The following is a 115,343-nucleotide window of genomic DNA, read 5'->3' as shown; positions in this document are numbered from 1 at the left end:
CGGGCCTGCTTATGGAAATATTGCAATTTAGCTTTCCGGGCTGATCAGCCGTAAGGCGAATAACATTTATATCATTATTAAAACTGCAGAAATATGCTCTTTTATATTTTACGCCGTTGAGGGTAAATTCGGTTGTAGCCACTGCCTTATCCAACGATAAAGTTCTTTTGTAAAACGCTGGTTTTACGTCTTTTTCACCAGGATACGTATAATCAAGCTGCAAATTACCCAGGGTTTGGTATTTTCCCCAGATTGCACCGCCCGAGCCTGGTCCTTTACAAACAAAATCGCGGTTTACGAGTGCCTGGGCCTCATCGTTTTTGCCTTCCAGTATCAGTTGTCTGATTTTAGGAAGACTTTTGTAAGCTTCGTAGTTGTTGGCATCCTGCTTGCCCCCACTCCATAAAGTAATATCGTTCAGTACAATCTGCTCTCTCGTTATTCCCCCGTCAGGGGTCATGCCCAGCTTGCCATTACCAAGTGGTAGTGTTTCTTCCCAAATTTTGGCAGGTTTATCATACCAAAGGTTTAGGGGCTTTTGCTGGGCTGTGGCATTTTTACCAATGAGAAGCGAAAAGCACGCAATAACAGTAAGTTGTTTTAAATACATTAGTTTCATTTGTGTGTTGTTGATCATACAAACAATCGTCATTTCGAGCGGAGTGTAGCGAAGCCAAGAAATCTATTAAAGATCTCTCCGTTCCACTGCGTTCCAGTCGAGATGACGACCGCTTAAGAGGTTTACTGCTTGTTCCAGAACCTGATTTCACTCATATTGCTATAGTTACCATCGCCTGTGGTTACATGTTTAATCCGGATGCGAATATAACGAATCGGTTTGCCTCCATTATCCAATTCAGATGTAAAAGGATTTTTACCATCGTCTGATCTGGTAATGTCTTTTAAAAGTACCCAGCCTTTACTGGTTGCTTCGGCCGGCCATCCGCTGTTACTGGCCGATAAGCTAGTAGTTGCATTGGTTAAATCGGCAGTTCCCCAAACTTCGAAACGATCGGGATTATTACAGCAATCGCGGCCGGTTTCCTCTATCCGCGATAAATTGGTGTAAACCTTGCCCAAATCGAAAGTAATTACATGTGGCATACCACTGTTGCCTGCGCTGTGGAAAATATTGGGATAACCTTGTGGCCCAACACTTCCATCCCACAACTTACTAATACTGGTTCCCGATTCGTAAGTTGGGGCATCACCCGGTAAACGCACTTCGCTAAATAACGACCTGTCGCATAGTACATAAGTAAAGATTTTAGGGAAGGTCGAAAAATCTGATACCGTAAATATATCCAGCGAACCTTTACCGGGGATAAAAGCTGATTTGTAAAGAATATCTGTCCCGGCTTTATAATCAGTAAGGGTAATAGCAGTATCTTTTGATAAAAGCGTTTTATCTACGCTGGCTCCGGCATTATTGGTGTAACGCACAATGGTATTCACATTAATGGTGTCGGGTGTATTAAAATTGAGCTGAACCGAACCATTGCTGTTTACCACATAAGGGTTGGTAGCGTTGTAAGGCCTGTTTAACAATCCCGATTGGTAAAGCGGACCAAAAACCCGCACATTTCTGGCCTCAATTGGGATAGACCTGTGCCCTTGCGCGTCGTAAGAGTAAACCGTAAAAGTATAGGTATATTCTTTCAGGTTCGAAAGGATTACTTTAACGGTATCGAGCGGATTATGCGTGGTCGAATTCACCACCGCCGAATCGCCGTTGTTGTTCCAGTATACCACGTATTTGGTTACACTTGGGTCGGGACTTGGGTTCCACCAGAGTGCAGTGCGCAAGTTGCCCGGTTTGGTAATGATGTTTGCCACACGACCGGGATAAACCATCTCGCCATCTTTTAAAAATTCTTTAAAAGCAAGATCATCTTTGGTACAGCTGATGATCAGGGTTACCAGCAGCAGCAACAAACCACTTATTTTATATATACTTTTCATATCTGAAAATTTATCTTCTTTTGTTAATCAATAACTATCTCGGATCGCCGTAAAAGGCCATTTCCATGGCATGTGCAAACGTACCGCTCGACCATGTTGTGCTTACCGATAAACGGATATAACGCACTTTAGGGTTAGTTAAGGGGAAATTGAAACTTACACCTGCTTTTACAAAATCGTTATCTGCAGTGGTATGCGCTACCGGAGTGGCACCAGACGGCGGATTAGGATAATTGTAATTGCCCATGTTAATCCAGTCGCCGATAACCGTTCCTTCGGGTGCCGATAAAGGCAATTGCGCATCGCGTGGGGCAGCTACATCAGAACCCCATACCGAAAACACCTTTGGATTTCCGTGACCAAATGCAAATTTATCGCCACCATCGGGTCTTTCCCATAAAATAAAGCGGCTTAATTTAGCGCTTATGCCTAAACCAAAAGTCGCAATTGCAGGCATTGCACCACCTGGCGCGGTGTGCCAGCCATTAGAGTTCCCATCGGTTTTTCCATCCCACAGATAAGGTAAATCCCAGCCATATGCAATAACTCCATCAGATGGTAGTCTGTACTGAAAGAATTTCCCCCTATCCAAAAGGGTTTCGAAAAATGGGGTAATGGTTTTGTAGGTGGTATCAGAAATGTTCCCAAAGTTATCGGTAACGTAGTAACCAATTTTTTTGGCCACAGGTGCATAGCCCCTAACCGAATAACTGATTACATCTGTTTTGCCATAATGCTGATCGATCACATCAGAACTGTTGTTATCGTTTACCGAAAGCAAAATAACACCGAGATTACTTTTTGCAGGGTTGGTTCCGGTAACTTTAATTCCACCGAAATCTGGCTCAGCATTGATACTGGGTTTGGCCAATAAATAAGGTGGGGTATCGGGATTAACCTTAACCACAACCGGATCTGATTTAACCTCTGCCCTGCTTACCGCATACAGGGTAACATCGTAACCTTGTTTTTTAGCAAAACCATCAACCATAATCGAATCAGAATAATAGCTCGATTTAGTTTCGCGAGTGGTTACCCCGTTTATTTTATACTGCGCCAACACATACAAAAGATTTTTAGAATTGGGCAAAGAATAGGTAATGTAAGCTCCGCCATTAAAATTATCGACTTTAACGTTGGTTACCACTCCCGGCTTGGTCATATCTGAAGAAGCAGGATCGTTATAGCTTTCCATTTTTTTGCAGGCTGCAAGGCTTGCCAAAACAGCAGCAATAAGCGCCAGGTAAATACTATGTTTAATATTTTTCATGTTGTTTAATTTAAACTACCAATAAGGATTTTGAACAAGGTTTGGATTCACTACCAGATCGGAACTCCTGATAGGCCACAGGTAATCTTTCAGGCCAAAAACAGGAATGAACTGGGTAGTTGGCCGGTAATAGTTTACGGCATCAGCATTGTTAATGCTCCAACCCTGTATCGGGCTGCTTAGCACGGCCTGCAATTCTTTCCACCTTCTTAAATCCCATCCGCTCTGGCCTTCAAAACACAACTCAATTCTTCTTTCCTGATGGATAATTTGCCTTAAACCATCTTTGGTATTAAACTTATTCGGACTTTTTGAAAAGTTTGTCCACGAAATTTGTACCCCCTGTAAACCAGCCCTTTGACGCACTTTATCGATGTAAGTAAACACATCTGCAGTTGGTCCGTTAACTTCGTTTAAAGCTTCGGCATATAAAAGGTATAAACCCGCTAAACGGATTAATGGCATACGGAATGGCGACGACTGAAAACCATCATCATAAACTGAGGCATAGCTCACCAGTTTTTTAGGCCAGTAACCGGTGATGTTCAACCTGATATTATCGCTTGGGGCGGCAAAACCACTTCCCCTGGCCGAAACATAGTATAAAGGTGCACTGGGGCTATCCTGAAAGTTACGGCCATTGCCAAACCAGATACCGCCATCGAAAGCCATATCGGCATAAAAACGGGTTTCGCGGGCAAAGTGACCTTTAATGGTTTCGTAGCCTTGCTGAATATAATAACGACTGGCATTATCGCCGGCTTTAATCGTGTTCCTGCCAGCATAGTCCCAGGTCTTATCCTCCGCAATCGGTACGCCATTTACGGTATAAAAAAGTTCCTGTGTTGCAATCGGAGCAGAAAAAGTAGAGGGATTAGAGAAAATATTTACCGCCGATTTCGCTGTAAGCCTCGGTGTAGAAAAACCCTGATAGTTAAACTCGGGGTTGGAAGCCCATATAATTTCAGAATTGAGTTCCCATCTTTCGGCAACAGCATTCTGCACATCCAGTTCTCTTTTCAACGAATCGGATAATTTACCAACGGTTGAGGGTGCACTAAAAGTATATAATTTAATGCCTTGTGCTTCGGCAGCTGTGATGGCTATTTTAGCCGCATCGGCAGCTTTTTTCCATTTTTGCGCATCGTAGGCAGCCGGGAAAAGGCTTATCCCGTCTTTATCTTTAAAACCTGCATAATCCGGATTGCCGTTAAACAACGGACTTGCAGCCGTGGCCAGCACATCGGCTTTAACCGAAAGGGCAATTACACTGGTAATGCGGCCCAGCTCTGTAGCCTGACTGCTAATCACTGCAGGTAAATCTGCCGCAGCTTCGTCTAAAAGTGATACAATGTAATCAACAGTTTCATCAACAGGTACTCTTTTTACCCGCACTTCGTCGGTTGAGCTGTTGATGGCCAGGTTGGTTTTAATTAAAGGGATTGGCCCGTACATTTTAAATAAAACGTAATGGTAATAAGCTTTTAAGAATTTGGTTTCTGCAATCCAGCGTTTCTTTTCAGCAGCCCCAAGGTCAATTGGTTTGTCGATGTTTTCGAGCATGATATTACAGATCCTGATCGAACGCCAAAGACTGTAACTGCCTTCCTGCCCATCCCAGGTATTTAAACCGGGTCTCGCAGCAGTTTGTGTTCCGCGCAACAGGTTAAAACCTGTAGGATTAAAACCCTGAAAATTATCGAGCGTATTCGAATAAATTAACTCTGATGAAGTGGTAAAGCCAGGATTGGTAGCCATATCATTCATGCGCTGCAAATAGGCATAGCAAGAATACAGGTAGTTCTCGGCCTCGTTCCGGTTCCTGAATGCATAATCTAATGTACCAATGTCATCGGGGGTAACATCGAGGTATTTTTTACAGGATGCAAAAGTGCAAAGCATTAAAAGGATGCAACTGTATTTGAAATATGTTTTTATCGTTTTCATTATAAGGTTACGTTAAGACCAACATTGAACACCTTTTGTATTGGATAGGCAAAACCGTTTCCGCCCTGCTCGGCATCCCATAATTTGAATGGGCTCCAGGTAAGCAAGTTTAAGCCGTTGAAATAAATGCGGCAGGAGTTTAACTTAATTTTGCTAGAAATGCGTTGTGGAAGCGTATAACCCAGCTCTACCGATTTAAGGCGTAACAAACGTCCGTTTCTCATCCACCAGGTACTGGTTTGTGCATTATTTTCCAAATCGACAGCATTTACAGCCAGTCGTGGGTAAAGCGCATACAGGTTCTGGTTTTCCGGCGACCAGTGGTTATCGGCAAAATCTTTCAGCAATTGTGTATTGCCCAGTATATATTGCTGATTACTTGGCACAAATGGACTAACCTTAGTCGGATCGATAAAGAAAGTCATGCGGTCTTGTCCGGTAAAAAATGCCGAAAGATCGAAACCTTTGTATGATGAGCTGAAACCAAAACCATATACGATCTCAGGCGATTGTGGAAAACCGATATAAGCTTTATCGGCCTCATCAATTCTACCATCGTTGTTTAAATCGCGGTATTTAATATCTCCTGCTCTTGGTGGTTTGCCATTGGGCGAGAAAATCTGCGTTGGCGAATTCTGTACTTCTTTATCATCCACAAATAAACGTTCGGCAATGTAACCAAAGTTGCGGTTAATGGCTTGTCCGGTGGTATAACGGTAAGCTTCTGCCCACTGCGGCTCTTCGTAATTGATGTATTTGTTTTTGGCAAAAGTAAAGTTAGAACGTACGGCAAATGAAAAATCGTTCACCCTGAATTTATAATCGAGCGATAAATCCATACCTCTCGAGCGCGCCTCACCTACGTTTGCACCAATGCCCGATTCCAGTCCTAATGTTGTAGGCAGGTTGGTACGCGGCATATAAATATTGTAGCGGTAGTTGTTGTAAAACTCGGCAATAAGGCTCAGATCTTTAAAAAATGTTGTTTCCAGCGCTACGTTGGTCTGTCTTGAAGTTTCCCAGGTTACATCCTTATTTTCGTAATTATTAATGAACACACCATTACGGTTAGATGCGCCATTAAATCCAAACTGGGCATAATTTCCGCCACCATTTAGGTTAACATCCGAAATATAGAAAAAGCGCTGCGCACCAATGGCATCATTACCTACAATACCGTAACTAGCCCTTAATTTTAAGCGGCTAATCACGTTGGCCAATCCACCTGTCCAGAATTTTTCGTTGGAAAGTACCCAGCCGGCACCAATGGTTGGGAAAAAACCGAAACGGTGGTTCTCAGAAAACCTTTCCGATCCGTTATAACCAAAGTTAGATTCGATAAAATAACGGCTCTTATACGAATAGGTTAAACGACCGGCCAAACCTAAATTGCGGTAAGGAAGCGAATTTTGCAAAGAGCTTGCATTGCTGTAAACCGATTGCTGGGCTGTACCAATTAAAGTACCGCTAACATTATGGTTACCAAAGGCTTTATCGTAATTTAATGAGGCCTGGGCATATAAAAAGGTATTGATATTGGTACCTCCCGGATAGTAAGACAAATATTCTTGCGCAATATTTGGTGCTCCACCTGTTACCGAAGAGTTAAGCCAGCTTAACACATAAGTATTGCTCTGTTTATCGTAAGAGCCAATGTTATAATAAAATGGCGAATAGGCACGCTGCGAATCAAAATATGAATAGCGGTTAGTGCTGAAAATCGTTTTAAACGAAAGTCCTTCGGTAAAGAAATCTAATTTCTGGTTGAGCTCAAACTGGGCCGACATGCGCGATTCGGACGAGTTTTTATGTCCGCGAAGCATAGCTGCATAAGGGTTATTATCTAAAATGCTGTTCTGCCCTGAGCCTCCCCTGTTACCAAATAAAATGTGCTGTGCATTTTGGTTGGCAGCATCGGCGGGGTAAAATGCCGGAAAAGAAACCGGACTGGTATGAACGGCAATGTTGTACAAATCGGTAGAAAAACCACCATCAGTTGCCAGCGGACCGTTATACTCGCTAAAATTACCCGATAAGCGCACCACCATTTCAGTAGTCTTACTTAAATCGATATTGATGTTGGAGCGAAGCTGATAGTTACGGAACTTGATATTGTTATCGTTGTTATTGCGCGAATCTTCTTTAAGTACCCCATTATCTAAATTGTACGAACCCGCGATATAGTAACGGGCAACACCACCGCCACCGCTAATACCCAAATTTGCCCGCTGTGTGCTGGTGCGCTTTTTAAAGAGCATATCCAGCCAGTCAACCGCCGGGTAAACGTATTCGTTATAGCCCGGGCTTTTATTTACCGTCGCCTGCGTATTGATGATCTGGTTTGGCGTAAACATGGGATCCATCCCCCTGCCAATCGATGCTTCGTTAAAAAGCCTCATGTAGGTAATCGGATCGGCCAGTTCTAAATTCTGCACCGATTGAGAAGCCGATTGCTCCAGCCTGAAATTGATTTTAGCCTTCCCTTCTTTACCCGATTTGGTAGCAACCAAAATTACGCCGTTTGCCCCCCTGGCGCCATATAAGGCAGTGGCACTCGCATCTTTCAATATCGAAAAGCTTTCAATATCATCAACCTGAAGGCGTGCCAGATCAGAACTGGTTAGCTCTACGTTGTCAATCAGAATTAACGGATCTCTTTTATACCCGAAAGTAGTTACCCCGCGGATAAAAAACTGCGAATTGTCTTGCCCTGGCTGCCCGCTGCGCTGGTAACCAATTACACCGGCTATCTGTCCGGAAAGGGCATTGGTTAAATTGCTCGATGGAATTTTAAGGTTACCTACCTTTACGGTGGTAACCGAGCCTACCAATGCTTCTTTACGTTGTTTCTGACCAAGGGCGGTAATAACCACCTCTTCCGAGAGCATATTCTCTTCGGCCAGTTTTACGTTAATTACATTGGCGGCGCCAACAATTACACGGTGCTCGCGATAGCCCACATAAGAAAAACGCAGTTGCTCGCCCGGAGTTACATCGAGTACATACTTACCATTGTTGTCGGTTTGCGTACCCACATTTACTTTATTAACTACCGCTACAGTAACACCCGGAAGGCCTACCCCGAGCGTATCGGTAACTTTACCTGTAATGGTTTTCTTTCCTGCCTGCGAAAAACCCTTTACAGGCATAAAAACCAGAAAAAACACAAAGATTGAACCCGTCAATAACAGTGCGTTTTTTAATTTGCTAGGTACCCGAGAGTACCCGCACAAAAATAATTGCTTCATTTGCCAATTAGCTTTTAATGAGTAAATCAAATAAGATTATAATAGGTAAAAGATGAATGCGACGCACTCCTAACTGCCTGTTGCCATGGGCCACATTCGAGTTTCAGCGATAGCAGAATGATCTGCTTTAGAATAAGTTGTAAATTTCCTCATATATTTTGGTTGGTTTGGTTAGCGGAAACCAGGAGCTAGAAAAAGAATCAGACGACTATTGAATTGCTGTTTATCATGGATAAGCGGTTAAGCCCCTCCATGCTGGAATATAAACAAATTTCTATCCTATCCTATACTATCCTATTTTTTTCCGAATACAATGATAAACAAAAAAATCTATATTCCAAATGTGTAGGTGAAATTTCAATTTATAAGTTCATTGGCCATTAGTTCATTAGTCCCAGCCATAGCGCTTGCGCAAATCCCGTCTGATAATTGTTTATTGAACATTGGTTATTAGTTCATTTGTCCCACACATAGCCAATCCGTCATTTCGAGCGAAGCATAGCCACAGCCGAGAACCATATAGTGCTCAGCGAAGCTAAATCTATTTATGATAATTAAACATTAGTTATTACGAGTTGCAAACCAACTATGCTAGCATGTAAGCAGAGAAAATAAAAAACACAAAAGCCATTAAGACAATTAAAACCATATGATAATGCTTTCCCCCGTTTCTCCATATAAAGCTGATACAAATTCAAGAGAAACAAAGTGCTCGAACTGTTTAAGCCGGCATTAAAGGTGTGAAGCACCAATTTTTAAAATAAGAAATGGTTGCTGCCAGAACCGTAAACAAGATGAAACTGATAATCACTGTCGTTCCCAGGCCTGTGCTGCTAAAGTGAGTTTCTTCTGATCAGTTTATTTTCCATTATATGCTTAACCGGATTTAAGCTAAGTACAAACTCGGCCGCTAATCGTCCCATTTCTGCAAAATCAATTGAAAAGGTGGTAATGCCATCAAAAATAATCTCTTTCACGTTGTCGTCGTTGTGCGAAAGGATGCCTAAATCTTTCCCTACTTTTAAACCCTTTACTTTGGTATCTTTCAGCATTTCCCAAAGTTCAAGGTTGTGGATGGTAAAGTACACCTTATCCGGTGCAATGCTTCCGGATTCGTAATGGTTTTTGATTACACCATTAATATTAAATTCTTTTATAAAACGCTTAAATGAGATCAGCACTTCATTGGGTTCGGCTGATGAAGGTTTAAAAAAGAAAACAAATTCAGAAAATGCTTTAATGCGGGGTGCCAGTTGTATGAAAGCATTGTACGATGCATTTTCAAACTCCTGTACTATGTAAGAGTACTCCCCTTTTAATGCTACGTAGCGATCTACGATCAGCAGTTTTTCTTTCGGCAACTGTTCCAGTACTTCTTTGGCTTCATTACTTTCTATCGGGGCAATTACATACAAACCATACTGACCTTTATTGCTGTTAATAATGGATTCGAAAACACCGAAGTTATTGTGGTGGAAATAGACATCTACCTGAATGTTTTCACCCAGGTGGTCGCGGAAATTCTGATAAAAGGTTTCCTGAAAAGTATCGAAAGCGTAAATTAACAAACATACCTTTAGGTGCTGCTCCGTATCGTCGGTAGCTACAAAATAGCCCCGCCTGTTTTTCGACTCTACAATCCCCCTACTAATCAGCTCTTTATAGGCTTTACCAATGGTTTCTTTGGCATAACCGGTTTCGCGCATCATTTCATTAACCGAAGGCAGAATATCGCCTTTGGATATGTATTTATGGTTTAAGCCATTAATAATACTCTGTACCAACTGTTCATGTTTCGAAAAAGCATTAATGATGCTTAAATCCTTGATTTCGTTGAACAGTTTTTCCTTATTCATGCAGCGTTATGCGGTTAGTAATCGTTTTAGTGAAGATAATTTTGCTCGAAATATAAAAATTTAATGGTGATTATGGATAAATTTTAATTTATCGTAACGTAGCAGCTATGCCAGAGATAGATGTAAAGCGCTGAAAAATCGGGTAATTATTTTCAAATCCGTTATGTTGATCTGATAACAATCAGACTTATTTCAGCAGCTCTATTTTAATTACCTGACAGATGTTGAAACAAGTATAGTATATTTGAAATGCATGAAAAAGAAAACATTTAAGATTCCGCACAAAGTAATATGGCTGAGTTCTTTTTTTCTGGGTGTACTCACTTCCATTCCCAAAATTGCCGAACACCGTTTTAATTTATACGAAGCCCTTGCCGATGCAGCCGTAACCTTTCTTTTTGCCGTATTAATCTGGTATTATAATGTATTTACCCTTCCTGCTTACACCTCACGCGATGTAGCCAGCGGTTTTTCGATGATTCGGCTCATTAAAGGTCTTTTCTTCGGTATACTTTTAATGTTTTTACTTTCATGCCTGCAACAATATTTGCTCAGTTCCATTCATTTTGGCCCCGTAATGCTCATGTTTGAGGTAAGGGGAATACTGGTAAATATTACATTCTACATGTTCCTGAACCTCCTGTACCAGAACTACCAAAACCAGCAGGTAGGTATCGAACTCGAAAGAACAAAATCTGATAATCTGGGAGCGCAATACGAACTCTTAAAACAACAGGTTAATCCGCACTTCCTTTTCAACAGCCTCAATACGCTGAAGTATATGGTAGAAAGTAACGATAAACATAGCGTAGAATTTATCCTTAAACTTTCAGATTTTTACCGTTTTACGCTGGAAAGCCGCAAGCACGACCTGATTAAACTAGCCGAAGAACTGGATATTTTAGAAGCTTATCTCTTTTTGTTAAAGGCCCGTTTTGAAGAAGGCATTGATCTTTCTATTGATATTGATAAAAGTTATCAGCAATCGCTCATTCCACCTTTTACGCTCCAGCTTCTGATTGAAAACTGCATTAAACACAACGTCCTCTCGATCCACAAGCCCCTGCAAATCAGGCTATATATGGATGGTAATTTTATTGTAGTAGAGAATAAAATCCAGCCTAAGCGTACCCCTGAGGCCTCAACCGGAATTGGTCTCGAAAACATTAACCAGCGCTACAGCCATTTACTGAACAAAGAGATCATCATTACCAAAACAGACACCCATTTTAGTATAAAACTTCCCCTTATACATGAAGATTATCATCATTGAAGACGAGCTGAAGGCTGCCAAGTCTTTATCAAGCCTTATTAATAAAATACGTCCGAAAGCACAAGTTGTAGCTAACCTGCAAAGTATTGACGATGCTGTGCATTATTTCTCAGAAAACGAGCAACCCGATCTGATTTTTATGGATATCCAGCTGTCGGACGGCCTTTCCTTTGAAATTTTTCAATCGGTAAAAATCAGTTGTCCGGTAATTTTTTGTACTGCTTATGGCGAGTACGCGATGGATGCCATTAAAGCCAATGGTATTGATTATCTGCTAAAACCTTTTTCGCAGGAAGACCTGCAAAAGGCCTTTGAAAAGGTAGATCAGTTTCAGAATTTTTTTCAGCAAAATAAGCTCCCGGATATGGATGAGCTGATTAAACGAATTGGGCCAAATGAAGGGAAAAAGAGTTTTCTGGTGTTCAAACACAATAAATATACAACGGTTCCTACCGAGCAGATTGCTTTTATCTACATCCGCAACGACTCGCCAACCATTATGACCTTGAAAGAGGAAGAATATACCCTGAACCAATCGCTGGATACCATACAAGGGCAGCTTTCTGCTTTGCAGTTTTTTAGGCTTAACCGCCAGTACATTGTTAATTTTAGCGCGATCAAGGAAGTAGAGCACTATTTCGACCGTAAGCTATTTGTTAAACTGGTTATCCCCTCGCCCGAAAAACTGCTGATTGGAAAAGAAAAAACAACTGCATTTTTAAACTGGCTGGAGAACAGGTAAGCTAACCGGAAAATTGTTGTTCGAGAATGTGCCTGATTTCCTCACGCACTTCCTTATGTCCGGCTGTTTCATTATCAATTACTGGCAGCTGGAGCAACCCTGGCTTGGTGCAAATATCCGACATTACAATCGATAAGGCGGCCATACAGCATAAGGTAACGTCAGGGGTTAAAGTTAAACTGATCATCATCTGATAAAAAAGCGGAGACAGATTTAAACATCTGCTTCCGCGGTTAAATTGATTATACTAAATTAATTTCGACAGGGATATTGCCTTTGGTAGCTTTTGAATACGGACAGGTTTGGTGTGCAGTATCGGTTAGCAACCTGGCTTCCTCAGTAGATAAGCCGGGTAGGCTTACATTTAACCTGGCTTGCAAACTGTAAGCGCCATCAGTTACACAAAGATCAACCTCAGCATCAACCGCAAGACCGGCAGGTAAAGCTATTTTGTACTTTGCAGCGGCCAGGCCGATTGCGCCAATAAAACATGCCGACCAACCCGCAGCAAACAGCTGCTCAGGGTTTGTGCCTTTACCGTTTGAACCTGGCGAAGAAAGTGCAATTTCTAATTTTCCATCAGTACTTTTTGAGTTGCCATCTCTACCGCCTGTAGTGTGTGTTTTTCCTGTATATAATACTTTTGTGCTTAAATCCATTGTAGGATTTCCGTTTTGATTATTTTCCATTGTATTATGATTTTTAAATTTTTTATTCAAAATTATTGCTTAAACAGCGGGCTAACGACCATAATCTGGTGAGTCAGGCAGATTACCCGCTAAGCCGGACATTTTCCGGGTTGAGTTTTTTATCAGTTTTTATTCTTCTCCATCAGGGAGGAAGCCACTTTTCTTTTTCCTTGTAATTTCCATCACCATTTCGCATTGCTGAACATTTCGTTCGAACGGCGGACTAAGCAGAAATAACATGGAGAGCATTGAAACTAGTGTAACCATAAATTTGCTGTAGCCTTTTTTGATTGTATTTTCCATGGCTGTAAAGGTTTAATGATGTAAGCTGGCATTGTTTTTTTGTTCAAATTGGGTCGCTTTGGTAGCGGCGATGAGCTTACCGGTGTTTTGGTTTTGCAGCAAACCAATAATTTCCCAGTCTTTTTCGTTGTAGCCCTTGGGCAATGAAACCGAAACGGCTCCGATTCCCTCAGCACTGATCTTTTCGCTTTGCAACTTCCGTACAATCTGCACATGCGACAGGGTTCTGCCTTCGTTTTCACCTCTGGCTACTTGGGTACTGGCAGCTTTTTGTACAACAACAATTAACAGTTTACTGCCCTTTGTTTCGCCCGAAGCCTGATAATGTACTTTAAAGTCCTGATCAGTTTGGTGCCATTGAAGCTTAACCTCTGCGCTTGCTTTGGTACCCAGCTGGGTCGAAATGGCATTGCGAATGCTGGCTTCTTCCGAACCGATAAATTCGTTTGCACCGTTAACAATTACCTGTGGGGTATAAATTTGTGGCAAGCCTAACCACTGCCCATACTGCGCCTGCCTTTTCGAATATTCCGGATTCCCGAAAGTGTCTTTCCAACCTAAGCGATCAAAATAATCGACATGATAAGCGAGCACAAACAAATCTTTTCCGGCTGATTCTTTTTCCAGCCTGGCTAAAAGTTCATCGGCAGGCGGGCAGCTCGAGCAACCTTCCGAAGTAAACAATTCGACTACAGCAAAACCTTTTCCGGACGTTTTAACGGGAGTATCTTTTCCCGGGGTTTTATACATTGACGCAAAGGCCGTAATGGAAAGGGTAATGACAATGAAGAAATTAGCCAACCATAAAATTTTCGTTATTTTCATGTTTCTGTGTTTTTTGTTGCTCAAAACTATCTCAAAAAACCCTCCTGCCAAGGTGCAAAATGGCCAGACTAGGCATATTAAGGCATGAAATGGTAAGTAGGTATACTCAACCGGACAGTAGAATTTGGAAATTATCAAACTCATCCCCCTCCCCCTAACCGTCATGCTGAACTCGTTTCAGCATCTCCCCTGTTACACCGTAATCTTTAATCGCGCTCTGAAATACAAAATCTCATCCCCCTGCCCCCTTCAAAGGGGGACGAGATCATCCTTATTCAATAAATTCTGACTTTTTTCGTTTTAATGTTTTGTGATGCAAACTCCAAAGACTGTAACAACAAGAAGCTAAAGCCGTCTAAAACTTTTAACTACCTCAAAATGTTTAACTAAAAAACAAAAAAAACGACATGGGAATTTTAAAAACAGCAATTATTGGTGCCGCGGTTTACGCAGGCGTAAAATATATCACGAAGAAGGACCCAATTACGGGCCAATCGATAGTAGACGAATTAATGGATAAAGCACCGCAATGGGCTGATAAGGCAAAAAATTATACACAGGATTTGAAATCAAAGCTGAGTAATGCTGCCGAAGATTTTGCCAGATGAATACCCATTAACAATAAACAGGCAGATCAATCGAGATACCTGTTTCTGTAAAATTTAGCAACAAAAAAAGCGCTCCGATTTAAAATCGGAGCGCTTTTTCTTTGTAAACCATTGGTCAAACACCAGTGAGGTTTTAAGTTTTAAAAAGCATCAAACCAGAGTTTTGTTGTTAATAAATCGGCTCCCTGACTGCTAACAGCATTTTTATAATTCTGTCCGTTTAGCGATTGCTCAGTACCCGGATAAATAAAACGCACAGGGATTTTACCATTTAACACCGTATTTACCGAAGCCGTTAACTGCGGATAATCCAGTCTACGCTGCTCTGCCCAGGCTTCCAGTCCTTGCCCAAATAATGCAATCCATTTCTGCTCACCGATTGATTTCTTAAAGTTTGCGGCATCATAAACTACAGCGGTCTGACTGATGTAACTATCAACTGCGGTTCCGCTGATATTATACTGTGCAAACGATGCCCGGATAGCCTGCTTATATAAATCCTCAGCATTTTCTGTTGTGAAACCACGTGCAGCCGCCTCAGCGCGATCGAAAAGCAATTCGGCATAGCTAAAAATTACAGCTGGCGCTTTGGCATCCAGAAAATAAGTACCTGGTTTAGATGAATTAGCTAAACCAATAGCACTGGCTTCGGAGTTGGTAGAACCATTTGGAATGCCTACATAGGTTTGGGGCGTAGTATTTTCGGTTCTACTCGCATATACCGATAATCTTGGATCGCTAAGCGAAAAAAGTTTATCTACAATGGTTTTACTGATCCGGTAATCGTTACGAGTTTCGAATGATGCTGCAACCGGATTCTGTTGTGGCGAAACATCATATTTTAGTATTGCATTTTCTGCATTACTGCTGATGTAAGCACCACCTTCGGCCTGTATTTCGTCTATTACCTGTTTGGCCTTAGTTGCATCTTTATCCGCAATACGCAAAGCGATACGGAGGCGCAGTGCATTGGCAAACTTTTTCCACGAAGCAATATTATTGCCGTAAATTACATCACCGGCAATGGTTTTTCCCGAAGCAGGATCGAGTGCTGCTTGAGCAGATTTCAAATCGTTTAAAATACCGTAATATACATCCTTCTGTTTATCGTAAACAGGTGTAACAAATTGTTTTATTTTTCCGGCCTGCGAATATGGAATATCGCCATAAGCATCGGTAAGCAATAAAAATACCCACGACCTCAATACCAATGCTACACCTTTATAATTGGTGTTGCCTTGCGCATCGCCCAGTTCGATAATTTTATTAAAGCCTGCAATACTTTGCGCATAACCGGTAGACCATAGCGAGGTAAAACTGCTGTTCGAAAAGATAAAACGATCTTCTTCTGTGTATTGCACTTTAGCCCAGTGCTGCGCAAAAAGCAGGCTCGAATTCATGTTATTGGTTACGCCCCAATAGGTATCTACAGTGGTTTTGGTCGTTCCCGTAAGTAAATAATCGGGTTGCGCAACTTCAGGAGCATTGGGGTTAATGTTCACCTCATCGAGCTCTTTTTTGCAAGATGAAAAGGCAAGGGCCAAAATGGCGAATATATAGAGTTTCTTATTTTTCATGATGGGAATATTTAAAATTTAACATTCAGGTTAATACCATAACTGCGGGTACTTGGGTTAGAAAGACTTTCTAAGCCCTGACCATTGCCGGTATTAAAAGCTACTTCAGGATCAATATCAACCGTATTGCGGTGAATAATCCACAGGTTACGGCCAACAAGCGATACCGAAACACCCTGTAAACTTAGCGAGCGCAACCATTTCGTTGGCAGGTTATAACTTAGTTTCACTTCGCGGAGTTTAACATAAGAAGCACTGAAAATATTGGCTTCATCGATATTCCTGAACGATTTGTAATACTGCTGGGCAGGTAATATTTTTTCGTTGCGTTTGCCATCAGCAGTTACCCCGTCAAAAATAACCCCGTCATCGTAAACAGTTTCACCAGCCGGAGCTGCTCCGTTTAACCATACAGTTCCTTTGGTTTTATCGTTACCCGGATAATAGTAAGCAATACCGCCATACTCTGCAGCCCTGCCTGGTAAAGTTGAGGCTAACACGCCTGTATAAGTACCTGTAGCATATGTACCGTTGTAAATAGAGCCGCCAATGCTGGCATCAACCAACACGCCTAAACTAATGCCCTTATAGCTAAAGGTGTTGTACACACCACCAATCCAATCCGGAGTATATTTACCCAATACCTGCTTGGTTGGGTTGGTAGCCGGAGCGCCGGTTGCATTTACAATAATATTGCCGTTGCCATCTCTTAAAAACGCGGTACCAAATAACGATCCATAAGGTTGACCCACAGTAGCAATTACCTGTGCTGAGTTAGAAGCTACAACATAATTGGTTAATAATTTTTCGGCATCCAGCTCAATTACCCTGCTCCTGTTTGCGGCAAAGTTTAGATCGATATCCCAGGTAAAAGCCTTTTTAATTGGCGTAATGCCCAACTGCGCCTCTATACCTTTATTGTTGATTTTTCCGGCGTTCAACAATTTTGAACTAAAACCGGTACTCTGGCTCACATCTGCCGCTAAAATCTGGTTATAACTATTGGTATTGTAAGCACTTAAATCGAAACGCAATCTTTTGTTAAAGAATACCGCCTCAACACCCAATTCGGTTGATGTGGTGGTTTCAGGTTTCAGGTTAGGATTAAGATCAATAGATCCTGTATTCAGCTGTGGATTTCCATAAAACGGAGCGCTAAAAACATAGGTATTAATCAAACGGTAAGGATCTGCATCTTTACCTACTTTAGACCAGCCACCACGTATTTTTAAATAGTTAAGGGCATCGCTTTTAATATCCAAAGCTTCGGTAGCTACAAAACTTCCATTAAACGAGGGGTAAAAATACGACCTGTTTTGAGCAGGCAAGGTAGACGACCAATCGTTACGGGCAGTAATGTTGGCAAAAAGGTAATTTCTGAAACCAAGTTGCCCTGAAGCATACACACTATACGATTTTAAACGTGACAGGTTATTTGATGATACCAATGGATCGCGTGAGTTTTTAAGCGTATAAAGTCCAGCAATGGCCAGTTTAGGTGCACTTTGGTCGTTTTGTTCGATATACTGCCTGCGGATATTCCCCCCACCCAGCAATTCGAGGCTAAAATCATCGTTTAGCTGTTTGTTAAAGTTTAAGGTTGCATCGGTATTGTTTTCGTTTACCGTAAAAGCACTTTCGGTGTACGATCCAAATGGTGTTCCGTTGGTACCATAAGCAATCCGTACTTTACGCCTGTCGTTATAATAATCCGTTCCTGATCTGAAATTTAAATCAAGCCCGTCTATGATTTTATAATTCAACGCTAAACTCCCGATTATGCGGTTCCTGTTTTGCGATACCGTATTCTCGTAAGCTACCCAATATGGATTGCTGTAATAGCTGTTATTCCAGTTAAACGTTTTTCCATTCTCATCCAAATAATTTTTCAACTGGTTAATATCAACCTGACGACCAAACCAGGTAAACTGCAACATGGTACTCGTAGAGCGCGAACCACCTGTACCCGGTAAGTTATCCGAATTAAGTTTACTGTAATTGGCATTAGCCGTTAAAGTTAATTTCGGGGTTATTTTAAGGCTGGTATTCAGCACAAACGAATTTTTCCCCTGTCCCGAATTAGGCACAATACCTACCTGCTTTAAATTGTTGTAAGAGATCCTGTAATCGTATTTTTCTCCGGCATCTGCAATCGATACACCGTTATTTAAGGAATAACCGGTTTGGAAAAAATCGCGAACATTATCCGGATGCGCTTCAAAAGGAACAGCTACACCTTTAGAGAAAAACTGCGGAATTAGTCTGCCATCCAGTTTCGGTCCCCAGCTCTCATCAACCCCGTCATTTAAACCTTTACCAGCACCATCCACATAGCTAAATTTACCTTCAGAGCCTTGTCCAAAAGCATTTTGATATACCGGAAGGGTAAGCAGGCTTTCTAAAACCGCGTTCGAGTTAACGGCAATTCCCAATCCTTTTTTCGATTTACCGGTTTTGGTTTTGATGAGGATTACGCCTGCTGCAGCCCGCGATCCGTACAATGCGGCTGCATTTGGGCCTTTAAGCACACTCATTGATTCAATATCTTCAGGATTGATATCCGAAATGGTATTGGCATAATCCCGGGCACCGGCCGAGTTTAACTGCGAGTTATTAACCGGAATTCCATCTACCACAAACAGTGGCTGGTTGTTACCGGCAATGGAAGTTTCACCCCTGATTACCACGCGCGACGACCCCATACTTCCCTGGCTATTGGTTACCCTTACACCGGCAATTTTACCAGCCATGGCATTAACCAGGTTCGATTCTTTAGCTTCGGCCAAATCCTGCCCCTTTAATTCCTGAACGGCATAACCCAGCGATTTCTTTTGGCGCGATATACCTAAAGCAGTAACTACAACCTCATCAAGCGACTGATCGCTCGATTGCAATACCACAGCGATAGGACTACCTTTAACAACAGGTATTTCCTGGGTTTTAAAGCCAATGTATGAGAATATAAGGGTAGCTTTTTCGGGTGCGTTAATGCTAAAAACCCCTTTACCATCGGTAGTGGTAGCTTGTTTGGTTTCTTTGATCAAAACAGAAACACCCGGCAGGGTTTCGCCCTCGGCCGATTTTACCGTACCTGCAACAGGTACATTTTGCGCAAGTAACTGCTGCGCCGTAAAGAGCAGCAAAATAAACGCTATTGATTTAATTTTTTTGAACATCTTGTGTTGTAATAATTAGTTAATGGAGACAATAATTTGGGCAATACCTTTCCACCACGGCTATAAACCGTATTTTTTGTTTAAAAAATGAAAGGATTGGTTAGCTTAAAAGCCCGTTAAAATGAATGCATCTTAACAGGGCATACGCATTCGGAAATACCTCGTTTGGTTTAAATAAATAGATTTTAGTACGTCTGTTTTTTTCATCTGGAAATGATCATTAGTAAATAAGTTACTTTCAAAAAAGCCCGGGTACAAAAAAAGCACCTCAACCAAAAGTCAGAAGTGCTCCATATTAATAAGGATAACGCAAACTGCTGACTTAACTACCCCAGATTCATCCGGGATGGAATTAGCACCATTTCTAAAACTTAGATGGTTGCTAAGGTTTCACAGGGCCATTCCCTCCGCCTTTCTTGATAAGCATTTTTAAATAACTGGGGCAAAGGTATAATTAAATCCAGTAATTCTATAGTTTTTATATATTTTTATCTGAAAATTTTTTCTTGCCAAATACGAGCCGTATATTTGTCGACCAATTTAGTCGATTAAAACACATCCCAATGAATCTGAAATCAATTTTCACAGCCGTTTTGGCCATATCAACTACCATATCCTTTGCACAAGATCAAACCGTATTGGCCAATCATACAGGGGTAAAAGCCCATAAAGAAAAGTCTAATGCCTTTGTAGCACTCGGCAGCTGGCGCGGAGTTGCCAAAGTAAAAGAAGGATTGGAAATCCCTTTCAACTTTGATATCAACGAAAAAAATGGTCAGCAGAAATTATATTTCCGCAATGCCGAAGAAAGTTTTGAAGGCGGTTTAGTTAAACAAACTGCCGATTCGCTTTTTGTCAAACTCGATCAGTTTGATAACGAACTGGCATTTGCCATAACTGGCGATCAGCTTACCGGCACATTAAGAAAACAAGGCCAGACCGGTAAACCTTTGGCCATTGTAGCCGAGCGTAAAAACTACCGTTTCGAAACAGACGGTAAACCTGTAACAGCCAATTACTCCGGAAGCTACGATGTGGTTTTCAAATCGCCAAATGGCAAGGACGAAAAAACAGTAGGTTTATTTAAGCAAACAGGCAACAAACTTACCGGTACTTTTTTACGTGTAACCGGCGATTCGCGCTACCTGGAAGGCGTGGTAGAAGGTAACGAATTTCAGTTATCAAGCTTTATTGGCTCCTCTCCTGCTTACTACAAAGGCACTTTCCAGTCCGATGGCACTTTAAGCGGTGAAATTTTAGGTGCAAGAGGAAGTCAGCCTTTTACAGGTGTTAAGAATGACAACGCTGCCCTGCCCGATGCCTACAAACTCACCTACCTGAAACCGGGTTATAAAACCCTCGATTTTAGTTTCGCAGATGTTAATGGAAAAAAGATTTCGTTAAAAGATGAAAAATACAAAAACAAGGTAGTTGTTTTAACCATCACTGGCAGCTGGTGCCCCAATTGTGTAGATGAAGCTACCTTTATTGCCCCTTGGTATAAAGAAAACAAGAAACGTGGTGTAGAGGTTATTGCCTTACATTACGAACGCTCTACTGAACCAGAATATGCTAAAAAAGTAATGAGCCGTTTCCGAGAGCGCTTTGGTATCGAATACGATCAGGTTATTGCCGGTACAGCCGATAAACAAGTGGTAGCCGAATCCTTACCTGCATTAGATTCGTTTGTATCTTTCCCTACTACCATTATTATCGATAAACAGGGAAATGTTGCCCAAATACACACCGGCTTTAATGGTCCGGCTACAGGCAAATTTTACGACGAATTTAAAAAAGAGTTTAATACCGAGATTGATGCTTTATTGAAAAAGTAAATGCAATCTAAAGCTTTGTTCCCTGGTTAATTAAAAGTACTAAGCCGTAGCCACCATCTTTTTGTAATCGCGTGGGGTTACACCTTTGGCTTCTTTAAAAAACCGGTTAAAATTAGACAGACTATTAAAACCACATTCGTAAGCCAGGTTACCGATTTGCCTTTCGCCATCAGTAATCAGCTTGCAGGCATGGCCAATACGTACTTCATTTACAAACTCAACAAAAGTTTTTTGGGTGCGGCTTTTAAAATAACGGCAAAAAGCCTGTTTATTCATGTTAATCAACGCGGCAACATCGTCCAGTTGCATATCGGTAGCAAAGTTTTCGAACACATACTTAAATACCTTATCCATCCTGTCGTTATCTTTTAGCTGGTAGGTATTGGTATAACCCTGACTGGCCAGTAAATCGTACTCTTTGGTATGGCTCAATACCTCGAGTATTTTAAACAGCGAAATCATTTTCGGAAAATCTTCTTCCTCTTTTACCAGCTGTACCAGGAGTTTTTTTAACTGCGATTTGGTTTCCCCATAAAACTTCATTCCCCGACCGGCTATCTGCAATACCGCTTTCATTTTCTGCATATTACCCAGCTGTACCAGCAATTCGATCAGCTTATCCGGATTAAAAAATACCGAAATAGAACGCGCGTGTTTCTGGTTTACCTTATCGTCAAAATAGGCTTCGCGGTTGTACCAAACATGCGGAATATTGGAGCCAAGAAAAATCAGCTCACCTTTTTCAAAATTTTCTATACTATCGCCAATAATGCGTTTGCCTTCACTTTCAACCATGTAGGTAATCTGACATTCGACATGAAAATGAAAAGCTGTAGAAAAGTAAGGCTGATCTATTACCTTCGTTTTAAAGATCTCATTATCCAAACCTTCCAGTATTTTAGCAAAAACCGGTTTCATAAGGGCATTTTTATATAGTTTATATTTGGTTAGGTCAATACCACGCCAAACACTGCTTAAGTGAGCAGATCCTATTTGGAGATAACAACCTTGAGTCAAATATACGCTACATTATCAAAATAAAGCAAACAAAGTATAATACTTGCTAAAATAACATCAAAAATAGCAAACAGAGCTTTAGAATTTAGTCTTTCTTCGGCCTAACTTTGAGTAATTACCCATACTAACCAAATCAATAAAATGAATCCGTAACCCGACAAGGTTAAAAATTAAGGATATAAAATGAACCAAAATTTACACCAAAAAGTGATCCTGTTAACAGGCGGCTCCGATGGTATTGGCTGGGAATGTGCCAAAGCCTACAGTAATGCAGGTGCAATTGTTTGTATAGCAGATAAAAACCCCATTGCTGAGCAAAAATTAAGTGAACTGGCTCAGCCTAATACTTTTATCCAATGCGATGTAAGCCAGGAAACAGAAGTACAGGCTGCTATAGAACTGGTAATTAACAAATACAACCGTTTAGATGCGATCCACAACAATGCAGCTATTGCCAGTCCTTCAAAACCTTTACACCAAACCAGCGATAGTGAATGGGATTTGTTGATGAACATTAACCTGAAAAGTATTTTATTTACCACCCGCCATGGCTTATCCCATTTAAAAACCACCAAGGGAAGCATCCTGAGTACCAGTTCGCTGGTGGGCAGCATTGGTCAGGAAAACCATGCCGCTTACGTGGCCACCAAAGGCGCTGTAAACGCCTTAACCAAAGCCATGGCTTTAGATTATGCTCCCTTTCAGGTGCGGGTGAATGCCATTTCACCTGCAGCCATTAATACGCCTACACTACAAGCCTGGAGCAACGAGCAACCCAATAAAACAGATTTAGAACAATACCTTAACAAACTGCAGCCTTTAGGCAATATGCCCAATGGGGATGTAATTGCCGATGCCTGCGTATTCCTGCTGAGTGATGCAGCACGCTTTATAACCGGTACCATTTTGCCGGTAAGCGGTGGTGCAGAATTAGGTTACAGAACCATTATTTAAAATATGATCCATAAAATTAATATACTCGACAAAAGATTTGAACTGGCTACAGGTGCTGGTAGTGATGCTATACATAAAGATCCGCAATACTCTTATGCGATAGCTCAACTGGGCGATGAAAGCGGCCTTACCGGTAATGGCCTGGCCTTTACTTTAGGCGAGGGTAACGACCTGGTTTGTAAAGCAGCTGCTTTTTACGCCGATAAAATAAAAGGTAATGATATTGAGGAACTGATGGCAGGTTTTGGCCAAACATTTAAAACCCTCTCAAACGAGCAGCAATTTAGATGGCTAGGACCCCATAAAGGTGTGGTACATTTGGGTTTGGCCGCTGTTACCAACGCGTGTTACGATTTGTGGGCCAAAAAACGTGGTGTGCCGCTTTGGAAATTATTGATTGATTTAACACCCGAACAAATTGTAAACACACTCGATTTATCCTACCTGGAAGATGTACTCAGCAAAGAAGAAGCCATTGAGCTTTTGCAGTCCCAGGTCGATTCGAAGAAAGACCGTGAGGGCATTTTAGCAACGGGTTATACCGGTTACGATACCTCAGTTGGCTGGTTTAATTACGACGATGAAAAAGTACGCGAAAACTGTAAGAAAGCTATCGACAGTGGTTTTACCGCCATGAAATTAAAGGTGGGTTCTGCCGATCCGCAAAGAGACATACGCCGGGCCAATATTGTGCGCGAAGTAGCGGGCGAAACCTCGAAAGTAATGCTCGATGCCAATCAGCAATGGACTTTACCCCAGGCCATTTCTATTTGCAACGAGCTCAAAAACATGAATCCTTACTGGGTTGAAGAACCTACCCATCCCGATGATGTTTTGGCGCACCAAACACTGGCAAAAGCCATCAACCCCATAAAACTGGCATTGGGCGAACATGTACCTAACCGCATCATCTTTAAAAACTACCTGCAAACTGGCTGCACAGGTTTCGCCCAGGTAGATGCTGTACGCGTAGGTGGCGTTAGCGAGTTTATTACCATTAGCTTAATGGCTAAAAAATTCGGTGTTCCGGTAGTGCCGCATGTTGGCGATATGGGTCAACTGCACCAGCACCTGGTACTGTTTAACCACATTGCCATGGGGCACGAAGCTTTATTTTTAGAACATATTCCACACCTTAAAGCACACTTTGTTAATCCGATTAAAATTGAAAACGGCGTGTATGTTACCCCTCAGGAAGCCGGATCGAGTTGCGATTTAAAATAAACAGCCCATGATTAGTACTATAGATATTGTTATTACCATTGCCTATATCCTGTTTATTGTAACCATAGGTTTATGGAGCGGACGCCGGAAAAAGGAAAAGACAGAAAGTTCATCTAACGATTACTTTTTGGCTGGCAAAACCCTAAAATGGCCCATGATTGGCCTGGCCTTATTTGCCACCAATATTTCTTGTTTGCATTTGGTTAGTCTGGCCCAAAGCGGTTTCGACAGTGGTTTGCTGAATGGTAATTTCGAATGGATGGCTGCCTTTACACTCATACTGCTGGCTTTGTTCTTTATTCCCTTCTACATCCGGTCAGGCGTAACTACCCTACCCGATTTTTTAGAAAGGCGTTATAATAAAGCTTGTCGCGATTGGCTGGCCTTTGTTTCCATTATTTCGGCCATTATTATTCACATTGCCTTTTCTTTTTTAGCAGGTGGTATTGTACTCGAAACACTTTTCGGCATCAATATGTACACCAGCATTGTAGTTATTGCCGCACTAACCGGGCTGTACACCATTATTGGTGGTTTGCGTGCAGTGGTGGTTACCGAATCCATCCAAAGCGTGGTACTAATCGCGGGGGCACTTATTATTACTTATTTCGCCTGGAACAAGGTTGGCAGCTGGGACCACTTAACCACTGTTTTGCAAAGCAATCAGGCTGCTGATAAATTAAGCATGATAAGGCCTGTAGGCGATAAAAGTGGCCTGTCATGGGTGGCCGTATTTTTAGGTTATCCCATTCTGGGCATCTGGTACTGGTGTGCCGATCAAACCATTGTACAACGGGCTTTAGGTGCAAAAGATGAAAACCACGCCAAAGCCGGAGCACTTTTTTGCGGCTTCATTAAAATTTTACCCGTTTTTATTTTCGTATTGCCCGGTTTGTTTGCCTACGTATTATACAAAAGCAATGCAATAGATTTAAGCAGCTTACAGCAAACTGGCGCCAACGGTGCACAAACCTTAAACACCAAAGGCATTTATACCTTAATGATTACCCAGTTACTGCCTAAAGGTTTGGTAGGTATTTTGGTAGCGGCCTTATTATCGGGTTTAATGAGCCAGATTGCCGGAGCATTAAATTCGATTGCCACGCTAAGCAGTTTCGATCTGTATAAAAGATACCAACCCAATGCCAGTGATGCCAAACTGGTAACTGTAGGGCGCTTATCCGCTGCTATTGCTCTACTTGTTTCGTTTGTTCTGCTGCGATTTCTTAACCAATATACCAGTTTATTCGAAGGCATTAATGATGTAATTGCGCACATTGCCCCTCCCATTACCTGTGTATTTTTATTGGGTGTTTTCTGGAAAAAAGCATCAGCAAAGTCAGCCCAGTACACTTTATGGTTGGGTTCGTTACTCGGAGTTGCTGTTTTTGCGGTCAACAAGTTAAATCCGGAGACCATTATCGGCCAAATCCCCTTTATGATGATGGCTTTTTACCTGTTTTGCGCCTGCGTAGTTATGCAGGTATCATTCTCATACATCTACCCTGTTCAACATACAGCTGAAAGCAGTAAGCTCTACTGGAAATCGTTTTGGGAACCTTTACAGGTAAAAGGCTGGAGCGGTATTGGCAATTATAAAACCTTATCCACTTTATTGCTGGGCATTATGGCGCTATTATACTGGGTTTTCAGATAGTTTAAAACCTAAATTGATTGATAACACAAAACCAAATAAACCACATGAAACAAACTAAATTTATTTACCTTCTGCTATTTGGCCTGCTGAGCAATCTGGCCTATGCACAAACCAAAACAAACCCGGCCGTAATGAAAGATTTTATGGATAAACGTTTCGGCATGTTTATCCATTGGGGGCCGGTAAGTTTACGCGGCACCGAAATTGGCTGGTCGAGAGATAAACAGGTCGAGAAAACCGATTATGATAACCTGTACAAGGAGTTCGATCCTACGCTGTTTAATGCCGATGATATTGTAAAAACGGCTAAAGATGCAGGCATGAAATACCTCACCATTACTGCCCGTCACCACGATGGTTTTTGTTTATGGCCATCTAAATTTACCGAGTACGACATTGCCCACACGCCCTATAAAAAAGATATTGTGGGCGCTTTAAACGAAGCCTGTAAAAAACAGGGTATCAAATTTTGCATTTACTATTCGGTACTCGATTGGTACCATCCCGATTACCCGATTCATTCATCTGCCAGCCAAACTATCGACCCTAAAGCCGATATGACCAAATATGTCAGCTACATGAAAAACCAGCTGAAGGAACTTATTACCAATTACGATCCATACATGCTTTGGTTTGATGGCCAATGGGAAAAACCCTGGACAGATGAAATGGGTAAGGATTTATACAGCTACTTAAAAAAATTAAAACCTGATGTGATTATCAATAACCGCTTAGGGAAAGAATTTGCAGCTATGGAAAACAAAAAAATCGATCATTCGAAAATGGTGGGCGATTATGATACCCCTGAGCAAACCGTTGGTCATTTGAATATGGATACACCATGGGAAAGCTGTTTTACCATTTGTAACCAATGGGCATGGAAACCGAATGATAAAATGAAATCGTTGAAAGATTGCTTAACCATCCTTTCCAAAACGGCTGGCGGTAACGGAAACTTATTGCTAAACGTAGGTCCTATGCCCGATGGCCGCATTGAAGCCCGGCAAATTACCCGCCTCAAAGAAATTGGCCAGTGGCTAAAAACCAATAGCGAGGCGGTTTACGGTACTTTCGGCGGTCCCTACCAACCTACCGATGCCTATGCAACTACCAGAAAAGGAAACAAACTTTTTGTGCATGTACTTAAAACCGATGCTGATGCCATCAGCTTAAAAAATATTCCAGCACGGAAAGCAGTAAAGGCCAATATTTTAGGCGGAGAAAAAGTTTCGGTTGAACAAGGCGCAACTGATTTTAAAATCAGCCTGCCTAAAAACCAGGCGGGCGCTTTACAATATGTTATTGCAATCGAAATGGATGGCGATATTGAAAAAACAGCAGTGATTAACTAATATAAAACGGCTATGAAAAATTTCAAACAAGGTTTTTTGATCATTTCAATAGGTTTAATGCTCTTAACCGCCTGCAATCAGTCGAAAACAACCGAAACAATTGCAACGTCAGAAACACCTAAAAACATCAGGCGTTTTGGTTCGGTAACAGGTTTAAAACCCGAAAAAATAGTCTACTATAAAAAACTACATGCTGCTATTTGGCCAGGCGTTAAACAAAAAATCGCCGACTGCAACATTCGCAACTATTCCATTTACCTAAAGGAAATTGACCAAAAGTATTACCTCTTTAGTTATTTCGAATATGTTGGAAAAGATTTTGAAGCCGATATGAAAAAGATGGCTGCAGATACCACTACCCAGCGCTGGTGGAAAGAAACTGCACCTACTCAAATTCCGCTACCCGATGCAGCTGCCAAAAATGAAACATGGAGCAGCATGGAAGAAGTTTTTCACCAGAATTAAACCCAACAATAAACTATAACAATGCAAACCGGGCCTGGAGTAATCCAGCTCCGGTTTTTTACATAAATTAAGGTCTAAGTTGTACGACTTAACAAGGCAGCATAAGCCAAAATAACAATACATACAAACGAAGCAATAGTCCTGATCCGTTGAAACATGTTCCAGGCAGGCTCGAATTTATTTCTCAATGCACTTAATTCGTGTGCATCCATTTTATCTAAACTGGCACCATCCAAAAGATTATTTAAAGGTACATTGCCTACCATGGTTACCATAAAAACCCCACCAGCATACAATAGTGTAGCTGCCAGAAGCAAATAAAAAACCAAAGTCATACTCCTATTGTAAAAAAGCCAGGTACAAACGGGTAACAATATCAAAGTTCCCATAAAGCTGATAAAAAAAAGTGGATTTAAAATTGCACGGTTAATGGATTGCATAGCCTTTAAAAACGAAAGATCAGATAAACGGGTAAGACCCGGTAAAACAGAACAGGAATAAGCATAAAAAAGACCGCCAATAAGCGCAGTAGATACTGTACTGAGTAAAAGTACCAGGTTTTTCAGAGTCATAAGAATGTTTTTTAATGGTAGATAGCGTGTAGCCATTCGAATTTAAACAATTATGGCTAAAATATATGTTCAATTCGGAGCGTAATTTTAAAGCAAGAAACCCGGCGTGGGAAAAAACCCGCTAATACCATATCTAATTAAGAGCGTTAATTTAGATATGGAAGAGCGTTAATCAGATAAAAGACAGGTATAGGTAGATGTATTAAAATGAACGGGAAGATTGTTTTGTATAAGTAAATTGCTTTATTTATTACATTACATACCGAAGGTCGCATTCGTAAACGACTTTACAAACCAGGTTACACAGATCGGTCTGTTTTCGTTATGAATAGGTGCTATTACAGGTTGAGGGCTGAAGTAATTACCACAATATCCGTAGCACGGCACCCACTATTCCCCTTTTCCAGATTAAATTTAACCTTTGTTCCTACTATTAATAAAGGCCTAAATAGCCCTTTTAACTGCTGATTATCTGCATAAATCATTTCCGTGCAGCCATCGGCAGCGATAAACCCGAACCCACGTACCGGATTATACCACTTAACTACTCCTGTATAAATCATAAGGCATGTTTTTACAATAATTTAGTCAACTTTAACACAATCTAAAAGAAAACTGTATGAATAGTTAGATTTTCGTGATGAAAAGGTGTAATTTCGTTATGTATACAAATGATAGATTAGGAGATGATTAAGTGTATAGCTATAGATGACCAGCAGAGCTCAATTGCGGGACTGGAAAAGTACATCGAAGAGACACCAAATATGCGATTAATAGGAAGTTACACCGATCCGCTAACAGCTTTAAGGGAATTGAAGAAGTTAGATCAGGTTGATGTGATTTTTATGGATATCCAAATGCCCCAGATTTCGGGTCTCGAACTTTCTAAAGCTGTACGTGCGAAAACCAGAAAACTGATTTTCACAACTTCGCATACCGAATATGCCTTTGAGGCTTTCGAAGCCGATGCAGATGCTTATTTACTAAAGCCTTATGGTTATGCCAAATTTGCCCTTACTTTGAGCCGCCTTTTCGGTGAAGAAATGGAAAATGGCAGTGAGGAAGCTTATTTTCTGGTCAAAAATAAATCGGAAGAGCACAAAGCCGTTATGGTTCGCTATGCAGACATTATCTGTTTTGAAAGTTTTCACAATTACATTAAGATACACACTAACGATAAGGTAATTATTGCCTACCTCAGCTTAAAAGATGTAAAAGAGCAGCTGAGTATTAAGAAAGGTTTTATACAGTTACACAGAGGTTATATCATTGCTATCGATCATATTTTGCACATTGATGGCACACGGGTAACCCTGAGTAACCACACCAGTTTTACCGTTGGTGATATTTATTATAACGATTTTAAAGCGTTTTTTACAGATAGATTAATCATCAGCAGCCGTAAAAAATAACGGCTGCTGATGATTAAAAGTTACGGCAAAACTATACCAGAGGTAGACCCCGTGGTTGTTTGAGTCGGATCGGTAAGTGGCTGTTGTAAACTACCATTACTGAAAGTGTTTTTTTTGAATTTAAATAGTGTTCTTCGGATTAATTTTGGTGTTTTCATATTGTTTTTTTTTTCGAAAACTAGCGTCGAAAACACCCTGTAACACTAAGGATTATATAGATGGTAAGATTATCATGGCAGATAGGTTAAATTGGAAAAATAGCCGCATATGGAACTTTTTAATACATTACAAACCACATATGATGATGTGGGCTGTTTTTATTTTTTGGGAGTCTATTGTAGTCGGCATCTATTCTGGTTACATCGGAACTTTTGGCAACTATGCCATACACTATCTGCTTAATATTTCGATCTTCTATTTACATGTTTGGTTATTAGAAAAGGCTACGGTTTTTCCACGTAACGCCCCTTTAAAAATAACGGCACTGGTATTGGCCGAAATTTCCATGTATATCATTGTAGTTTACTGGGTAGACAGCTTACTTTTTGCTTATACGAACATCATAACAGGCGAATTGGCCGATTTTAAAACGAGAGTTTTTAGGCTTTTGCACAGAGGTTCAATGTTTATGCTCTTTTCTACCGGTTATTTCTTTTTAAAGCGCTACTTAAGTGAAAAATCGGAAAAGGAACGTATTGAAAAACAACGTTTTCAAATGCTGATTGAAAGGGAAAAAGCAGATAAGGAGCTTGCTATGTCGAAAAATGCTTTCCTTAAAGCTCAGATCAATCCGCATTTACTTTTTAATACTTTTGAATTTATCCATCAAAAAATAAGACAGCATGATCCGGCCGATGCGCAGATTATGATCCATCTATCGGATATGATGCGTTTCGCGGCAACCACTGAGCATAATCGGGATTATATTAAGCTCCATGAAGAAATTACTCAGTGCCAGAATTTGATCAAATTACATGAATTTACCCAACAACAGGTTTACATTGAATTCGCTTATTCTCCTGATGTTTTGGAAGTCAGGCTAATCCCACTGGTATTATTAACCATGCTTGAAAATATGTTTAAACACGGACAGCTTTCAGATCCATACAACAAAGCAACGGTCGATATTTATAGGATAGATGAAGTATTAAAAATAGAGAGTCGAAATCTTCCTGGTTTGATAAAAAGCAATATTGGCTTTGGCTCAGGACTGGATAACATCAAAACAAGATTAGATTATGCCTATGGCAACAGTGCTCAAATGGAAAGCCTCATTGATGAGGATGGTTTTTACTGTTTGTCTATTTCCATTGAAGAAGATGTATTGACCACCGCATTTGACGAAAAGATGAAAGATATAGTTGCTGCTTCTTAGCACCACAAATTTTAAGCATATTAAACCTATATACACCATAATGATAAACAGTTTAAACTTGAAAAACAGCAATTTTAAGCATTGGTTAATTAACTATAAGGTTCATCTCATAGTCTGGTTAATATTTATTACATGGGAAACCATAGTTGTGCTTTCTATTGGTCAATCCATGGGTAAGTTTGTCAATTTTGTAGTTCATTACCCCATCAATATATTTTTATTTTATATAAATGTTTGGGTATTAGAAAAAGCTACAGCTTTTTCTAATCAATCGTTCTGGAAAGTCATATTGTTTGTTACCCTCGAAATCTTCATCTATGTAACATTTGTTTTAGGCCTGGATAACATGTTAAATGCTTATACCAGTATTATGCCTGGCCCCCTGCTCGAATTTAAAATAAGGTTATTTAAGTTAATCAATAGAGGTTCTTACTTTATGATTTTTTCGACAAGCTATTTTTTCTTAAAACGGTATATTACCGAAAAAGCAGAGAAACAACGTATAGAAAAACAGCGTTTCCAAATGCTAATTGATAAAGAACGAATGGATAAGGAGCTGGTAATGGCTAAAAATGCGTTCCTGAAAGCTCAGATTAACCCGCACCTGCTCTTTAATACTTTTGAATTTATTCACCAGAAAATAAGGCAGCATTCGCCCGAAGATGCACAGGTAATGGTTTACCTTTCGGATATGATGCGCTTTGCGGCAGCAACCGAACACAACGAAGGTTACGTTAAACTGAGTGATGAAATAACCCAATGCCAGAACCTGATTAAACTCCATCAGCTTACGCAGGGACAGGTTTTTATTGAAGTGGCTTTCTCCCCTGATGTTTTAGAATTAAGGTTAATCCCGCTCGTACTCTTAACCCTGCTCGAAAATATGTTTAAGCACGGGCACCTGTTCGATCAGGATAACAAAGCAACCATTGATGCCTATATGGTTGATGGAATATTAAGAATTGAAAGCAGAAACCTGCCCGGATTGGTTAAAAGTAATATTGGTTTCGGGTCTGGCTTAGACAATATCCGTACACGCTTAGATTACACCTATGGTAATGATGCCGAAATGAATGCTTTTATGGATGAAGATGGTTTTTATTGCCTTTCTATCGCTATCCGGGAGAAAGCGCTTGCCGCAGCTTTCGATACCCAGCAGCAGGATCTGGCCATCAATTATCCCGTATAGTAAGTAAAAAAGTACCGGAACTAATATGCTCCGGTACAAATCGAGACGGGTATTGATTTAAAATTATACTATTGGCAGGTTGGTAAAGTAGTAGACCAATCGGTACTCTCCATGTTGGTTAAAGTAGCTGTATGCCCCTTCCCGGTAGCATCGGCAGCAGTAGTGCCACTGGCTTCATTAAATTTCCAGTAAGCTTCCAAACCTGTGCTATTCGTAGCCACCGTACATTTATTGTTTTGGATCTGTGTTTGCGTTAATGCCGTTTTCCAAACCCTTAGCTCATCAAACAGGCCATTAAATCCACGGTTGGCATCGTAACTTCTCGAAATTTGAAAGGTTCCGCTGGCCGAGATGGTGCCCGTAGCCGATAAACTGGCATCGAGCACGCCATTGATGTAGATTTTCATTGTTGTGCCATCGTAAGTAGCGGCCACATGGTACCAGGTATTGGCACTTAACGTTGTTGCCGAATTGAGTTTTTTAGGTGTGGTTCCACCAGTATTTAATACAAACTGAAGTTTATTGTTGGCTAAAGAAGCATCGCCCAGGCGCAGCAAAGCTACATTGGCATCGCTTACCTCTATCCCCATAATGGTAGAAATATATGGCGAAGCACTTTTAAAACCATTAGGTCTTATCCAGCCCTCTAAAGTTAATCCTGTACCAGCCAGGTTAAAACTGTTCGAATTTAAGTACTCGTTGGTACCATCAAACAACAAAGAAGTATTGCCGTTTGCAGGCGGTGTTGTACCATTGCCATCAATACAATTGGGCTTAACTGCCGTTGCCGAGCTATACAACGAATTAGAAATAGACGAAAGTTTAGTTTGCGAATTATTGGCTACATTGTACACCATAGCACTGGCCAGGCCGTTATTTTTAACGTAATTGGCTACTGCCGTTTGGTCGCTATTTCCCAAATCGGTTCCTAAACCCAGTTTAGCTTTGGGTACACCTGCATTAATATAAGGCTGTAACCTGCTGGCATAATTGGTAGAAAAATAGGTTTGCTCAAAAACATAATCAAGTATATCGCCTAGTTTTTGTCCGTTATAAGTGCTATTAAAATAATTGGCCTGGTTAAATGCGGCCATGGTAATGAGTTTTGTACTGCCTAACCTGGCCCTCAAAGCCGCAGCGGCAAGCACCAACGAGCCATCATTTGCAGTACAGGTAGAATATTCATCGTCAATATCGATGCCATCCAAACCATATTGTTGCACAGCATTGGCACATTGAAGGGCAAAAGCATCGGCCTGTGCATAAGTAGTAAAACAGCCCCAGCCCGCATCTTGATGGTTGCCCAGCACATCAAGCAATACATTTATGCCCAGCGATTGCAGGTAGGCTACTTTACCCGAATTAAGCACATCCTGCACCTGTGGATTAAAACTCAACGTAGGTACCCCATTAACGGAATTGATATTCGCTGCAAAAATTACCGAGATTCCGAATAGCTGTTTGGCAGGCGTACCATAAGTGTAACAACCCGGATTTACAAAGTTGTTGCTGTTAACCTCTACATAGGCGGTAACAAAAGGCCCCGAATTCAAGGCAGATGCATTTGTGAGCGCCTTTAAATCTTTTTTAGCACTAAAAGTACTGGTTTCTTCATTTTGGGTGTTTCCTTTTTTACAGGCGTAAAAAATGGTGAAAACGGCTAGAAGTGCCACTCCCATGGTCATTAATTTTCTCATAATTTTGATGTTTTTGGTTAGAAATTGTTTTTATTGGTTATAAAAAGAAAAGGCAGATAGGGTTTTAAATCCTACCTGCCTGCTCCTTAAAAATTAGCTTTATTTACATCCCACCATAATCTGGTTCCTCCGTTATCTGGTCCGCCAAGTAAAGTAACTGCTTTGCGTACCTCATCTTTGTTGCCATTGCCATACTCTGCTGTTGGATAAGGCAACCTGCGGATTTGGGTTTGTGTATTTATTGTTCCGCCACTGTAGTTGTTGGCTACAGTAAATAATTTAGGATAGCCTGTTCTGCGGAAATCGGCCCATGCCTCTGCCCCATCAGGAAAAATAGCGATCCATTTTTGTGTAATAATCCGTTCTAATTTAACTTCGTTCGATGCTGCTCCATCCCATTTAACAGTAATAGTGCTTACTATTGCTGCATTATTGGCTGGGTTTTTCGGATCTACATAAGCGGTTGGTTTGCTTACTGCATCGGCCAGGTAGCTGCCTGCAGCAACATTCCATTGTTGCATAGAAGTAGTTATACCCGTTTCATAATTGGCTTGCGCATCACCAGCGCCTGTCCAGCCACGTAAAGCTGCTTCGGCTTTTAAAAACCATACTTCGGCAGCTGTCATTAAAATTTGCGGTGCTTTTTGGCCAATTGGTGCTTTTGCATTATCAGGCGTAGTGGCATTCAAACTCGAGTAGGTTTTATAACCGGCTTTACCTAAACCATTAAAAGAGGTATTAGCTCCTGAGCGGATACCGATATACTGACCAGCAAACAAAGGATCGGTTGCAGGAGTACAATATATAGGTAAGCGCGGATCTGAATAACCTACCAGGTACGATTGTAAGGCTGCGCCCATGGCATTATCGCCTTCGTAGTTTACCGTTACATTCCAAAGGTCGTTATTTCTGTTACCCGATTGTGCTACCGCAGCATTGTCGCTGGCAACAGTCATTAAGCCACCCGTTGCAGCCATTGCTTTTTCTGCCTGTAATTTTGCCGTAGCCGGATCAACTTTAACAATACGCATAGCTAAACGCAATCTTAATGAGTTGGCCAATTTAAGCCATTTTACAGCATCACCACCATAAACCAGGTCGCCAGAATCAAAATAAGCTTTTTTACCCGGATTGGCAATTATAAATGCCTGCAGGTTATTTGCTGCTGTATCAATCTGTTTAAAAAACTCGGTGTAAATTGTTTTCTGATCGTCGTAAGCTTGCGAAATCAGCGATTTACCAGCTTGCGTATATGGAATTGGCCCAAATTTATCAGTTACCCGATCCATGGCAATTACCTGTACCAAAAGTGAAATCCCCCACGATTCGGGCGCCGTTGTTTTTAAAGGTGATATGGCAATTTTAGAAATTGGCGCCATCACATTGGTATACTGATCGTTAAAACCAGCTTCGTTCCAGCCATTGTTAAGCGCATAGTTCATGTTATTAATACCGCCACCAAATGGTGTTGGCGCCATCATATAACCACTATAAGCATCTGAACTTAAGTTCTGTGCAATCTGGTAATTGGAAAATATATTCTGTTGAATCGGGCCTATTGCCGATTTTAACAAAGCTAAACTCTGCTCAGTTGTAGGTAAATTATCGTTGGTATTAAAACTTTCGAAGTTCTTTTTACAACCCGAGTTCAGGGCTGCTGTAGCCAATAAAACTAAAGATAAACCTTTAATTTTATGGTATGCTGGATGATATATCGATTTCATTTTTGTACTGATTAAAATAAAACATTAAGGTTAAAACCAAAGCTTCTGGTTACAGGCTGGTTAAATACATCTATACCCGATAAACCATTACCGGTTGACATGGTAACCTCTGGATCGTAAGGAGCTTTTTTGTAGAAATAGAATAAGTTTCTACCGATTAGCGATAAGCGCATGCTTTTAAAGGTTCCTTTTAAAGGTAGGTTATAGCCCAACGAAGCTTCGCGTAAACGCACAACCGTTGCACTGTAAACATATTCGCCGGTTACACCGTTTCTATCACCTAAGAAAGAATAATAGCTTTGCGGGTTAATCGTAGCAGAAACTGCTTTTCCGCTGGCATCAACGCCGTCAATTTTAACGCCGCCCTGTGCCCTGGCATCGCCGGTTACTTTTGATGCACCAGCCTGGTCCATAAGCGCTTCAGTTAATGAAAGCACCTTACCACCAAACTTACCATCTACTAAAAAGCTTAAGCTGAAATTTTTATAGTTAAAGCTGTTATTCCAGCCCAACTGAAATCTTGGATTTGCATTGGCAATTAAGCTGTAATCGGTACTCTTGATTGGAAAATACGGATTAGCTGCAGTTCCATCGCCACTAAATACAATACGGCCATTGGCATCTTTTTGCAAGGTATATCCGTAAATATCACCATACGATCCGCCTGCGGCAATACGCGAAATATAAGCGTTGTTACCTCCACCAGTTAAATCAATTGAATTTAAGCCTTGTGATTCTGCTACATCGATAATTTTGTTTCTGTTTAACGATCCGTTAATGGCTGTATTCCAGTTCAGGCCATCTCCTTTTAATACATCGGCACCTAAAGTAAACTGAAAGCCCTGGTTCTGAACATCGCCCGCATTTAAATAACCCGTTGCCACAAGGCCCGATGGTGCAGGTTTAACCGGAATGTACTGGTTTTTGGTGTTGGTTTTGTAATAAGTAAAACTAAAGTTTAAACGGTTAGCCAGAAAACGCATATCCGTACCAATCTCGAAAGATTTTGTTCTTTCAGGCTTTAACTCTGCAAATGCACGGTTGGTATTAATGGTTAATGCACCTCCGTTACCCAAAGTGTTTTGAATAAAGGTTAAATAAGCTGGCACGGTGTTACCCACTTCGGCATAAGTACCTCTTATTTTAGCAAAAGTAATGGCTTCAGGTAGTTTAACCATCTGCGATACGATGAATGATAAACCTACCGATGGGTAGAAATAAGAAACATTAGGCGTAAATGAAAGGTTCGAAGACCAGTCGTTTCTGCCTGTTAAAGTTAAGAAAGCCCAATCCTTATACGAAATATTGGCATTCGCAAACACGGCCTGCAATTGGCTGTGGAAAGCGTCGCTGGCTTTTGTGGTGCTTAATACATCAGAGGTGTAGTTACCTGCAGTTGCTACAATCGTATTATTTGGAGTAAATAAATCAACAGCAGCAAGATCGCCGGCTAATGATAAACCCGAAGTTTTCTGATCGTTAATGCTACCACCAATTAATCCGTTAATTTTAAAGTCCGATCCTTTCATAGGTACAGTAACATTTAAAATCGCGTCGGCATATTTCTGAATAAAAGTTTGGGTGTTTTGCGATAAATAACCTCTTCCGTTAGAGTTGAAGTTTCCGTTGATACCCGAATAACGTCTGTTCTCAAAATCATCAGTACTGCGGTCAATATTACCCCTTACCTGCAGGTTTAACCACGATGTAAATTCATATTTAACGTTACCACTCAATAAAAAGCGGTTTCTGACGGCTGTATTCGGATTTAAATTGGTTAACCACCAGGGGTTCTGATTAATATCTGCACTTCCGCCCAACCAGTTCTGGCGCGCTGTACCCACATTGTTTGCCAACAGGTAATTGTTTTTATATGGGGTAATATCTACTCCACGAGGGAAAAGATACAAACCAACTAAAGGATTGTTGTACAAACCAATTGAAGGACTGTTGTTAATCCTTTGGTTAATGTAGTTCACGGTTCCATCAACCGTTAATTTATTGTTTAAAAACTTAGCTGTTTCACGTAGGTTAATGTTATGCCTGTTTAACTTGTTACCTTCCTGTATGCCACTTGCATAGGTATTGGCATAAGAAAAATAAGTTTGGGCAATTTCCGATCCGCCCGAGAAATTGATGGAGTTAGTGGCATTTGTTCCAGTTTGGAAAAACTGATCCAGGTTATCGGTACTGTTGCTGATAGCTCCACCCCAGCTGTCCCTTGTATTGGTAGATGCAGGGCCGTAACTATTTTGAAATTCAGGTTTGTAGGCAATTTTATCGAAAGTTAAACTCGAAGAAAAACCAATTTGTGTTTTGCCTGCCTTACCTTGTTTTGTAGTAATTAAAATTACACCATTTTGAGCCTGACTACCATAAAGTGCTGCCGCTGAGGCACCCTCTAATACAGTTAAGCTCTCAATATCGTCGGGATTTAGGTTTGATATACCATCTCCTCCATCCTGACCGCCACCAAACACGCTATTTTGCTGCGCATTGGCATTACCGTTATTGCTAATCGGAACCCCGTCAATTACATACAAAGGCTGGTTATTTCCACTTACCGAGCGGCTACCCCTTAAAATTACCTTGGCCGAGCCACCCACACCCGAAGTACTCGGACTGATCGTCATACCGGCAACTTTACCATTTAAGCTGTTTACCAGGTTAGGGCTTTTTACTTTGTTCAGTTCTTCGCCACCAACCTGCTGTGTGGTATAGGTTAGCGATTTTTCCGAACGTTTTATACCTAAGGCCGTTACCACAACGGTTTCCAGTTCTTTCGAATCGTTGGCCAGGGTTACATCGATAGTTGTTTGCGTACCTACAGTAACTTCTTTGCTTTGGTAACCAATAAAAGAAAATACCAGCACATCGCCGGCTTTGGCAGCAATGTTATATTGCCCGTTGGCATTGGTTTGCGTATTTACCTGTGTACCTTTAATGTTTACCGTTACGCCAGGCACGGTTAAGCCCGATGCATCTTTTACGGTACCCTTAATCTGTTCCTGGTAATGCGCACTAAGCGAAGTTAGCGGCAATGCATTATTAACTGTTTCAGCGGCATATAAACCTGCCGATGCATACAGTAATAAGCATGTGAGTTGTAGTGATCTTTTCATACTCATTGTGATAAGATTTATTTATTATTTGGTTAATTGTTATGCTTTATAATATTTAGGCGTTCATTTTAAATTTTTAGCTGGTTACCGCCAGGTTTTCCCAGCAACTGGCTGCGCCGGCAATAGCAGCCCGCTCGTTCAGTTCTGAAATGCGCAGGGGTACCTCGATGCTATTGGCTTTAAACGCTTTCAATACGTTAGGTAAAAACCGTGGCCAGGCATTGCTGATATTACCACCAAGCACAATAACGTCGGCCTCGGTATCTTGTAAAAACAGCATTAAAAAGGCGGCAAGGTGCTGCGAAAATTCATCGAAAATGGTCCTGATGGTTTCGCTTTCATCGTACAGTTCGGTCAAACTTTTTACATCAATAATATTTACACCGGTAAGCTGGTAATACCGTTTTAAGAACCAGCGGGTAGACAGGTAATCTTCGGCAATGCCATCCTGAAACGATGAGCACCAGAGGTTGGCATCGCGGGTATTGCCATAAGCGGCCACAGCCGAACCCAGGCCAGTACCTAAGGTAATCCCAATCACGTTGGCATAATCTTTAACAGCGCCTGCAAACATTTCGCCGGCTAAAAAGCAGGCTGCATCATTTTTCATTAAAATATTGCCCGCCTCAATGCCTAAAGCGCCGGCCAGCATTTCTTTTACGTTTAAGCCGTAAAAAGCTTCGTATTTATCGTTACCGGCAATGTGCGATATCCCGTTTTCATAATCAAAAGGCCCTGGCATGGCAATCCCAATCTTATCTATCTCCAGTCCTGCTTTGCCGTAAGCTAAATCAATAGCCGCTTTCCAGTTGTTAATAATTGTTGCTGGTTTTCCATGCGCATCAATGCGGCAACGGGTATAAGAATCTTCAAGTATAAGCCTGCTTTCCATATCCATTACCGCCGCAGTAATGTGCGAGCCGCCGATATCTACACCCAGAACATATTTATTTGTTGTCATTTATTTTGTTTAATGAGGTAAGCAATTAAAAGTTTTAGCAACTTTGGTAAATCCTTTTACCAGTAAAGGGCCAATGTACCTTGCACGATCATTTTGCGCTTTATACATGATTAAGAGGGGTTTATATTGGTTAAAACAGTTTTACAATTAACATTAACCGCCAAAAACTTTAGCGGCATTATTAACAATGATCTGTTTTTACGAAAAACTGCCTACAGGCAAATGCATTTTTTGATAATTATTTTTATTATTACTTTATATTTAACCAAATAGCGTCGCAGAAATTGAAAGTAGCCAAGCCAGATTTTCTTGTTTTATGGACCAGGATTTGTCTCGAGGATGATATTAAATCTTTCGAAGCGCTCTACCGCCATCTGTATAACAGTCTGCATAAACTCGCGCTTTATTACGTGCGCGATCAGGAAGCTGCCGAAGACATTATAGCCGAAATTTTTGTGAAATGCTGGGAGAACAGAAAGGCAAGTACCCATGTACAGCAGCCCGAAAACTATTTCTTTGTAGCCGTTAGAAACCAATCGTTAAAATACCTCAAAAAAAACTCGGGGAACACTTTTATCGATCTGGCCGAAAATGAGGCACACCATCCCGTCGAAACCTATACACCTGAAAGTTTATTGGAGCGAAAAGAACTGCACCAAAAACTCGATAGCGCCATAGAAACACTGCCGGCACAGGCTAAACTGGTATTCAGGTTAATTAAAGAAAACGGTTTGAAGTATAAAGAAGTGGCCGATATTCTGGAGATTAGTCCGCGAACGGTACAAACCCAGCTGTTTAGGGCCATAGCCAAACTCAGGCTGGTTTTAAAAAGCGAAAAGCCAACTGGTTTCAATGCCGAAATAGGCGAAAAGCTCATTAGCGTAGTTATCTTATTGGGAATGATCACTTTTTTAAATATGTTGTAGGCAATTTTTAAATCTTTAAGTACTATATTAATACACAGAGGGTAAAACACAAATGACAGATCAAAGATTTACAGAATTGCTTGGCAAACAACTCGCTGGTGAAATTTCACCTGAAGAATCGACCGAATTTAAAACGCTGCTTGCATCAAACGAAAGTTATCAGCAGGAGTATCAATCTTTAAGTACTTATTTTTCGAAAAAAGAAGCGCCAGGCCACAATGTCGACGAAGTTTTCAATCGCATCACTACAAAGATCAGCACGAAAGAAGAACCGGCAGTACAGCCCTTAAAAGCTTCAATGAATTACAGCATTTGGTTAAAAGTTGCAGCTGTAATCGTATTAATCGCTTGTGGTTTCTTAGCTTATAAAACCTTTTTAACTACAACCCAACCTGCTGCTGAGCTGGTTTGGAAGTTGGCCAACACACCTGCCAAATCGGTTAAAAAGCTTACCCTGGCCGATGGTACCACAGTAACCTTAAATGCCGTATCCGAACTAAAATACCCTGCAAACTTTACAGGTAATACCCGCGAGGTATACTTAACAGGTGAAGCCTTTTTCGATGTACACAAAGATGCAACACACCCTTTTATTATCCATACCGATAAAATACAGGTAAAAGTTTTAGGAACTGCCTTTGATGTTAAAGCCTATAAAAACGATGCTTTTACAGAAACTACCTTAATTAGAGGTCGTGTAGAAGTGCGGGTAAATGATAACAGCAACCAAAAATTCGTACTGCAACCCAACGATAAATTTGTACTGCACAACCAGAAAAAAGAGGCCAGTATGGAGCAGTTACATTATTTTGCAGGACAAGATCCCGCTACAATTATCGAAACCTCGTGGACCAATAACAGGCTTACATTTAAAAACAGTGATTTCGCTTCCATTACCAATCAGTTTGAAAGATGGTATGGCATAAAAATTATGTTCGAAAACGAAAAGCTGAAGAATTTGAAATTTACCGGCCAGTTTACCCAGGAGAGTATTACCGAAGTGCTCGATGCGCTAAAGATGATTGAGCATTTTAATTATAAAATAAAAGATCAAACTGTTTACATTTACCACTGATGTTGTTAAACCGGGGGCTGATCTGTTGTTATGAGGCTGATTTCGAAATTACTTTTTTTATTATGCCTGTTCTGTTGCCTCAATAGTTATGCTCAAACCCGGGTTAGCCTCAATGTAAAAGCAGTAAGTTTCGAAAGTGTAATCGATTCCATTCAGCATCAAACCAGCTACCGCTTTGTTTTCAGCGAATCGAAAATCCCGCAACACCTCATTACCCTAAAAGTGCAGGATGCCGAGGTAACCAATGTTTTAACCCGGCTATTAAAAAATACAGGCTATACCTATGCCCTGTTGCCCAATCAACTTATTGTAATTAAGCAACTCGAACATCGTGGCGGCTTTATCGATACAGCCACCAATCTCAAAGAGGTGGTAATAACTGCTCTGGGTATTAAAAAAGACAACCGTAAAATTGGCTATGCCGTAACAGTAGTGCCCGGCGAAACCTTAACCCAGGCACGCGAATCTAATTTTATCCTATCGTTACAGGGCCGTGTTGCCGGTTTAAGCATTAATGGTACTAACGGCGGGCCTTCCTCTTCAGCCCGGATTTTACTGAGAGGGGTTGCCAGTATGAGCGCCGCTTCGCCCCTGTTTGTAATTAATGGCCTGCCTATCGATAACAGCATTCGCGGCAGTGCCAATGAGTATGGTGGTGCCGATTATGGCGACGGTATCAGCAACATCAATCCCGATGATATTGAAACGGTTACCATCCTGAAAGGTTCGGCAGCCTCCGCTTTATATGGAGCCAGGGCGGCAAATGGTGTAATCCTTATTAGCTTAAAGAGCGGAAAAGAAAATGCCTCCTCATCGTTCGAATATAATTCCAACCTTTCTTTCGATAGCCCTGTAAACAACACCGATTTTCAATATGTGTATGGTCAGGGAGCACAAAACAAACGCCCGGCCGATTTTTATGGGGCAACTTCTACAGGCATTTCGAGCTGGGGAGAAAAAATGGATGGCAAACTTTCGCCACAGGTTGATGGCTCATCGAAACCTTACCTGCCTGCTAAAAACAACATCAAAAATTTTTACCGCATTGCACCTGCCTTTACCAATACCATTTCGCTGGTAGGTGGCACAAAACGTAGCATTTACCGCCTTTCGGCCTCTAACCTCGATCACAGTTCTATTTTAAAGAACGGCCACCTAAACCGTAAAACATTTAATGTTTACGGTTCTTTCGACCTGTCGAAAAAGCTTACCATTGGTTTTAACAGCAATTACATTTACGAAAACAATAAGAATAAAAGCTACCTGAGCGATGGGCCATTAAACGCCAATTATGGCATCGCAGCATTGGCTACCAGTTTAGACGAATCGTTGCTGGCACCTGGATACGATGATACCAATGGAAACGAAAGCCGCTGGAATGCCGATGAATATAAAACCAACCCCTATTTTTTGCTCAACCGCCAGGCCGATTACGCCAAACGCAACCGCTCCATTTCGTCGGGCTCTGTAAAATACCAATTTAATAACTGGCTGGCCATACAGGGCAGAATGGGCTACGATGTTAGCAATGATCAATTACTTAGTATTTTACCAACAGGAACAGCTTTTTCGGTAAACAGGCAGGGCGGTATTAACAAACTCGACACACTCCATACTTCTGAATTTAATACAGATTTTTTGCTCACCGCAAACCGAAACATCAGCAAAAACATCAACATGGATGTTTCGCTTGGTGCAAATTACCGTGAAAGAAACGGTGCTACAGATAAAACAGTGGGCTCACAGTTTATCATCCCTTACCTATACACTCCTGAAAACCTGGTTACCAAAAGCAGCATCCATGCCATTTCAAAAATAGTAACAGAATCGGCATACTTTACTGCCGATCTGGCCTATAAACAACTGCTAAATTTCTCATTAACGGGCAGGTACGATGTATATTCTACCCTACCTTCAAACAACAGGGGTATATTTGTTCCCGGTATTTCGGGCAGTTTTATTTTTTCAGATTTGCTTTCCATCAAAAACCTAAGTTTTGGTAAACTCCGCTTAGATTATGCCCGTACCAGCGGCGAACCAACCACCCCTTACACCACGCAGATTTACTACGCTTCGAACGATAACATTAACGGCGTACCTCTGGGCGATTTCGCTAAAGATTTACCCAATTACAACCTAAAACCCTTTACCCTCGATGAATATGAAGCCGGCCTAAACCTGAAGTTTTTTGAAAGCAGGCTAACTTTCGATTTAACTTATTACCACCGGGTAACCAATAACGAAATCATCAACGCCAAACAATCCGTAACCACCGGTTTTACCTCTGCCTATGTTAATCTGGGTAAAACGCGCAATACCGGAATAGAAACTGCGATTACTTATACCCCTATTCTTCAAAAAAATAAGAAATGGGATATCGATTTCAACTTCACTTACGTTAAAAACACATTGTTATCGATAGATGGCAATAGCAATTACACACTAACGGGGGCTTATCGCCCGCTAAATGCCAATACCGCTTTGGTTGTGGGCAAACCGATTACGCAAATAATGGCTTACGATTATAAAAGAGATGCTTCAGGAAATATTATTGTAGGTAGTGACGGTATCCCCAAACGAGGCGATTTTGTGCCCATGGGTACCACCATCCCGCCCTTTTACGGCGGACTTAACAACCGCTTTACCTTTAAGCAGTTCCAATTCTCTTTCCTGATTGACTTTAGGTTTGGCAATAGAATTTTATCGGCAACCGAAAACTATTCTTATGTAAACGGCTTAAATAAAGCTACACTGGTTGGTCGCGAAACAGGTATAGTTGTAGATGGCGTTTATGAAAACGGCACCAAAAACACCACTAACGTGCCGGCATATAGTTACTATCCTGAACTGGCCAGTAACATTTCGGCCTTATCAGTATTAAACGGCAGTTTTATTAAATTCAGGCAGGCTACACTGGGTTATGTTTTTAATCCGAAAGCTTTGCTTAAAACCCCGTTTAAAAGCATTTCTATTGATTTAGTTGGCCGTAACCTGTTTACGTTGCTTAAATACACCAAAAACATCGACCCCGAATCTGAGTTTTCGCCCATACTGGCTTATGCTGGTATTGAAGGCGCTTCGTTACCTGCTACACGAACATTTGGTATCAATTTTAACTTCAAATTTAAATAACAGATGAAAAACAACCTCATTTACATTGCACTGATGGTTTGTTTCATCATTTCGGGATGCTCCAAAGCACAGCTCGATGAAATTAACACCGATACCACCAAAATTCCGGAAAAAGATTACGATCCCAACGAACTGCTTTCTACAGCGCAATTAAAATATGGCAATATTGGTTATTATCAGCTGGTTTACCAAAGTACCATGATGCAGTTGCTGGCTTCAACCTATTATTACTATAACAACGGCGATAAATACATTAACGTAGCCAACTTTACCGATTACCAGGGGCGTATTTTTGAAGAAGGTTACCTGCAGCTCTCGGTAATCCGCGAAATGCAGCGTTTGGCCAACCTTAAAAACCAGGAAACCAACAGCAACCTAATCAACATTGGCGATATTATGGCTATCCTGATTTTGCAGCGCATAACCGATACTTATGGCGATGTACCTTACTTTGATGCTGCCAAAGCCATGCAGGGCATTAAATATCCGCGGTACGATAAGCAGGAAGATATTTATGATGCCATGCTCACCGATCTGGAGAAAGCCATTCAAAACCTCGATCCGCAAAAACCCAAACCCACCGCCGATCTGTTTTACCAGGGCGATATCCAGAAGTGGAAAAAACTGGGCTATTCTATTTTGCTGCGCATGGCCATGCGCCTAACAAAAGTTAATCCCGAAAAGGCCAAAATATGGGCCGAAAAATGCGCTGGCAATACTTTTACCAGTATCAATGATAATGCCATCATCGTTACCGATGCCTCATCTTTTAACAGCCAGAACGGAACTTCGCTGGCCTTAAGAACCTTTTCTGATTACCGCGAAGTACGCTGGAGCAAAACATTGATTGATCAGCTCCGTAAAACCAACGACCCACGTTTAGGGGTGATTGGCGAAGTGCCACAACCCGGACTGGCCAATAACGCCGATCAAAAATTATCGGGCAATAGTGATCCGGCGGTACAATTAGGCCTTCCCAATGGTCTCGATTTGCAGGAAGGACCAACAGATGTGCGCAACTCCATTGGCTACCCCGGCGGTACAGGAAACGGTGCCGATTTTGCCCCTCTCGGAAAATATTCGCGACCGAAAACAGCCATGTACCTTAAATTGGGTGGTCCGATTTTTATCATGACTTACGCCGAAACAGAACTTTTACTGGCCGAAGCTAAAGTAAGGGGCTGGAATATAACGGGTACAGCCGCAGCTCATTATGCCAACGGGCTTACTGCAGCGCTACAATCGCTGGCACAACTAGATCCGGTAGGAAGAATAGCACAGGGCACTATTGATAGTTATGTTTCGCTTAATCCTTTGGATGAAAGTAATGAACAAAACAGCCTGAATGCCATTAATACCCAATACTGGCTGGCCACCGGTACTAATTTTAACTTTATCGAATCGTGGTTAAACTGGAAACGCAGTGGTTATCCGCTACTTACACCTGTAAATTATCCCGGTAATACCACCAATGCAACCATTCCGCGGCGGATGATTTACCTGTCGACCGAGATTTTGAACAATACCAGTAATTATAAAGAAGCGGTTGGCCGTTTAAACGGCGGCGATATTTTAACAGCCAGAGTATGGTGGGATAAATAATTTAACATTTCGGATATTAAACCATAAGGTTAATCTGTAGTCAGACTTACTGTATTAAGAGATTACCTATGGACTACATGTTAAATTGGGAGAAGCAGAAACAGGAAAATATAGAGGATAGCGATAAAGACAAACAGGAAAGCAGTGAGTTTAAATCGATGATTATCTTTATTCTGGTAATTTCTGCTTTATTAATTGCAGTGCTTTTGTTGCGGTAAATAACGGTTGGTTTTATAGTATGACTAACAATATCTGGGGACTACCAGTGTCCGGCACCCAATTCAGTCCGTCACCCTGAACTTGTTTCAGGGTCTCTTTGTAACAAGCACAAACAAAAAGAGATGCCTTGCTGCAGATGACAGCGCTGCCTTAAGTATTACGCATCCAAACTTCGGACCTCCGACTTCGGACTCCAGACTAAAGACTTTTTCCGTAACTTTCGCCCATGCCCGCTGCACCGCACTTTCCAATCCTCGATATCAACGAATTTTCTCCTGATCAGCAGCCGGGTAGTGATTTATTGTATCATTATATTGAAGGCGAAAGGCATATTGAAAAGCCCCATAAACACGATTTTTTTCTGTTTATGCTTTTTGAGCAAGGCAGCGGGAGCCACAGTATCGATTTTGTGGATTACCCCGTTGAAGAGTACCAACTGCACCTGCTTTTTCCGGAGCAGATACACCAATGGAAACTGGGTATCAATACTGTTGCACACCAGATTATGATTAACCGGCAAACTTTTGAAACGCTGGCCAATTCATTGCGGTTTTCATTAATGCTGTACCAAAACTACCCGGTTATTAAGCTCAGTAAGGCAACATTTGAGCAGATTTTATACGAGATTAAACAGGTAAAAACCGAACTGGAAGCTGCAAATAGTTTAGCCGAGATGATTACGACCAGGCTCCGGCTCATTGCTTTAATGATTAGTCGCGAGGCAGAAACCATTTTCAACAAGCAAACCGTTTACCAGAGCAAGCCGGTTTTATTTAAATACCTGGCACTCATAGATAAACATTATAAAAGCGAAAAGCTGGTTTCGTATTATGCCAGTCAGCTGAATATTTCTGCCAATTACCTCAATATCCTTTGCCAAAAGCATTTCCATGTTTCGGCTACTGCACTGATTCACGAAAGGTTAATTCTCGAAATCAAACGGATATTACTCACCACCGAAAACCCTATTAAAGCCATTGCTTTCGATCTTGGCTTTTATGATATGGCCTATTTCTCTAAATTCTTTAAAAAGCACACGCACATTAGTCCGAGACAGTTTAGGAATCATTTAAACAATTAAGCAGTTTTCAGTTACCACTACCTCGGCTGCAATACCAGGGACACCCCCAATAGAAGAATCGTCATTGCGAGGAGGAACGACGAAGCAATCTTACAACGATTGCTATTTGAAATTGAAGAGTAATGCTTTTAACCAACCCGTAGTAGTAAGATTACCTGCCTGCAGCAGACAGGCTTCGTACCTCGCAATGAGCGGAAGCAGCGTACAAAGTTTTCCCGCAGATTACACAGAAAAGAAACGCAGATTTTTATTAATAAATAATTAAAACAGATCGATATTAAGCGCTTACGGTTTGGCCTGAAGCAATCTGTCCGGTACAGTTAACCGATTTCAACAATTAACCAGTTAACCTCCAAAGTAATAAATGATACAATTTTTAAGATAAATATTACGCTTAAAAAAATCAGCGGTGTGCTATGTTTGTAGTTCAGATTTTAACCGTATATGACACCACAATCCATCACGCGAAAAAACTTTATTAAAAGCTCTTCTATTTTATTGGCAAGTAGCTGTTTGCTTTCTGCCGGAGAGGCCGATGCTGCAGAAAATACACTCAGCAAACCTTTGGGCAAAAGCTACACCCTAAAAAATGTAAGGCTCGAAACTGGTTTCGACTACGATGGTGAAGATGTGATACATACCAAAACAGAATTGTTTATGGTTGAGATTGAGGATGGCAAAATTAAAAACATTGCGCCCAACCAAGCCAATGCAAAAGCTATCGATGCCAAAGGCTGGCTAATGCTGCCTGCTTTTAAGGATATGCACATCCACCTCGATAAAACTTATTATGGTTTACCATGGCAGGCACACCTGAAGAAAAACAGGAGCGTAAAAGATATGATTGCCTTTGAGCAACAGATTATACCCGAACTGCTAAAAACCTCTGTTACGCGCACCGAAAAACTAATCGAACTGCTGCAATCGTACGGAACAGGTTATGCCCGTTCGCATGTTAACATTGAGCCTACTTCAAAACTCGATTCCTTAAAACACCTGCAAACCGCTTTAGCAAATAAAAAAGATTCGTTTCAGGCCGAACTGGTAGCTTTTCCGCAGCATGGGCTTTATTATACCCAATCAACCGAGTTGATGAAAGAAGCAGCTAAAATGGATATCGATTTTATTGGTGGTCTCGATCCAACCAGCATTGATGGCGGCATAGAAAAACACATGGATTTTGTCATCCAACTCGCACTCGATCATGGTAAAGGAATCGATATCCACCTGCACGAATCGGGCGAACCGGGCATTAAGACCATCGAATACCTGATTGCCAAAGTAATGGAAAACCCGGTATTGAAAGGCAAAACCTTTGTAAGCCATGCTTTTGCTTTACGTTATTTAGATAAAGTCAAAACCGAAGAAATTGCCGAAAAACTAGGTGCAGCTAAAATGGGAATTGCCTCTACCATCCCAATGTCGGGCACGCCTATGCCAATACCCACTTTATATAAATACGGTGTAGATGTTGTGGCCGGTAACGATTGTATTGTAGATCATTGGAGCACTTTTGGCACCGGTAGTATTTTACAAAAAGCAAACCTTGCAGCGCAGATTTATGGTTACCGTACCGAATTCGATCTTTCGCGTATTTTAAAACTGGCTACAGGAAACATTGTGTCGCTAAGTGATAAAGGAGACAGACAATGGCCGAAAGCAGGCGATAAAGCTAACGTAGTATTGGTAGATGCCAGTTGCTCAGCCGAAGCCGTATCAAGGGTTTCGCCGGTTAAATCGCTTATTCAGGGCGGGAAAGTGGTGTTTTAAAAGTTGGCGGTTATCAGTTAACAGTTGGCAATTTATAGTTGGCAGTTAACAGTTATTAGTAAGCAATGAACAATTGACCAATGAACCAACAAGTTAAAGCAACAATTGCTCGCGCGAGATCTTAATCAGCTCGAGTGCGTTTTTTACGCCGAATTTCTGCATCAGGTTTCTGCGGTGGGTTTCGATGGTTAAGGGGCTAACAAAAAGCAGATCGGCCATGGCAACCGTGGTTTTACCTTCCTCAATTAGTTTTAAAACCTGTTTTTCGCGTTTTGTGATTTTTGGCCTTGCCCCCAGTTCGTTTACAGATGGCTTAAGCATAATGGCTTTTACTTCTTTGCTAAAAGCCATTTCGCCTTTTAAACAATCTTTTATACCATTAATAATCTCATCAATCGGTGCATTTTTAAGCAGGTAGCCCGAAGCTCCATGCTGCAACATCTGCATCATTAGCGTTCTTTCGGCATGGTTGCTCAGGGCCAGCACATCACATTGTGGCAAAAGCGACTTTATTTTTAAACACAGGTCTACCCCATTCACATCTGGCAGCGAAATATCCAGAATAGCAATATCGGCTTCATTTTGAGTTAAAAAAGCCAATCCCGCAAGGCCCAAAGCAAAGGTGCCGATTACTTCAAAATCTTCTTCCCTTGCCAACAGGCTTTCCAATCCGGCCGAAACTAAAGGGTGGTCATCAATGATAATAATTTTGGTTTTTTTTGCGGTATCAAACATCAAGCTCTATATTAATGGTAGTGCCCTCGTTAATGGTCGATGCAATATCCAGGCGGCCATTAAAATACTCTACCCGCTTTCTGATATTGGCCAATCCGAGGCCATTTTTGAGATTACTCCTTTCCACATCAAAACCTTTGCCATTATCTTCAACGGTGATGTAAAAACGATGTTGGTTTTCGCTGCATTGCAATAAAATTTCGGTAGCACCAGCATGTTTCAAAATATTGGTCAGTATTTCCTGTACAATCCGGTAAATACTAATCTGTTGCGATAGGCCAATATCCTTACCGATATTAATCGGCTGAAAATCGACCTCCAGCTTGCGGTCTATAACACCCTCGCAAAGCTCTTTCAAAGCCGCTTCCAAACCATAATTTAACAAGGTTTGCGGCATCATGTTACGGGCAATATTCCTTAGCTCATTAACCGATCCATCTAACTGACCAATAATACGTTGTAGTTCAAAATCCTGTGTTTCCATATTTTTATTATACTTTGCCCAGCTTAATAAATTAATTTTTACTCCGGCCAGCATTCCGCCTAAGCCATCGTGCAGGTCTCTTGCCACCCGGTTTCGTTCATTCTCTTCAGCATCGAGCATCGCCCGGGTTACTTCTATCTCTTGTTTTTGCGCCTGCTCAGTAGCCTGTTGCCGCAGGTTTATTTCACGCTGTATAGCCAGTTTTTTATAGCTCCGGTAGTAAAAGAAAATAAATCCGGCCAGTACCAGCAGCAATATGATGGCTGCCATAAGCAACCAGTTGGTTAAGCGCTGATTTTTTAACGTTAACAGGTTCTGTTTCTTTTCGGCATTTAAACCGGCTATTTTTTTCTCGTTCTCGGCTGCATGGTATTTTATTTCGAGAGTATTGATATCCGTTTTAAGTTTACCTTCATTAATACTGTCGCTTAGTGCATTACTTTTTTTAAGCCAGTGGTAAGCCTCCTTCATATTACCTGTTGCCTGATAAAAATCGGCCAGCTTATTGGCAGTTTTCAGGCGGTTATCGGCCAGTGCATGGATTTCCTTTTGGCTGGCTAAATGCAGTAACAAGCGCTCAGCCTCCGCATATTTATGCCGGGCAAATAAAATATCGTAACGATTAAAGGCCAATGCCTGCAACGAATAATTATTTTCTGTTTTTTTAGCCAGTTCAGTTCCTTTTGCAATACTTTCCAGCGCAGCATCATATTGTTTAACTTCGATTAAATGCCAGCCCAAAACCTCGTAATATTTGAGCCAGAATATTTCCATATTCGAATGCGAAACCACTTTTTCTGATTTAGTGAGCACACCTTTGGCCAGATCGAGGTATTTTTTGGTTTGCCTGATATTATCAAGATGGTAATAACTTTCGGCAGTGGTGAGGTAAGCATTTACCAATAGATAAAACTGCCCAGGTGGCGTATGCTGAAAGTACTTAATTCCGTTTTCCGCATATATTACCGCCTTATCGTATTGCTCCAGATTCATAAAAATGGTCGAAATAGAAATGTATTCCGTACCCAACATCACTTCGTCGCCTCCCTTTTGAGCCAGGGGCAGCACCCGTTTAATTAATATTTCGAGTGTTGCTTTCAAATCATCCTCGTGCTGGTGCAACAAGGCATAATTATGCCAAAGCATGGCGCGTTGTTTGTAAGCACGTTTGGTAGTGAAACCTGCCAGTTCCTTTTCGGCTTTTAAATAGTTGACTTCGCTTTTTGCAGGATCCTTTGCAGCATAATAATCGGCCAGCAAGTAGTAATAGCGCCCCCTCAGGTAAGCATAAGGCTGTCCATATTTAATCCCTTTATTTAAATAGCCGATCGTTTTAACCGAATCGCGATCTACCCAGTAATCAGAAAGCGTAAAATAAAGTTCGGCCCGCACACTATCCGATTTGGTTTTAACAGCCAGCTGGTTCAAACTATCCAGGTATTTTTTATCCTGTGCCGATAATTGAGCAGATAGATGGAGGCTGGAAAGCAGAAACACGATCAGCCAGCTTATTTTTCTCATACGCATAAAAGTGCGGCCTTTAAACCGCAAACTAAAATTTCGTTAAAAAATACAGGAATACCAGTAGAAAAAAATACTGTTTTATACCGATTGATGCGTCTTTAGCTATTCTCTTACTTTGTATCGATAAGTGTGAACACTACCATTTGATTAACAATTAAAAACAAAAACCATGAAAATTCAGAGAAAAATAACACAGTTTGCTTTGGCCATGATTGCCGTAACCTTGCTGTTTTCGTGTAAAAAGAAAAGCGACGATCCGGCTGCGAATGGCGGGAAAAAAGCAAAAATCACCATTACCCTATCCGGCGATTTTAAAAAGGCCGAAGGCGATTATTTTGATGTAGACGTTGCAGGTGGCCGTACCGATGCTTCATCAATTGATTGGCTGGTAAATGGTGTAACCAAAAAAGGTACCGTAATTACAGTAGGTACTGACGATTTTAATGGCGGAAAAACCATTGTACTGGAATCGGCAAGCAACTTTTTTGCAGGCAGCGTTCAGTTTGGCGGTTTCGAATTTGGTGCCACACCTTTTACTGTTGATTATAAAATTGAAGTAGATGGCAAAGTGATAGACCAGGGTACAGAAAGGATTGTAAAAGATAGAAGTCCTATATATACCAAGTCTTACCAGCTTTAATATTTAGCGCTTTCATAAAACCGGTTCATCAAAATGGACCGGTTTTTTTATGTCCCATTAAGCTGCTTTGTCATTCAAAATCCAAACTTTTAGGGGCTGTAAACAAAATCGAATGGCAATTGCTCCGCAAGCCGCCTGTTCCCCATATCGCCACTTGCCTGCAATATATTCGGAATGCCATAGCCTGCTGAATCTATAATAATATCTTCTTTACTGTTTAAACAGATCAATGTTTTTAAGAATGCAACCGAGTGACCATGACCATGCCCATTAGCCACATGTGACCTGGTAAGGTTGGCAATCTGATCATAATCGCGCTTATACACAACCATCAGTGTATCGCTTAACTTAAAGATCATTTTGTTTTTTACGCTATCAAAAGACAAGTACTGCTTGTAATCTACTTTGGTAGTATCCCATTTTAAAACATCATTTTGCAACAGTACTTTTCTATAATATTCAGCTGTATCCCGATTATCCGATAACTTTATATCCTCCTCTTTTACACCTTTTGCTATTTCATCAGCCTTATACCGCTGTACCCTTATAAAAACATTTTCTTTCACTGTATTCTTAATCGAAGTATAACGGTAAACTTCAAAATTTTCCTCATTTAACGTCTGCGAATATAAGCTCCTGTAGAAATGCATCTTCGAGCCTAAATATGCCATTTTTATAATTATCGGTTTGTATTTATTAAAACCGGTGTTTAAGTTTTCGTAATAAGTACCAACACTGTAACTAAGCGCATCATTAAGAAAGTCGTACTTAAACTCATTCATATCCAAATGTAAGGTATAACCAAGCGCCTTATTTTCTATCAAAATTGGCTTATCCGAGCTTGCTTCCAGGTAATGTTCCTCTTCGTTGTAATAGAATTTAATATCCTGTGGATTTAATATTTTACAAGCGTTAAAATTATGCGAATATTTTCCCAGTAAAATACGCGAAAACAAGGTTCCCCATTTCTTCCAGTCTTTTTTACCCGCCCGTACCGTAACATCCATTAAAGTACTGGTTTTCGCTTTTAAATAAATTGTATAGTTGGTATGATTAACCGAAGTGTTAACCATTGTACTTTCGTAACCTACCGCCGAAATTACCAACTCGTTATAGAGCCTTTTAGCTTGTATTTCAAATTGCCCCTTATCATTGGTAGCAGTACCAATCTGGGTGTTGCCAAAGTACACGCTGGCGTGAGATATAGGCTGTTTAGTTGCTGCATCTAAAACCCAGCCCTGTACAATACTCTGGGCATAGGCTCCCCCTGCTATACAGGTAAAGCATAAAAATAAGATCGTTTGTTTAAGAAGCGTTTTATACATGATTGCCGAATCTCTGATGATTTTCGCCAATGCAGCATTGAGGCCGCTGCCTTTTAAAAATTTGGTCATGAGAGCTAGTTTAAATGAGCATAATTTAATTTACTACAACAATAACATTTTTATGCTAAATAATAAGAAACTGTTTAAATTTCTGCGAAATATCAAACGGGCGGTGGAGACACCGCCCAAAGCACTCGCTGGTTGTCCCTATCCACCTGACAGACCTATGAGTTTTTCATTCTTTTTTAAACAGCTTCTAATTAGACATTTTTTTCTCTTCGCTAGAGGTGGGTGTCCCCACCCACCTCATAGACCAGTGAATTTTTTATTCTTTTTTGAACAGCTTCCTAATAGCCATTTTTATTGTATCTGTTAGCCTACCATACTTTCCCTGCATAGAAACTCAAGTTCACTCCCCATGCGAATAAACGTTGCAAAAAAATAAATTCACTTAAACAACTAAGTTAATAGTAATAAGTATAAAATCTTTGCGTTACAGCATTAATTAACCAATTATAAATCTTTTAAAAATTTAAAAAAATGAAAACACCAGACAGTGGGTTTGCCAAAAATGTTGCAAACTTCGAAAACATCATTTCGCGCGTTCAGGCCTTGGGCGCCAGTTACAACCCCTCGCGCGAGGCCATACAGCTGGCCAACCTAACCGACAAGTTAAACCTTGCGCGATTGGCATTAAGCAATCTGCACGAACAAATGGCCCAGCAAAAAAATGCCATTCATGCCCGCAGTGCAGCTTTTGAGCCTTTAAAAAAACTGAACACCAGGTTATTAAGCGCAGCCAAAGCCATTAATATTATGCCACAGCAAATTGAAAACCTGAGTAGTTTAAACCGAAAAGTGCAAGGTGTAAAACTAAGCAAACCAAAAACTGTTGTAGAGACCGAAAAGCCTGCCACCGATGAAGAAAAAAGGTAGCCGACGAAAAAACGCCTGTTACTGTTTCAAGTGCCCAGCTCGGTTACGACAGTCAGCTTAGTAATTTCGATAAAGTAATTAAGCAGCTTGCCGTTATACCAGATTACAAGCCCAATGAAGATGAATTAAAGACAGAACAATTACAAGCCTCCTACACCGATATCTTAACCAAAAACCATCTGGTAATAGAAGCCAATACTGCCATAAGCAATAGCCGTCTGGCAGCAGGGGTTAAAAACTATGTAAAATCGCTTTTGGGTACAACGCACCCGCAATATAAAGCGATTAATAAAATCCCAATCAGAACCAATATGGATTAAAATCATGAAAAAAATCATCCCATTTTCCCTAAATTACTAACAGCTGCCGTAAGCCAAAACAAGCAGCTGTTTTTTTTATACCGATCAATCCTTACACCACCTAATCAGCCTCGTGTTCCGCGCCGTGCCCTTAGCGCAATCTTTACCGGTATTTGCCCTGCCTAACCAATGCTTACTTACCTAAAGTTGTAAAACAAACCAATTACTGCGGCTAATCATATTACTCCCGTTACCCTACAATATACTTCCGTTACCAATCAAATTCCCTCCGTTATTGTCCAATTCAGCTCCGTTGCCGATCAAATTGCTTCCGTTATCATTCAATCTAACTCCGTTATCAATCAAAATGCTTCCGTTACGCATCAAATAGCTACCGTTACTGATTATTATTCACCAGCACTAACTCAATTTCGATCATCTTTTAATTTTAGTCATTAAGCTTTCCAAAACTTAATCCCCTGTTAACACTAGTAGCTTTAAGTTTGCATATCAATCTGGAAAAACAATGGCTCAGTCTCTCTACGCTTCCTGCATTAAAAAGCTATTTTTCATACTGTTATGCAGCAGTTTATTGTTATCGTGCAAAAAAGGCAGCTCAAAAGCCGATTACCCGGCAGGCAGTAACGAAAATATCAACACCTGGATACTCGATAGCCTGAAAAGGTATTACTATTGGAATGATCAATTACCAGGCAATCCATCAATAGATCAATCGCCGCTTAATTTTTTCAGTTCAGTGCGCAATGCTGCCGATCGTTTCTCTTACATTACCTTACCCAATGATGCCGCAACAGCGCCTGCAAGCAACAGGAATTTTGGTTTCGACTACACCATCATCAGTGACCAGAACAGTGATAAAGTTGTTGGCTTAATTAAAGTAGTACTAAAAGATTCACCCGCTTCACGGGCCGGTTTAAAACGTGGCGATTATATCAGTAAAATCAATGCAAAAACCATAACGGCAGCTAATGCCCAGGCTTTGCAGCAGGAAATTTTAAGCAACGACCGCTTTACACTTACGCTTGCCGAACAAAGCAATGGTAACTGGGCAGATACCCGCTCACTGGAACTGGCCAAAGGTATAATACTCGATCAACGCGAAATAAGTAAAGTAATAGAAAGCGATGGAAAAAAAATTGGTTACCTGTATTTTATCGATTTCACGCCAGGTTTGGCCAGTTCGCTCAGTACTGTGTTCAGCAATTTCAAGAGTCAGGGAGTATCCGATCTTATTTTAGACCTGCGCTACAACTCCGGCGGACAGGTTGCCGAAGCAGCTGCCATATGTGCTATGATTGCACAAAATGTTTCCTTCGACAAGCCTTTTATCATTTACAAAGGCAATAAAAATGGGGGCACAAAAACCGAATCGATTGGCAGTGCCGCCACTTTCGACCGCACCGCAAACTTTAATACCCTTTTGCAATACAACCTGGGGCTAAGCAGGGTTTATATCCTTACCACTGCTGCTACCGCTTCAGCGTCAGAGGTGATGATTAACAACCTGAAGCCTTTTATACAGGTGCTACAAATCGGCGAAAAAACAAGGGGAAAAGATGAAGCCTCGTTTAAAATTTTCGATTCCCGCACACCTAAACAGGTTAACTGGGAAATGCACCCCATTGTTTACAAACTCTTTAATGCCAGTGGTAATGGTGGCTATAGCGCTGGCATCAATCCTGATATAAGCATTAACGAACTCGCTGTGCTGCCGCTCCTTCCCTTTGGAGATACAGCCGACCCGATGGTTAAGGCTGCCGTTGCGCGTGCCACCGGTAAAAGCCTAACCGCTGTAGTTTCGCCCAAAATTAGCTTAAACAAGAGCTTTGAGGCAGGTGTGGTACTAATGGATTCGAGGGCAAATGCTGCCCACAATAGTATGGTAATCACCCACCGTCAGCTTCGATAAGAAAGGTGTTATTCACTTAACATTAACTTCAAACACGAGGCCTAAATTGCCCTTTATAACCGCTACTCATGGAAAAGTTAGATGATTTTAAGAAAAAAAAGCTTCTAAATGCAGTAAGGACCGGAGATTCGGCTGCCTTTAACGAAATATATCACCAATACCGTCAAAAAATACATGGTTATGCCTATCATTTTACCCGTAACCGCGAAGAAGCTGAAGAACTAACACAGGATACTTTTGTGAGGCTATGGGAGAACAGAGATAAAATAGATGCCGAAAGAAATTTTGAAGCCTTTTTATTTACCCTGATCAAAAATAATTTCCTGGGTGCATTGCGGAAAAAGGCGCGCGAAAAAAGTTACCAGAACGAAAGCATCAAACAAGAACAATCGTTTAATGCCATAGAAGAACAGCTCGATGTTAAAGAATCGAAGCGTATTGCACAAGAAGCCATAGAGCACCTTTCACCTCAGGTAAAAAAAATCTACCTCCTGAGCCGGAACGACCACCATACACACGAAGAAATTTCGCAATTAATGGGTATCTCTAAAAATACCGTTAGCAACCACCTCAAAAAATCGCTGGGCATTATGCGCAGGTATTTTAAAACCTATTCTCCCGAAACGATATTATTACTTGCGCTGATTGTGTTTTGTTAATTGGTTCATTAGTTCATTTGCCATTGGTTCATTAGGCTAACCCATAGTTTAACCCGGTCCAAACTCATTACACACAACTTAAACACGATTGTCACCCTGAACATAGTCGAAGGCCCGTTTGATAATTGTTTATTGCATATTGGTTATTATTTAAGTCCTCTTTCGAAAAAAATAAAAAAAAATCTTCTCCCCCTATAGCCGTATCACTCCGCTCAAACATATATACTATAGCTCAGCACATTGGGCATTTAGTATACAGCATAAAAAGTGGAACAGAACGACAACATAAAGCTTTTATTTAAACGCTACCTCGAAGGAAAAACCGATCAGCAGCAGGAAGACATCCTTATGCGCTATCTGGCCGATCCGGCAAACCAGGACAGTGAATTTCATGCCCAAATGGAAACAGCATGGAACCAGCAAAAAAGCAGCACAGATTATTCGCCAGAAGCCACACACGGACTAAGTCAAATCTGGAATAAAATAGAAAAACCAGTTGCCAAAACCCGAAAATTATACCCGGGCTTAAAATATGCCGCTGCCATCCTGATTATCGTATCGGCAGCCTTTGGTTGGTACAGATACAAACAACTGCAAAGCCCGGCCGCCCAAACCATCGCCTTATTAAGTAAAACCACACAAAAAGGTGAAAAAGTAAAACTTGTTCTTCCTGATAGTTCCGTTGTTTACCTGGGTGCAGGCAGTAAGCTTACCTGGCCTGCACACTTTGTAAAAGGTACGTTGCGCAATATCAAACTGGAAGGAGAAGCATTTTTTGAAGTAAAGCGCGATACCACCAGCCCCTTTATTGTACATAGCGGGCAAATGCAAACCCAGGTGCTCGGCACATCGTTTAACATTTATGCCTACCCTAAAGATGGTACGTTTAGCGTAGCGGTGCGTACCGGAAAAGTTAAGGTTTCGGCGCTAAACCAGGGGAAATTAAAAGAACTCTCGCGTCTTACCCCTGGCATGATAATCAGTTATAACCTGAAAGAGCAGCACCATACCATTAGTACAGCACCAGTTGAAACGGTAAATGCATGGATTAAAAACACATTTGCCTACAAAAATGTAACACTGGCCACAATGCTTAAAAGTTTAGAAAGATATTACAATGTACACTTCGACTTAAAAGACTCCAAACTGGCTTTTTGCACTTTTAACGCTACTTTTTCGAACAAAAGCATTAACGACATTATGCAGCAGATCAGCATCATGAGCGGCAAACATTTACACTATAAAATAAACACCAATAACAAAACAATTACCGTATGGGGGGAGGGCTGCCAATGATAGGTTAGCTACAATTATAGCGCAATAAGAAGCGCAACACTACCAGAAATACCTATGAAAAACAATTACTGCTAAACATGAACAAGAGCCAGACTGCGCTAACAGTCCGGCCCTTAAAACAAAAGTTTTTAACACGTGAACATTAAAAAATCTCTTGAACCCATGAAATTAGGGTTTTATGCCTACATAAAAGAATATATTCTCAATTTTGATTGCAGATTTGCAGCCACTACCCTGTTAATGTGCCTGTTGCTGTTTAAACAAGGAACAACCTATGGTTCAATACAAACACCTGCCAAACCAGGTTTAAACCTGAGCATTAGTAACCTGAATATTCCTGCAGCACTGGCCCTATTAGAAAAAAAAGCAGGCTGTTCTATCAATTACAACCGATCGATTTTTACCGAAAAGGAAAAGATTAACCTCGAGGTAAAAAACATGCAGGTAAATGAAGTATTGAAAAAAATACTTGCGGGTACCCGGGTAACTTTCAAATTTGCCGATGCCAACACCATTTTGCTTTATAAAATGGCCGATCCGGTAAAACCCGGAAGGATATCGGGAAAAGTTTTTGATGAAAAAGGCGAAACACTGCCAGGTGCATCGATTAAAATTATCGAAACAGGAAAAGCTACACAAACCGCCAGCGATGGCAGCTTTACCCTGATTACCGAACCAGGAAAGTATACGGTCGAAATCAGTTACATTTCTTATGCTACACAGCGCGTTAGCGAGGTAGAAGTAAAAGCTGATAAAAGTACACCGCTAAACATTGCCCTGAAACCCGATGCCAAAGGCTTGCAGGATGTGATTGTAACCGCCAGCTACAAAAAAGCTTCAGTTGAAGGTTTGCTGGCCCGGCAAAAAAATGCATCAGAGATTAGCAACGGGATCAGCGCCGAGCAGATTGCCCGAACGCCTGATAAAAACATTGGCGAAAGTTTAAAACGAATTAGCGGGGTTAGTACGGTCGACAATAAATTTGTCATTGTTAGGGGAATTGGCGAGCGCTATAACGCCGCACAGCTTGATGGGGTATTGCTACCCAGTACAGAAGCACAAACACGTAATTTTTCTTTCGATCTGATTCCTTCAAATCTGGTTGATAACGTAGTGGTAAGCAAAACAATTACTGCAGACATGAATACCAGTTTTGGAGGGGGTTTGGTGCAAATTAATACAAAAGATATACCTACCGAGAATTTTATGAGTTTTACCGCTGGCACTTCTTATAACGACCAGAGTACCGGAAAAGATTTTTTAAGCCATAAACGAGGTAAATATGACTACTTCGGTTTCGACGACGGCAGAAGAAACTTTCCTGAAGATTTAGTACACACTGATAGAGGAACAGTTCCAAATATTGGATTATCGACTGCAGAATACCAGAAAAAACTCGACGATCAGAGCAAGAAATTCACTAACGACAATTTTAGCATCTATAAATACAAAACGGCCCCATCACAAAACTACCAATTTACCATTGGTCGCTTAATTAGTCTTGATACCGTCAGGAAAAACAGACTTGGTTTTACCGGCTCGTTAACCTATAGAAATACCCAGAATATTAATCAGTTTGATAATGTACGCAGGAGTGATTGGTACTACGACTACAACAATTATGGCAGTAAATATAGTTTTAACACTACAATTGGTGCCTTATTTAACATTGGCTTACAATTGGGGCAAAACCGCTTTAGCTTACGCAACACCTTTACACACCTGTATAACAACGAGTTGGTAAGAATAACTGGATATGATGATGCAAATGGCACTTCAGACATCACAGCAGGCATGCCACCAAACCGTATACAGGAAGTAGACGATCCTACCTTTACAGGTCTTCTACAAAATAAATTAAGCGGGCAACACCAGTTAAACAAAATAAAGCTAGAGTGGAACGCAGCCCGCACCACTATAGACAGGAAAGAAAAAGATATCGGTATTGCCACCAGCACACCACATAAAATAGGTAATGAATATCTGTATTTTTACTATACTTCTCCCTTAATTCAAGGCAATATCCTACCCACTTCGCGTCATTTTTACAGCAACAGCGAACACCATTACTCCTGGAGTGTAGATGCCAGTGCACCATTTACTGTTGCAGGTATAAGGAATACAGTAAAAACCGGCTATTTTGGCGTTAACAAAAAAGGTAAGTTCGATTGGCAGATTGCCGCCCTGGTAAACAGCCCGGCATTGGCCGATAGCTTAAGGTATATCCCGATAAGCGAAATGGCTAATCCTGCAAACTTTGGCATAAACGGGTACAATTACGCCATCAACGCTTATTACCTCAATGGTTATGAAGGAACCAGCAATACCCATGCAGCCTATATCCTGTTCGACAATCGCTTTACCGAAAAAATCCGTTTGGTTTGGGGCCTCAGAACAGAGTATTATAAATATACCGAAATACGCAATGATATCAATATCAATGGTAAAAGTGAATTTAAGCTTCCGATTGAAAAAACCTGGCAATGGTTACCATCTGCTAACCTAACTTACAGTCCCACAGAAGACATTAATCTAAGGGCTGCTGCCTCAAGTACCGTTATCCGCCCCGAACTAATGGATAATAGTCAGTTTTTTAGATTCGACCCTAATCTTGGTGCCTTGTTTGGTAACCAGGGTTTAAGTAGTACCCGTATCAACAATTATGATATTAAAGCAGAATGGTTCCCAGGCCTGGGCGAGATCATTTCGGCAGGTGCATACTACAAACGTTTCGATAAACCAACCGAACTTACTTTTATACTGGTTAACGGCAATATCAATTACTACATCAAAAATGCCGATGAAGCCAGCGTATACGGCGTAGAATTCGAATTAAGAAAAAGTCTCGCTTTTGTAGCTGAAAACCAACTGTTAAAAAACATTACGGTATATGGTAACCTTACCTTGCAAAAATCGAGCGTAGTGGGCACATACAATCTTCGTAACCCGGATCCGAAACTTCCTGATATTTTAGCCCCAATAAAACAAAAAAGACCCATGTACGGCCAGTCGCCCTATTTGATCAACCTTGGCTTGCAGTACACAGGAGAAGATTTCGGGTTCAACATTGTGTATAATAAATCCGGTTACAAAACCTATATCGTGAGTTCGCTTTTTAATCAGATAGAATATGAACAACCACGTGCACAGATCGATTTACAACTTAGTTATAAATTTCTAAAGAAAAAATTTGAGGTCAAGGTAAATGTAGGAAATCTGCTAAACAAAGCATCAACATTTTATGTAAACACGGCAAGCTACGAAGTGAATCCGGATCGTAATGTGGCCGATTTAAGTGATACAGGTTTACGCTTGAAACCAGGTTTTAGCGACAAATACGACGAAGGTGATCAACTCAGACTCAGACAAAAATTCGGTCGTACTTATAGCTCTTCTATTACATATAATTTTTAAAGCAACATCATAAAAAATGATAAGTATCGTTACACCATTTAGCAAGAAAGGAGGAATATCGTTTCCTGTCTAGCCATAAAAAAACGAAAGGTTGTATCAGAACCCTTCGTTTAAACCGATCATTTCTCTTAGAACGGCAGATCAGGACAAAGCCCAAATATTTTAAAAACCTAAGTTAAAAACCAAGGGATTTTAACGGCAATGCTTAGTTAAATCGATAAGAAACACTAAGATAAAAAAAATCACCCCATTTAGGCATAAAATGTATTTTATTTCAAAAAAACATAAAAATTAAAATAGAACTGCCTTAATGATTTAAAAAAATCAACCTAGAAAACATGGATATGAAATAATATCCTATGAAAAACAAAAAACGAAAATGAAAAATTTCAAAAGTTTAATCGGTCTTTTATCAATTGTTGCTGTTTCATTTACAGCTTGTAAAAAAAACGAAGGTGGTAATGATTCATTTGCTAACCGCAGCACTTCGGCAGCAGATTATTCACAATCATCGTTGCCAGTAGTGGCTGTTAGCGGAGACATTACCAGCTCTGTTACCTGGACAGCAGGAAACGTTTACGAATTAAGCGGTGTAGTAACGGTTAGAAACGGTGCAACCTTAACTATCCAGGCAGGTACTTACATCAAAGCATCTGTTAATACTGCTGGTGTACAAAACGGTGTTTTGGTTATCGCAAAAGATGGTACAATCAATGCTGTGGGTACAGCTGAAAATCCGATTGTATTTACAAGCCGTCGTTTATTAGATGGTGATGCAAGCACATTAGGCATCCCTGGCGATTTTGGTGGTGTAATTATTTTAGGTAATGCAAAAATCAATGTTGGCGATAAGCTGATTGAAGGTTTAGCTAACGAAGATAAATACCATTACGGTGGTAACAATGACGAAGATAGCCGCGGTACTTTCCAATATGTTCGTATTGAATACGCTGGTTTCCAATTGGCACCAAACGTAGAAGTTAACGGTTTAACTTTAGGTGGTGTAGGTCGCGGTACTACTATCGATCACGTACAGGTTTCTTACGGTTTAGATGATGGATTCGAATTTTTTGGTGGTACAGTTAGCCCAAATAACCTAATTGCTTTAGCTTCTGATGATGATCAGTTTGATTTTGACAACGGTTTTACCGGATCATTAACTGATGCAGTTGCCATTGCGGATAAAAATTCTACACACAGCACAAGCGGCGGTAGCAGCGATTCGAACGGTATCGAATCGGATAATAATGCACCTGCTGAAGACGGTACTTTTAGCTTATTACCTAAAACGCATCCAATTTTACAGAATGTAAGCGTTTTCGGAACCGAAAACACCAGCGGCATAGCAGGTTTAGGTTACCGCAATGGTATCCGTGAACGTAGAGGTTCGGAAATTTCTTTGATTGATGTAATTGTTTCTGGTTACCCAAGAGGTATCGTTTTCGATACTGATGCAAACGCAAGTATTTCCGATATCACAAATACATCTGTTCACGGTTTCACCAGCTCAATTACAGCAGCAGTTGGTGCTTATGTTGATGGTGGTGGTAACACTTTGGTAGTTAACGGAACTAACGCAAGTTATTTTGGTGTAAGCCAGCCATGGTACAACACACCAGGTACTCCGGCCACAGTTACTTTACCAGGCTGGGCTGCCGGTTGGTCGAAACTTGTTTATTAATTTTCTCTCTTAATCAAAGAGGCTGTACCCGCAAGGGTATAGTCTCTTGATTATAAAAACAGGATAAACCTGTTTTTAAATGCTAATTACCCTCAACATGAAACTAAAAATTTTTACCCTTTTCTTTTTTTCTGCAGTTATTGCCTTAAGTTTTTCTTGCCGCAAAGCAGAACTTCTTCAGCCAGAACCACCAAAAATTATCCAGTTAAGCATTACCGGAAGCACTACTGTTGATCTGGAATACCTGTATAAAGACAGTGTTGTAGGCGATACAAAGGCAGGCACCGGTGGCATTAACCTTAAAACTTTACTTTCAGTAAAAGATCAAAATGCGGTCTTAATGGTTAGAAAAAAGGGCGCAACTGAAATATTACTCAGCAAAGCTATAACTGCAGTTCCGTTCGATCAGAACATTAGTATTTTTTACGATGGCACTAAAATATATAATAATTCCGTTACGTTAGAAATTAAAGGCTTCGCGCTATCTGGCGAGCTCGAATTTTTAGTGGATGGAAATGTGTTTGCTTCTGGTACCGGTAAGATAAACAACGTATCGCCTATCCTGATTGATAAAGGTACTACGCGCGAAATCACTGTACGCAAAAAGGGTGAAACAGCTGTTCTTTTGACCAAGACAATCGAATCGGCTATTCCACGCCAGAACATCAATTTCTTCTTTGATGGAATCAAAATAGCAGATAATGTAAAGCTCGATCCGCCAGTAAATACAGCCAATATGATGGTTAAGGCTAAATTTGAAACTACATTTCCTGTACAATTTAAAAATGTTGATGTAGATCTTGTTTTTTACACCAGACTTAAACCACTGTCAACTGCAGCATATGCTACTGCCGGGACAAAAGTAATGCCCGAACTTAGAGTTAGTTTGCTTAAAGATGGATCTTTTAGCCAGATAGAACTTCCACCACTACCCAATGCCGATTATATTTACAGTTTTGATATTGTTGAAAAAGGTACCAATACTGTCCCCTACACTACAACCAGTGCCCCTTTTGTATTGGCTACCTTCCCGTTTAAACCAAACGATGGCCGTTATGGTGAAATTATTTTTGATGCGGGTAAGTCGAAATTATTTGTGATAAATGATTCTAAAAATGTTTTGGCGAGTACAAGAAGCACTTATTTTTCAGGTAAAATAACCGACTTATCACAATATTTTCAATAAAGAAATCAAAGGTGTTATCACCATTTATTATATCAAAATCAAGCAAAAAGGCAGGAAATTCCTGCCTTTTTATTACCAAAAAGCCTGATTATGTTCTTTTATCTGCTATAGTATTCAAACACACCAGAGCTCCTCTCACTAGCAAAAAAATTTAAACCTATGAAAAACGTTAAAAATTTAATCAGTCTATTATCCATTGTAGCGGTTTCTTTTACTGCCTGCAAAAAAAATGAACCTAATTCTGCAGCATTTAATAAGCGTAGCACTTCGGCTGCTGATTATTTTCCGCAATCAACTTACCCTGTGGTAGCAATAAGTGGCGATATTATCAGTAATACGACCTGGACAGCAGGAAATGTTTACGAATTAAACGGCGTAGTAACCGTAAGAAACGGAGCCACCTTAACTATCGAGCCAGGTACTTATATTAAAGCATCGGTTAATACAATAGGCGTACAAAATGGGATATTGGTTATAGCAAAAGATGGTAAGATTAATGCTGTTGGTACCGCTACTGATCCTATTGTATTTACCAGCAGTTATTTGCTGGATACTAACCCCACTACGGCAGGTACACCCGGCGATTTTGGTGGTGTTGCCATTTTAGGTAATGCACCGATAAACACTGGCACAAAAGCCCTTGATGGTTTGCCAAACCTACCCCAGTTTTATTATGGTGGTACGAATGCTACAGATAATAGTGGTACCTTCCAATACGTGCGTATTGAATATGCGGGTTTTACTTTAGCTCCAAATCAGGAAATTAACGGCTTAACCCTTGGGGCTGTTGGCAGTGGTACTACCATCGATCATGTACAGGTTTCTTATGGCTTTAACGATGCATTCGATTTTTTTGGTGGTACAGTTAATGCGAATAATTTAGTGGCTCTGGCTTCTTTTGATGATCAGTTCGATTTTAACAACGGTTATAATGGAACAATACAGTACGCCATTGCGGTTGCAGACAAAAATACACTGCACAGCATTAGTGGAGGCAACAGTGATTCGAATGGTATCGAATCGGATAACAATACACCTGCAGAGGATCCTACTTTTAGCCTATTACCTAAAACACATCCAACCTTAATTAACTTAAGCATTTTTGGAACAGAAAACACCAGCGCTATTCTGGGTTTAGGTTACCGTTTTGGTATACGTGAGCGTAGGGGCTCGGAAATAGATTTATACAATACAATAGTAAGCGGCTACCCCAGAGGCATTGTTTTTGATGCAGATGCTTCCGCAAGTCCTTCAACCATTACCAACACTGCTGTTCATGGTTTTGTTAGCTCGATAACGGTATCGGTGGGTGCTTATACCGGCGGGTTTAACACGCTGGTCGTTAATGCGAGCAACGCCAGTACATTTGGTGTTATCCAACCCTGGTATAATACACCTGGTTCTGCTTTAACACTTGATTTTACGGGAGGAAGTAATGGTGCAATTCCTACGGGTACCGCGAACTGGACAAGCGGCTGGACCAAATTTGTATTCTAACCTTTCAGCTTTCTTAATGATTACTTTCATATAGGTTTATTGTAAAAGCAGAAAGGCAGGAGGATTCCTGCCTTTTGCTTTATTTTCAGTTTCAAACCCCTGACTCGCGACTTCAGACGCTAATCAATAATTCACATAACTTTCTTCAAAACTGCCATCTGCAAAAAGATCAATTAGGCCATAACCCGGTGCCGTTTCCCTCCTGTTCCCATTCCACCAGGCGCCTGATACTGCACCATTACATAGATAAGTTACCTCATTATACACTACCTTATCGCGCATGTGCAGGTGACCACTCAAGCAAAGCTTTACATTGGGGTGCTGGTAAAACAGATTAATGATCTTAGCCGTATCGGTATGCATATCGCCGCCCAACATCGTCCACTTGTTTACAATATCATCTTCTATCATCAACAACGCTGTTAGTATAGGTATGTGCGACATAACAAGCACTGGTATTTCCTTAGGTGTAGCCTTTAGTTCATCGGCCAACCAGTTAAACTGCTCTTCGCCCAATTTGCCAATGTACCAGGTATTATCGATATCTAAATGCGTGCTGTCTAACACGATAAATTTCCAGCCTGCTTTTAAAAAACTATAATAAGGTTTAGCCAGATGTAGCTTATCCATCGAATACTTTTTGCCATAAAATGCATCCGCTTTGCTGGCTTCATTCCACCAGATGTCGTGATTGCCCAAACAGTATTGCGTTTGAATAGCCGATTCGTTTTTAACGGTATCCATAAACAATTTCCATTGATCGTTTATCGTATCGATACGTTCTTTGTTCATATCGAATACCATATCGCCACCGTTTAAAACCAGGTTTACCTTTGGTTCCTGTTGCTGCACATGGTGCAGGCATTTAGTAAACTTTTTAGGAGCCCCCAAATCGTTCTTTAAATGAATATCAGTAAGGTGCGCCACACGCAGTACGGGTGCTTTAGTTGCAGTGCCGGCAGCGATACTTATTGAAGGGAGTAAAAATAATCCGCCTATGTTTCTTAATGCTGTTCTTCTTTGCATGGTTCAAATTTAGTTTTTGAATGTGTATTGAATGTTAAATCAAGCCTATCGTCATTGCGAACTGATGCCAGGGATTGAGCGGAGGCGTGAAGCAATCTTTCAGGATAGAACAGAAAACAAAAAATAGCATGAAAGATTGCTTCGCCACTGAAAAAGTCGACTCGCAATGACGGCCAGAAATAAATTCAGGATAACGATTCTAAATGAGTTATTCATTCCGTGCGCTCCGTGATTCCGTGGCAAAACATAAATTATTATATTCTTACTTTACCAGCCACGGAAACACAGAAAACACGGAGAAAAATACAGTGTTAATCGTATGGTCTGGAAATGTTTTCCAGACCATACGAGCTGAGGATTTTCAATCCTCCAGGCCTACTTCAACTGATAAGCCTTTATAATTTTGTTAAAAATCGTATTGTTCGGATACACCCCCATAAAAGCGGTAGCACCAGGTCCGTAAGCAAATACAGGCACCATAATATTGGTATGGTCGTCGGTACTGAAATTGCCCCTTACCATTCCGTTTTTAAAAGAAGCATCTAAAAGCGATAAGCCACCAGTTTCGTGATCGGCAGTTACAATTACCAGCGTTTCCCCATCCCGATCAGCAAATTTGATGGCCTCTCCCACCAAACGGTCGAAATCCTGTTGTTCGGTTACCGCGAAAGGAAGATCGTTGGCATGGCCGCCATGATCTATCTGAGCACCCTCAGCCATGATAAAAAAACCTTTAGCATTAGCCGAAAGCAGCTGGATGGTTTTTAACAAAGATATTTTAAGCATCTCGCCTCTCCCATCCAACACCCTGCGTGTTACCGAATCAGCCAAAAGCACTACCTGCTTCCCCGCCTTGGCTGCTGCAAATTCATCCAATGTTTTACGGTAGGTATATCCCTTTTGAGCCAGTTTATCCATTAGTTTGGCATCACTGTTTTCGGTAAAGCTTTTGCGGTTCGAACCCACCAATATATCTACATGACTGTTTTCCAAATCCGCAGCAATCTCTTTACTCATCGTTCTTTCTATCTGGTGTGCATAAAAAGCCGCTGGTGTAGCATCGGTAATATCGCCGCTACTGATAATGCCACTTTTGATACCAAATTTGGCCAGCGTATCGGGTATTGAAGTTAGTTTATTACCTTGTACATCCACACTGATGTAGCGGTTATTGGTTTTATAACCAGTAGCCATAGCAGTTGCACCAGCCGCCGAATCGGTAAAATCAGAATTGGAAGCCTCAGTACGTGAAAACCCGATATGCTTTAAATTAATCATATTCGATTGGCCGAAGTTGGCACTCAATCCGGCCTGTATCTGCGCTAATCCCATACCATCGCCAATTAAAAAGATTACATTCTTTACCTTCTTTTGTATGCCATCGCTTTTATAGGTAGGCAGATAAGGATTGTAAGCTGTAGGGCTGGTATATTCGAGCTTGCTTCTGTTCTGGTAAAAAGCTTTTAAAGCCTCGGGGTGGTCGGTACCTACCCAATCTACCCCCATTTTCTCTAGTTCTTTCCAACTGTTCGGACTGTCTTTGGTGTTCCAGAAACGAAATGGTTTACCCATTTGGTGCACTTTAGCCACTACATCAGTCAGTTTTTTCAAATCGGGTGGTGTAGGCGTGCCTTTTCCATTCCATACCGCATAATTTGCCAAATCATCACTAATCATTGCAATACGGGTTAACTGGCTTGTAGTATAACTTTTATACGGACGACCATCAAAAGAGATGATTTCAGCATAATCCTGAAACCGATCGGCAGCAGGCACATCGCCACTGATGACAACATTTATGGCATCGGGGTTTTGTTTCCGGTCGAAGATAGGTCCATACGCCTTGAGCTCAGCAATCAGTTCAGGCAGGGCGTGTTCGTGATCCTCCTTAATATCAATTACCAGTTGCAGTTTCTTTTTAGCATCGGGATAAGCATGATTACCGTTTTCTTTAAACAATGCCACCAGCGGATCGATGTAAAGTTTCTTCAAGGTACGACCGGGCTTAATCTCCGAATGTTCGTGCGCCACAAACAGTTCGCCATTCTGATAAAATATATCGGCTTCAATTGAACCCATACCTGCATAATAAGCAGATAATAACGGTATTTGCTGTTTGTAATCGTTGTGGCTATGCGCCTGATTGGCGGTTAGTTTCTGTTGGGCAAACAGGGGCTGAAAACCCAACCCTGTAAGCCACAATAACCAAATTAATTTACTTCTTTTTACCATCCTGCATTTTGTTTGATCGTTCCGGCGCTGTTATCGATCTCTCTCTGTGGAACCGCCCAAACATCATGTACCTGTGGGTTGAAATTTCTGGCTGGCCAGATAACGCTGCCATCCAAATTGTGCAAAGGTTTGGCATAAGCCGCCTGTGCATCTCCCCATCTTACCAAATCGCGGTGACGGTCGGCCCATTCACCAGCCAACTCATTACGTCTTTCGCGTTTTAAATCATCAATCGTCATACCCGATTTTGTAGTAAGCCCTGCCCTCACCCTGATTTTATTCAGTTCGGTATCGCCCGCACCTGCACCACTTAAATTAATTGCTGCTTCGGCCTTGATTAAAAGTACCTCTGCATAACGCATTAAAGGTACATTTAAATCAGTAGTTCCGTTATCGCCATTCGGGTTAACGTGCGTAGGAATCGGATTGGCATAAGTAAATGGCTCCATGTATTTTTTAAACTGGTAATCAGAAGTTGCCCCCGCATCTTTGGTAAAACTACGCTCGCTACCAAAAAACATAAACTTATCGCCTGGTTTTAAAATGGTAGCCTCACGACGTTGATCTCCAACTTCGTACGAATCGTAAAGTTCTTTTGTAGGCAGGTAATAACCCCAGCCATTGTAAATACCCCAGGCTTTGTTGGTAAGCATTACCCCCGGTAATTTACTGCCCCAACCAGTACCACCGCCGCTAGGCGTACACACTACCGACCAGATGTACTCTTTTGACCAATTGTTTGAAGCTTTAAAAACATCAGCAAAGCTGGTCGTAATTAAATCGTGCTGACCAGAAGTGATTACCATATCGGCATATTTTGCAGCATTGGCATAGTCTTTTTTGTACAAATACACTTTCGATAAATATGCCCAGGCAGCCGTTTTATGTGCTTTTCCATAATCTGTAGCTTTCATATCTTTAAAATATGGCAGGTTATCGGCCGCTTTTAACAAGAGCCCAATAATGTAATCGTAATTTTCATTTACGTTTTTAGCGCGAGGTACGGCCATGGCAGGATTGGCATCAGGAGTAACAATGGGCACACCGGCTTTATCGTTACCATAATTAGCTGCCAGCTGGAAATACACCAAACCAGCGTTAAAGTAAGCATCGCCAATGATCTGCTTTTTAAGCGTTTCATCCATTGTAATGCCGGGTACATTGGTAATGATATCGTTAGCCCTTTTAATAATGGCATAACGCATGCTCCATTGCGATTCGGTATAGCCACCGCCAATATAACTCCGGTTAAAGTTTTTAATGTTATCGGCTTCCGGCTTGTTACGACCAGTTACCATATCATCGCTGGCATTGATAAACCAGAACATTCCACGACCATAATAATCTTCTTCGTTGTATTTTTCGAACATGCCGGCTTCCGCTTTAATGGCATCTTCTTTGGTTTTCCAAAAGTTTTGTGCCGATGGCGAACCTTCCGGTACGATATCGAGCTGTTTGGTGCACGAGGCGAAAATGGTTACGGCAAGTACAGCCAGGTATTTTATATTCGTTTTCATTTTTTGTGTGAGATTAAAGATTAACACTTAAACCAAGGATAAAGCTTCTGGCCTGTGGGTAACGACCAACATCCAAACCATTGTTATCCATCCCGATTTCGGGGTCGAAACCTGAATAATTGGTAATGGTAAACAGGTTGTTGGCGGTTGCATATACCCTGATGGCACCTGTTCTAAGTTTACTGGTCAATTGTTTTGGCAGGCTATAACCCAGGGTTACGTTGCGGATGCGTAGGTACGAACCATCTTCGATGTAAAAATCAGATGCGTTAAAGTTACCGTTGCTGTCGCTGGTTGAGATAATCGGCACTTTACCTCCAGGGTTTTCTGGCGACCAGGCATCTAAAATACCTACCAGTTTGTTGTACGATGGTCCACTTGCGCTGTAGGTAGTTCTTTTTACCGCATTGAAAAGCTTGTTGCCTTGTACGCCTTGTGCAAAAATGTTAAAATCGAAGTTTTTATAGCTGGCGTTAAAGCTCAATCCGTAAGAAAAATCGGGATAGGCACTACCTGCAAAATAACGGTCTTTACTATCAATTGAACCATTGCCGTCTAAATCGGCAAATTTAAAATCGCCGGCTTTCGCATTCGGCTGGATTTTTTGTCCGCTCGCATTTTTATAGTTATCGGCTTCGGCCTGCGACTGGAAAATCCCTTCAGTTTTTAACACATAATAGCTATACAAAGGTTGACCAACATTGATCGAAAGTGGTGCAAGCTCGTTACGGAAATTGGTACCTACTGCAATGTTCTGCAATCCATCACCAAGGTTGATTACCTTGTTGTTTATTTTAGTGAGTGTTGCATTAACCGAATAGGTAAAAGCTGCATTTTTATCGCTGTTATAAGTTAAGCCTAATTCTATCCCCTTATCTCTAACTTTACCTGCATTGATGGTTTGCGTACCTAAACCCGCTGTACCTGGAAGTGTACGGGTTAAAATCATCTTATCAATATCTTTAATAAAATAATCCGCTACTAAACTCAATCTGTTCAATACGGTAACATCAAGTCCGAAGTTAGTTTGTTTACTCTCTGCCCATGTCAAACCGGTATTGGCTAATATGGTCGATACATAACCCGTTTGTAGCGTTGGGGTTTGTCCGAAATAACTTTGAGTTGCCGCCAGCAAAGGATTAACAGCCGTTTGAGGAAGACTACCCAGGTTACCCAGTATACCGTAACTGCCCCTTACTTTCAATTCGTTTAACCAACTGGCATCTTTAAGAAAATCTTCTTTGGTGATTAACCATCCTGCCGATGCAGAAACATAATTACGGGTTCTGTTATCTTTTGCCAGTAACGATACACCATCACGACGACCAATTAACGACAACAGGTACTTTTCACCATAATTATAGTTTGCCCTTAAAAACAACGATGATACCGCGTTGGCATTATAATAACTTGATGAAGGCTGGATTACGGTTGCATTGGCCAGGTAACGGTACTGCGGCGATTCATCATCAAAACCAGCACCTGACGTACTCAATCCGCTGTTTTTTGTCTTTTGGAAAGTATAGCCACCAGTAACATCTAAACTGTGCTTACCGAAAATTTCTTTATAGCTCAATACCTGCTCAGTAAGAAAGTCGCTTGATTGATCGCTGCTTTGTTGCAGGCTATTGCTCAATACTGGCTTACCTACTTCGGGTCTTTTCGGAGTGAAACTCTTATAGGTGGCATCTCTTTTGGTAATGCTCAGATTTGACCGGAAAGTTAAACCTTTGGCCAATTTTAAGGTTACATAAGGATTTACCACCAATACGTTAACGGGATTGTTAACATCAATACGCTGTAATTCGGCAACAGGGTTAATAATATCGCCATAATCGCCTGCATACTGACCGCCAGGTAAACCTGCAAAACTACCATTGGCAGTGTAAGGTGTACCATTTGTGGGGTAATAAATGGCTGATAAAAGTGCACCGGTATAATCGCTGCTGGTGTTGGCGCCATTGCCATTGGTACTGCTATATGATAGGTTCTCGCCCACTTTTAACCAAGGTGCCAACTCGTGCTCAGAATTGATTCTAAAATTGTAACGCTGGGTTTTGGTGTTCAATACAATTCCTTCCGCATTACGGTAATTGAAGCTCAGGTAAAAATTCGATTTTTCATTTCCACCGTTTATGGCTGCATTATAATCCTGCAATAATCCATCTCTAAATACCTCATCCATCCAGTTGGTACGGGTAACCTGTCCGTCAGGGTATTTGCTGGCATCAAAAGCTGGTAAAATGGTTGTTCCACCATTCTTAGCTGCAGTTGCGGCTACTTGTGCGCGTTGCTCGGCATTTAACGGTTCTAACTTTCTCCAGGCACTTTGCTGCCCTAATTTGGCATCAAAACTAACCTGCATTTTACCGCTCTTTCCTTTTTTAGTAGTTATCAGTACTACACCACCCGATGCACGCGCGCCATAAATTGCGGCTGCCGCATCCTTTAATACTGAAATCGACTCAATATCATTCGGGTTAAGCTGTGGAGTACCTAAAAAGATCGATCCATCAATTACATACAATACACTTTCTCCGTTAAGTCCACCCGATCCACGGATATTGATCCGCGGCGTAGAAGTTGGGTCGCCACCTTCATTGGTCACAATTACGCCGGGCGATTTACCTGCAAGCACATCGCCTACGCTGTTTACCGAACGTGATGATAACTTATCTAACGAAACAATGCTAATGGCGCCGGTTAAAGTCTCTTTCTTTTGCGTACCGTAACCTACCACTACTACCTCTCCCAGGTTCGATCTTTCTTCAATTAGCGTAACATTAATTATCGGGTTTTCGCCCACGGTTACTTCTTTGGTTCTGTAGCCAATCATGGAGAAAGACAAAACCGTTTGCGCACTGGCCTCAATCCTGAAAGCACCATTGGCATCGGTAATGGTACCGCTTTGCGTGCCCACTACTTTTACCGAAACCCCCGGAAGCGTAACGCCGCTCGAATCTTTTACCACACCGGTTACAATGCGATCGGGTTTGTTGAAAGTAGCATTGTTCAGAATTACATAATCGCCTTTTTCTACAACGCTAAGTCCTAATTTATCTAAAAGTGAGCGAACAGGCTCCATTTTAAAGTCGCCGCTTACAAAAGTGTTTCTTTCCTGAAGCAAATCGGGATTGTAAACGAAACTTAAACCCGATGCGGCCTCTATTTCTTTTACAATTTCGTTAAGCCTGCGGCCTTTACTAATTTTAATGGTTACACTACTTTTTTCTAAGCGTTGGGCCATGCCAGCTGATGCCAGTAGTGAACTGCAGAATATGCAGATAATTGAAAATGTTAAGCATGAATATTTCATGATCCGATAAAGGTGTGATGTCCTCTTGGCTGAGGTTGTTTTCATTTGTTTGATTGATTGTATTGTTTATAATGTGCTTTAAATTATTTCTGGCCTGAACGCAATCGCAAACCAGTCTGTTGTTGGCTTTATGTATTCATTATGGATATATTTTAAATGTTTTATGGTTTTTAGCGGCGCTGAACCTCAGATGGTGCAGGCTGCATAGGATATCGAGAATTTCTTCAGGGCTTTGTTTGCTGGTAAAACTGGCGCGGCATTTAAGGCCGGTAATTGTTTTATTGGTTAAAACCACTTTAACGCCATATATGTAACCAATTTTTCGGGCTACCTGTGCCAGCGTTTCGCCATCGAAGCTGATTTTTACGTATTCTTCGTGTTTGCTTTGGTGGATGGCCGCATGTCCGTTCGCCTTATTGTATTCGAGTTGTTGCCCCTTTACCAGCGTTCCCAGTAATTGCTGTTGTTTACTGATAGCCACTTTACCAGTTGCCACAGTAATTTTCACCTTTGGATTATTCGCGTAAGCACTTACCCTGAACGAAGTACCCAACACCTTAACATCGAGCCCCGATTTAACCTGTACCGTAAATGGCCGGTTTTCTTCGTGGGCAACCGAGAAAAATGCTTCGCCTTCTACCAGTGCAATTTTACGGCTGTTGACAGCAAACTGTTTTGGATAAACCACGCGCGCCGAAGGCCCTAGAGTAATTTCAGATCCATCGCTCAATAAGATCGTTTTCTGCTCACCCGCTTTTGTGGTAATTACAACCTGTGGATTGTTGGGAGTAACGCTGTTTAGTTTCCAAATGGCGAAGCCAATAGATACCACTATGGCCAGCAATGCCGCTGTACGCCACCAGATCGATTGACTAAATATTTTACGGGTTTTAACTTTCCCGTTCATTGCTGCCCTGAGGTTAAGGAACATTTCTTCGCCAATAGCAGCTTTACGGCTGGCAGGTAAATCGAGTTCTTCCTTTTGCAAAAGGTTGTACCATTCTTCTACCTGTCTGGCCTCAGCTGGTTCAGCGTTTTCGTCTAAATATTTTTGCAGCAATTGTTTTGCCTGTTCTTCTGCCATTTGATTAGATGTCAATCCAAATGCAAAAGGGTACTAACCAAAGATGTTACGAGTAAGTTAAGTTTTGGTTAACTGTTTTAAAGATTAACTGATTAATTGTTTTAATCGGTTAATTGCTTTAAAGGTTAATTGTTCAAACTGGTTAATCGGTTAATTGAAGGTCTGGCAGTAAAAGATTGTTTTGGGACCGGGCAGTTAACCAGTTTATATAATTTAAACAGTTAACCTAATTAAGAGATCAGAAAGGCCAGAAACAGAATATACGAAAGGTTTTTTCTTAAGATTTTCATTGCAGCTGTAATCTGGTTTTTAACGGTTTGTACCGAAACATCCAGTTCGCTGGCAATTTCTTTAATTGTTTTATCTTCTTTTCGGCTCATGGCTATTACCAGTCGCATGCGATCTGGCAGCTGTGCCAATGCCTGCTCCACTTCCCTGTTGGCATCTTGCATCATCAGTTCAGAATCGGCAGCAGCGGTATGTTTCCCCTCCATTAAAAAGGCAAATTCGGTCTGATGTCCATCGCGCATGGCCACTGAGCGAAAATGGTTAATTACCCTGTATTTTACGGCGCCATGCAAGTATGCGCCCAGTTCGCCCTGAATTTCGATGGTTTTACGGTTTTGCCAAAGGGTGATAAAAATCTCCTGAACAATATCCTGAGCTATGGCTTCATCGCCAATTCTTTTAAATGTCGCATCGAAAACCGATTCCCAATGGGCATGGTAAATCTGCTCCATGGCCCGGTGATCATCTTCTTTCAGCGATAAAAACAGTGTATTACTCAAGGGTGCAGGATTTACCCAGCAAAACTAGCGCACCTATATTCACTTAATATTAACAAATCTTAAACACTGAGGTTTTAGCTATTTAAAAGATCGTCACCCTGAATTTATTTCAGGGCCTTACAATAGATGTTGAAATAAATCTTAGCTCACGCTCGTTTCCAAACGAGCGTTGGATAACAAAGCGTTTTTAACGCAAAATGTGCTATCCTGCACTTCCGTGGCAAAACCATAAACAAATAGCCACGGAGACTCAGAAAGCACGGAAAAACAGACTTTGTGTACTTAATGCCTCTACTTCACTTACCGTCTTGCTGAATTTATTTCAGCATCTCTTTGATGTATTTCAGCATCTCTTTGACGATTCTCTTTTCCGTGCATCCGTGGCAAAACCATAGACAAATAGCCAAAAACACTAAGGGCTATAAACAACAAAGTCAGGCTTTAGAGGCCTGACTTTGTTAAAATTTAAGATTTGGCCTTGGCCATATCAATCATCATGCTCAGCTCATCAACAGCGGCTTCGTTACTCCCATCAAAACCGGTTAATTTAAACCTTACATTTCCGGCTGCATCAATTACAAATTTAGCTGGGATACCGTTTACCTTGTAACTGCTTACCACTTTATTTACCTTGGTTTCCGCATCTTTAACATCCATCAATACTTCGAACGAGTATTTCATACCTTTAATGTAATCACCAGCATCTTTAACCGGATCAGCTACTTTTTCCCAGGTATGGATAAAAAGGAATTTTACGTTTTCATCATCTTTGTATTTATTTACCGCCATTTGCATTGCCGGGAAAGAAGCTTTACACGGACCGCACCAGGTAGCCCAGAAATCGAGGATTACAATTTTACCTTTATAATCGGCTAAAGAAACTTGTTTACCATTTAAATCGGTCAGCGTGAAACCTGCAGCAGGTTCTTTTACCATATCTTTGGTTAATTGTTTGCTCAGGTTTTCTAAATAAGCCTTCCTGATGGCTGCAGCATACGCATCGAAACCACTTTCATTACCCTTTACTTTTACATAAAGCTTTTTAAAATCGGCAGCCATTTCTGGTGTGGCTTTACCTGCTTTAACTACTTCTTCCAGCTTATCGTATGCTTCCTGGTTTTTGTTCAATCCCATTAAAATTTGCGCATAGCGGTAGTTTAAGCTTGGGCTTAAGCTCGTCGATTTTTTATAGGCCATTTCCGAATATTTCAAAGCCTCAACATACTTTTTCCTTTCGAATAAAATATTGGCATAAGTACTGGTTAAGCCCGGATAACCCGAAGCCGAAAATTTAGCCCAGTTCTCATTTCCTTTTTTTCCATCTATGTAAGAAAATGCATTATCCATTCCTTTTTTGGCATAAATTTCGGCATTGGCCAAATCGCCATTTTTATAAAAAGCATTGGTGAGCCCTGAGTAGGCATTACCTTTCCAAAAATCAACTTCGAGCATGTTAGCATATTCGTTTGCTTTGGCTACATTTTTTTCAGCGGCAAACTTACTGGCTACATTAGCTCTAACATAATCGTAAGCCAGGCGGTCGTCTACCTGAGTATTTTCATACATTGCTGGCGGAAACTTTTTAATCCAGGCTTTGTAAGCCGTTTCAGCTTCTGCAGCAGTTTTGAGCAGATAAAAATCTTTCGAGGCCGCACTTCTGGCCTGCGTACCCAATGGGAAACGTGTAGCGATATCGCCATAAATCGCTTCTGATTTCTTGGTATCACCTATACGGTAGTAATAGTTTGCAGCTGTTAGCACTTCCTTTTCAGTTTTAGCACCCGATAAATCAGCTAATCTGGCTCTTAATACTTTTTTATCGGCCGAATCTTTAGATACGACAAGTTTGTTCAGATATTGAACCAGTGTATCGGCAGGTTTGCTGTTTTGCGCCTGTGCTGCATTGATAGCAACTACCGATAACAGTACCGAGCAGGCGGTTTTTAATAATTTCATATGGCTTTATATTTTATCTTTTATGAAAACATCAGGCTACCTGAAATTGAAATTCCAGGTAGCCTAAATTTAAATTAGTTAGTTATAACCCGGGTTTTGGGTCAATTTGTTGTTGAGTAAAATCTGATCTGCTGAAATTGGCAATAACTGCGCGGTTGTTTTCCAGGTCGGTTTTAATGCACCTAAAACAGCATCAGCAGTTCCGGTACGCTTTAAGTCGAACCAACGGTTTCCGTATTCGCCAAAAAGTTCCAGTTTCCGTTCTTTGGCAATGGCAGTTAAAAGGGTGCTTTGCGTTGCAGCAGTAGTATTGCCCAAACCTGCACGGGTGCGAATTACATTGATATCATCCTGCGCACCGCTGATATTCGATTGCTGTGCCCTGGCTTCTGCCCTGATCAGGTATTGTTCGCCCAAACGTAACAACACCGTGTACTCATTACCCAAAGTAGCCGCTGTGGCCGCTTGTACCTTATATTTGTTAATCCGGTAATATTTAACGGCATTAAAAGTGGTCGAATCAACCCAAGAGGTTTTACGGTTGTCGTTCAGCTCGAAATCTTTAGTAAAATTATTATACAACACATAAGCCGGTGGTGCTACGTTAGCAGCCGAACTCGTTGTACGGTAAGTACTAAATGCCGATGCACCAAACAAGGTTGATAACTGCAAAATGGTTTCGCTACTGGTATTGATAAAGGTATTCGACAAAGTAGCAATGTTGTAGGTACCCGAACCAATTACTTTGGTAGCTTCGGCCTCGGCATTTGCGTAATCTTTATTATACAGGTAAACTTTAGCAAGCAGTGCTGTTGCTGCCCATTTATTTACCCTAACCTTTAATGCTGTGCTACCTGCATAGGTGGTAGGCAACAGGTTTTGCGCATCTTTTAAATCGCTGAAAACCTGTGCATAAATCTCGGCAGCTGTAGCCCTTGGTTTAAAAGCATTATCCAGTTCGTTAACTTCTGAAGTAATGGGCACCCCACCGTAAAAGTTTACCAGGTTAAAGTACATTAAAGCCCTGAAAAATTTAGCTTCACCACTTAACTGGTTTTTCACTGGTGTAGTCATTCCGGTTGAGCGGCCGATACCATCCAAAATCAGGTTGCAATATCTGATGGTTTGATAAGAATAACCCCAAACATTACTTGTAGCCACATTATTAGTTGGTACCACCACATTTTGCGAAAACTGAATTAAATCAGCATTTGAAGTAGTATTCTGCAACTCATCGGCCAGTAAACCGCCCAACCAGGTCGTATTGCGTAAATTATCTAAAGTTGAAAAATATGAGTATAGTGATAAGGTGGCACTGGTTGCCGAATTATCAGTGGTAAAAGCATCTTCTTTAGCGATGAGGTTATTAGCCAAATCGGCTTCAACGAACTTTTTACATGATGACAATGCCATTAAAACCAAGCCTAATGCCATTATTTTTTTGAAAAACATATTGTTAATTTTCATGATTCCTTGATTAAAATGAACAGTTTAAACCGAATACAATAGTGCGCACCTGCGGGAAAGCAATGTACTGGCCTGTACCTAAACCAGGCCCTGTGCCAGGTAATGTAGTTTCAGGATCGTAAGTGTATTTCTGCTTGGCCCAGGTGTAAAGGTTTTGTCCCTGCACGTAAACACTCAGGTTAGACAATTTTAACTTGCTGGCCAAAGCTTTAGGAAACGTATAATTTAAGCTTACCGTTTTTAATTTTAAGTAAGAAGCATCGCCCCAGTTAATATCAGAAGAAGTTAGGTTTCCGTACGATGGATCGTTAACAGTAGTAGCCGCAGGGAAAAGTGCCACATCGCCTACAGCTCCCCAGCGATCTAACAAGGCGGTACTCATATTGGTATAGTTAAAACCAGCCGGATTCGAACTTAATGTCGAATTTAATACTCCATAGCGGTGGTTATACTGGAACATAAAATCGAGTGCAAAACCTTTATAGCTAAGGCTGTTGTTCATACCTGCAAAGTAAGGGTGACCATAATAGCCCACATACCTGTCGCCGGCAAAACTAATGCTGCCATCGCCGTTTAAATCCTGGTAAGTTGGCAAGCCTGTAGCTGGATTAACACCTGTGTATTTATAAAATTTTCTGATATCAGTTGGTTGTCCGATAATGTAAGAGCTGGCATAAAAGGTATTTTCCAGATTATCAAAAGCCAGTAATTTATTCCGGCTGATGGTTAAATTCAGGTTGGTATTCCACTTGAAATCACCCGCAATTACGTTAATCGTGTTCAGCTCAAATTCAAAACCTTTAGTTTGTACCGTAGCGTCTAAATTAGCGGTATAACCTGTTGAACCTGTTTGCGAAGGAATGGTAATGAAATTTAACAGGTTAGAAACGCGGTTGCGGTAATAATCTGCCTTTAACAAAATCCTGTCGTTTAAGAAACCCAATTCTACCGCGATGTCCAGTTTCTTGTTGGTTTCCCACTTTAAATCGGGGTTTTGAATATTACCGGGAACATAAGTACTTACGCCATCGTAAACATTGCTTGAACCAGTTGACGTATAAAGTGATAGGTATCCATAATTCGGAATCTGATCGTTACCTGTAATACCATAACTGGCCCTTAATTTACCAAAGCTTAAAAAACCAAGATCTTTCATAAAATCTTCCTGGGTAAAAATCCACGAAGCCCCTACTGCACCAAAGTTCCCGAATTTATTGTTACCACCAAAACGCGAAGAACCATCTCTTCTGTACGTACCATCTACAATGTATTTACCTTGCCAGTTGTAGTTTAAACGGCCAAATACTGCGGTGTAGCTATATATTGCATCTGCACTGTAAGAGGTAACTACCGACGAAGCACTGGCCAAAGAGTTGATCAGTTTTTCGTTGTTGAATCCTGTACCGGTTAAAAAGATTCCGGTTGCTTTAGTTTGCTGAAAAGTGGTACCAATTAAAGCTTCCAGATTACCTTCGCCAATTTTAGTGGTGTACACCGCTTGTGGCTCGATAATGTAATTGTTGTTGTCGTTATCGGTGTATCTTAAAGAGCTTACTTGAGCCGTTGCCGGGTTTTGCGAGCTGGCAGGATTAATTTGTTGCTGTTTTAAACGGGTTGAAGTATAACCCAAATTGGCTTTAACCACCAAACCATCAATGATGCGATACGACAGGTTTACGTTGCTAAACAAATTGGTGGTTTGTGCATTGGTTGTTTTAGGGTTGTACGAAAGCGGGCTGGTGTTGGTCCAGTTTACACTGCCATTGGCGTTGTACAAAGGATAGTTAGGTGCCAGGTTGTAAATGGTACTCAAATCGGTAGATGGCAAAAGATTTTTCATATAGGTATAGTTTACCGAACCATCTATATTAAAACGGCCATCGCTGCTTTTATGTCCAGCATTTAACCTGCTCGAAAAAGTAGTTGCGCCAAAATCGCCTTCAAAAACGGTGCTTTGCTTGCGGTAAGTTGAAGAAAACAAGAAAGAATTCTGTGCATTTCCGCCTGAAACTGATCCTGTTGCATTAGTAGTATGGCCTGTATGACCAATAAAATACTTTTGCCAGTCAGTATAGGCATTTTGATCCCAAACAGTTAAATCCAATGCATTGGCAGCTGTTGGGGTAACACCCGAGCGCGCAAAGGCAGCCCTGCGGGTTGCCAGATATTCCTGCGTATTCATCATCGGAATGTAGTTGGCCACATTGCTTACGCCCGAATTTACATTAAAGTTAAAGGCTGTTTTACCTTTACTACCTTTTTTAGTGGTAATCAATACCACGCCATTCGATCCGCGCGAACCATAAATAGCTGTTGCATCGGCATCTTTCAAGATATCGATCCGCTCAATATCTTCAGGTGCAATGATACTAAACGGACTCACACCACCGTTTGCAGCGCTTACTCCGTTTGCATTCAGGTTATCGGTGGCCGGTTGTGCCCCGTTAAATAAAGTAAAAGGAACCCCATCAATAATGTACAATGGAATATACCCTGCACCTGATACGCCACTGTAAGCACCACGAATGTTCATCCTCGCGCCTGCACCTGGCAAACCATTGTCTTGCGTAACCTGCACGCCTGCAATGCGCCCTTGCAAAGCCAACAGTGGGTTTTCTACAGTTTGTTTACCAATTTCCTCAGCGGTAATCGAACTTACAGCACCTGTATTATTGCGTTTGGTGGTGCTCCCATAGCCAATTATCTGCACCTGATCTAATGAAGAGGCAGCCGGACTCAATTTAATATCCAGTAAACTGGCTACGCCACTCTGCAATAAGCCCCGTGATATTTTCAGTTCTTTGGTTTCGTAACCGATGTAAGAAATAACCAGCACATCATTTTCTTCCAGGTCAAGCACAAATGATCCGGTTGATCCGCTTACGGCATATTTTTTACTGCCCTTAACAGTAATGGTTGCACCAACAAGCGGACTATTATTTTCATCTACAATTCTGCCATTAAAGCGCGAGGAAGTAAAAACCGAAGCAATTTTATCGATAAATGAGCGCTCCTGCTTCTTAATCAGTACGGTGTTCTGCTCAATGTTATAGGTTAACTGCTGGTCTTTTAACAGGTATTCAATTACGTCTTTAAGCGGTGTATTTTTAAAGTTTACGCTCACCTTCGCTGCGTCGTTCAGCGTACTGGTGGCATACAATACTCTATAGTTGGTTTGCTTTTCTATTTCTTTAAAAACCTGATCTACGGTTATGTTTTTAGCCGCATAGGTAAGTTTTTGCGAGAAACTACTGGCACTAACATGCATGAGTAAGGTCGTCATGATGATGATGGTGAGTTTCATAATAAACAGGATTTTTTTAGGAAGGCACGCCAGATGCCTTCCTTGATAAAAAGGATAAATATTCATACTTTCGTTTGTTTGGGTTAATGCGTAAATGGACCTCAGAATTCGTTTTTAAAGGATTAACTCAGATATAGCCATGGTTGTGCTTCCAACACTTCCATGGTTTTTCTTCTAAACCTATTGTGTTATTAACGCTGCTCCGGTAGTGGTTTCTTCATTTTTTTCTGGTTTTAGTTGATTTATTTTTATTAATAAACAGTGTGGTTAAGGCTGTTAATGGTATTACTTTACGGTTACCACCTTACCGTTTATATAAAATTTAATACTTCCTGTTTCTTCGAGCATTTTAAGCACTTCAGAAATGTTATCGAAACGCGATACCGACCCCGAAAAAGAAGGCATTTGCTCAGAACTGATATTCATTACAAACTGAACACCATACCACCTTGATAGTTTCTGTATGATGCTTGGTAAACGCTCGTTCTTAAACCGAAACTCACCGTTTTTCCAATCGATGGCCAATGCCGGATCTACCGCATTTACCTCAATCTTGTTGGCATATAACATTGACTGCTCGCCAGGGGCAATTATTTTTTCGTCACCTGCTCCCCTTACTTTTACCGAGCCTTCTAAAAGTGTTGTTTTAGTACCCAGGCTTGCATCGTAACTGTTAATATTGAAGTGCGTACCCAAAACTTCTACCTCTTGCTTACTGCTTTTAACAATAAAAGGGTGTTTTTTATCTTTGCTTACTTCAAAATAAGCTTCTCCATCAAGTTCTACCTGCCTGTTTTTCCCGTTAAAATGGCTTGGAAAACTGAATTTCGTTTCTGCATTCAGCCATACCAATGTACCGTCGGGCAGGTTTACCTGATATTGTCCGCCTGCCGGGGTTGTTATACTGTTGTTTTTACCTTCATCATTTGCACCGCCATTATTGATAACCGAAAAAACCAGCAGGCCGTTTGCAGCCTTTTTAACACTAAGGCCATTTGTAGTAGCCAGTTCGCCAGTTTTACTGTCGGTTAAATCTATCTTGCGGCCATCAGCAAGTGTTAAAACAGCTCGGTTACCACCAGGTGCTACATCATTGGCGTAGCGTTCCGAGCGGTCTTCACTCCTGTTCTTTACAGCAAACAAGCCACCTATTACACACAGGGCCAAAACTGCTGCCGAAGCGGCAACAATCCAAAGACGCCGGGTAATTGTTTTAGGCCTTAATCGCAAATTTTCACTAAGTTCTTGCTCCTTTAACCGTTCGGCATCAATCCGTGCTTTCAGCTTTTTACCAAAAGCTGCTTTTTGCGCGTCATTAGCAGACCAGTTATTTTCTAATAGTTGCTGCTCCACAAAAGAATCAACCAAATGGGTTTCTTTAGCCGAAGCAGTTCCATCTAAATAATGCTGTATTAATTGTTTTACCTGTTCGGTTTTCATAGGGTTTTGAAGCGCATTGAGCGTGCCTTACAAATGTATATTCCGAAAAAACCGTTTTGGTGGTAGATTTATTTTTAAAAAAATAAAAAAAGGCCTTTTATCACTTTAAAAGATGTAAAAATATAGCCATCATGGTGGCCGAAAGTTTCCCGTTTAACGAGTCCGCGATTATTTTAAGCGCATTGCTTACTTGTTTTTTAACAGTTCCTTCAGCAATATTGAGTTTTTCTGCTATTTCGCGGTACGACAGTTGCTCATCGCGACTTAGAAGATAAACCTCCCGCATTTTTTTTGGCAATTTGGCAATCCCCAAATCAATATTCTCCTGTAATTCTTTTAACGAAATACTTTCTTCAATATTCAGGCTGTTATCTACAGCTTGTTCGGTTATTTTATCTAAAAAATTATCGGTGTGGATATTTCTTTCGATATACCTTAAACATAAATTGCGAGTACTGCGGATGAGATAAGCGCCTAAAGTACTTTTAATCACCAAGGTAATCCTTCTGTTCCAGATCGATACAAAAATTTCCTGTACAATATCGGCTGCCTCCTCCTCAGATTTGGTTAGCCGCACGGCATATGATGCCATTTTTTCCCAGTAGCGGTTGTAAATTTCGGTAAATGCCTGTTCCTCTTCCTGGTTAATCAGCAAGATCAGTTCGTGATCTGGTACATGGCTTAGGGATGGCATAGTTTATAAAAACGAATATAGAAGAAAATATAAAATAATGGAGTGTAAATTGATGCAATAACGTAGTAAGAACGATTAATACCAACTTAACCTGTGCTGCTAAATGTACCGCAAACTATTTTTAATCTCATTTTAAGATGGTATCGTTATTTTTGCCCTATGCAAAAAATTGGCATAGCCGAAGATGATCCGAAAATTGCCGCACTGCTCCAATCTGCACTTGAAGAAAGCGGCTACGAAGTACTCACCGTAAATAACGGTAACGAGGCCCGTAACCTGTTTCTGCCGGGCGAATTCAATCTGCTTATCCTCGATATCATGATGCCGGGTTTAAATGGCCTCCAACTCTGCAAATACATTCGCGAACAAGGCGATGACACCCCAATTTTAATGCTTACCGCAATGGGCACTGTTGAAGACCGGGTAAACGGCCTCCATATCGGTGCAGACGATTATCTGGTTAAACCTTTTCACCTCAGAGAGCTTTTGGCAAGGGTTTCGGCATTGCTGCGAAGACAGCGTAGTAAAACTATAAAAGCAGCAGAACAACTGTGTTTTGAAGACCTTTGCCTAGACATGCGGAGCAAAAGCGTAACCCGAAATGGCCAGCCAATAACACTAAGTGCCAAAGAATTTACACTGCTGGAGCTCTTTTTAAAAAATCCCAACAGACTTTTATCGCGGCAGTACATCGCCGAAAAAGTTTGGGATGTTCATTTTGAAACGGGTACCAATGTAATTGATGTGTACATTAATTTTTTAAGGAACAAGATTGAAAAGGGCTTTGACCGGAAACTGATCCATACCAAAATTAACATGGGCTATATCCTTAAATAATGAAAATAAAAGACCGCATTGCACTTTACTTTACGCTAATCAGTACTGCGATGCTGCTGGCTGTGCTCTGCGTAATTTATTTCACATTTATGAGGTTTTTAAAGGCCGATTTTTTTGAGCGCCTTACCGACCGTACGATGGTTACGGCCAAACTTTACCTTGAGGCCGACGAGATTAGCCGCGATGCCGTAAGCAAAGTGCGCCACCAATACCTGCAGAAACTCAATAGCGAGGTGATCAGGATTTACGATGGAAAAGACAGGGCCACTTTTATTGGCGATTCAGCTCAATACTGGACCAAAGAAACCATTGAAAAAGTACGCAAACTTGGGCGTTTGCAATACACAGATGGCGAACGCCAGGTAGTAGGCATTTATTACCGTGATAACCAGGGCGATTTTGTGATCCTGGTTTCAGCCAACGATCAGGGCTCGCACAACAGGCTTGCCAAACTGCTCAAAATCATGATCGTTGTTTTCGTTTTTATTTCGGTTATTCTTTTATTGCTAAGCAGGTGGATTGCCGAAAAAATGCTGAAACCCTTAAACCGGTTTATGCAGGAGGTACAGCAAATCGGATCGGGAAACATGGAAGCCCGCGTAGCAGTAACCCACAATAAAGACGAAATTAACCTTATTGCACAGAGTTTTAATCACCTGATGGAAGAACTCGAACATGCTTTTATCCTGCAAAAAACCTTTGTAGCCAATGCCTCGCACGAGCTGAGAACCCCCATTACCCGGATGATGATGCGTGCCGAGCTGGCGCTGGTGAAAGAAAGGGCTACCACCGATTATCAGCAAGCTCTTGCCGAAACAGTAGAGGATGCCGAAAAAATGGATCATATCATTACCGGTTTGCTGGCTTTAGCCAAAATGGATCTCGAATTGATTAATTCGCAGCTTTCGCCCATTGATCTGGATACTTTGCTCGATAAAATCAGTCAAGACTGGAAAAACCAGAAACAACTTAATTTCATTGTACAGAAAAACATCAAACAAAAGGAAGCTTTGATTTTGGCTAATGCTGTTTTACTCCAAATTGCCCTTGACAATGTGATTGCCAATGCTTTTAAATTTTCGCAGGGTCAGGAAGTTAAAGCCCTGCTTAGCGATAAAGGTGGTTCATTCCAAATTTACATCAGTGATAAAGGTCCTGGTATTCCACTTGCACAACAAGTTGAAATATTTAAACCTTTTTACAGCAAGGCAAAAACTATGGGTTTTGAAGGCGAAGGCATGGGCCTTTACATGGCTCAGAAAATCATCGATCTTTTTAAAGGATCAATCGAAATCAGTCAACAAACAGGTACTGGATGCACCTTTATTATCACGCTGCCCCGAATTAATCCCGTTTTAATTTCGATTTAATTCCGCTTTAATCCAGCAAAAATAGCTTTGCCGAATGAGAAGAATTTACTTTTTGTTCCTATCCTTTTGGGTATTGGCTACGCAGGCTTCATTTGCCCAAACCGATACCTTAAAACTAAATCTTAAACAAGCAGAACAGTTTTTTTTAACCCGAAATTACGATTTAATTGCTGCTGGTTACGATGTAGAGCGTGCCAGGGCGGATGTAATAACAGCCAAATTGTTTGATAATCCTGAACTCCAGTACGAAAATCTGTTTTACAATCACGAAACCAAAAAATTCTTACAAACCTCCTACCAATACGGGCAGTATGCAGCCTCACTATCGCAATTGGTAAAACTAGCTGGCAAGCGCAATAAAAACATTAAGCTGGCGCAAACGGGCACTAAACTGGCTGAACTTGAATATTTTGATTTACTTCGCAGCCTGAAATTTGAACTAGGCAGTACCTTTTACAAAAGCTATTTTTCAGCTTCATCAGTTGCAGTATACCAGGAGCAGATCCGTTCTACCGAACAACTTTTAAAGGCGTACGAGTTACAACTGAAGATGGGTAATGTAGCCAATAAAGATGTAATCAGAATCAAATCATTGCTCATCGGGCTAAAGGCAGAACTGGCTGGTCTTTTAAATGAGTTGGAAGACAATTACAAAGACCTTAAACTGCTGTGTGGCATTAATACAGTTACCCCGCTTGCCCTTGTTTTAAATACTGAAGCCATTGAACACCTGACAGCCGAACAGTTGCCTTACAGCCAGTTACTCGATTCGGCGCGTTTAAACCGCAACGATTTAAAACTCGCCAAAACCAATCTTGAGTATAACGAGGTAAACCTTAAACTCCAAAAGGCCATGGCCGTCCCTGATGTAGAAATATCGCTGAGCTATGATCTTAAAGGTAATTACCCTGAAAAATATACGGGACTAGGATTAAAAATCCCAATCCCCCTCTTTAACCGGAACCAGGGTGAAATTAAAAAAGCCAAAATCGGAATTGATGCTGCCAATGCCAACATTCAAAAACAAGAGCTACAACTAGAAAACGACGTTTTTAATGCCTATCGCACAGCAATACGCAATGAAAAATTGTTAAAAGATATCGATCCGGCTTTTAGCAGCGATTTTAACAAGCTCATTTCCGGACTGATTAAAAACTTTAAAGAGCGGAATATCAGTTTAATCGAATTCCTTGATCTGTACGACGCCTACAAAGCCAATACACTCCAGCTAAACAAACTACAACTGGAACAAATGAACTCAAGGGCCGAACTCAACTATGTAACCGGCACCAATATTTTTAAATAACGTACCCGATATGATGAACAAAAACTTAATAAAAGTGATCATTTTTCTGCTTTTAGGTTTAAGTATGGCCTGTAGCGAACATAAAACCGAAGCCCAAAAAGAAAAATTTACCATAACCGATTCTTTACTTCAACGTTTGCTTATTGATACCGTACAACAAGCCAGCGGCAAAACCGAAATTATTTTCTCGGCCAAGATCAGTGCCAACGAAGAACGTCGGTCGGAGCTTTTTCCTATGGTAAGCGGTACAGTAAACCAGGTAAATGTAAGGCTGGGCGACCGGGTAAGCAGCGGACAGTTACTGGCGCGGGTAAACAGTGCAGAAATGGCCGGTTTTGATAAGGAAGCAGTATCGGCCGGCGCCGAGATGCGCAGTGCAAACCGCGCTTTAAAACAGGCCGAACAACTTTACGCAAGTGGCTTATCATCAGCAAAAGAGCTCGAAGAAGCTAAAAACGAATACCAGATAAAACAAGCCGAACTTAAAAGGGCTACTGCCGTACTTAAGCTTAATGGCGGCAGCAAAAATGGCTCGTATGCTATCAAATCGCCTATCAGCGGTTTTATTATCGAAAAAAACGTGACCGAAAACATGCAGCTGCGCGGCGATAACGACAAAAGTTTGTTCACCATTGCCGACCTATCGAGTGTTTGGGCAATGATCAACATTTACGAATCAGACATTTCGCGCGTACAGCCTGGCAATGCAGTTAACCTGTCTACCCTGGCCTACCCCGACCAGATTTTTACCGGCAAGATCGAGAAAATATACAACCTGGTAGATCAGGACAGCAAGGTGATGAACGCGCGGGTGGTAATTGCCAATCCAAACTTTTTGTTAAAACCGGGCATGCTTGGCACGGTTAAAGTATCGGCCAGTTCGGGTGTAGATTTGCCTGTGGTGAACTCGCGCGCTGTTATTTTCGACGAAAACAAAAATTATGTGCTTTTGCTGGATGCCACAAACAAAGTACATATCCGCGAAATAGAAATCGGGCACAAAACCGCCGATAAAATCTACGTCAAAAAGGGTATCGATGCCGGCGACCGTGTAATTGCCTCGAAACAGGTTTTTCTGTTCGAAAGCCTTAAAGCGCAGTAAGATTTTTTCATCATTAAGCTTTTCCTAAATGAATAAATTCATTAAAAACATCATAGGCTTTGCCTTGAAGAATAAATACTTTATCTTTTTTGCCACTTTTATCCTTATCCTGGCAGGCTATTTCAGCTTTAAGCATACCACTATCGATGCATTTCCGGATGTAACCAATACCAACATCACCATTATTACCCAATGGCCTGGTAGAAGCGCCGAAGAGGTAGAGAAATTTGTGAGCAGACCGCTCGAAATTGCCATGAACCCAACAGAAAAGCGAACCAGCATCCGTTCTTCATCGCTATTTGGATTATCAATTGTTAAAGTCAGTTTTGAAGACGATGTAGATTACGCCGCTGCAAGGGTGCAGGTAAACAACCATTTGGATGAAGCCGATCTGCCCGATGGTATACAACCCGAAGTGCAGCCACCTTATGGCCCAACAGGCGAGATTTTCCGTTATACCCTTACCAGCGATAAAGTATCAGTACGCGAACTGAAAACCCTGCAGGATTGGGTGGTTAAACGCGAACTCTTATCGGTTTCGGGCATTGCCGATGTAGTTAGTTTTGGTGGCGAAGTTAAAACCTACCAGATTACCGTCGACCCGCAAAAAGCCATACAATATGGTGTAAGTGCGACTGAGCTTTTCGAGGCAGTTTCTAAAAGCAATATCAATGTGGGTGGCGATGTAATTGTACAAAGCGGACAAGCCTATGTGGTACGTGGTATTGGTGTGTTAAACAATATCGATGAAATTAGAAATGTAGTAGTTGATAACATAAACGGCACTCCTGTTTACGTAAAAACCATTGCCAGTGTAGCCGAATCGGCCTTGCCTCGTTTGGGCCAGGTGGGCAGAGACCAGGACCCCGACGTGGTAGAAGGTATTGTGGTGATGCGTAAGGGAGGCAATCCGAGCGAAGTTATTGCCCGGCTAAAAGAAAAAATAAACGACATTAACCAAAACCTATTGCCGGGAGATGTAAAAATCAAACCTTTTTACGATCGCGAAGACCTCGTTAACTATTCTGTACATACCGTAATGGGCAATATGCTCGAAGGGATTTTATTCGTAACCCTGATCGTTTTCCTTTTCATGGCCGATTGGCGCACTACGCTCATTGTCTCCATCATTATTCCGCTGGCTTTGCTTTTTGCCTTTATCTGTCTAAAAATAAAGGGCATGCCAGCCAATTTACTCTCAATGGGTGCCATCGATTTCGGGATTATTATTGATGGTGCGGTAGTAATGGTCGAAGGCATTTTTGTAGCCCTCGATATGCGGGCGAAAAAGGTCGGTATGGCACGCTTTAATAAAATGAGCAAGCTTGGTTTCATCAAAAAAGCCTGCATGGAAAATGGCAAAGGCATCCTATTTGCCAAACTCATCATCATTACCGGACTGCTTCCCATTTTCACTTTCGAAAAAGTGGAAGGCAAAATGTTCTCGCCACTGGCCTGGACACTCAGTTTTGCATTATTGGGTGCCTTAATTTTAACTTTTACGTTGGTACCAGCTATGGCTAGTCTGCTGTTAAAAAAGAATGTAAAAGAAAAACACAATATCTTTTTAACCTGGATGACCAAAGCTACCCTGAAATTTTATGATGTATGCTTTGATAAAAAACGTTTGGTATTTTCTATCTCCATCATGGTGCTGATACTTGGAGCTTTTAGCTTTAAGTTTCTGGGTACCGAATTTTTGCCCTGTCTGGATGAAGGCTCTATTTACGTAAGGGCAACCGGTCCGCTAAGTATTTCGCTAGATGAAACCAAAAAACTCTCAAACGAGATGCGAAAAATCTTTTTAAGCTTTGAAGAAGTAAAACAGGTAATGTCGCAAACTGGGCGCCCTAACGATGGTACCGATGCAACCGGCTTTTACAACATGGAATTTCATGTAGATATTTACCCTAAAAAAGAATGGAAACGCAAGCAGACCAAAGAACAGCTTATTGAGCGCATGCAGGAGAAGCTAAAAAGTTTCCCGGGCATTAGCCTCAACTTCTCGCAACCCATTTCGGATAATGTGGAAGAAGCAGTTTCGGGCGTAAAGGGCAGCATTGTGGTTAAACTATTTGGCGAAAATTTCGAATATATCGAAAAAGAGGAAGAAAAGATTGAAAAGATCCTTAAAACGGTTGACGGCATAGCTGATTTAGGGATTCTACGCAACCTCGGCCAACCAGAACTGCAGATTAATCTCGATCAGAAAAAGATGGCCCTTTACGGCGTAAGTACGGCCGATGCCAATGCCGTAATTGAAATGGCTATTGGCGGTATAGCAGCTACACAGATTTTTGAAGGCGAAAGGAAATTCGATCTGGTGATCCGTTACCCCGAAGATTTCAGGAACGATGAAAGCTCGATCAGTAAACTGCGCATTCCTACCCTATCTGGTTCTAATGTACAACTGGGCGAAATTTCGAGCATCAAAAAAATAACCGGGCCCAGTATGATTTACCGCGACAAACATAAACGCTACGGAGCCATTAAATTTTCAATCCGCGGTCGCGATATGGGCAGTGTAATTGCCGAAGCCCAGGCTAAAGTTAACGCACAGATTAAATTGCCCAAAACCTATCAACTGGAGTGGGCCGGCGATTTCGAAAACCAGCAAAGGGCTGTTTCCAGATTATCGCAGGCGGTGCCCATTAGTTTATTGCTTATCTTTTTTATCCTCTTTGTATTATTTGGCAACATTAAAGATGCCTTGCTGGTGCTAAACAATGTACCCTTTGCCATGATTGGTGGTATATTGGCGCTTTTAGTTGCAGGTGTAAACTTTAACATCTCTGCAGGTATTGGCTTTATTGCCCTGTTTGGCATCTGTGTACAGAATGGCGTGATATTAATTACCAAATTTAAAAGCAACATTACTGAATTAAAACACCTTAGCAACTGGACCTTTAGTGATGCCATGCGCGATGGCGTAGCCAGCAGGTTCAGACCGGTATTAATGACCGCACTCATGGCTGCAATTGGTTTAATGCCAGCGGCACTTTCTACCGGAATCGGGTCGGAGGCTTCGAAGCCCCTTGCCATTGTAGTTATTGGCGGACTGATTACCAATACCTTGTTTAACCTCTTTGTATATCCCATCGTTTTCTACTGGGCCTATCAAAAGAAAGCCAAGGCAGAATTGCCAGCATTTTCAAACTAAGGCTTTCCCCCAATAAGCTTAAAAACAAGCGGCCTGGATGAATATTCAACCAGGCCGAAACTAAAACTTTAATCAATTATTGTCCAGAAAACTCCTACATCACATAAAATTTATTGAAACACCTATAGCATTTATATCGCTTTACCGTTATAAACGGCAATATTGTTTTGAATAAAAACCCACGCGGCACCCTATCTGTCTCAGGGTTCTTACACTTGGGGCATTTCGGACAAGTTTTTACACTTGGCATCATTGGGGACGTGGTATTCATATAATAAGGAATAGTTGGTTTGCAAAACTAATTTATTGCGAGTTAAATATATAGAATTAAAACTACAAAAAAACCATTTTCGTCTACTTTTTACGGTTTTAGCTGTTTAATCAGGAGATAACTTTCACATATATTGCTGTTCTGATCTTCAATAATTCGTTATTAATTTTTAAGTGAATGAATATTTATTTATTTTTGAAGCCTCATGAGATTAAGAGATACAGAAAAAGTACTGCTGGTAAAGCAAAAGGCCATCGAACTGATTGTAAAAGATGGTTTGGAGGGTTTTAGCATGAATAAACTGGCCAAAGCCTGCCAGATTTCGGTAGCTACGCTATATATTTATTATAAGGACCGTGATGATCTGATTGTTAAAATCACTATCGAAGAACTAGAATCGATGACCCAGGGGATTATGAAAGACTTTAACCCTGAAATGTCTTTCGAGCAGGGGCTTCATAAACAATGGGAAAACCGGTATGCATTTGCCAAAGAAAAACCGCAAATGAACTTGTTTTTTGATCAGTTGCGCAGCTCTAGTTACCAGCCAACGCTCCTTTCTGATGCCATTAGCGACTTTAAACTAACAATGGGCAAGTTTATGACCAATGCTATTCAACGTGGCGAAATTGAAAAAATGCCGCTCGATGTGTACTGGTCTATCGCCTTTGCTCCCCTATACAACCTCATCCGCCTCGATCAGGAAGGTAAAAGTTTAGACGGCACCCCTTTTAAGGTAACCGACGCAGTGTTTTGGCAAACCTTTGATCTCGTGGTAAAAGCACTTAAAAAATAAGATTATGAATCCCGAAAATTTCGATCACATCCTGTTGTTCAAAACCAATATCACTTTAGAAATGGCAAATCCATCGCTATGCACTTTATTGAACAACAACCCGGGTATCAACTCCTGGACGGTAGACCACGAAGATATAGACCGTGTGCTGCGCATTGTATCATACACCCTCTCGCATGCAGAGGTTATTCAATTACTTACCAGCCACGGCTACGAATGCTGTGAGCTTACCTAACAAATATGGAAAATACACCTAAGGCAGCCTTTAGCGGTTACCAGAAACTTGTTATATTTTTACTGGCCATCACCCAATTTACCATTATACTTGATTTTATGGTGATGTCTCCACTTGGCGATATATTAATGAAATCGCTGAACCTTAAACCCGCCAATTTCGGTATCGCTGTTTCGGCCTATGCTTTCAGTGCCGGCATTTCGGGTTTACTTACGGCAGGCTTTGCCGATAAATTTGACCGTAAAAAACTACTATTATTCTTCTACATCGGTTTTATTATTGGTACTATCTGCTGTGGATTGGCACATACCTATGTCTTACTTGTTGCAGCGCGCATTATTACCGGTCTTTTCGGCGGTGTAATCGGCTCCATATCCATGGCCATTATAACCGATATCTTTTCGCTGCAACAGCGTGGCCGCGTGATGGGTTTTATACAGATTGGTTTCGGCGCCAGTCAGGTTTTAGGTATTCCGATTGGTCTTTACCTAGCCGATATATGGGGCTGGGAAGCACCTTTTTGGATGATTGCGGCTTTAAGTATCGGTATTGCCCTAATCATTGCAGCTAAACTCCGCCCGTTAACACAACATTTATTGGTACAAACCGATAAATCAGCCATTAAACATTTACTGCATACCGTTGCCAAAGCAGATTATCGCATTGGTTTTACGGCTACGGCATTGCTTTCTATTGGCGGTTTTATGATGATGCCTTTTGGTAGTGCATTTGCTGTAAACAATCTCAAACTTACTCCTCAACAACTCCCGCTTTTGTTTATGGTATCAGGCATTTGTGCTTTAATTATTATGCCCCTTGTTGGAAAATTGAGTGACAAGATAGACAAGTTTAAAATCTTTGCAGCTGCATCGATATGGATGATGATTATGTGTGTGGTTTACACCAGTCTTGGCCCTACCCCGTTTTACCTGGTTATATTTTACAACATATTAATGATGATGGGTGTAATGAGTCGTATGATTCCTTCTTCTGCTTTAACCAGTGCGATACCCGATATGGCTGATCGCGGAGCCTTTATGAGTATAAATTCTTCCTTACAGCAAATTGCCGGAGGGGTTGCTGCTGGTGTGGCGGGCCTGATTGTAACACAACCTAATAAAGGTGCCCCCCTGCAAAATTATAATGTTGTTGGCTATCTCATTGTTATTATTTCCGTTATCGGCATCCTCTTAATGTCGAGGGTTAGCAGCCTTGCCAAAAGCAAAGCCAAAACAAATACCGTAATTCCAGCAGATGAGCCTGTATTGCACGAAATAGCCTAAAAAAGAAAAAATGCAAGTACTGTAACGATTTTAAACTATGTTGAATTGATCTGATACAAGTATTTGCATTTTTTGGTATATTTAATATCTTTTTCTCGCTCTGATATGAAGGGTACCATAATAAGCGTTGAATAGATAATGGAAAACAAATATGCAGTCACTTTAAGCCTACTTGTTCCTATTGGGCTCCATACTTATGGATCATTTTTACTGGGAACAGACCGCAGGGAAGCCAAGAATATTTTCGGCATGCTCAAAGGAAAAACTGAACCTATCCAGGGTTGCTGCATTCAAATGGAACTCTGCGAAGAAATTAGCGGAATCACTATTTCCATAGCCGTATTGCATTGCTGCAGCGAAAATCTTAAAGAAAATATTGCTGTTATTTCGAGGGAAGTTTTCAGGATTTCACAGCTCGAGCGCGGGCATAATTAAGCGGCTTCACCAGAATCTGCAAGGCAGAAAGTCACATATCCTTACAATTGATAAGGATAAAACAAAAGTAATTGCTAAATGCGGGATATAAAAAAATATACTAAGCCAGTTTAGCCTGGTATATCCCCCGCGCAATTCCTATTGCATTTCTAAAATTATTGCGGCAGCGCAAAAGATAGTCCAGGTCCTCAACATCATCTGATACTGCTTGCTGAACCACAGTATCTGCAATTGCTGTTGTGCCATTAAAGATTACGATCTCCAAATCTCGATCAGGAAGATCACCAGCGCTCGCTAAATTTGGGTAGTTTTCCATGTTCTCCTAAAATTATCCTAATTTACCTATTTGATTCCAGTTATAGGTAACCAGAATATTAAATTATAGTAAGCAACAAACTATTTACATTAAACGGTTGTTCAATTCTACCCATGTTAAAACCATTCAGGCTTGCCAGCTATTTTTTATTCACTTTAACCATTCCGGTCTGCGTTTGAGTTACTTGTTCTTTTTTATTATTTTTAATCCGGTAACAAATTATTACCGGCGTTCCCCGAAAAGCCTTTAGAGTACGGACAAACTAATCTGACCTATTAAATGAAAAGAAAATTATTAGCTTTTAGCACAGCCCTGATGCTATTTTCTGCCTTTGGTTATGCGCAGGTAATTACCGGTGCCGACCGCGATAAACATGGTTGTATCGGATCCGCAGGATACACCTATTCTGTACTTAAAAAAGATTGCATTAGGGTTTTCGAACAAAAAATAAAACTGCATCAAATCGATTCGGCAAAAAACTATAAGGCTATTGCTGCAGTCATTTTTAGTAGCGATAATAAAAAAGCAGAAGTTTTTTTAGCCAATTACAAAGAAAGCCAGATTTTAATCAGGACTGGAAAGAAAGGCAAATACGTTTGGAAAAAAGACAAACTCGAGTTAACCAACCAAAACGGTTATAAACTCAAAGAGGCGAAAAAACTTATTTACAGTTCGTAAATCGAAACGAAAGCTTATTTTGCTTTTATTATAATCTTAAAAAAATACGTTTTTGTAACATACTTGATAGTGCAATAGCTGTTAAATTTAAACGGCTGTGGCTATATTTGCCCCGTGAATAAAATCTGTTTGATTTTTCTTTTACCGGTTATCATGCTTAATGCCTCATTTTCTGAGCTGCTTAAGGTGCCTCAGCTGGTTTCACATTTTATTAAGCACAACCAGCTTAATGCAGATATAGGCATAATAACCTTTATTAAAATGCACTACCTTGGTCAGGATATTAACGATAACGACCAGGAAGAAGACATGAAACTCCCCTTCAAAAAAATTGACGGGCACCACATGTTCTCGCTGGGCGTACCGCAGGGCAAAACCAGGCTTATTGCGGCAGCTTCAAAAAAAATATCATCCAAAAAGGTATTTGGCTATCAATTATTTATTCCAGGCGCTTATACCACCAGCCTGTTAAGGCCACCTACCACATAATATCCCTTTAAATATTATTGTTTATACTTTTTGGTTGCAGTTTTTGCTGCGACTGAATTTTCTTGTCGATCCTTTTTAAATAAGATATTATGTTAAATAAGATTATTGGCTTTTCCATCAGGAATAAGCTGATTGTTGCTTTGTTTGTATTCGCGCTTATTGGCTGGGGTACTTACGAAGTAACTAAACTACCTATTGATGCCCTGCCCGATATTACCGATAACCAGGTGCAGGTAATCACTGTTTCGCCTTCTTTAGGTGCTCCTGATATTGAGCGGTTAATTACCTTTCCTATAGAGCAGGCCTGTAGCAGCATTTCGGGGATGAAACAAATCAGAAGTTTTTCGCGGTTTGGACTCTCTTTGGTTACCATTGTTTTTAACGAAGAAACCGATGTATACTGGGCGCGGCAGCAAATTGCCGAACGCCTGCAACAAGTGCAGCAGGAAATTCCGGAAGGAATTGGTGCACCCCAAATGGCTCCCGTTTCTACCGGTTTGGGTGAAATTTACCAGTATGTAGTGCGGCCAAAAAAAGGCTACGAAGGCAAGTACGATGAGCAGGCACTACGTACCATGCAAGACTGGATTGTACGCCGTCAGCTATTGGGCACACCCGGCGTAGCAGAAGTTTCGAGTTTTGGCGGTAAACTAAAACAGTACGAAATAGCCGTAAAACAAGATCAGCTTAAATCATTCGGCTTAACCATTTCTGATATTTTCGATGCGTTGGAAAAGAACAACGAAAACACAGGCGGCGCCTATATTGAGAAAGGCCCGACTGTACTTTATATCCGCAGTGAAGGTCTAACCACAAGTCCCGAAGACATTAAAAAAATTGTGGTAAAAACACTCAGCAATGGCATGCCGGTATTGATGGGCCATGTGGCTGATGTGCGTTACGGTTCGGCCATACGCTATGGTGCCATGACTTATAACGACCAGGGCGAAGTAGCCGGTGCCGTAGTGATGATGCTTAAAGGCGAGAACTCATCAGTTGTTGTGAAACGTGTAAAAGATAAAATCGTCAAAATACAGGATATGCTGCCCGAAGGCGTAGTGATAGAGCCCTTTCTCGACCGTACTAAAATGGTTGATAATGCCATTAGTACAGTTGAAACCAACTTAATGGAAGGCGCGCTGATTGTAATCTTTGTGCTGGTATTTTTCCTGGGCAACCTGCGGGCTGGCTTAATTGTGTCGTCGGTTATTCCGCTCTCCATGTTATTCGCCATCATTTTAATGAATAAGTTCGGGGTTGGAGGCAATTTAATGTCGCTGGGGGCCATTGATTTCGGCCTGATTGTAGATGGTTCTGTTATTGTTGTTGAAGCGATTTTACACCGCTTTTCGCACTCCAAAAAATTCAGGAATCTAAGCCAGATCGATCAGGGACAAATGGACGAGGAAGTAGAAAAATCGTCAGGATCAATGATTAAATCTGCCGTTTTCAGTCAGATTATCATTCTTATTGTTTACCTACCCATCCTTTCGCTCGAAGGCATTGAGGGGAAAATGTTTAAGCCCATGGCCTTTACAATTGCTTTTGCCATTTTGGGTGCCTTTATCCTTTCTATTACCTATGTACCTATGATGTCGGCCCTGTTTCTGAACAAGAAACTATCGCACAAGAAAACCATTACCGACAGGTTTGTAATTTGGTTAGAGCGCCGGTACCAACCCCTGTTAAACCGGGTGTTACAATTCCCTAAATCAATTTTAGCGGCAACGCTTTCGCTTTTTGCCGTAGCCGTTTTCGTAATGGGTACTTTGGGTGGCGAATTTATTCCGCAGCTTGAAGAAGGCGATTTTGCGGTAGAAACACGCCTGCTAACCGGCAGCAACCTGAACAATACCATCGAAACCACGCAGAAAGCTTCTAAAATACTTTTGGATAGCTTTCCGGAGGTGCAAAAAATTGTAACCAAAATTGGTAGTGCCGAAATCCCTACTGATCCGATGCCATTTGAAGCTGGCGATATGATGGTGATTTTGAAGCCGAAAAAAGAATGGGTTTCGGCCACCTCTTTTCCGGAACTGAGCGCTAAAATGACCAAGGCGGTAGAAGTTATCCCAGGAATTACTGTGGGTTTCCAGTTTCCGGTGCAAATGCGTTTTAACGAGCTGATGACAGGTGCCAGACAGGATATAGTGTGTAAGATTTTTGGTGAAGACCTCGATTCGCTGGCAAACTATGCTAAAAAGCTCGGTGCAATTATCGGCACGGTAAAGGGAGCCATTAATGTTTATGAAGAGCAGGTTACAGGCATGCCACAAGTGGTAATTAGCTATAACCGGGATGGAATGGCCAAATACGGGCTTAACGTTGCCGATATTAACCGCGTGGTGAATACAGCCTTTGCCGGGCAGGTTGCCGGACAGGTTTACGAAGGCGAAAAACGTTTTGATATGGTGGTAAGGCTATCGGAAGATGCCCGTAAAAACATTAAAAACGTTCAGGATTTGATGATTTCGACCTCGGCTGGAAACCAGATTCCGTTAAGCATGGTGGCGAACATTAGCGAGGTGGAAGGTGTAAACCAGATTCAGCGTGAAGATACCCGCCGCAGGATTATTGTAGGCTTTAACGTAAAAGACCGCGATGTACAATCGATAGTAGAAGAACTGCAGCAAAAAGCAGGTAAAAACCTTCAGCTGGCCAAGGGTTATACCATTTCTTATGGTGGTTCTTTCGAAAACATGACTGCAGCAAAATCACGTCTGGTTATTGTGGTGCCTATTGCCCTCCTTCTCATTTTCCTGCTACTTTATTTTGCTTTCAGTTCGGTAAAACAGGGCTTACTTATTTACACAGCGATTCCCCTATCAGCCATTGGCGGCATATTTGCCTTATGGATGCGCGATTTACCTTTCAGTATTTCGGCCGGGGTTGGTTTTATTGCACTTTTTGGCGTTGCGGTTTTAAACGGGATATTACTTGTTTCAGAATTTAACCGTTTAAAAAAAGAAGGCTGGACAGATGTAAAACGCATCGTTATCCATGCCACCAAATCAAAACTTCGTGCTGTTTTAATGACTGCACTGGTGCCTTCACTGGGCTTTATCCCTATGGCCATAAGTACCGGTGCCGGTGGTGCTGTGCAGAAGCCGCTGGCAACTGTAGTAATTGGTGGTTTAATCTTTTCTACCTTATTAACCCTTTTTGTATTGCCTATGCTTTATATCCTTTTCGAAAAAGGTTTCGGTTATTTTAAACCGAAGAAACTGATTGCCATTATTGTTTTAGTATTCAGTTTTGCTGAAACCAATGCTCAGCAAAAAATAACCTTACAGGCTGCGCTCGATACAGCAGTAAAAAATAGTTATACACTTCAACTGGCACGAACCGACGTAAACTATAACAAGGCGATTGGCAAAACCAGCTTCGATTTGCCTAAAACGGATGTAAACTACGAGTATGGCAAATTTAACAGCCTGGCCAACGACAATAAAATTTCGATAAGTCAGGGACTGGAGTTCCCTACCGTTTATGCCAAACAATCGGCAGTTTATAAAACCGCTGTTCGCATTAGCGAAATGCAGTTACAGGGTAAAGAAATCGATCTCAGCTATCAGGTAAAGGCAAGCTATTTCGGCTTGTTAATCCTGGCCGAAAAGCGTAATTTATTGCTTAAAGCTGATAGCATTTACGCAGCATTTTTAGAAAAATCGAAGCAACGCTTTAAATCGGGCGATGTGGATGTTTTAGAATTCCGCACAGCAGAAAATCAAAAACAACAAATTGCCAACCAGTTACAGTTTCTGGAAACCGATTATACCCTGGCCTTAAATCGCTTCAACCTCCTGTTAAATAGCAGTAATCGCCTGGTTCCTGACGGGGCGGCGGTTTATCAATCTGCTACGCCTTTACTCGAAGGCACTGCCAACCACCCGGTTTTAAAGCAAAAAGCAGCAGAAATTGCGCTTGCCGCCAATCAGAAATCGTTAGAGCGCAGTAAATTACTGCCTACTATCAATTTCGGGTATAACAATTCGAGCATCATTGGCTGGCAAACCAATGCATTGGGTACCGATCAATATTTCGATAAATCCAAACGTTTTTCTTCGGTTAATGTGGGTTTGGGTATCCCTCTGTTTTTTGGTGCGCAACAATCGCGTATAAAAGCTGCAGGCTTAGCCACTGCACAAAAACAAACCGAACTGGAGCAAACCAAAAAGGAATTGAATACGGCTTATGAAAATGCTTTGCAAAGTTATAGTCAGCACAGTAAGCTGGTTAAAAACTACCAGCAAACCTTGCTGCCAAATGCCGACGATATCATCAATACCTCAACCCTAAAACTCAATGCCGGGGAAATCGGCTATCTGGACTGGGTAATCCTGATCAACCAATCGGTACAACTCAAATGCGAGTATTTTGATCAGGTAGAAAGACACAACGAATCACTTTTCGAAATAGAAAGATTAAAGGGAATTAAATAAATAGCAAAAATGAAAATCAATCAAAATATTATAATCCTGGCCATTATTTCCGCTTTTTGCCTGGCATGTGGAGGTAAAAAGCAAGAAGCTGAAGAAAGCTCTGTTAAGCAAGAAAACGCAGTTGCTCCCGATCAGGTGAGCTTAACCAACGCGCAATTAAATAATGCAGGTATTGTTATCGGCAGCCCCGAAACGAAAAGCATGTATAAAACCCTGAATGTAAACGGTGTGGTAGATGTACCGCCCGAAAATATTTATTCGGTAAGTGTGCCTATGGGTGGTTACATATCTAAAATGAACCTCATTCCGGGTATGCTGGTTAAGAAAGGAAGTGTGCTCGCCAGCGTAGAAGATCAGCAATATATCCAGCTGCAGCAGGATTTCCTGACCGCTAAAAACCGTTTAAAATTTTCGGAAGCCGATTATGTGCGCCAAAAAATGTTAAACCAAACCAAGGCTACCAGCGATAAGATTTTCCAGCAAACCGAAAGCGAGTTTAACAACCAAAAGATACTGGTAAGTGCTTTGGCCGAAAAGCTACGCTTAATTGGGTTAAATCCTGCAAAATTAAGCGAAAGCAACATTTCGAAAACCATTCGCATTTATGCACCGATAAGCGGTTACCTTTCAAAAGTTAATATAAATACCGGTAAGTATGTAAATGCCACCGATGTGCTTTTCGAACTGATTAACCCCAGTGCATTGCATGTAAGTTTAACGGTTTTTGAGCAGGATGCAGCCAACCTGAAAATAGGTCAAAAAATTGTGTGTACAACCAGTAATAATCCCGATAAAAAGTACTTTGCTACCATTCACCTCATTACGCCTAACATTGAGAGCGACAGGAGCACCAGCGTACACTGCGATTTAGAAAACTTTGATCAGAACCTGTTGCCAGGTACCTTTTTAAATGCAGCTATTCAGTTAAATGGGGCCAATGTACAGGCCGTACCCGATGATGCGATTGTGAAGTGGGAAAACCAGTATTATGTTTTTGCCCAAACAGCAAAAGGCCAGTTTAAAATGATTGGTGTAGAAACAGGCGCTACTTTAGCAGGTTACACTGCAATAAAACCAAAGTCGGCACTTCAAAATATTGTGGTTAAAAATGCCTACGCCGTTTTAATGAAACTTAAAAATAGTGGCGAAGAAGGCTAAGCGACCAGGTTAATTTTAAAATATCTCATCTGCATTTCAGGGAGTCAGGAGCTAAAACCCTGGCTCCCTTTTTATATTGAGAAATATCAATGCCAGATGATAAAAAGAAAGGATAGTCACAGAAAAAAATGACCTGCGTCACTTTTTGAAACCTAAAGGTTGCGTTATTTTGTTATTTAAAATAAACTATGCCGCATACCTTCCATATCCCCGTTCTAGGCCTCGCCTACTCTGTTGATACGCCCTTAAAAGTTGCCCAATTTGGCATTCCATCTGTTGTTTCGATTGTTGATGATGAACTTTGTGAACGGATGCGTAAGTATCATTCCGAATTAAACCATTTGCCTTATACTTTCATCGATAAAACGGTAAACGATAGCCGCGCAAAGCGGATTACCGCTTACCTTAATTTACTGCAGCAACTGATTCATAATCAAATAGCCGACATCAAAAACCAGCTTTTTAAAACTGGTTCTGGCATAAGCCGTTATTTTGAGCTACAGTGTGAAAGTAGCCCACTTAGAAAAGCCTATAACCAGATGCTCGAAATGCCTGCCGGCAGTAAAAGAGCTGAACGCGAAAGCCAATTGCGGGAAGCTGTAGAGGCAGGTAGCATTGATGTAAACATTATGGCCAAGGTAGATAAGGTAAATTTTGCCGATGGTATTGATTTGGGCAGCGAAAATACCGATGCGTTAGCAGCCCTGAGGGGCTTTGCCAACAGTAAGCTGCAATCGGCTATGGTTATTTCGGCCGGACTTAACCCGCGACTGTTCAGTTACCTCGAAAACTTTGCTGGTTTTTACCCCGATGAGACCGGTCATTTCAACAAAAAAATCATTTTAAAAGTAAGCGATTACCGCTCAGCCATGGTCCAGGCTAAAATGCTGGCCAAAAAAGGCTTATGGGTATCGGAGTTCAGGATAGAATCGGGTTTAAACTGTGGCGGGCATGCTTTTGCCACCGAAGGCTTTTTACTAGGCCCCATTTTACACGAATTTAAAGAAAACCGCCTTGTCTTAAGTGAGGAACTTTGGGCGATTTATACTGCTGCCTTACAACAGAAAAAAATATACCTTGCGGCTAAACCTATCCAAAAAATAACTGCCCAGGGTGGAATTGGTACCGCTGCAGAGCACAATCATTTATTACAAGCTTATGGCCTGGATGCAACCGGCTGGGGAAGTCCGTTTTTACTGGTAGAAGAAGCTACCAATGTAGATAGCGAAACCTTAAAAAACCTGGCCGAAGCAACTGAAAGCGATTTTTATATAAGTAATGCTTCGCCACTTGGTGTTCCGTTCAATAATTTCAGAAAAAGTACTGCCGAGCAGGAAAGGCTCCACCGCATTGCCAAAAGCAGACCAGGAAGCCCATGCACCAAAAAATATCTGTGTACCAACACCGAATTTACTGTACAGCCTATCTGTACTGCTTCAAGGCAATACCAGCATTTAAAAATAAGGGAAATAAAGGCTTTTGCTACTTCGCCCGAAGAGCTTAAAAAGCAGATTGATGCCGTGACCGAAAAAACCTGCCTTTGCGAGGGGCTTTGTGCCTCGGTTTACCTCAAAGACGATATCCTTAAACCCAAAGAAAGTAAAGCAGTAAGCATTTGCCCGGGACCAAACCTTGCCTATTTTTCTAAAAAATACAGTTTGAAGGAAATGGTCGATCATATTTACGGTAAGGTAAATCTGCTCGAAGGCGTAAACCGTCCCAATTTATTTGTAAAAGAGCTTGGCCTTTACATCGATTATTTTAAGAAAGAATTGCAGCATTTTAACGACGATTTTAAAACAAACGTACAGAACCTAAGCCAGAAGAAACAGGCTTACCTCAGCAAATTCTATAATCAGTTATTAAACGGTGTTGAGTTTTACCGCGCCAATTTCCAGCAAGCAGATACCGATTTAAGGGTTTGGGGCGAAGAACAGGTGGCACTTTTCGAAAAAGCGGCAATGAATATCCACAGCATAAATACACAATCGCTAAATTTGAGTGCAAAAGTTTAGGCCAAAATCTGCCTAAATGATTAATATTACCTGATTGGTTTATGGAAAGAGCAAAATTACTAAGTGCCATTATCGAAAATGCGATAGATGGCATCATTACGATAGACGATAAGGGTATAATTGAACATGTTAACCCAGCCGCATTAAAGCTATTTGGTTTCGACAGTCAGGAACTGGTTGGCCGCAATGTTTCGGTGTTAATGCCGCAGCCCGATAAAGCACAGCATGATACTTACATTAAAAACTATCACGATACAGGCAAAAAACGTATTATTGGTATTGGTCGCGAGGTGATTGGGCAACGCAAAGATGGCTCTACTTTTCCTTTCAGGCTTGGGGTTAGCGAGGTTAAATTCAGCGACCGGAAAATCTATACCGGTTTTATCCACGATCTGAGCAAACTTAAAGAAGATGAAGCCCGCATTAAAAGTTATACCGAAGAACTGGAAGATAAAATCAGAGACCGTACGCGCGATCTGGTGAAGCTCGTAGCAGAATTAGAATCGGCAAAAGAGCACGTAAATGCACTTTTCATCAAAGAAAAAGAACTCAACCAGCTTAAAACCAGGTTTGTTTCTATGGCATCGCACGAGTTTAGAACACCTTTGAGCTCCATCCAGCTATCGGCTACACTGATTGACAAATACACCCCTAAGCAGGATACCGAAAACATTGAAAAACATACTGGTAAAATTAAAAATGCGGTAGGTAACCTCACTACCATTTTAAACGATTTCCTTTCGCTCGAAAAACTCGAAGCCGGTAAAGTTGAAGTTAATCCAACCTGGTTCAACATTGTAAGTTTTGCCGAAGAAATTGTAGAAGAAATGCAGCTCATCAGCAAACAAGACCAGCATATTATTTACGAACACCAGGGCGTTTCGGCGCAGGTGTATCTGGATATCAACTTACTTAAAAACAGTATCATCAATCTCATTTCGAATGCAGTAAAGTATTCGGGCGAGAATACCATGATCCAGTTTAACAGCATTTTAAAAGATAACGAGCTGATTGTCGAAATTAAAGATAACGGAATCGGCATCCCCGAAACTGATTTGCATAACCTGTTCGAACCGTTTTTCAGGGCGCATAATACCGGCAGTATACCTGGAACCGGCCTCGGATTAAACATTGTAAAACGTTATGCCAGTTTAATGAATGGCACCGTATCGTGCGAAAGTGCTCAGAACGTGGGTACTACATTCCTTTTAAAATTTCCTTTTACCCCTTAACAAAATCTTCCCCGCATGAAAAAGAAAATACTGATTATTGAAGATAACGACGATATCCGCGAAAGCACGGCCGAAATCCTCTCGCTGGCCGGTTACGAAACTTTTACTGCAAACAATGGAAAAATCGGGGTAGAACTGGCGATCAAATATCACCCCCATCTCATTTTGTGTGATATTATGATGCCCGAACTGGATGGCTATGGTGTGCTTTACCTGCTGCATAAAAACCCGCAAACAGCTTCCATCCCTTTCATTTTTATTACAGCAAAAAGCGAACGTGCCGATATGCGCAAGGGAATGGAAATGGGTGCCGACGATTACCTCACCAAGCCTTTTGATGATATAGAACTGCTTAATGCCATAGAAGGACGATTAAAAAAAAGTAAAACCAGCGGTCATTTTAACGGCGCAGATATTGATACCCAATCGTTATTTACCGAACTGATAAAAAAAGGAAAGAGTCGTGTTTTGGCCAATAAACAGGTTATTTATGTGGAGGAAGATGAGCCTAACCATGTTTATTACCTAAAAAAGGGACAGGTAAAAACCTACAAACGTTTTAAAGATGGCCGCGAGCTTTCTTCGGCACTTTACCAAACCGGCGACTTTTTTGGTTACGAAAGCCTTTTTACCGAGCGCGCCTACGAAGACAATGCGGCGACTCTTGCCGATTGCGAGCTCATTTTAATTCCCAAATCAGAATTTACCGATTATCTTTACCAGCACCAGCCCTTATCGGCAGCTTTTATCCGTCTGTTATCGGGCAGTGTGCGCGATAAGGAAAACCAGATGCTGCAACTGGCCTATTTTTCGGTGCGTAAACGTGTTGCAGATGCTTTGGTGCAGGTTGCAGAAAAATTCAGTGCGATTGAAAACGATAGCTCTACCATTAAAATATCGCGCGATGACCTTGCCGCAATGGTAGGCACTGCAAGCGAAACGGTAAGCCGCATGCTGGCCGATTTTAAAGAAGAAAAAATGATTGAAAAAAGTGGTAATGCAATAAAGATTACCGCTGTTTCCAAATTGAAAAACATTAAACAATAAAACTAGTATTGCTACGATGGTCTGTGTCTCCACAGACCATTAGCCTTTACGCTCCCGCCATGGTCAATGTCTGCACTGATCATTAGCTTTTATGCTTGCGCGCGTTTCTAACGCGTGCTTAAATAACCAAACGATTGTATCGTTTAACAAAAAGCCAGGTGGCAACACCCAACTTCACAGCAATCAACCTAATCCGTGTTTTTCCGTGTCTCCGTGGTCACACCAGGCTAACCCAAACCAGCATTTCTGATCAACATCATTTTTTCAGCTGACTAACCTCACTGCTCCCACCATCAACAAATTATAGTTTTGAATACTAAAAATTTGTTTATGAAAGCAATTGCTTATAACATTAAGCCCGACGAAAAAGAATGCCTGGTTCTGGCTAACCACAAGAAACACGATATCACCATTATCGCCAACAGCCTATCGGCCGAAACCATCGCCTTTGCTGCAGGAAAGGAAACTTTACTTGTTTTCAATAACGATACGGTAGATCAGGCGCTCATTGCCCGATTAAAAGAACTGGGTGTAAAATACATTGCAACCTCCTCTTTCGAAACAAGTCACCTCGATTTAAAATCGGCGGCAACAGCAGGTTTTAAGATTGCCAATGTACCGCTAAAAGACGGGCAAAGTGCATTAGACCGGATGCAGCAGGTGATTAAAAACCTCGATAACTGGGCCGCTGGAAAATGTGTAGGCAGTGCCTGCTGCTGCCAGAATAACTGCTCCGTTCCGAAAACATTAAATAAAGCCTGATGGATACCTTAAACCTGCTTAAAAAGCACAATGTTGCAGCCCCGCGCTACACCAGCTACCCTACTGTTCCGTTTTGGGAAACCGACCGTTTTGACGAGGCACAGTGGCAGCTTTCGGTAAAAAATACTTTTGCCGATTATAACAGCGAGGGCATTAGCCTCTATATACACCTGCCCTTTTGCGAGAGCTTGTGCACTTATTGTGGCTGCAACACCCGCATTACCAAAAACCATCAGGTAGAAGCACCTTACATTGATGCGGTATTGAAGGAATGGGACATGTACCTGCAGGTTTTGGGCAGCAGGCCTAAAATAAAAGAATTGCACCTGGGTGGCGGTACGCCTACCTTTTTCAATGCACAGCACCTCGAAAAACTGATTAACGGCATTATCAGTACATGCGAGCCCACAAGCGATGCTGAATTTTCGTTTGAAGCGCACCCCGATAATACCACCGAAGCGCATTTAACAACCCTATTTAATTTAGGTTTTAAACGACTGAGCCTGGGCATCCAGGATTTCGATCCGAAAGTGCAGTTGATGATTAACCGTTTTCAAACACCTGCACAGGTAGCAGACATTACAGCGCTGGCCCGAAAAATTGGCTATACCTCAATCAATTTCGATTTGATTTATGGACTCCCCTTTCAAACCGAGGCTGGTTTGAGCGAAACCCTGCAAGAGGTAATCAGGATCAATCCCGATAGAATTGCCTTTTACAGCTATGCGCACGTGCCCTGGCTAAAGCCCGGACAACGCCGCTACACCGAAAAAGACCTGCCACAAGGCGAAGCTAAATTCGGTTTATATCAATTAGGCAAGGATGCACTGCTTGCAGCTGACTATTATGATATCGGCATGGATCACTTTGCCAGAAAGCACGATAATTTGTACCTGGCTGCGCAACAAAACAACCTCCACCGAAATTTTATGGGCTATACCCATCAGCACACACAACTGCTTATTGGGCTTGGTGTTTCTTCAATCAGCGACAGTTACACTGCTTTTGCCCAAAATGTGAAGACAGTTGAAGTGTACCTTGAAGCCATTAACGGTGGTTGTTTTGCGATAGAAAAGGGTCACATTCTCTCGCGCAAAGATTTAAAAATCCGCAGGCACATCCGCAATATTATGTGCGATGGCAAGAGCCTTTTCCTGGATGGTATTCCCAAACAGGCCTATTATAAGCTAGCTTCACTGCTTGATGACGGTTTAATTTCGCTAACCGAAAACCAGTTAAGCGTAAATCCAAAGGGAAAGCCCTTTTTAAGAAACATCTGTATGGCTTTCGATGAACGCCTATGGGAAAAAACACCCGAAAGCCAGATGTTCAGCTATGCCATATAAAACCCTGTGAAATAGCCTATCGATAAAACACCAATTAACCGCTTATGGAAAGTCAAAACACAACGGCTGCAGCAACACTTTGTTACCACTGCGGCGAGCCTTTAGAACAGATTAAATTTACCTATAGCGGTCACGATTTTTGCTGTACAGGCTGCAAGAGCGTTTATAAAATCCTATCCGAAAACAACCTTTGCAATTATTATACATACAACGATTCGCCTGGAAAAAGGGCTGAACAAAGCACCCATTTCGAATATCTCGACGAGCCTGCCATTATCAGTCAGCTACTCGATTACCAGCACGATAAGGCCAGCATTGTAACCTTTTACATTCCGGCCATTCATTGCAGTTCGTGCATCTGGCTTTTAGAGCATTTGTATAAAATTAATCCTGCCATTTTTTCTTCGCGCATCGATTTTTTAAAACGCCAGGTAACCATCAGTTTCAGGCACGAAGAAGTTCCGCTCCGTAAACTCGTCGAAATTTTAAACGAAATCGGCTATGCTCCCTTAATCAGTCTGCAGGATGTAGTGAAAGAAAATAACCGTTCAATCAACAAGCAGCTGATCCAAAAAATTGCAGTTGCAGGCTTTTTAATGGGCAACTTAATGCTGTTTAGTTTCCCTGAATATTTTGGGCTGAATGGCTTCGAAAAGCAATTTCAACAGCTGTTTGGCTGGCTAAACCTTACCTTTTCTATTCCTGCGGCATTTTACTGTGGTAAAGATTACTTTGTTTCGGCAATAACCAGTTTAAAACACAAACAGGTTAACCTCGATACCCCGCTGGCCCTGATTATAGCCATGCTCTTTTTACGCACGGCTTACGACATCCTTTCGGGCACCGGGCCTGGCTTTGCCGATACGCTTACCGGACTGGTATTCCTGCTGCTGATGGGCAAATGGATTAAACAACGTACCTATCACCATATCTCTTTTGACCGCGATTACCGCTCTTACTTTCCGATTGCCGTTACCAAAATGATTAACGGGATAGAAAAACCTACAGCGATAGCTGATATCGCCATTGGCGACAGGCTTTGGATCAGGAATGGTGAAATTGTGCCTGCCGATGCCATTTTAATGAAAGGCGATGCCTGGATGGATATGAGTTTTGTAACCGGCGAAGCTGAACCGGTGCATAAAGTGCTTGGCGAAATTATTTATGCCGGCGGCAGGCAAACCGCCCAAGCCATAGAACTGGAGGTAATTAAACCGGTATCGCAAAGTTACCTAACCGGCTTATGGAACAATGAAAATTACCAGGCCGATTTAAAAAAACAGAACTTTAACGACCGCGTAGCCAAATATTTCAGTCTGGGTGTTTTTATACTGGCCTTTTCGGCAGCGATTTACTGGCTACTGCAAAATGATAGCAGTAGAGCCTGGGCAGCCTTTACCGCCGTTGTAATTGTGGCCTGCCCCTGCGTATTATCGCTTAGCACACCTTTTACCCTTTCGGCCATCCTTTCTATTTTCGATAAAAAAGGTTTTTACGTTAAAAACACCGATGCTGTGGAAGCACTTGCAGCTTGCGACATGGTGATTTTCGATAAAACCGGTACTTTAACCAGCACCGAAAATGCCAGTCTCTCTTTTGAAGGCCAGCTTGATGATCACGAACAACGTTTAATTGCTTCGCTGGTTAGAAACTCTTCGCATCCCTTAAGTCGCCACATTTTAAAACACCTGCATTGCGATGATTTTTTGCCGGTAAGCCATTATATCGAACGCGCTGGCAAAGGCATTTCGGGACGGGTAAACCAGCAGCAGATTTATCTCGGAAACCATGCCATGATGCCCGAAAATGTTAAGGTTGCAAACAGCAATGGGGTGCATATAGTAATCGGCAATCAGTACAAAGGCAATTTCCAAATGAAGCAGCAATGGCGTGGGGGATTAATCCAGCTGATCCAAAAGCTAGACAAAAGGTTTAAAATGCATGTACTATCGGGCGATACAGACCGCGAATACACAGCATTAAAAACCATGTTCCCATCCAATACCAAAATCAATTTCAGGCAGAGCCCTCATCAAAAACTAGATTATGTATTGCAGCAACAAAGGGCCAGACATAAGGTAATGATGCTGGGCGACGGCCTGAACGACGCTGGTGCTCTAAAACAGAGTGATTTTGGCGTGGCCATAACCGATAACATTAACAACTTTACCCCTGGTTGCGATGCCATTTTAACCGGAAACGGCCTTAACCTGATTCCCAACTTTATTGCGTTAAGCCGCGATGGGCTCAAAGTGGTTAAAATCAGTTTTGCCATTGCCATTGCCTATAACTGTGTTGGTTTGTATTTCGCAGTTCAGGGCACTTTATATCCTTTAATTGCCGCTGTACTCATGCCCATCAGTACCATTACCATTATCTCTTTTACCTCCATTGCCACACACTTTTTTGCACGTAAAAATAAATTATGAACATCCTGTATTTTTTAGTCGGTTGCAGCGTATTAATGGCCCTGATTTTTCTGGCTGCATTTTTCTGGGCTTCCAAAACCGGTCAGCACGATGATGTGTACACCCCAGGCATGCGCATCCTTTTCGACGATGAAACCAAAAGTGACGACAATCACATTTCAAACCAACCCACATCATAATTGGGCACAGCCAGCCTGAATACATTTGCTGTACAAAAACTAACAACCCTTCTTAATTATTATGCAGTTAGAGAAATTTACTTACGACAATAAGATTGTCCGCAACTTTGGTATCGCTACCATTGTTTGGGGCGTAATCGGCATGACAGTGGGCCTCCTCATCGCCATGCAGTTATTTAAACCTGGTATGAACATGGGCAGCCAATACACCACCTTTGGCCGTATCCGTCCGCTGCATACCAATGCCGTAATTTTTGCCTTTGTAGGTAATGCCATTTTTATGGGCGTTTATTATTCGCTGCAACGCTTACTCAAAGCCCGTATGTTTAGCGATGCTTTAAGTGCTATACATTTCTGGGGCTGGCAGCTCATTATCCTTTCGGCTGTAATAACCCTGCCTTTGGGCTTTACCACCTCGCACGAATACGCCGAGCTGGAATGGCCGATTGATATTGCCATTACGCTCATCTGGGTGATTTTTGGGATCAACATGTTCGGTACCATTTTTAAAAGAAGGGAACGCCACCTCTATGTAGCCATCTGGTTCTATATCGCCACGTTTGTAACCATTGCCGTGTTGCATATCGTTAATTCATTTGAGCTGCCTGTTTCGTTTATGAAAAGCTACTACTGGTATGCCGGTGTACAGGATGCACTGGTACAATGGTGGTACGGGCACAATGCGGTAGCGTTTTTCTTAACTACGCCTTATTTGGGCATGATGTATTATTTCTTACCTAAAATGGCCAACAGACCAGTTTACTCCTATAAGCTGAGTATCCTCCACTTCTGGTCGCTTATTTTTATCTATATCTGGGCCGGCCCACACCATTTACTCTATTCATCGCTACCGGGATGGGCACAATCGTTAGGTATAGTATTCTCTATCATGCTTATTGCACCAAGCTGGGGCGGTATGATTAACGGTTTGCTTACGCTACGTGGTGCTTGGGATAAAGTGCGCGAAGATGTTACCCTGAAATTTATGGTGGTAGCGCTAACCTGCTATGGTATGGCCACTTTTGAAGGCCCTATGCTTTCTATTAAACAGATTAACGGCATTGCACATTTTACCGACTGGATTGTAGCGCACGTGCACGTAGGTGCCTTGGGCTGGAACGGATTTTTAACCTTCGGTGTATTGTACTGGCTCATTCCGCGAATTTACAAAACCGAACTTTACTCTAAAAAACTGGCGGGTTTCCACTTTTGGATTGGTACGTTGGGTATTCTTTTCTATGCTGTACCTATGTACTGGGCTGGTTTTACCCAGGGCTTAATGTGGAAAGAGTTTACACCAGAAGGGCTTTTAAAATACCCTAACTTTTTGGCCGTAACACTTCAAATTATCCCCATGCATGTTTTCCGTGCAGTTGGTGGTGGTTTCTATTTGCTGGGTGCAATTGTAATGACCTTTAACCTGGCCAAAACCATGCTAAAAGGAAGTTTGCAAGCCAATGAAGCTGCCGAAGCCATGGCTTTAGCGCCGGTAATGGTAGAAACCAATGCAATGGATAAAAAATGGCACCGCGTACTGGAACGTAAACCAATGAAATTCATGGTGTTTTCGCTTATTATCATTTTAATTGGCGGGATGGTAGAAATGATGCCAACCTTCACCATTCAATCTAACGTACCCACCATTTCGAGTGTAAAACCATATACTGCACTCGAGCTTCAGGGTCGCGATTTGTATATCCGCGAGGGTTGTGTAAACTGCCATTCGCAAATGGTAAGGCCTTTCCGTTCAGAAACAGAACGTTATGGCGAATATAGCAAGGCTGGAGAATTTGTGTACGATCACCCGTTTTTATGGGGCAGTAAACGCACCGGACCTGATTTACACCGTGAGGGAGGAAAATACTCGCATGCCTGGCACTTCAACCACTTGCTCGATCCGGCATCGATGTCGCCGGGTAGTATTATGCCTCCATATCCCTGGTTAATTGAGCAAAAACTCGATATCAGCACTACGCCTGCCAAAATTAGGGCGATGCAAACTTTAGGTGTTCCTTACCCTGAAGGGTTTGATAAAACGGCTAATGATGACCTGAAACAACAGGCCGAGCAAATTAGCACAGACCTGAAACAAAACAACATCAAGGTAAAAAGCGACCGGGAAATTGTAGCCATTATTGCTTACCTGCAACGCCTCGGCACCGATATTAAAGCCAATAAAGAAACTATA

Annotated in this window: 83 protein-coding genes and 1 riboswitch (2 of these 84 cut by a window edge); of the genes, 49 read left to right on the top strand and 34 right to left on the bottom strand. The window is 41.4% G+C overall.

Features of this window, described 5'->3' with window-relative positions:
• The 6 genes from DBR40_RS11350 to DBR40_RS11320 form a co-directional block, all read right to left on the bottom strand.
• Window positions 1–619, bottom strand: the start of a protein-coding gene (locus DBR40_RS11350; RefSeq protein ID WP_233603863.1) for a glycosyl hydrolase family 95 catalytic domain-containing protein. It extends 1,724 nt beyond the left edge of the window; 619 of the gene's 2,343 nt are visible here — the first part of the coding sequence; the start codon lies at window positions 617–619; its stop codon lies off the left edge, out of view.
• Window positions 620–741: 122 nt separating this feature from the next.
• On the bottom strand, window positions 742–1,962 hold the full coding sequence (locus DBR40_RS11345) for a DUF4998 domain-containing protein (protein WP_124559861.1): 1,221 nt from the start codon (window positions 1,960–1,962) through the stop codon (window positions 742–744).
• A 34-nt stretch (window positions 1,963–1,996) separates the two neighbouring features.
• A complete protein-coding gene (locus tag DBR40_RS11340) occupies window positions 1,997–3,232 on the bottom strand; it encodes a DUF5000 domain-containing lipoprotein (RefSeq protein ID WP_124559860.1) in 1,236 nt (411 codons plus the stop codon).
• Window positions 3,233–3,247: 15 nt separating this feature from the next.
• Entirely contained in the window at window positions 3,248–5,179 is a 1,932-nt protein-coding gene (locus DBR40_RS11335) for a RagB/SusD family nutrient uptake outer membrane protein (protein ID WP_233603862.1), read from the bottom strand.
• The gene (locus DBR40_RS11330) at window positions 5,179–8,364 is read right to left on the bottom strand and encodes a SusC/RagA family TonB-linked outer membrane protein (RefSeq protein WP_233603861.1); all 3,186 of its coding nucleotides are present in this window, start codon (window positions 8,362–8,364) and stop codon (window positions 5,179–5,181) included. The genes DBR40_RS11335 and DBR40_RS11330 overlap by 1 nt, the downstream gene beginning before the upstream one ends.
• An 896-nt stretch (window positions 8,365–9,260) precedes the next feature.
• Window positions 9,261–10,283: a GntR family transcriptional regulator gene (locus DBR40_RS11320; protein ID WP_124559858.1), complete on the bottom strand. Its 1,023-nt coding sequence runs from the start codon at window positions 10,281–10,283 to the stop codon at window positions 9,261–9,263.
• Window positions 10,284–10,536: 253 nt separating this feature from the next.
• On the opposite strand from DBR40_RS11320, the gene DBR40_RS11315 reads away from it, so the two are divergent.
• Together DBR40_RS11315 and DBR40_RS11310 are read left to right on the top strand one after the other, a co-directional pair.
• Window positions 10,537–11,556 (top strand): sensor histidine kinase, encoded by a 1,020-nt coding sequence (locus DBR40_RS11315; RefSeq protein WP_124559857.1) that lies wholly within the window; start codon window positions 10,537–10,539, stop codon window positions 11,554–11,556.
• Window positions 11,537–12,298: a LytR/AlgR family response regulator transcription factor gene (locus DBR40_RS11310; RefSeq protein ID WP_124559856.1), complete on the top strand. Its 762-nt coding sequence runs from the start codon at window positions 11,537–11,539 to the stop codon at window positions 12,296–12,298. The genes DBR40_RS11315 and DBR40_RS11310 overlap by 20 nt, the downstream gene beginning before the upstream one ends.
• Window position 12,299: 1 nt before the next feature.
• Here DBR40_RS11310 and DBR40_RS11305 read toward each other — a convergent pair whose 3' ends face one another.
• From DBR40_RS11305 to DBR40_RS11295, 4 genes are all read right to left on the bottom strand, one after another.
• A complete protein-coding gene (locus tag DBR40_RS11305) occupies window positions 12,300–12,488 on the bottom strand; it encodes a hypothetical protein (RefSeq protein WP_124559855.1) in 189 nt (62 codons plus the stop codon).
• 52 nt (window positions 12,489–12,540) lie between these two features.
• Window positions 12,541–12,987: an organic hydroperoxide resistance protein gene (locus DBR40_RS11300; RefSeq protein WP_233603860.1), complete on the bottom strand. Its 447-nt coding sequence runs from the start codon at window positions 12,985–12,987 to the stop codon at window positions 12,541–12,543.
• Window positions 12,988–13,116: 129 nt separating this feature from the next.
• Window positions 13,117–13,290 carry a hypothetical protein gene (locus tag DBR40_RS26685; protein ID WP_158674033.1) on the bottom strand — a complete coding sequence of 58 codons (174 nt, stop codon included), beginning with the start codon at window positions 13,288–13,290 and terminating at the stop codon, window positions 13,117–13,119.
• Window positions 13,291–13,302: 12 nt separating this feature from the next.
• Window positions 13,303–14,115, bottom strand: a complete 813-nt coding sequence (locus tag DBR40_RS11295; RefSeq protein ID WP_158674032.1) for a DUF1223 domain-containing protein — start codon at window positions 14,113–14,115, stop codon at window positions 13,303–13,305.
• A 407-nt stretch (window positions 14,116–14,522) separates the two neighbouring features.
• Between DBR40_RS11295 and DBR40_RS11290 the strand changes: the two genes are divergently transcribed.
• Window positions 14,523–14,723 carry a YtxH domain-containing protein gene (locus tag DBR40_RS11290; RefSeq protein ID WP_124559853.1) on the top strand — a complete coding sequence of 67 codons (201 nt, stop codon included), beginning with the start codon at window positions 14,523–14,525 and terminating at the stop codon, window positions 14,721–14,723.
• 140 nt (window positions 14,724–14,863) lie between these two features.
• Here the strand turns inward: DBR40_RS11290 and DBR40_RS11285 are convergent, their stop codons facing one another.
• Together DBR40_RS11285 and DBR40_RS11280 are read right to left on the bottom strand one after the other, a co-directional pair.
• Window positions 14,864–16,300 (bottom strand): SusD/RagB family nutrient-binding outer membrane lipoprotein, encoded by a 1,437-nt coding sequence (locus DBR40_RS11285; protein ID WP_124559852.1) that lies wholly within the window; start codon window positions 16,298–16,300, stop codon window positions 14,864–14,866.
• Window positions 16,301–16,311: 11 nt separating this feature from the next.
• Window positions 16,312–19,476, bottom strand: coding sequence for a SusC/RagA family TonB-linked outer membrane protein (locus DBR40_RS11280; RefSeq protein ID WP_124559851.1), 3,165 nt, complete (start codon window positions 19,474–19,476; stop codon window positions 16,312–16,314).
• Window positions 19,477–19,795: 319 nt separating this feature from the next.
• Window positions 19,796–19,902, bottom strand: a riboswitch (SAM riboswitch).
• A 137-nt stretch (window positions 19,903–20,039) separates the two neighbouring features.
• Between DBR40_RS11280 and DBR40_RS11275 the strand changes: the two genes are divergently transcribed.
• Window positions 20,040–21,311, top strand: a complete 1,272-nt coding sequence (locus DBR40_RS11275) for a peroxiredoxin family protein (RefSeq protein WP_124559850.1) — start codon at window positions 20,040–20,042, stop codon at window positions 21,309–21,311.
• A gap of 39 nt (window positions 21,312–21,350) precedes the next feature.
• On the opposite strand, the gene DBR40_RS11270 is transcribed toward DBR40_RS11275, so the two are convergent.
• A complete protein-coding gene (locus DBR40_RS11270; protein ID WP_124559849.1) occupies window positions 21,351–22,229 on the bottom strand; it encodes an AraC family transcriptional regulator in 879 nt (292 codons plus the stop codon).
• A gap of 282 nt (window positions 22,230–22,511) precedes the next feature.
• Between DBR40_RS11270 and DBR40_RS11265 the strand changes: the two genes are divergently transcribed.
• Genes DBR40_RS11265 through DBR40_RS11245 form a run of 5 tightly spaced genes read left to right on the top strand, consistent with a single transcriptional unit; the run spans window position 22,512 to window position 27,980 of the window.
• Window positions 22,512–23,282, top strand: a complete 771-nt coding sequence (locus tag DBR40_RS11265; protein ID WP_124559848.1) for an SDR family NAD(P)-dependent oxidoreductase — start codon at window positions 22,512–22,514, stop codon at window positions 23,280–23,282.
• A 3-nt stretch (window positions 23,283–23,285) separates the two neighbouring features.
• Window positions 23,286–24,506, top strand: coding sequence for an enolase C-terminal domain-like protein (locus tag DBR40_RS11260; protein ID WP_124559847.1), 1,221 nt, complete (start codon window positions 23,286–23,288; stop codon window positions 24,504–24,506).
• A 7-nt stretch (window positions 24,507–24,513) separates the two neighbouring features.
• On the top strand, window positions 24,514–26,163 hold the full coding sequence (locus DBR40_RS11255; RefSeq protein WP_124559846.1) for a sodium:solute symporter: 1,650 nt from the start codon (window positions 24,514–24,516) through the stop codon (window positions 26,161–26,163).
• 44 nt (window positions 26,164–26,207) lie between these two features.
• A complete protein-coding gene (locus tag DBR40_RS11250; protein ID WP_124559845.1) occupies window positions 26,208–27,515 on the top strand; it encodes an alpha-L-fucosidase in 1,308 nt (435 codons plus the stop codon).
• Between the two features lie 12 nt (window positions 27,516–27,527).
• Entirely contained in the window at window positions 27,528–27,980 is a 453-nt protein-coding gene (locus DBR40_RS11245) for an L-rhamnose mutarotase (protein WP_233603859.1), read from the top strand.
• Between the two features lie 74 nt (window positions 27,981–28,054).
• Here the strand turns inward: DBR40_RS11245 and DBR40_RS11240 are convergent, their stop codons facing one another.
• Complete coding sequence (locus DBR40_RS11240) at window positions 28,055–28,552, bottom strand: DUF1772 domain-containing protein (RefSeq protein ID WP_124559844.1); 498 nt, start codon at window positions 28,550–28,552, stop codon at window positions 28,055–28,057.
• A 338-nt stretch (window positions 28,553–28,890) separates the two neighbouring features.
• Window positions 28,891–29,115 carry a cold shock domain-containing protein gene (locus tag DBR40_RS11235; RefSeq protein WP_124559843.1) on the bottom strand — a complete coding sequence of 75 codons (225 nt, stop codon included), beginning with the start codon at window positions 29,113–29,115 and terminating at the stop codon, window positions 28,891–28,893.
• A gap of 123 nt (window positions 29,116–29,238) precedes the next feature.
• Here DBR40_RS11235 and DBR40_RS11230 point away from each other — a divergent pair, with 123 nt between their 5' ends.
• The 3 genes from DBR40_RS11230 to DBR40_RS11220 all read left to right on the top strand — a co-directional run bounded on the left by DBR40_RS11230 (window position 29,239) and on the right by DBR40_RS11220 (window position 32,528).
• The gene (locus DBR40_RS11230; RefSeq protein WP_124559842.1) at window positions 29,239–29,964 is read left to right on the top strand and encodes a LytR/AlgR family response regulator transcription factor; all 726 of its coding nucleotides are present in this window, start codon (window positions 29,239–29,241) and stop codon (window positions 29,962–29,964) included.
• Window positions 29,965–30,196: 232 nt separating this feature from the next.
• Window positions 30,197–31,339, top strand: coding sequence for a sensor histidine kinase (locus DBR40_RS11225; protein ID WP_124559841.1), 1,143 nt, complete (start codon window positions 30,197–30,199; stop codon window positions 31,337–31,339).
• A 169-nt stretch (window positions 31,340–31,508) separates the two neighbouring features.
• Window positions 31,509–32,528, top strand: coding sequence for a histidine kinase (locus tag DBR40_RS11220; RefSeq protein WP_158674031.1), 1,020 nt, complete (start codon window positions 31,509–31,511; stop codon window positions 32,526–32,528).
• 68 nt (window positions 32,529–32,596) lie between these two features.
• Here DBR40_RS11220 and DBR40_RS11215 read toward each other — a convergent pair whose 3' ends face one another.
• The 4 genes from DBR40_RS11215 to DBR40_RS11200 all read right to left on the bottom strand — a co-directional run bounded on the left by DBR40_RS11215 (window position 32,597) and on the right by DBR40_RS11200 (window position 40,032).
• Window positions 32,597–34,225, bottom strand: a complete 1,629-nt coding sequence (locus tag DBR40_RS11215; RefSeq protein WP_124559839.1) for a LamG-like jellyroll fold domain-containing protein — start codon at window positions 34,223–34,225, stop codon at window positions 32,597–32,599.
• Window positions 34,226–34,311: 86 nt separating this feature from the next.
• Entirely contained in the window at window positions 34,312–35,949 is a 1,638-nt protein-coding gene (locus tag DBR40_RS11210) for a SusD/RagB family nutrient-binding outer membrane lipoprotein (protein ID WP_124559838.1), read from the bottom strand.
• Between the two features lie 11 nt (window positions 35,950–35,960).
• Window positions 35,961–39,071, bottom strand: a complete 3,111-nt coding sequence (locus tag DBR40_RS11205; RefSeq protein ID WP_124559837.1) for a SusC/RagA family TonB-linked outer membrane protein — start codon at window positions 39,069–39,071, stop codon at window positions 35,961–35,963.
• Window positions 39,072–39,147: 76 nt separating this feature from the next.
• Complete coding sequence (locus DBR40_RS11200) at window positions 39,148–40,032, bottom strand: ROK family protein (RefSeq protein ID WP_124559836.1); 885 nt, start codon at window positions 40,030–40,032, stop codon at window positions 39,148–39,150.
• Window positions 40,033–40,316: 284 nt separating this feature from the next.
• Here DBR40_RS11200 and DBR40_RS11195 point away from each other — a divergent pair, with 284 nt between their 5' ends.
• The 7 genes from DBR40_RS11195 (at window position 40,317) to DBR40_RS11170 (ending at window position 49,837) form a co-directional block, all read left to right on the top strand.
• Window positions 40,317–40,958 carry an RNA polymerase sigma-70 factor gene (locus DBR40_RS11195; RefSeq protein ID WP_158674030.1) on the top strand — a complete coding sequence of 214 codons (642 nt, stop codon included), beginning with the start codon at window positions 40,317–40,319 and terminating at the stop codon, window positions 40,956–40,958.
• Window positions 40,959–41,010: 52 nt separating this feature from the next.
• Window positions 41,011–42,033: a FecR family protein gene (locus DBR40_RS11190; protein WP_124559834.1), complete on the top strand. Its 1,023-nt coding sequence runs from the start codon at window positions 41,011–41,013 to the stop codon at window positions 42,031–42,033.
• A gap of 30 nt (window positions 42,034–42,063) precedes the next feature.
• Window positions 42,064–45,165 carry a SusC/RagA family TonB-linked outer membrane protein gene (locus DBR40_RS11185; RefSeq protein ID WP_124559833.1) on the top strand — a complete coding sequence of 1,034 codons (3,102 nt, stop codon included), beginning with the start codon at window positions 42,064–42,066 and terminating at the stop codon, window positions 45,163–45,165.
• Between the two features lie 3 nt (window positions 45,166–45,168).
• A complete protein-coding gene (locus tag DBR40_RS11180) occupies window positions 45,169–46,767 on the top strand; it encodes a SusD/RagB family nutrient-binding outer membrane lipoprotein (RefSeq protein ID WP_124559832.1) in 1,599 nt (532 codons plus the stop codon).
• A gap of 68 nt (window positions 46,768–46,835) precedes the next feature.
• Window positions 46,836–46,985 carry a hypothetical protein gene (locus tag DBR40_RS26680; RefSeq protein ID WP_158674029.1) on the top strand — a complete coding sequence of 50 codons (150 nt, stop codon included), beginning with the start codon at window positions 46,836–46,838 and terminating at the stop codon, window positions 46,983–46,985.
• 227 nt (window positions 46,986–47,212) lie between these two features.
• Window positions 47,213–48,067, top strand: coding sequence for an AraC family transcriptional regulator (locus DBR40_RS11175; protein WP_124559831.1), 855 nt, complete (start codon window positions 47,213–47,215; stop codon window positions 48,065–48,067).
• 444 nt (window positions 48,068–48,511) lie between these two features.
• On the top strand, window positions 48,512–49,837 hold the full coding sequence (locus DBR40_RS11170) for an amidohydrolase (protein ID WP_124559830.1): 1,326 nt from the start codon (window positions 48,512–48,514) through the stop codon (window positions 49,835–49,837).
• A 93-nt stretch (window positions 49,838–49,930) separates the two neighbouring features.
• Here the strand turns inward: DBR40_RS11170 and DBR40_RS11165 are convergent, their stop codons facing one another.
• A complete protein-coding gene (locus DBR40_RS11165) occupies window positions 49,931–50,572 on the bottom strand; it encodes a response regulator (protein WP_124559829.1) in 642 nt (213 codons plus the stop codon).
• Window positions 50,565–52,577, bottom strand: coding sequence for a sensor histidine kinase (locus tag DBR40_RS11160; protein ID WP_158674028.1), 2,013 nt, complete (start codon window positions 52,575–52,577; stop codon window positions 50,565–50,567). Before DBR40_RS11160 ends, DBR40_RS11165 begins: the two co-directional genes overlap by 8 nt.
• A 172-nt stretch (window positions 52,578–52,749) precedes the next feature.
• On the opposite strand from DBR40_RS11160, the gene DBR40_RS11155 reads away from it, so the two are divergent.
• Window positions 52,750–53,220 (top strand): hypothetical protein, encoded by a 471-nt coding sequence (locus tag DBR40_RS11155; protein WP_124559827.1) that lies wholly within the window; start codon window positions 52,750–52,752, stop codon window positions 53,218–53,220.
• 89 nt (window positions 53,221–53,309) lie between these two features.
• Here DBR40_RS11155 and DBR40_RS11150 read toward each other — a convergent pair whose 3' ends face one another.
• Entirely contained in the window at window positions 53,310–54,614 is a 1,305-nt protein-coding gene (locus tag DBR40_RS11150; RefSeq protein ID WP_124559826.1) for a carboxypeptidase-like regulatory domain-containing protein, read from the bottom strand.
• Between the two features lie 471 nt (window positions 54,615–55,085).
• On the opposite strand from DBR40_RS11150, the gene DBR40_RS11145 reads away from it, so the two are divergent.
• The 8 genes from DBR40_RS11145 (at window position 55,086) to DBR40_RS11110 (ending at window position 67,443) form a co-directional block, all read left to right on the top strand.
• Window positions 55,086–55,481 (top strand): hypothetical protein, encoded by a 396-nt coding sequence (locus DBR40_RS11145; protein WP_124559825.1) that lies wholly within the window; start codon window positions 55,086–55,088, stop codon window positions 55,479–55,481.
• Window positions 55,482–56,306: 825 nt separating this feature from the next.
• Window positions 56,307–57,710, top strand: coding sequence for a S41 family peptidase (locus DBR40_RS11140; RefSeq protein ID WP_124559824.1), 1,404 nt, complete (start codon window positions 56,307–56,309; stop codon window positions 57,708–57,710).
• A 68-nt stretch (window positions 57,711–57,778) separates the two neighbouring features.
• The gene (locus DBR40_RS11135; RefSeq protein WP_124559823.1) at window positions 57,779–58,369 is read left to right on the top strand and encodes an RNA polymerase sigma-70 factor; all 591 of its coding nucleotides are present in this window, start codon (window positions 57,779–57,781) and stop codon (window positions 58,367–58,369) included.
• Between the two features lie 267 nt (window positions 58,370–58,636).
• Window positions 58,637–59,665, top strand: coding sequence for a FecR family protein (locus tag DBR40_RS11130; RefSeq protein WP_124559822.1), 1,029 nt, complete (start codon window positions 58,637–58,639; stop codon window positions 59,663–59,665).
• 162 nt (window positions 59,666–59,827) lie between these two features.
• On the top strand, window positions 59,828–63,079 hold the full coding sequence (locus DBR40_RS11125) for a TonB-dependent receptor (protein WP_124559821.1): 3,252 nt from the start codon (window positions 59,828–59,830) through the stop codon (window positions 63,077–63,079).
• A gap of 379 nt (window positions 63,080–63,458) precedes the next feature.
• Window positions 63,459–64,760 carry a hypothetical protein gene (locus DBR40_RS11120; RefSeq protein WP_124559820.1) on the top strand — a complete coding sequence of 434 codons (1,302 nt, stop codon included), beginning with the start codon at window positions 63,459–63,461 and terminating at the stop codon, window positions 64,758–64,760.
• Window positions 64,761–64,857: 97 nt separating this feature from the next.
• Window positions 64,858–65,946: a hypothetical protein gene (locus DBR40_RS11115; RefSeq protein WP_124559819.1), complete on the top strand. Its 1,089-nt coding sequence runs from the start codon at window positions 64,858–64,860 to the stop codon at window positions 65,944–65,946.
• Between the two features lie 159 nt (window positions 65,947–66,105).
• Window positions 66,106–67,443 (top strand): hypothetical protein, encoded by a 1,338-nt coding sequence (locus DBR40_RS11110; RefSeq protein ID WP_124559818.1) that lies wholly within the window; start codon window positions 66,106–66,108, stop codon window positions 67,441–67,443.
• A 123-nt stretch (window positions 67,444–67,566) separates the two neighbouring features.
• On the opposite strand, the gene DBR40_RS11105 is transcribed toward DBR40_RS11110, so the two are convergent.
• The 11 genes from DBR40_RS11105 to DBR40_RS11055 form a co-directional block, all read right to left on the bottom strand.
• On the bottom strand, window positions 67,567–68,469 hold the full coding sequence (locus tag DBR40_RS11105) for a metallophosphoesterase family protein (protein ID WP_124559817.1): 903 nt from the start codon (window positions 68,467–68,469) through the stop codon (window positions 67,567–67,569).
• A gap of 375 nt (window positions 68,470–68,844) precedes the next feature.
• Window positions 68,845–70,701, bottom strand: coding sequence for an alkaline phosphatase (locus DBR40_RS11100; RefSeq protein WP_233603858.1), 1,857 nt, complete (start codon window positions 70,699–70,701; stop codon window positions 68,845–68,847).
• Window positions 70,695–72,218 carry a RagB/SusD family nutrient uptake outer membrane protein gene (locus DBR40_RS11095; RefSeq protein ID WP_124559816.1) on the bottom strand — a complete coding sequence of 508 codons (1,524 nt, stop codon included), beginning with the start codon at window positions 72,216–72,218 and terminating at the stop codon, window positions 70,695–70,697. Before DBR40_RS11095 ends, DBR40_RS11100 begins: the two co-directional genes overlap by 7 nt.
• A 13-nt stretch (window positions 72,219–72,231) precedes the next feature.
• On the bottom strand, window positions 72,232–75,465 hold the full coding sequence (locus DBR40_RS11090; RefSeq protein ID WP_233603857.1) for a SusC/RagA family TonB-linked outer membrane protein: 3,234 nt from the start codon (window positions 75,463–75,465) through the stop codon (window positions 72,232–72,234).
• A 208-nt stretch (window positions 75,466–75,673) separates the two neighbouring features.
• Window positions 75,674–76,618 (bottom strand): FecR family protein, encoded by a 945-nt coding sequence (locus tag DBR40_RS11085; RefSeq protein WP_124559814.1) that lies wholly within the window; start codon window positions 76,616–76,618, stop codon window positions 75,674–75,676.
• A gap of 230 nt (window positions 76,619–76,848) precedes the next feature.
• On the bottom strand, window positions 76,849–77,406 hold the full coding sequence (locus tag DBR40_RS11080; RefSeq protein WP_124559813.1) for an RNA polymerase sigma-70 factor: 558 nt from the start codon (window positions 77,404–77,406) through the stop codon (window positions 76,849–76,851).
• Between the two features lie 465 nt (window positions 77,407–77,871).
• Window positions 77,872–79,362, bottom strand: a complete 1,491-nt coding sequence (locus DBR40_RS11075) for a TlpA disulfide reductase family protein (RefSeq protein ID WP_124559812.1) — start codon at window positions 79,360–79,362, stop codon at window positions 77,872–77,874.
• A 78-nt stretch (window positions 79,363–79,440) separates the two neighbouring features.
• Window positions 79,441–80,829, bottom strand: coding sequence for a RagB/SusD family nutrient uptake outer membrane protein (locus DBR40_RS11070; protein WP_124559811.1), 1,389 nt, complete (start codon window positions 80,827–80,829; stop codon window positions 79,441–79,443).
• Window positions 80,830–80,839: 10 nt separating this feature from the next.
• The gene (locus DBR40_RS11065; RefSeq protein WP_158674027.1) at window positions 80,840–84,133 is read right to left on the bottom strand and encodes a SusC/RagA family TonB-linked outer membrane protein; all 3,294 of its coding nucleotides are present in this window, start codon (window positions 84,131–84,133) and stop codon (window positions 80,840–80,842) included.
• Window positions 84,134–84,418: 285 nt separating this feature from the next.
• A complete protein-coding gene (locus tag DBR40_RS11060) occupies window positions 84,419–85,573 on the bottom strand; it encodes a FecR family protein (RefSeq protein WP_124559809.1) in 1,155 nt (384 codons plus the stop codon).
• A 100-nt stretch (window positions 85,574–85,673) separates the two neighbouring features.
• Entirely contained in the window at window positions 85,674–86,267 is a 594-nt protein-coding gene (locus DBR40_RS11055) for an RNA polymerase sigma factor (RefSeq protein ID WP_124559808.1), read from the bottom strand.
• 159 nt (window positions 86,268–86,426) lie between these two features.
• Between DBR40_RS11055 and DBR40_RS11050 the strand changes: the two genes are divergently transcribed.
• From DBR40_RS11050 to DBR40_RS11010, 9 genes are all read left to right on the top strand, one after another.
• Window positions 86,427–87,104 carry a response regulator transcription factor gene (locus DBR40_RS11050; RefSeq protein ID WP_124559807.1) on the top strand — a complete coding sequence of 226 codons (678 nt, stop codon included), beginning with the start codon at window positions 86,427–86,429 and terminating at the stop codon, window positions 87,102–87,104.
• Window positions 87,104–88,474 carry an ATP-binding protein gene (locus DBR40_RS11045; RefSeq protein ID WP_124559806.1) on the top strand — a complete coding sequence of 457 codons (1,371 nt, stop codon included), beginning with the start codon at window positions 87,104–87,106 and terminating at the stop codon, window positions 88,472–88,474. The genes DBR40_RS11050 and DBR40_RS11045 overlap by 1 nt, the downstream gene beginning before the upstream one ends.
• Window positions 88,475–88,508: 34 nt before the next feature.
• On the top strand, window positions 88,509–89,780 hold the full coding sequence (locus DBR40_RS11040; RefSeq protein WP_124559805.1) for a TolC family protein: 1,272 nt from the start codon (window positions 88,509–88,511) through the stop codon (window positions 89,778–89,780).
• Window positions 89,781–89,790: 10 nt separating this feature from the next.
• On the top strand, window positions 89,791–90,882 hold the full coding sequence (locus tag DBR40_RS11035) for an efflux RND transporter periplasmic adaptor subunit (RefSeq protein ID WP_124559804.1): 1,092 nt from the start codon (window positions 89,791–89,793) through the stop codon (window positions 90,880–90,882).
• A gap of 28 nt (window positions 90,883–90,910) precedes the next feature.
• Window positions 90,911–94,042, top strand: coding sequence for an efflux RND transporter permease subunit (locus DBR40_RS11030; RefSeq protein WP_124559803.1), 3,132 nt, complete (start codon window positions 90,911–90,913; stop codon window positions 94,040–94,042).
• Between the two features lie 476 nt (window positions 94,043–94,518).
• Complete coding sequence (locus DBR40_RS11025; RefSeq protein WP_124559802.1) at window positions 94,519–95,109, top strand: TetR/AcrR family transcriptional regulator; 591 nt, start codon at window positions 94,519–94,521, stop codon at window positions 95,107–95,109.
• Between the two features lie 4 nt (window positions 95,110–95,113).
• A complete protein-coding gene (locus tag DBR40_RS11020) occupies window positions 95,114–95,344 on the top strand; it encodes a hypothetical protein (RefSeq protein ID WP_124559801.1) in 231 nt (76 codons plus the stop codon).
• A 5-nt stretch (window positions 95,345–95,349) separates the two neighbouring features.
• Entirely contained in the window at window positions 95,350–96,627 is a 1,278-nt protein-coding gene (locus tag DBR40_RS11015; protein ID WP_124559800.1) for an MFS transporter, read from the top strand.
• Between the two features lie 138 nt (window positions 96,628–96,765).
• Window positions 96,766–97,062 (top strand): hypothetical protein, encoded by a 297-nt coding sequence (locus DBR40_RS11010; RefSeq protein WP_124559799.1) that lies wholly within the window; start codon window positions 96,766–96,768, stop codon window positions 97,060–97,062.
• Between the two features lie 100 nt (window positions 97,063–97,162).
• Here the strand turns inward: DBR40_RS11010 and DBR40_RS11005 are convergent, their stop codons facing one another.
• Window positions 97,163–97,378, bottom strand: coding sequence for a hypothetical protein (locus DBR40_RS11005; protein WP_124559798.1), 216 nt, complete (start codon window positions 97,376–97,378; stop codon window positions 97,163–97,165).
• 279 nt (window positions 97,379–97,657) lie between these two features.
• On the opposite strand from DBR40_RS11005, the gene DBR40_RS11000 reads away from it, so the two are divergent.
• From DBR40_RS11000 to ccoN, 12 genes are all read left to right on the top strand, one after another.
• Window positions 97,658–98,056, top strand: a complete 399-nt coding sequence (locus DBR40_RS11000; protein WP_199748319.1) for a hypothetical protein — start codon at window positions 97,658–97,660, stop codon at window positions 98,054–98,056.
• Between the two features lie 153 nt (window positions 98,057–98,209).
• On the top strand, window positions 98,210–98,545 hold the full coding sequence (locus DBR40_RS10995) for a hypothetical protein (RefSeq protein WP_124559797.1): 336 nt from the start codon (window positions 98,210–98,212) through the stop codon (window positions 98,543–98,545).
• 89 nt (window positions 98,546–98,634) lie between these two features.
• Window positions 98,635–102,987 (top strand): CusA/CzcA family heavy metal efflux RND transporter, encoded by a 4,353-nt coding sequence (locus DBR40_RS10990; RefSeq protein WP_124559796.1) that lies wholly within the window; start codon window positions 98,635–98,637, stop codon window positions 102,985–102,987.
• Between the two features lie 9 nt (window positions 102,988–102,996).
• Window positions 102,997–104,145: an efflux RND transporter periplasmic adaptor subunit gene (locus DBR40_RS10985; RefSeq protein ID WP_124559795.1), complete on the top strand. Its 1,149-nt coding sequence runs from the start codon at window positions 102,997–102,999 to the stop codon at window positions 104,143–104,145.
• 188 nt (window positions 104,146–104,333) lie between these two features.
• Window positions 104,334–106,160 (top strand): hypothetical protein, encoded by a 1,827-nt coding sequence (locus DBR40_RS10980; RefSeq protein ID WP_124559794.1) that lies wholly within the window; start codon window positions 104,334–104,336, stop codon window positions 106,158–106,160.
• 41 nt (window positions 106,161–106,201) lie between these two features.
• Window positions 106,202–107,392, top strand: a complete 1,191-nt coding sequence (locus DBR40_RS10975; RefSeq protein ID WP_124559793.1) for a PAS domain-containing sensor histidine kinase — start codon at window positions 106,202–106,204, stop codon at window positions 107,390–107,392.
• A gap of 15 nt (window positions 107,393–107,407) precedes the next feature.
• The gene (locus DBR40_RS10970) at window positions 107,408–108,439 is read left to right on the top strand and encodes a response regulator (protein WP_124559792.1); all 1,032 of its coding nucleotides are present in this window, start codon (window positions 107,408–107,410) and stop codon (window positions 108,437–108,439) included.
• A 330-nt stretch (window positions 108,440–108,769) separates the two neighbouring features.
• Window positions 108,770–109,201: a lactate dehydrogenase gene (locus DBR40_RS10965; protein WP_124559791.1), complete on the top strand. Its 432-nt coding sequence runs from the start codon at window positions 108,770–108,772 to the stop codon at window positions 109,199–109,201.
• Window positions 109,201–110,547 (top strand): oxygen-independent coproporphyrinogen III oxidase, encoded by a 1,347-nt coding sequence (hemN, locus tag DBR40_RS10960; protein WP_124559790.1) that lies wholly within the window; start codon window positions 109,201–109,203, stop codon window positions 110,545–110,547. The genes DBR40_RS10965 and hemN overlap by 1 nt, the downstream gene beginning before the upstream one ends.
• A 44-nt stretch (window positions 110,548–110,591) precedes the next feature.
• Window positions 110,592–112,976 carry a heavy metal translocating P-type ATPase gene (locus DBR40_RS10955; RefSeq protein ID WP_124559789.1) on the top strand — a complete coding sequence of 795 codons (2,385 nt, stop codon included), beginning with the start codon at window positions 110,592–110,594 and terminating at the stop codon, window positions 112,974–112,976.
• Window positions 112,973–113,155 (top strand): cbb3-type cytochrome oxidase assembly protein CcoS, encoded by a 183-nt coding sequence (gene ccoS, locus DBR40_RS10950; RefSeq protein ID WP_124559788.1) that lies wholly within the window; start codon window positions 112,973–112,975, stop codon window positions 113,153–113,155. Before DBR40_RS10955 ends, ccoS begins: the two co-directional genes overlap by 4 nt.
• A 61-nt stretch (window positions 113,156–113,216) precedes the next feature.
• On the top strand, window positions 113,217–115,343 hold the 5' portion of the coding sequence (gene ccoN, locus DBR40_RS10945) for a cytochrome-c oxidase, cbb3-type subunit I (protein ID WP_124559787.1). Its footprint extends 15 nt past the window's final position; 2,127 of the gene's 2,142 nt are visible here — the first part of the coding sequence; it begins with the start codon at window positions 113,217–113,219; its stop codon lies beyond the right edge, outside the window.

The organism is Pedobacter sp. KBW01 (assembly GCF_003852395.1).
Taxonomy (GTDB): domain Bacteria; phylum Bacteroidota; class Bacteroidia; order Sphingobacteriales; family Sphingobacteriaceae; genus Pedobacter.
The sequence above is the reverse complement of the archived record's forward strand: the minus strand, read 5'-3'. Positions and strand labels throughout refer to the sequence as shown.

What these genes read in the sequence shown, in the direction of transcription:
- DBR40_RS11155 (WP_124559827.1), top strand. Translation starts at nt 52,750, where the DNA reads ATGAAAATTCAGAGAAAAATAACACAGTTTGCTTTGGCCATGATTGCC.
- DBR40_RS11030 (WP_124559803.1), top strand. Translation starts at nt 90,911, where the DNA reads ATGAATAAATTCATTAAAAACATCATAGGCTTTGCCTTGAAGAATAAA.
- DBR40_RS11055 (WP_124559808.1), bottom strand. Translation starts at nt 86,267, where the DNA reads ATGCCATCCCTAAGCCATGTACCAGATCACGAACTGATCTTGCTGATT.
- DBR40_RS11320 (WP_124559858.1), bottom strand. Translation starts at nt 10,283, where the DNA reads ATGAATAAGGAAAAACTGTTCAACGAAATCAAGGATTTAAGCATCATT.
- DBR40_RS11290 (WP_124559853.1), top strand. Translation starts at nt 14,523, where the DNA reads ATGGGAATTTTAAAAACAGCAATTATTGGTGCCGCGGTTTACGCAGGC.
- DBR40_RS11070 (WP_124559811.1), bottom strand. Translation starts at nt 80,829, where the DNA reads ATGAAAATTAACAATATGTTTTTCAAAAAAATAATGGCATTAGGCTTG.
- DBR40_RS11300 (WP_233603860.1), bottom strand. Translation starts at nt 12,987, where the DNA reads ATGGAAAATAATCAAAACGGAAATCCTACAATGGATTTAAGCACAAAA.
- DBR40_RS11095 (WP_124559816.1), bottom strand. Translation starts at nt 72,218, where the DNA reads ATGAAAACGAATATAAAATACCTGGCTGTACTTGCCGTAACCATTTTC.
- DBR40_RS11240 (WP_124559844.1), bottom strand. Translation starts at nt 28,552, where the DNA reads ATGACTCTGAAAAACCTGGTACTTTTACTCAGTACAGTATCTACTGCG.
- DBR40_RS11115 (WP_124559819.1), top strand. Translation starts at nt 64,858, where the DNA reads ATGAAACTAAAAATTTTTACCCTTTTCTTTTTTTCTGCAGTTATTGCC.
- DBR40_RS11035 (WP_124559804.1), top strand. Translation starts at nt 89,791, where the DNA reads ATGATGAACAAAAACTTAATAAAAGTGATCATTTTTCTGCTTTTAGGT.
- DBR40_RS11275 (WP_124559850.1), top strand. Translation starts at nt 20,040, where the DNA reads ATGAATCTGAAATCAATTTTCACAGCCGTTTTGGCCATATCAACTACC.
- DBR40_RS11215 (WP_124559839.1), bottom strand. Translation starts at nt 34,225, where the DNA reads ATGAGAAAATTAATGACCATGGGAGTGGCACTTCTAGCCGTTTTCACC.
- DBR40_RS11125 (WP_124559821.1), top strand. Translation starts at nt 59,828, where the DNA reads ATGAAATTAGGGTTTTATGCCTACATAAAAGAATATATTCTCAATTTT.
- DBR40_RS10970 (WP_124559792.1), top strand. Translation starts at nt 107,408, where the DNA reads ATGAAAAAGAAAATACTGATTATTGAAGATAACGACGATATCCGCGAA.
- DBR40_RS11315 (WP_124559857.1), top strand. Translation starts at nt 10,537, where the DNA reads ATGAAAAAGAAAACATTTAAGATTCCGCACAAAGTAATATGGCTGAGT.
- DBR40_RS11065 (WP_158674027.1), bottom strand. Translation starts at nt 84,133, where the DNA reads ATGAAACTCACCATCATCATCATGACGACCTTACTCATGCATGTTAGT.
- DBR40_RS11110 (WP_124559818.1), top strand. Translation starts at nt 66,106, where the DNA reads ATGAAAAACGTTAAAAATTTAATCAGTCTATTATCCATTGTAGCGGTT.
- DBR40_RS11170 (WP_124559830.1), top strand. Translation starts at nt 48,512, where the DNA reads ATGACACCACAATCCATCACGCGAAAAAACTTTATTAAAAGCTCTTCT.
- DBR40_RS11200 (WP_124559836.1), bottom strand. Translation starts at nt 40,032, where the DNA reads ATGACAACAAATAAATATGTTCTGGGTGTAGATATCGGCGGCTCGCAC.
- DBR40_RS11205 (WP_124559837.1), bottom strand. Translation starts at nt 39,071, where the DNA reads ATGAAAAGATCACTACAACTCACATGCTTATTACTGTATGCATCGGCA.
- DBR40_RS11305 (WP_124559855.1), bottom strand. Translation starts at nt 12,488, where the DNA reads ATGATGATCAGTTTAACTTTAACCCCTGACGTTACCTTATGCTGTATG.
- DBR40_RS11135 (WP_124559823.1), top strand. Translation starts at nt 57,779, where the DNA reads ATGGAAAAGTTAGATGATTTTAAGAAAAAAAAGCTTCTAAATGCAGTA.
- hemN (WP_124559790.1), top strand. Translation starts at nt 109,201, where the DNA reads ATGGATACCTTAAACCTGCTTAAAAAGCACAATGTTGCAGCCCCGCGC.
- DBR40_RS11085 (WP_124559814.1), bottom strand. Translation starts at nt 76,618, where the DNA reads ATGGCAGAAGAACAGGCAAAACAATTGCTGCAAAAATATTTAGACGAA.
- DBR40_RS10985 (WP_124559795.1), top strand. Translation starts at nt 102,997, where the DNA reads ATGAAAATCAATCAAAATATTATAATCCTGGCCATTATTTCCGCTTTT.
- DBR40_RS11185 (WP_124559833.1), top strand. Translation starts at nt 42,064, where the DNA reads ATGAGGCTGATTTCGAAATTACTTTTTTTATTATGCCTGTTCTGTTGC.
- DBR40_RS11285 (WP_124559852.1), bottom strand. Translation starts at nt 16,300, where the DNA reads ATGAAAAATAAGAAACTCTATATATTCGCCATTTTGGCCCTTGCCTTT.
- DBR40_RS11190 (WP_124559834.1), top strand. Translation starts at nt 41,011, where the DNA reads ATGACAGATCAAAGATTTACAGAATTGCTTGGCAAACAACTCGCTGGT.
- DBR40_RS11280 (WP_124559851.1), bottom strand. Translation starts at nt 19,476, where the DNA reads ATGTTCAAAAAAATTAAATCAATAGCGTTTATTTTGCTGCTCTTTACG.
- DBR40_RS11225 (WP_124559841.1), top strand. Translation starts at nt 30,197, where the DNA reads ATGGCAGATAGGTTAAATTGGAAAAATAGCCGCATATGGAACTTTTTA.
- DBR40_RS11090 (WP_233603857.1), bottom strand. Translation starts at nt 75,465, where the DNA reads ATGGCCCAACGCTTAGAAAAAAGTAGTGTAACCATTAAAATTAGTAAA.
- DBR40_RS11255 (WP_124559846.1), top strand. Translation starts at nt 24,514, where the DNA reads ATGATTAGTACTATAGATATTGTTATTACCATTGCCTATATCCTGTTT.
- DBR40_RS11075 (WP_124559812.1), bottom strand. Translation starts at nt 79,362, where the DNA reads ATGAAATTATTAAAAACCGCCTGCTCGGTACTGTTATCGGTAGTTGCT.
- DBR40_RS11265 (WP_124559848.1), top strand. Translation starts at nt 22,512, where the DNA reads ATGAACCAAAATTTACACCAAAAAGTGATCCTGTTAACAGGCGGCTCC.
- DBR40_RS11175 (WP_124559831.1), top strand. Translation starts at nt 47,213, where the DNA reads ATGCCCGCTGCACCGCACTTTCCAATCCTCGATATCAACGAATTTTCT.
- DBR40_RS11060 (WP_124559809.1), bottom strand. Translation starts at nt 85,573, where the DNA reads ATGAAAACCGAACAGGTAAAACAATTAATACAGCATTATTTAGATGGA.
- DBR40_RS11020 (WP_124559801.1), top strand. Translation starts at nt 95,114, where the DNA reads ATGAATCCCGAAAATTTCGATCACATCCTGTTGTTCAAAACCAATATC.
- DBR40_RS11160 (WP_158674028.1), bottom strand. Translation starts at nt 52,577, where the DNA reads ATGAGAAAAATAAGCTGGCTGATCGTGTTTCTGCTTTCCAGCCTCCAT.
- DBR40_RS11340 (WP_124559860.1), bottom strand. Translation starts at nt 3,232, where the DNA reads ATGAAAAATATTAAACATAGTATTTACCTGGCGCTTATTGCTGCTGTT.
- DBR40_RS11120 (WP_124559820.1), top strand. Translation starts at nt 63,459, where the DNA reads ATGAAAAATTTCAAAAGTTTAATCGGTCTTTTATCAATTGTTGCTGTT.
- DBR40_RS10975 (WP_124559793.1), top strand. Translation starts at nt 106,202, where the DNA reads ATGGAAAGAGCAAAATTACTAAGTGCCATTATCGAAAATGCGATAGAT.
- DBR40_RS11100 (WP_233603858.1), bottom strand. Translation starts at nt 70,701, where the DNA reads ATGGTAAAAAGAAGTAAATTAATTTGGTTATTGTGGCTTACAGGGTTG.
- DBR40_RS10990 (WP_124559796.1), top strand. Translation starts at nt 98,635, where the DNA reads ATGTTAAATAAGATTATTGGCTTTTCCATCAGGAATAAGCTGATTGTT.
- DBR40_RS11260 (WP_124559847.1), top strand. Translation starts at nt 23,286, where the DNA reads ATGATCCATAAAATTAATATACTCGACAAAAGATTTGAACTGGCTACA.
- DBR40_RS11150 (WP_124559826.1), bottom strand. Translation starts at nt 54,614, where the DNA reads ATGACCAAATTTTTAAAAGGCAGCGGCCTCAATGCTGCATTGGCGAAA.
- DBR40_RS11295 (WP_158674032.1), bottom strand. Translation starts at nt 14,115, where the DNA reads ATGAAAATAACGAAAATTTTATGGTTGGCTAATTTCTTCATTGTCATT.
- DBR40_RS11210 (WP_124559838.1), bottom strand. Translation starts at nt 35,949, where the DNA reads ATGAAATCGATATATCATCCAGCATACCATAAAATTAAAGGTTTATCT.
- DBR40_RS11180 (WP_124559832.1), top strand. Translation starts at nt 45,169, where the DNA reads ATGAAAAACAACCTCATTTACATTGCACTGATGGTTTGTTTCATCATT.
- DBR40_RS11230 (WP_124559842.1), top strand. Translation starts at nt 29,239, where the DNA reads ATGATTAAGTGTATAGCTATAGATGACCAGCAGAGCTCAATTGCGGGA.
- DBR40_RS11050 (WP_124559807.1), top strand. Translation starts at nt 86,427, where the DNA reads ATGCAAAAAATTGGCATAGCCGAAGATGATCCGAAAATTGCCGCACTG.
- DBR40_RS11220 (WP_158674031.1), top strand. Translation starts at nt 31,509, where the DNA reads ATGGGTAAGTTTGTCAATTTTGTAGTTCATTACCCCATCAATATATTT.
- DBR40_RS11165 (WP_124559829.1), bottom strand. Translation starts at nt 50,572, where the DNA reads ATGTTTGATACCGCAAAAAAAACCAAAATTATTATCATTGATGACCAC.
- DBR40_RS26680 (WP_158674029.1), top strand. Translation starts at nt 46,836, where the DNA reads ATGGACTACATGTTAAATTGGGAGAAGCAGAAACAGGAAAATATAGAG.
- DBR40_RS11345 (WP_124559861.1), bottom strand. Translation starts at nt 1,962, where the DNA reads ATGAAAAGTATATATAAAATAAGTGGTTTGTTGCTGCTGCTGGTAACC.
- DBR40_RS11010 (WP_124559799.1), top strand. Translation starts at nt 96,766, where the DNA reads ATGGAAAACAAATATGCAGTCACTTTAAGCCTACTTGTTCCTATTGGG.
- DBR40_RS11270 (WP_124559849.1), bottom strand. Translation starts at nt 22,229, where the DNA reads ATGAAACCGGTTTTTGCTAAAATACTGGAAGGTTTGGATAATGAGATC.
- DBR40_RS11335 (WP_233603862.1), bottom strand. Translation starts at nt 5,179, where the DNA reads ATGAAAACGATAAAAACATATTTCAAATACAGTTGCATCCTTTTAATG.
- DBR40_RS11245 (WP_233603859.1), top strand. Translation starts at nt 27,528, where the DNA reads ATGAAAAATTTCAAACAAGGTTTTTTGATCATTTCAATAGGTTTAATG.
- DBR40_RS11235 (WP_124559843.1), bottom strand. Translation starts at nt 29,115, where the DNA reads ATGATTTATACAGGAGTAGTTAAGTGGTATAATCCGGTACGTGGGTTC.
- DBR40_RS11040 (WP_124559805.1), top strand. Translation starts at nt 88,509, where the DNA reads ATGAGAAGAATTTACTTTTTGTTCCTATCCTTTTGGGTATTGGCTACG.
- DBR40_RS10980 (WP_124559794.1), top strand. Translation starts at nt 104,334, where the DNA reads ATGCCGCATACCTTCCATATCCCCGTTCTAGGCCTCGCCTACTCTGTT.
- DBR40_RS11005 (WP_124559798.1), bottom strand. Translation starts at nt 97,378, where the DNA reads ATGGAAAACTACCCAAATTTAGCGAGCGCTGGTGATCTTCCTGATCGA.
- DBR40_RS11045 (WP_124559806.1), top strand. Translation starts at nt 87,104, where the DNA reads ATGAAAATAAAAGACCGCATTGCACTTTACTTTACGCTAATCAGTACT.
- DBR40_RS11105 (WP_124559817.1), bottom strand. Translation starts at nt 68,469, where the DNA reads ATGCAAAGAAGAACAGCATTAAGAAACATAGGCGGATTATTTTTACTC.
- DBR40_RS10995 (WP_124559797.1), top strand. Translation starts at nt 98,210, where the DNA reads ATGCTTAATGCCTCATTTTCTGAGCTGCTTAAGGTGCCTCAGCTGGTT.
- DBR40_RS11015 (WP_124559800.1), top strand. Translation starts at nt 95,350, where the DNA reads ATGGAAAATACACCTAAGGCAGCCTTTAGCGGTTACCAGAAACTTGTT.
- DBR40_RS26685 (WP_158674033.1), bottom strand. Translation starts at nt 13,290, where the DNA reads ATGGAAAATACAATCAAAAAAGGCTACAGCAAATTTATGGTTACACTA.
- DBR40_RS10965 (WP_124559791.1), top strand. Translation starts at nt 108,770, where the DNA reads ATGAAAGCAATTGCTTATAACATTAAGCCCGACGAAAAAGAATGCCTG.
- DBR40_RS11310 (WP_124559856.1), top strand. Translation starts at nt 11,537, where the DNA reads ATGAAGATTATCATCATTGAAGACGAGCTGAAGGCTGCCAAGTCTTTA.
- ccoS (WP_124559788.1), top strand. Translation starts at nt 112,973, where the DNA reads ATGAACATCCTGTATTTTTTAGTCGGTTGCAGCGTATTAATGGCCCTG.
- DBR40_RS11025 (WP_124559802.1), top strand. Translation starts at nt 94,519, where the DNA reads ATGAGATTAAGAGATACAGAAAAAGTACTGCTGGTAAAGCAAAAGGCC.
- DBR40_RS11140 (WP_124559824.1), top strand. Translation starts at nt 56,307, where the DNA reads ATGGCTCAGTCTCTCTACGCTTCCTGCATTAAAAAGCTATTTTTCATA.
- DBR40_RS11145 (WP_124559825.1), top strand. Translation starts at nt 55,086, where the DNA reads ATGAAAACACCAGACAGTGGGTTTGCCAAAAATGTTGCAAACTTCGAA.
- DBR40_RS11250 (WP_124559845.1), top strand. Translation starts at nt 26,208, where the DNA reads ATGAAACAAACTAAATTTATTTACCTTCTGCTATTTGGCCTGCTGAGC.
- DBR40_RS10955 (WP_124559789.1), top strand. Translation starts at nt 110,592, where the DNA reads ATGGAAAGTCAAAACACAACGGCTGCAGCAACACTTTGTTACCACTGC.
- DBR40_RS11000 (WP_199748319.1), top strand. Translation starts at nt 97,658, where the DNA reads ATGAAAAGAAAATTATTAGCTTTTAGCACAGCCCTGATGCTATTTTCT.